This is a genomic window from Noviluteimonas gilva, from assembly GCF_009740395.1.
In the GTDB taxonomy this organism is placed as follows: domain Bacteria; phylum Pseudomonadota; class Gammaproteobacteria; order Xanthomonadales; family Xanthomonadaceae; genus Noviluteimonas; species Noviluteimonas gilva.
In genome coordinates, this window is sequence record NZ_WOXT01000001.1 from 114,297 (window position 1) to 229,639 (window position 115,343).

Genomic DNA, 115,343 nt, shown 5'->3' on the forward strand with positions numbered 1-115,343 from the left:
TTGCCAGGCCGCCGGGCAGGACGCGAACGATCTGCCCTACAGCAACATCGTCGCGTTGAACGAGCACGGCGCGGTGCTGCATTACACCGATCGCGATCGCTTGCCGCCCAAGCCGGTGCGCAGCTTCCTGATCGACGCGGGCGCGGCGAACGATGGTTACGCGTGCGACATCACGCGCACGTATTCGCAGGACACGGGCGATGAATTCCAGGCGATGATCGATGCGGTCGATCGCGCGCAACTGGCGATGTGCGACCAGGTGCGCAACGGGTTCGACTATCGCCAGCTGCACCTGGATGCGCATCTGTCGTTGTCGCGCATCCTGAAGGAGTTCGGCCTGATCACGGTCACGCCGGAAGTTGCGGTGGAGACGGGCGTGTCGTCGGCGTTCTTCCCGCACGGGATCGGGCACGGGATCGGGTTGCAGGTGCACGACGTGGCCGGATTCGCGGAGAGCGATCGCGGTGGCACGCTGCCGAAGCCGCAGGGGCATCCGTATCTGCGCCTGACGCGCACGCTCGCGCCGGGGATGGTGGTGACGATCGAGCCGGGCATCTATTTCATCGACATGCTGCTGGAGCAGTTGAAGGATCGCGGGCTGGGGCCGAGTGTCGACTGGGGCCGCGTCGATGCGTTCCGCCCCTTCGGCGGCATCCGCATCGAAGACGACGTGGTGTGCACGGACGATGCGCCGATCAATTTGACCCGGGAAGCGTTCGCTTCCTGAGTGTCGACTCCACCAGCGGGCGCACCTCCCCTCCAGGGGAGGTCAAAAAGAAGCCCGCCATCGGCGGGTTTCTTTTTGGGTGGGGTAAAGCCAGCCGAGGTGCAGTACGCAGAACCATCATCGTTGCTGTTTGTGCGCCTCCACCAGTTGGGCGCAGCGGTGCGCCGCATTGAAGGCCACATTGCTCCGCAAGAGCTCACGCTCCGCAATGTGGCCTTCAACGCGACGTCCACTGCGCACTACACGTATTGATGCGCGACTTCCGCTTTTGAATGGGGGCGTCGGCCTTTGATGGGGCCGCGCCTACTGCCAGCACTCCAGATGGACGGAACCTCGCCCACCTCGGCGCGCGCACCGTCGTGACTACGTCACCTCCGGCAGGCGAGGTTCCTCGCGGCGGCCTGATGGGCGAAGCGGCGCTACAATGCCCGCCCCATGCGCCTGCTCCTGCAAGAACGACCCACCGGTCGCGAGGCTCCGCGCTTCGTCCAGCTCCAGCTCGAGGCCGACCTGCTCGGTGGGTGGACGCTCGTGCGCGAGTCGGGGCAGATCGGCGGGCGCAGCACGCTCCGGCGCGAGCAATACCTCGACCAGGGCAGCGCGCTGGCCGCGTTCGAACACGCCCGCGACCTGCAATTGAAGAAAGGCTTCCAGCTGATGTTCGTGCAGGGCGCCGAAGCACCGCGCCCCTGACCACCTTATTTCCGGAAGAACCCGCGTGACCCCCACCCTGAAGAACGATCGCTTCCTGCGCGCATTGCGTCGCGAACCCGTCGACGCCACGCCCGTGTGGCTCATGCGCCAGGCCGGCCGCTATCTGCCGGAATACCGCGCCACGCGCGCCAAGGCCGGCAGTTTCCTGGCGATGGCGAAGAACCCCGACCTCGCGTGCGAAGTCACGTTGCAGCCGCTCGCGCGCTTCGACCTCGACGCCGCGATCCTGTTCTCCGACATCCTCACCGTGCCCGATGCGATGGGCCTGGGGTTGTACTTCGTCGAAGGCGAAGGCCCGAAGTTCGAACGTCCCGTGCGCAGCGCCGCCGACATCGCAAAGCTCGCCGTGCCCGACATGGGCAGCGAACTGCGCTACGTGATGGATGCGGTGTCGGTGATCCGTCGCGAGCTCGATGGCCGCGTGCCGTTGATCGGCTTTTCCGGCAGTCCGTGGACGCTCGCCTGTTACATGGTCGAAGGCGGCGGCAGCGACAACTTCTCGAAGGTCAAGCGCCTCGCGCTCGACGATCCGAAGGCGATGCACGCGCTGCTGTCGGTCAACACCGATGCGGTGATCGCGTATCTGCGCGCGCAGCGCGAAGCCGGTGCACAGGCGTTGCAGGTTTTCGATACGTGGGGCGGCGTGTTGTCGCCGTCGATGTATCGCGAATTCTCGCTGCCCTATCTCACGCGCATCGCGCGCGAACTCGAGCGCGGCGATGCGCCCTTGATCCTGTTCGGCAAGGGCAACGCGCCGTATCTCGAGGAACTCGCGGCGAGCGGCGCGGAAGGCGTCGGCGTCGACTGGTTGATCGAACTCGACGAAGCGGCGCGTCGCACGCAGGGCAAGGTCGCGCTACAGGGCAACCTGGATCCGGCGATGTTGTACGGCTCGCCCGACAGCGTGCGTGCGCGCGTGCGTGAAGCGCTCGACAGCTATGCGGCCGGCAATGGCGGTTCGCGCGAGGGGCATGTGTTCAACCTCGGGCATGGCCTGTCGCCGGACATGAACCCCGAACACGTTGGAGCGCTGGTCGACGAAGTGCATCGGCATAGCGCGCGCTGACGCGCGCGCACCCTCCCCAACCCCTCCCTGCACGCAGGGAGGGGCTCAGCGAACGAGGTCGCCGGAATCCACCGGGCCGGTGTACTGCGCAGACCAGGCATCGCCGGTTTTGACCTGCACATTCGCGAAATATGCCGGCAAGCCTTCCTCCCACTTCGGGCCCGACTGCAGTTGGTAATGCAGGTGCACGAGGAAGGCATCGCCCGACATGCCCATCGCGCCGATGACCTCGCCCTGCTTCACGCGCTGGCCTTCGCGCACGCGCACGCTGCCCTGCTTCAGGTGCGCGAACAGGCTGTACTCGCCGTTGCCGTGGTCGATGACCACGTAGTTGCCGAGGAACAGCGTCAGGTCCTTCATGATCGCGTCCTGTTCGAACGGCGGCGGCCCACCCTTGCGGTTGTCGCGCGCACCGTCGCGCATCGCGCGCACGATGCCGTCGCCGGTCGCGTGCACCGGCGCGCCGAATCCGTACCAGTCTTCCGGTGTCGCGCCGTCGGTGCGATACAGCTTTCCTTGCGCATCGGCGATCGTGAAGTCGTGCGCGTATCGCATGAAGTTCGCATTGATGCCGAAGTGCGTGGTCATGCCGCCGGTGATGTCCAGTCGGCGATGGTGTGCGAGCAGGTCGTGGCCGTCGTGCACGAAGATCTCGCCATCGAGCGGCAGGCGCAGCGCGGTCTTCGGTGCGAAGGCTTCCGGTGCGACGCGAAGTTCGACCTTCGACTCCGGACCATCTTCGCCCTGCCGGAACGTGGCGACGTAACGCAGATCGCCGAGCCACGCATCGCCCGCGAACGACGCGAACGGATTGAACACGACCAGCCTGCCCTTCGCCGGCAAGGTGCGGTTGGGCAAGGTCGCGAGCGACATCGTCGTCGAATCGCCGTTGCGATCGAGCCGACGTTGCGAAAAGAAGCGGCCTTCGCGATCGAACAGCGTCACTTCCAGGCCCGTGAGTTCCAGGGGCTGGTCGCCGTCGTTGGCGAACACCAGGTCGAAGTTCAGGTGCTGCGCGTCGCGCGTGCGTTCGATCAGCGGGTGCGCCGGCAACGTGGTCGCGGTGGGTGCGGCGGCCAGGGGCGCGGCGGCCAGGAGCAGGGTCAACAACCACAGGCGCATGGGTGGGCTTCCATCGAGAGGTCTTCCCCAATCGATACGCCCGCGCGGCCCTCGGTTGCAGGGGATGCATCGTTCCAGCGGCGACCGGCAGACGATTCACGCGGGCCGGTCTAGGATGGCCCGTCCCGCGCGGTCGAACCTTTCGCGCCGCGCGGGCCATCCACCCCTCGTCCCCGCCGAGCCATTGAAGCCCATGTCCCATCGATTCGCGCGACACGCGGCTGTCCTCGCCCTGCTGCTCGCATCCGTGGGCGCGCACGCGGCGGAGACGGTGTACGCGCTCGATCCGGTGCACACGCGCGTGATGTTCGCGGTGAGCCACGCGGGCTTTTCCAATCCGATGGGCACGGTGTCGGGCACGACGGGAACGCTGGTGTTCGACCCCGATGATTGGGCGAGCGCGCGCGTGGAAGCGAAGATCCCGATGACGCGCCTGGACCTCGGCGACAAGAAGTGGAACGACGCGGTGCTGGATCGCACGTTCCTGGATGTGAAGAAGCATCCGGACGCGACGTTCGTGTCCACGCGCGTCGAGCCGGTCGATGCCACGCACGCGAAAGTCTTCGGCAATCTCACGCTGCACGGCGTCACGCGCGAAGTGCAACTCGATGTCGTCTTCCACCAGGCCAAGCGCCATCCGATGCCGCCCTTCCGCCGCACCGCGGGTTTCTCCGCGACCGGCACGCTGAGCCGCAAGGCCTTCGCGATCACGTCGTGGCCGAGCGTCGTCGGCGATGCGGTGGAAATCCGCATCGAAGCCGAAGGCACGCGCACGCGCGATGACGCCTCCGGCGTGGCCGCACCGACGACGCAGGCCGCGCCGCCGGCAGCGTCGACGCAAGCGATGCCGCCCGAGCCGTCGACGCAAGTCATGCCCGCGGGAACCTCGACGGTCGCGCCCGCATCCAACGCGACCACCACACCGTAACTCCCACACTGCCCACGATGAGCGCCCCGATGCCGATCGATTCGCCCGCCCCGCGCCTGCGCAACGTGGACCGTTGGGGCGCCGTGAGCCAACTGTTCCACTGGCTCATCGTGGTCGGCATCCTGGCGATGGCGATCATCGGCCTGACGATGGTCGAGATGCCGAGCAGCCCCGACAAGGTGCGCATGTTCGCGCTGCACAAGTCGATCGGTTTGACGATCCTCGCGCTGGTGACGCTGCGCCTGCTGTGGCGCCTGTACGCCGGCACGCCGCCTGCGATTCCCACCGTTCCGCGTTGGCAGCACCGCATCGCCAATGTTTCGCACATCGGCTTGTACGTGTTGTTGTTCGCGATGCCGATCAGCGGATGGGTGATGAATTCCGCGTCGGGGTTTCCGTTGTGGTGGTTCGGTTTGTTCCGCGTGCCGGCGCTCGTCGGGCGCGACCGCGACCTGCACGAACTCACCGAAACCGTGCACGAAACGCTGTTCTGGCTGTTGATCCTTCTGGTGCTGGTCCACGCCGGCGCCGCCTTCTACCACCACCTGTTCCAGCGGGACGCCACGCTTGCGCGCATGTTGCCGCGCGGTTGGCTGCCTGCACCGTCCGCCGATGAGGATGTCCGCCATGGTTGATCGTCCGTTCGTGCGCCGCGCCGCGCTCGCCATTGCGTTGTGCGCGTCTTCCTTCGGCGCATGGGCCGCAGACTACGTGCAGACCAACGGATCGTCGCTGCAATTTTCGGGCACCTACCAGGGCGATCCGTTCTCGGGCAGCTTCCCCGGCTTCAGGACGAGCTTCCATTTCGATCCGGCGCAACTGGCTTCCAGCAAGCTCGATGTGTCGATCCCCATCGCGACCGCGACCGTCGGCAACGACGAGATGGATCCGGAGATGCGCGGCACCGCGTTCTTCGACGGCGCGCGTTTCCCGCAGGCGCGTTACACGGCGACGAAGTTCCGCGCGCTCGGCGGCAACCGCTATGCGGCCGACGGCACGCTGTCGCTGCGCGGCGTGACCAAACCGGTGACGCTCACGTTCACCTGGACACCGGGCGCCCATCCCGTGCTGCAGGGCAGCGCGACGGTGAAGCGCCTGGAGTTCGGCGTGGGGGGCGGCGAATGGGCCGATGTCTCCCTGCTGCCCAACGAGATCAAGGTCGCCACGAAGGTCGTCTTCGCGGCGAAGTGATCAGCCCACGAAGGCGCGGACGCGGTCGGCGGTGAACGGCCAGTCGAGCTCGGCGTCGTTGAGCTCGTCGCGCAGGACAGGCACGCGCTCGCCGTAACGGGCTTCGAGCTCGGCATCGTCGTCGATCCACACCGGTTCGAAGTCGGGCGTGCGCGCGGCGGCGAGCACCGCGAGGGCCTCGTCGCACAGGGGGCAGTCGTCGCGCTGGAACAGACGCAGGCGCATGGTGGTGGCGTTCGGGTATCGCGGCTGGGAGGGGAATAGAATAGGGGCTTCCCGCAAGCAGTCCCGTGAATCCATGGCCGTCAGCACCTTCGACCTGTTCAAGATCGGCGTCGGACCGAGTTCCTCGCACACGGTCGGTCCGATGCGCGCGGCGTGCCGGTTCGCGGAGAAGTGGCTCGATGCGTCGGGTAAGTTGTCGCAGGTCGCGCGCGTGCGCTCGGAAGTGTTCGGCTCGCTGGCGCTCACCGGCCGCGGCCACGGCACCGACAAGGCCGTGCTCATGGGCCTGGAAGGCCACATGCCGAACCTGATCGACCCGGACATCATCCCGGCGTCGCTGGAACGCATCCGCGGCACCAAGCGCATCAACCTGCTCGGCAAGCATGAAGTGGCGTTCGACGAGAAGCAGGACCTCGTCATGAACAAGCGCCAGAAGCTGCCCTTCCACACCAACGGCATGCGCTTCACCGCGTTCGACGCCGAGGGCAACGTGCTCGCCACGCGCGATTACTACTCGGTCGGCGGCGGCTTCGTGGTCAACCAGGACGAAGCGGCGGAAGACCGCATCGTCGCCGACACCACCGAACTCGCGCATCCCTTCCACAGCGGCGCAGACCTGCTCGCGCAGGCCGAGGCGACGGGCAAGACGTTCGCGCAACTGATGTTCGACAACGAGCATGCGTGGCGCAGCGACGACGAAATCAAGGACAACCTGCGCGAGATCTGGCGCGCGATGCAGTCCTGCGTGCAGCGCGGCATCCGTCAAAGCGGCACGCTGCCGGGCGGCCTGCACGTGCAGCGCCGTGCGCCGGCGTTGTTCGCCGAGTTGTCCGTGCGCCCCGAGGCGGCGATGCGCGATCCGCTCACCGTGCTCGACTGGGTGAACCTCTACGCGCTCGCGGTGAACGAAGAGAACGCCGCCGGCGGTCGCGTGGTCACCGCGCCGACCAATGGCGCGGCCGGCATCATTCCCTCGGTGCTGCACTACTACGATCGCTTCTGCCCCAATGCGAACGAACAGGGCGTGTTCGACTTCCTGCTCACCGCCGCGGCCGTCGGCATCCTCTACAAGGAGAACGCGTCGATCAGCGGCGCGGAAGTCGGTTGCCAGGGCGAAGTCGGCGTGGCGTGTTCGATGGCGGCCGCGGGCCTGACCGCCGCGCTCGGCGGCTCGCCGGGCCAGATCGAGAACGCTGCCGAAATCGGCATGGAGCACAACCTCGGCCTGACCTGCGACCCGATCGGCGGCCTGGTGCAGATCCCCTGCATCGAACGCAACGCGATGGGCGCGGTGAAGGCGATCAATGCCTCGCGCATGGCGCTGCGTGGCGACGGCAAGCACAAGGTCTCGCTCGACAAGGTCATCAAGACCATGCGCGACACCGGCCGGGACATGCAGGACAAGTACAAGGAAACCTCGCGCGGCGGTCTCGCGGTCAACGTCATCGAGTGTTGAAAGCAGGGAACCAGGGAACCGGGAACCGGAGTGCGTTCGGTTCCCGGCTCCCGGTTCCCCGGTTCCCTGCTTTTCCCCCTACACTCGCCCCATGGCCGACGCCAAGGGGACGCTGCGCCGCTTCCTGCTGCTGACCGGGCTTTATTACGCCGGGGCGGTACTCGCGTCGTTGTACCTGCGCACCCCCGACGACATCACGCTGTTCTGGCCGAGCTCGGGCATCGCGCTCGCCGTGGTCGTCAGTTGGGGCAAGCGCTGGGCGGTGGTCGTGCCCTTCGCTGTGATCGCATTGCACCTGACGGTGCTGCCCGTTCCCCTCGCCTTCGTTCCCTATTCGATCCTGAGCAACACGCTCGCGGCCGTGGCCGCGGGTTGGTATTGCGAACGCGCCAAGCGCGCCGACGGCCTGCACCTGCGCACCGCCGACGGCCTGATGCTGTTGCGCAGCGGCCTGATCCTCGCGGCGACCAGCGCGACCATCGGCACCGCGGGCCTGTTGCATGCGGGCATGACGACGCCCGTCGATGCCGGGCGCGTCTGGTTGCTGTGGGCGCTCGGCGACATCCTCGGCATCACCACGTTCGCGCCGGCGTTCGCGCTGCTGCTCGGGCCGGGCGGATTGCGCGAAGGGCTGTGGCGCGATCGCGTCGGCCGCCGCGAACAGGTGGTCTGGGCGATCGCCCTGCTGCTTTCGCTCGCGGGCATCGTCACCGCGGGACGCAGCGGGAATCTCTACGCGCTCGGCCTGGTGAGCATGCCGCTCGCGCTGCTGTTGTGGGCCGCGGTGCGTTTCTCGCCGATGACCACGATGGTCGGCACGATCTTGGTCGTCACCTTCATCAGCCTGCTCACGGGGCTCGGCCTGGGCGGCTTCACGCGTCCGCTCACGCTGCTCGATGCCTCGGTACTGATGTTGTTGCTCGTGCTGATCTCGGTGATCCCGGTGATGCTCGCGGTCGCGACCTACGAGCAACGCCACACCGCGACCGCGCTCTATCTGCGCGCCACGCGCGACCCGCTCACCGGCCTGCTCAATCGCAGCACCTTCGAAGAACGTGCGCGCGAGCGACTCACGGGCGAGACGCCCGACCCCGACCTGAGCCTGCTGTACCTGGACCTCGACCACTTCAAGCTCGTCAACGATTCGGCGAGCCACGTCGCGGGCGACGACATGATCCGCACGGTCGGCCGCATGGTCGGCGCGGAGTTCGGCGAGGAAGCGCTCGTCGCGCGCACGGGCGGCGACGAATTCGCCGTGCTCGTGCCGGTGAGCGAATCGCAGGCGATCACCTGCGGCCGGCGCCTGCTGGCATCGATCGACGGGCTGCGCATCAGCTGGGGCGACCAGATGCTCACCGCCGCGGCGAGCATCGGCATCGCGCACAGCCACGCACCGCACGGCGATTTCGACAGCCTGCTGTCGCACGCGGATGCAGCGTGTTTCGCGGCGAAGGAATACGGCGGCAATCGCCTGGTCGCCGCCTCGCGCGAAGGCGATGAACTGAAGCTACGCACCGCATCGATGCGCTCGGCGCTGCAGGTGCGTGAAGCGCTCGACCAGCGCCGCTTCAGCCTGTTCTGCCAACCGATCATCCCGCTGGATCCGGCGTCGTCCACCAAGCGCAGCATCGAGATCCTGCTGCGCTGGACCGATGCGCAGGGCCAGGTGCGCGCGCCGGCGGAACTCATCGCCGCCGCCGAGCGTTATCGCCTCGGGCCGCGCCTGGATCGCTACGTGGTCGAAGCGGTGCTGCAGTGGCTGGAAACGCATCCCGAGCACGCATCGAGCATCCACCATTGCGGCATCAACCTCGGCGGCGGCACGCTCGTCGACGAGGAATTCCACGATTACTTCGCCGCGCGCCTGCGCCACAGCAGCGTGCCGCCCGAACGCCTGTGCCTGGAAATCACCGAAACCAGCGTCGTGCGCGACCGCACGCGCGCGCAGCGCTTCATCCAGCGCATGCGCGATCTCGGCTGCCGTCTCGCGCTCGACGACTTCGGCACGGGCTTCTGCTCGTTCGGTTACCTGCAGCACCTGGACGTCGATTACCTGAAGATCGACGGCAGCTTCGTGCGCGACCTCGGCAAGTCGGAACTCGCCGATGCGGTGGTGCGTTCGATCACCGAAATCGCGCACGTGCTCGACAAGCGCACGGTCGCCGAGCAGGCCGAAACCATCGCGCAGCTCGACAGCCTGCGCGCGATGGGCGTGGATTTCGCGCAGGGTTACGCGATCGCGCGGCCGATGCCGATCGCGACGTTCTTCGAAGACCTGGTGCCCGCGAAAGTCGGTTGATCGCGCAGCGCGAACACATCGTCGAGCATCGCGGCCGCCGTGACTTCGGCGCCCGCACCCGGGCCCTGGATGACGAGCGGTTGATGCGCGTAGCGCGCCGAATGGATGGCGACGCGATTGTCCGTGCCGCTGCCTGCTGCCAGCGGATCGTTGGGCGCCAAGGTCTCTAGTCCCACGCGTGCGATGCCGTCGCGCCAGCGCGCGACGAAATGCAGGCGGCCTTCGCGCACGGCGTCCAGGCGTGCATGCATCGGGGCGTCGAGGGCGTCGAGTGCGGCGTCGATGTCGTCGGCCTGCGCAAGCGCTTGCGGGACGAGCGATTCCACTTGCACCGCGTCGGCTTCGAGCGGCACGCCGGCCGCGCGCGCGAGGATCAGCAACTTGCGGCGTACGTCTTCGCCGGACAGATCGATGCGCGGATCGGGTTCGGTGTAACCGGCCGCGCGCGCTTCGCGCACGAGCGTCGAGAACGGCACGCTGCCGTCGAAACGCGCGAGCAACCAGGCGAGTGACCCCGACAACACACCTGCGACGCCATGGATCGCATCGCCGCCGACCTGCAGCGCCCGCAGGCTGCGCAGAAGCGGCAGACCCGCGCCGACGGTCGCGGCATCGCCATAGCGCGCACCGCTCGCGTGACAGGCGTTTTCGATCGCTTCCGCGCGTGCGAGTGAAGCGCCGCGCCCTAGCTTGTTCGCCGTGACCACATGCCACCCGCGCGCGAGCCAATCGGCATGGCGCGCGGCGACGGCGTCGCTGGCGGTGGCGTCGAGCACGACGTGCGGGGCGGATTCGCGCAGCGACGGACCGACGGTCACGCGCGTGTTCGAGATGTGGACCAAACACAGGCCCGGGTCGTCGAGCGCTTCGAGTCGTGCGATCACCGCTTGCCCGACATTGCCCGTGCCGAGGAGCGCCAGTCGGATCACGTCGCGACCTCGCGGCGCTGTTCACGCACGACCGCATGCGCGCGTTCGAGCGCATCGGCGATGTCCGCGAGCAGGTCGTCCGCGTGTTCGATGCCGACCGACAGGCGCAGCAAGCCTTCGCCGATACCGGCCGCGGCGCGCGCTTCGGCCGACATCGCCGCGTGCGTCATCGTCGCCGGATGCGCGACCAGGCTCTCCACGCCACCGAGCGATTCGGCGAGCGTGAAGCAACGCAGGCCGTCGAGGAACGCGCGCACGGCGTCGACGCCGCCCTCGAGTTCCAGCGACAACATCGCACCGAACCCCGATTGCTGGCGTTTGGCCAGCGCATGTCCCGGATGGCGCGACAGGCCCGGATAGTGGACCGCACGCACGACCGGATGATCGTCGAGCAACGCCGCGATCGCGTGCGCGTTTTCCTGGTGCACACGGATGCGCGCACCGAGCGTGCGCAAGCCGCGCAGCGTGAGGAAGCTGTCGAACGGCGCGCCGGTGACGCCGAGTGCGTTCGCCCACCAGGTCAACAGTTGATGATCTTCCGCGTTGCGTGCGATGACCGCGCCGCCGACGACGTCGCTGTGCCCGTTGATGTACTTCGTCGTCGAATGCACGACGAGATCCGCGCCGAACGCGATCGGCTGCTGCAATGCGGGCGACAGGAAGGTGTTGTCGACGACGGTGCGCGCACCGGCCGCATGCGCGGCTTCGATGGTGAAGCGCAGGTCGGTGATGCGCAGCAGCGGATTGCTGGGCGTCTCGATCCACACGAGCGCCGGCTTGCGATCCAGCGCCGCGGTCAATGCGCGCGGATCCGCGAGGTCGGCGAGCACGAGTTCGAAGTGTCCCTTGCGCGCGAGCGCATCGAACAGGCGCCAGCTCCCACCGTACGCATCGTGCGTCGCGACCAACACGTCGCCCGGCTTCAGGTACGCGTTGAGCACGAGCGTGATCGCCGCCATGCCCGTGGCCGTCACGACCGCGCCGGCGCCGCCTTCGAGTTCGGCGAGCGCATCGGCCAGCAGGTCGCGCGTGGGATTGCCGCTGCGCGTGTAGTCGTAGCGACGCTTGTCGTCGAAGCCGGCGAAGCTGAAGTTCGACGAGAGCACCAGCGGCGGCACGACGGCGCCGTAGGCCTCGTCGCGATCGATGCCCGCACGCACCGCGACGGTACAGGGATGCACGACGCTCATGCGCACGCCTCCTCGCAACAGTCGAGCGCACGCGCAAGCACCTGCGCGATCGCTTCGGGTTCCTTGAGGAATCCATCGTGCCCGTACGGCGAATGCAGCACTTGCAGGCGCACCGGCGCGGCGATGCCGGCGGCGAGCGCGCGGATGTCGTCGGGTGGAACGAGTCGGTCCTCGGCGAAGGCGACGAGCGTCGTCGGAACCCGCACGTGGGAGGGGAGGAGGTCGTGCAGGTCGATGGATTCCGACAGGCGCACGAACGCCGTCGCCGAGGTTTTCTGCGCCCAGGCCGCGCCGCGTTCGGCGAGCCAGGCTTCGGAGGCGCAGCGCGCGCTGCCGCTCTCCAGGATGGGGGTCGCATCGAAGCGCACGCCGAATTCCTCCGGCGTGCGATAGCTCAACAGCGCAAGCTGGCGTGCGAGCGAGAGGCCCTGCGCTTCGTCGCACTGCAGTTGCCCGAGCGCGACGACATTGCGCTGCAGCGCGCGCCACGCACTGGCGAAGGGATGCGGGCGATGCGCGCCGGCGATGGCGATCAGGTGCTGCACGCGCGCCGGATGCGCGGTGGCGAACGCCAAGCCCACCATCGCGCCGTAGGAGCAGCCGATGATCGCATCGAGCGTGTCGATGCCGAGCACGTCGAGCACCGCGGCGAGCGCGGCGGCTTGATCCACCGTGTCGATCGGTGCGTCGAGCGCGCCGTCGCTGCCGACCCAGTCGAAGGACACCACGCGATGCGCCGCGAGCCAACGCGCATCGGCCTGCGCTTCGAACCAACCGCGCTCGGGATACGCGTGCGAAGCGGCGACGTGGCGATTGGCGGAGATGCCACCGAGTACCGCGACGACCGGCAGGTGCGCGGCGCCACGCGTTTCCCAGCGCAGGCGCACCTCGTGCGTGCCGCCGTGCTTGAGGGAGAGGATCAGCGTGGTTTCGCCGCGCTGCGCATCGGGGGCGCGTTCGGACACGACGCGAAGGACAGGCGGGGTTTGGCGGATTCGAATCGCGGCGGCGGGCATTGCAACGCTCCTGGCGGTGGGAGGCCATCGAGCGTTGCGGGGGTGGCGATGCGAATCGAAGACCGCGCACGTGGCGCGGGCGTCGATCCATCTGCCGGTGGGCGCAAAGGCCCCCGCAGGATTTGGCACCAACGCCATCGCTTGCGCGATGTCGCGGTTGCCCCGGCGTCTGCGGGCCTGTCCCTCAGCCGGTCTCGATGGATGGCCGCAGGATGCACGGCCATTTCGCGATTGTCAATCGCTTCATGCCGATGAAGCGATGCCTCCAAATAAACGTGATGGCCGTGTTGCCAACACCCATTCACGCTCAGCCATACTTCGCACCATGCCTTCCCCCATCCGATGCCTGCCCGTCGTCCTGGGCACCCTTCTCATCGCCGCTTGCGGCTCCGCCCCGGCCCCGAAAGCCACCGTTCCCGCCGATGCGGCCAGCGCCGGCGCGCCTGCGCCCATGGAAATCCGCGAACGGTTCGTCTCGCAGGAAACGCCGGCCGAGGAACTCGATTCCCTCGCCACCTGGCAATCCGAGGACGGCCTGACCTGGCTGATCGCGACCGGCAAGTCGTCGCATCGCCTGTCGGTGTACGACGCCGGCGACGGCACGCTGCTGCGCACCTTCGGGAGCGAAGGCAAGGGCGAAGGCCAGTTCGACCGCCCGAACGGCATCGCCGTGTATGGCGATTACGTCTTCGTCGTCGAGCGCGACAATCACCGCGTGCAGGTGTTGAAGCTCCCCGACTTCACGTTCGTCGGTTTCTTCGGCGAGAACGAATTGCGCAGCCCCTACGGCCTGTGGGTCAACGAGACCGAACCGGGCGAACTCGAGGTCTACGTCACCGACAGTTTCATGTACGGCAAGAATTTCGACGAAGTGCCGCCGCTGAAGGAACTCGACCAGCGCGTGCGCCGCTATCGCGTGCAGTTCGACCAGGATGGCCGCCTGCGCGCCACCTACGGCGGTGCGTTCGGCGACACGAAGGAAGCCAGCGCCCTGCGCATGGTCGAATCGATCGCCGGCGATCGCGCGAACGACCGCCTGCTCGTCGCGGACGAAGATCGCCGCCACGAATCCACGCTGCGCGAATACAGCTTCTCCGGCCAGTACACCGGTCGCAGCCTTCCGCAGGACAGCTTCGCCGCCGAGGCCGAAGGCGTGGTGTTGTGGACGTGCACGGGCGGCGGCGGTTACTGGATCGCGGTCGACCAGCTCGCGCCGTTGACGCTGTTTCATCTGTTCGATCGCGTGACGCTCGAACCGCGCGGCACCTTCCGCGGCGATGTCACCGCGCACACCGACGGCGTGACGCTGCATGCCGCGGCGATGCCGGAATTCCCGGGCGGCGCGTTGTTCGCCGTGCAAGACGACAAGGCGGTGACGGCGTTCGACCTGCGCGATGTCGCGCGCGAACTGCACCTGTCGCAGGATTGCGTCGACTGACGATGGGCGCCGGACTGCGCTGGCCGGTGGTGGTGGCGTGCGCGATGCTCGCGTGCGTCGCGCTGTCCGCGCAGGCGGGCAAGGTGTATCGCTGGGTCGACAAGAACGGCATCGTCCATTACGGCGATCACCCGCCCGTCGAGGCGGCGAAGAACGGCGCACAGGTGAAGGTCATCCCCGTGCGCGCCGAACCCGGCGCGATGGCGCGCCTGCGCCTGGAACGCGAAGAAGGCGCATCGCTCGCCTTCGCCGACAACGCGATCGCCGGGCCGGTGGAAGTGCTGCTGAAATTCACGCGCGCGGTGAACACGCGCGGCGAACCCGAACTCCCCGCGCGCGCCACCGTGCCGGCCAATGCCACGGTGCTCTTGTCGCGGCTGATGCCCGCGCAGGCAGGCACCGCGGAGTTCGGCCTGAGCATGGACGTGGTGCCGGGCGATCCGCGCGCCAGGCCGCAGGATGTCGACTACCTGCTGCCGATCCCGAAGGAACACCTGCGCATCGAACAGGGCTTCAACGGGCGCTTCAGCCATGAAGACGTCCAGAACCGGTTCGCGATCGACTTCCGCGCGCCCCAGGGCACGCCGGTGTACGCCGCGCGCGGCGGCACGGTGATGCAGGTCGAATCGGATTTCGACAAGGCCGGCCTGGACCTGGAGAAATACGGCGGCCGCGCGAACTACGTCCGCATCCTCCATGACGACGGCACGATGGCCCTGTACGCGCACCTGCGCACCGAGGGCGTGCTCGTGCGCGCCGGGCAACGCGTGCGCGCCGGCCAGCGGATCGGCCTGTCGGGCAACACGGGCTTCACCAGCGGGCCGCACCTGCACTTCGCGGTGCAGGTGAACCGCGGGATGCGGCTGGAGTCGATCCCCTTCCGCATGACGGGCGTGACCGACCGGCCCTGACCGGCCGCTGGTAGTGCGCGCTGGTAGAATCGCGGGCTCTCTTCGCCCCCCGTGCGCCCACGCGCACCGTCGCCATGTCCGATGTCTCCCTCGAAGCCGCGCGCCGGCGAACCTTTGCGATCGTCTCGCACCCCGACGCCGGCAAGACCACGCTGACCGAAAAGCTGCTGCTGTTCGGCGGCGCGATCCAGATGGCCGGCTCGGTCAAGGGCCGCAAGGCCGCGCGCCACGCGACGTCCGACTGGATGGCGCTGGAAAAGGAGCGCGGCATCTCGGTGACCTCGTCGGTGATGCAGTTCCCGTATGAAGGCCGCATCGTCAACCTGCTCGACACGCCCGGCCACGCCGACTTCGGCGAGGACACCTATCGCGTGCTCACCGCGGTGGACTCCGCGCTGATGGTCATCGACGTCGCCAAGGGCGTCGAGGAACGCACGATCAAGCTGATGGAGGTGTGCCGCCTGCGCGACACGCCGATCATGACCTTCATCAACAAGCTCGATCGCGAAGGCAAGCCGCCGATCGACCTGCTCGACGAAGTCGAATCCGTGCTCGGCATCCAGTGCGCACCGGTGACCTGGCCGATCGGCATGGGCCAGCGCCTGAAGGGCGTCGTGCACCTGGTGACGGGCGAAGTGCATCTGTACGAACAGGGCCGCAACTTCACGCGCCAGGATTCGACGATCTTCCCCTCGCTCGACGATCCGGGCCTGGAAGCGCGCATCGGTGCGCCGATGCTGGCCGAACTGCGCGACGAACTCGAACTCGTGCAGGGCGCCTCGCATCCCTTCGACCCGGCTGCGTACCTGGCCGGCAAGCAGACGCCGGTGTTCTTCGGTTCGGCCGTCAACAACTTCGGCGTGCAACTGCTGCTCGACTTCTTCGTCGAACACGCACCGCCGCCGAAGCCGCGCGCGACGACGACGCGCGAAGTCGGCCCGTACGAGCCGCACCTGTCGGGCTTCGTGTTCAAGATCCAGGCGAACATGGACCCGCAGCATCGCGATCGCGTGGCGTTCATGCGGATCTGCTCGGGCAAGTTCACCGCGGGCATGAAGGCGATGCAGGGCCGCACCGGCAAGGAAGTGAAGCTCGCAAACGCGCTCACCTTCATGGCGAGCGACCGCGAGATCGTCGAGACCGCCTATCCCGGGGACGTCATCGGCATCCACAACCACGGCACGATTTCGATCGGCGACAGCTTCAGCGAAGGCGAAATGCTGTCGTTCACGGGCATTCCGAACTTCGCGCCGGAGTTGTTCCGCCGCGCGCGGCTGCGCGATCCGCTCAAACTCAAGCAATTGCAGAAGGGCCTGGCGCAGTTGTCGGAAGAAGGCGCGACGCAGTTCTTCCGCCCGTTGATGTCGAATGATCTGATCCTCGGCGCGGTGGGCACGCTGCAGTTCGACGTGGTGGCCTATCGCCTGAAGGACGAATACGGCGTGGACGCCACGTTCGAACAGGTGCAGGTCGCGACCGCACGCTGGATCCGCTGCGACGATGCGAAGAAGCTCGAAGAGTTCCGCGAGAAGAACGCGATGCACCTTTCGCTCGACGCCGCCGGGCAACTGGTCTACCTCGCCCCCACGCGCGTGAACTTGCAGCTGGCGCAGGAACGCGCGCCCGCCGTGACGTTCATGGCGACCCGCGAGCACGCGCACGCGATCGCGGTCGAGTAACCCCCTCCCCTGCTTGCAGGGGAGGGCTGGGGAGGGGTTGCTTTCGGCGCGAGAGCAAAAACTCCACGCGTCCGGTTACATTCTCCAGCGATGGACGCCGCCCTCCGCGAAGAACAAGTCAGCGCACTCACCCACGGCGTGGGTGCGCTCCTGGCCCTGGCCGGCGGCGCGATCATGGTCGCGCTCGCCGCGCTGCATGGCGACGGCTGGCAACTCGCCGCCGCGATCGTCTTCTCGATCAGCCTGCTGCTGCTCTACATCGCCTCCACGCTGTACCACGCGATCCAGCAGCCGCGCGCCAAGTCCGCGCTCAAGGTGTTCGACCACTGCGCGATCTACCTGCTGATCGCCGGCACCTACACGCCCTTCACGCTCGTCGGCCTGCGCGGCGACCTCGGCCGCACCCTCTTCATCGCCATCTGGTCGCTGGCCGCCGCGGGCATCGCGTTCAAGCTCTTCTTTACCGGTCGCTTCAAACTGCTGTCGACCGCGATCTACGTCGCGATGGGCTGGCTCGTGCTGCTCGCGATCAAGCCCGTGTGGCAGGCGCTGGATGCGTGGACCTTCGGCTGGCTGCTCGCCGGCGGCATTGCGTACACGCTGGGCACCGTGTTCTACCACCGGCCCTCGATGCGGTATTCGCACGCGGTGTGGCACCTGTTCGTCGTCGCGGGCAGCGTGTGCCACTACATCGCGGTGCTGGCGCAGGTGCACGTCTCGGCGTGACGACGCGCCTTCACTGAATCGCGCGCAACACGTTCACCGCTATTCCACGGGTGCGCCGGGATGGTGGTGCGATGCAACCGCCAGATCTGCGCACGATCAAGCGACACCCGTGGTGGACCGCGCTGGGCGTGTTCGCACTGGCGATCGTGTTGCTGCTGATCTTCTGGGACTGGAACTGGTTCAAGCCGCTCGTCGAGCGCCAGGTCGAAGCGCGCACGGGGCGCAAGTTCGAAATCACCGGCAACCTCGATGTCGATCGTTTCGGCTGGACGCCGCTCGTGCAGATCGGCGGGTTCCGCTTCGGCAACGCCGCGTGGTCGAAAGAACCGACGATGGCGGAAGCCGAGTGCCTGCAGCTGGCGATCGAACTCAAGCCGCTGCTCTTCCATCGCGAAGTGCGCATTCCCGAGATCCGCCTGCGTAAACCGCAACTGCGCCTGGAATACGGCCCGAACCACGTCGGCAACTGGGCCTTCGGCGAGCCTTCGACCGGCACGACGCATTACGGCGCGCTGTGGATCGACGACGGCCGCGTGCGTTTCATCGATGCGCCGAACAAGACCGACATCGCCATCGCGCTCAAGAGCGACCTGCGCGATCCGAATTCGAAAGCCCCGCCCGTGATCGCCGAAGGTGGCGGACAATGGCAGGCGCGCAAGTTCCGCATGCACGGACGCGCGGATGCACCGCTCGCACTGCGCGACACCATGCGTCCTTATCGCATCGATGTGCATGCCACCGCGGGCAACACGAAGGCGCACGCGCGCGGCACGCTGCTCGATCCGATTCGCTTGCGTGGCTTCGACCTGAAGTTCGCGCTGTCGGGCCCGAACCTTGCCGAGCTCTATCCCCTGGTCGGCCTCGCAATTCCGGATTCCCCGCCGTATTCCTTCGACGGCCGGCTCACGCGCGAAGTCACGCCGACCAGCCGCACGAAGACCCGCGACACCGGCAACATCTGGCACTACGACGATTTCACCGGACGTCTCGGCGACAGCGACCTGGGCGGCGACGCGAGTTTCGAAACGGGTCGCACGCGCCCGATCCTCAAGGCGAATCTCGTGTCCAAGCGCCTGGACTTCGACGACCTCGCCGGTTTCATCGGCAAGCCGCCCGCGGCCGGCAACGGCGAAACGGCGACGCCGGAACAACGCAAGCTAGCCGCCGCCGAAGCATCGAAGGCCCGCGTGTTGCCCGATCATCCGTACGAACTCGACAAGCTGCGCGCGATGGATGCCGACGTGCGTTGGAAAGCGCAACGCATCAATGCACCGAAGTTGCCGATCGACGACATGGACGCGCACCTGTTCCTCGATGCCGGCCTGTTGCGACTGGACCCGTTGAACTTCGGCGTCGCCGGCGGCGACATTCGTTCGACCATCCGCATGGATGCGCGCGAATCACCGATCCGCACGCGCGCCGACATGCAGGTGCGCAACCTGCACCTCGCCGAACTGTTGCCGACGGTGGAATTGACGAAGGATGCGGTCGGCCGCATTGGCGGCGACATCCACATCACCGGCACGGGCAATTCGATCGCGCGCATGCTCGGCACTTCGAACGGCGAAGCGCAACTGGGCATGGGCAAGGGGCAGATCAGCAACCTGCTGATGGAGTTCGCCGGCATCGACATCGCCGAGGCGCTGAAATTCCTGGTCGAAGGCGACAAGAAGATCCCGATCCGTTGCGCGTTCGGCGACTTCACCGTCAAGGATGGCGTCATGCAGACGCGAAGCCTGGCGTTCGACACGACGGATACGATCATCGTCGGCGATGGCTCGATCAGCATGAAGGACGAGACCTTCGATCTGCGCCTGCGTCCGCGGCCGAAGGATCGCAGCCTGTTCTCGTTCCGCGCGCCTTTGCTGGTCGATGGCACGTTCCGCGATCCGACGTTCCGGCCGGACATGAAACGCGTGGGCTTGCGCGCGGCGATCGCGCTGACGCTGGGCAGCGTCGCACCGCCGGCAGCGTTGCTGGCGACGCTCGAACTCGGCGGCGGCAAGGACGCGCCGCAATGCGGCGGGAAATATGCCCAGTAACGGCAGCGCGCAGTAAGGCGCGTCAGCTCGCGATGTACCGCTGCAACTGATCGATCTCGACTTGCTGGTCTTCGATGACGGCCTTCACCAGGTCGCCGATCGAAATCACGCCGAGCACCGACTCGCCATCGACGACGGGCAAGTGGCGGATGCGCTTGTCGGTCACCATCTGCATGCAATGGTCGGCGGTGTCGGAGAGGCCGACGCGCACCACTTCGCGCGTCATGATGTCCGACACCGGCGTGGTCGCCGACGAACGTCCCTGCAGGACGACCTTCCGTGCGTAATCGCGTTCGGAAACGATGCCGACGAGGCGGCCGCCCTGGATCACCAGCAGCGCGCCGATGCGTTTTTCGGCCATCAGCTTGATCGCATCGAGGACCGGCTGGTCGGGCCCGATCGCGAAGACCTCAGGCGCTTTCGATTCGAGCAGGTGGCGTACCGTGCGCATCGTCGTGTCCCTGAGCTGGCACCTGCCCCGAGGATACTCCCCTCGCCGGCCGCCAGGCATCCACGAGGTACAGGGGGCGCTGCTTGGCCTCCTCGTACAGACGGCCGAGGTATTCGCCGATCGTCCCCAGCGCGATCAGCTGCACGCCGCCGAGGAACAGGATCACGACCATCATCGTCGGCCAGCCGGCGACGGGGTCGCCCCAGGCCAGCGCCTTCACGATGACCCAGACCGCGTAGAGGAAGGCGAACAGCGCGGTGAGCAGGCCGATGTAGGTGGCCGCGCGCAGGGGCGCGGTCGAGAAGCCGGTGATGCCCTCGATCGCGAAATTCCAGAGCCGCCAGAAGTTGAACTTGGTCTGGCCCGCGCTGCGCGCCGCGCGCACGTACGGGATCGCGACCTGCCGGAAGCCGACCCAGCCGAACAAGCCCTTCATGAAGCGATTGCGTTCGCGCAGTTGCCGCAGTGCAGCGACCGCGCGCGGCGAGAGCAGGCGGAAGTCGCCGGTGTCGGCGGGCACCGGCGTGCGCGAGAGGCGGCCGATCACGCGATAGAACGCATGCGCCGTCGCGCGCTTGGCCCAGGTCTCGCCTTCGCGCGCCTGGCGTTGGCCGTGCACGTCGTCGAAGCCTTCGCGCCACTTCGCGACGAACTGCGGGATCAGTTCCGGCGGATCCTGTCCGTCGGCGTCGAGGATCAACACGGCGTCGTCGCCGACATGGTCCAGGCCCGCGGTGAGCGCGGCTTCCTTGCCGAAGTTGCGCGACAGGCGCAGCAGCGCGACGCGCGCATCCGTGGCGGCGATCGATTGCAGCACCGTCCACGTCGCATCGCGGCTGCCGTCGTCGACGTACAGCACGCGGCCCGAAAGCCCGTCCTGCGCCAGGCCGTCGAGCACGGCCTGCAGGCGCGGATGCAGCAGCGGAAGCGCTTCGGCCTCGTTGTAGGCCGCGACGAGCACGGTCAGGCCGGGGGCCTGCGTGCGGCGGGCGAACTCGTCGGTGCGATGCGCTTCCATGCGGCGATGTTAGTCCAAGGTCAGAGCGGGCAAGCGGTCAATCGAGCGTGCGCAGCCAGGCCGCGCCGCCCAGGTGACCGGCCTGGCGCTGGATCGCCGCGCTGCGCTTGAGCACGTAGGGCCCGGGCTTGCCGGCGTCGTAGCGACGCGGATTGGGCAGCACCGCCGCCAGGCGCGCGGCCTGGTTGGCCGTAAGCCGGCTCGCATCGCGATTGAAGAAGCGCACCGACGCGGCTTGTGCGCCATAGGTGCCGTCGCCGAATTCGGCGATGTTCGCGTACATCTCGAGGATGCGGTGCTTGGGCCACAAGGCTTCGATCAGCACCGTGTACCAGGCTTCCAATCCCTTGCGCACCCAACTGCGGCCGCTCCACAGGAACAAGTTCTTGGCGGTCTGCTGCGAGATCGTGCTCGCACCGCGCAGGCGCTTGACCGGCGTGCCCCGTTTCTCCGCGCGTTCGATCATGCGCTGGTTGTGCGCACGCGCCTTCTCGATCGCGTCGAGGTCGAATCCGTGGTGCGTCGCGAAGTTCTGGTCTTCGGCGGCGACCAGCGACACCGGCAACGCCGGCGCGATCGCATCCAGGTCGCGCCAGTCGTAACGCGTGCGGTAGGACCAGTCGCCTTCGCCGATGGCCTTGAAGTGGCGCGCGATCATGAACGCGCTCAGCGGCGGATCGACGAAACGCAGCACGAGCACCTGCGCGGTGGTCAGCAGCGCGAACACCAGCGGCGAGAGCAACAGCCACCTCAGCCATCGACGGCGGGGACGCGCTTGCGTCCGGCGCGGGCCGGCCCCATCTGTGCTTGTTCCCGAAACCACGTCCTTCCCCCGTCGTACGCGCGGCGCGCATTATCGCCGCTCGCGCACCTCACGACGGCGCGACATATTGCCGATGAAAATTTCCGACCAGATGCCCGACGCCCCCGCCCCGCACGACGCCGCAGGCAACGACGACCGCCTGACGCGCTTCCTCCTCCCCGAAGCCGGTGTTCGCGGCGTGCGCGTGCACCTCGACGCCACGTGGCGCCAGATCCGCGACCGCGTGGCCACCTCCGAACAAGGCCCGTACCCGGCCAGCATCGCGCGCCTGCTCGGCGAGGCGACGGCCGCGGCGGCGCTGTTCACCGGCCACGCGAAGGTCGATGGCCGCCTGTCCGTGCAACTGCGCGGCAATGGCGCGCTGCGCACGCTGTTCGCCGAATGCACGGCGGCGGGCACGCTGCGCGGGATCGCGCAGTTCGACGACGAGCAGCCCGCGCCGCAGGGGTTGAGCGACCTCGGGCCCGATCCGATCCTCGCCATCACCATCGAAAACCCGACCCCGCACGGCCGCGACCCCCAGCGCTACCAGGGCCTCGTCCCGCTGGAAGGCGGCACAATGCGGACGGCCTTCGAGCACTATTTCCTCCAGTCCGAGCAGCTGCCCACCAAGCTGTTGCTCGCCGCCGACGACACCAGCGCCGCCGGCCTGATGCTCCAGAAGCTCCCCGGCGACTCGGGCGATGCCGACGGGTGGACCCGGGCCTGCGCCCTGTTCGACACCCTCACGGCCAGGGAGCTGCTCGAGCTCCCCCGCACCACCCTGCTCCACCGCCTCTTCCACGAAGAGGCCCCGGAGCTGCTGGCCGACAAGCCCCTGCGCTTCGGCTGCTCCTGCTCGCGGGAGCGGGTGGAAGCGATGCTGCAGTCCCTGGGCCAGGAGGAGGCGGAAGCGTCCGTGGCCGACGGAACCGCGCGGGTGCGTTGCGAGTTTTGTGGGCAAGGCTACGCCTTCACGGCGGCCGAGATCGCGGGGCTGTTCGCCCTGGGCTCGGCGCCCATGCCCGCCCCCGAACGAATGCAGTAACGGGACGCCGATCCCGCTCCGGGTGCACTTTTTTGCCTCCGGATGATTGTTAAATAAACATAAACGGACTAGGATTCAGACAACCGCCGCTACAGGAACTTCGACCGGCCCACCGGGTCACAAGCCGCCATGCGACGCTCGCTCCGCCAGCGCCTGTGCATTGCCCTCATCGCCTTCGTGGCGGCGGCGGGCGCGCACGCGCAATCGCGCAGCAAGGACGGCACGGTGGAATTGCCCGTCTGGAACCAGGCGACGGGCAAGGTCGAAGCGGTGCTGTTGCTCGAGCCGACGCAGAACTCCATCGGCATCCGCAAGCAATTCAGCGAAGGCGCGCTCGATACCGCGTTCGGCCTCGATGCCGGCGATTCGCTCGGCCTGCTCTGCGATCGCAAGACCGGCGTGGCCGCGGCGATTTCCAACCTCGCCAACCACTGCCTGCTCGCCTCGCTCGACGAGCCGACGGACAGCCGCCACATCAACGCGACCACCGCCTTCAGCACCACCGGCGGCCGCGTGGGTTTGAGCGTCGGCACCGGCCAGGAAACCTTGCCGGCGTGGCTCAGCCCGAATGCGCGCGCACGCGTCGAACAACACGACGTCGCCGTGTTCGGCCAGAAGAACATCGGCCGCGAAGGTTTCATCACCATCGGCGGCACGATCGCGAAAGCCCGCCTGGTGTCGGTGTCCGACGTGCCGGAACTCGCAGATCGCTGGAACACCCGCAGCTTCAGCGTGGGCGGCGGCTACGGCAATTTCAGCGGCAACATCATCGGTCGCGTCATCGACGTGCCGGGCCAGCCGGACAACTTCCAGGGCTTCGGCCTCGGCATCACCTGGCGCACCCCGTGGCGCGGCCAGCTCACGGTCGGTGCGGAAAACGTGGTGACGCGCGGCAAGAATCCCTTCGCGCTTCCGGCGGACACCGAAGACCAGGGCACCGTGCCCTACGTGCAATACCAGCAGGATCTTTGATCCGCGGTTGATGCACCCGCGTCGCCGTCAGGTCTCGCGCAACCCTTCGATCAACGTTTGCAGGTGGGCCTGATAAGGCACCCACTTCGGCACGTCGCGTGCGATGACCTTGTCGCGCACCTGCACCGCGCTCGCCGTCGCCACGCCGCGCTTGCGCTCCTGCATCGCGAGCATCGCCGGATCGAACCCGAGCTCGCAGAAGTTCGCGACACCCCGCATGACGGTTTCCGGATCGCGCGTCAGCGTCGCGTAATCGACGTCGTGGATGCGGCCCGGCCACGCCGCATGCCAGTGCGCCATCAGGCGCTTGTACTCGTGGTAGAACGCGGCCAGCTCGTGCTGGTCGTAGGAATAGGGATTGGCGTCGGAGAACAGCTCACGCAGGTTGGAGAAGCACGTCTCCATCGGGTCGCGCACCATGTGCAGGACCTTCGCGTTGGGCAGCGCGCGCAGGATGAAACCGAGGTTGAGGAAGTTCGACGGCAGCTTGTCGGTGAACCAGCGCTCCTTGCCCAGGCGCCATTCCATGTCGCGCAGATAGCCCGCACCGATGGCGGCGAAATCCGCGCCCGGCGCACGTTCGACGATCGTCGCGTCGATGACGCCGCGGCAATGGTGGTTGGTCGCCCAACGCATCTGCCCGGTGAAGTCGTACAACTCCCCCACCCCGCGGACGTCGGGATGGCCGTCGAGCAGTTGTTCCAGCAGCGTCGTGCCGGAGCGATGCATGCCGACGATGAAGATCGGGGTGCGCGCACCGTCGATCGCCGGCGCCACGGGGCCGGCCGGCATCGCGATGAGCGCATCGACCAGCGCGCGCGTGTCTTCGGCGCGATAGTCCAGCGTGCTGCGCTTGGCGCGGCACATCAGGTCCAGCGCCGACCACGCGCCCTCCGTGTCGCCCAGATCGTCGAGCGCCTTGTGCAGGCCTTCGGCCAGTTGCGCGATCTCCAGCGGGCGTCGCCCGGGGCGCTGCATCTGCGTGCGGATTTCGGTAACGACGTTCGCCTGCGGCGTCTGCTTCTGCAGGCGCGAGAGCAACCACCATCCCTGCGCGATTTCGGGCGCGCGCTTGACCGCGGCGCGCGCGTCGACCTGCGCTTCATCGAAGCGGCCGAGGTACATCAGCACCTGCGCGCGCGCGAGCAGCGTCGGCGGGAAATCGGGATCGCCACGACGCGCTTCGTCGAGCAAGGCGAGCGCGCGTTCCTGTTCGTTGAGGTAGCTGTATTGCGCCGCGATCGCGAGCAGCAGCGGAATCGGAATGCGATCCACCGGGCCCTGCGCCTTCAGCAGCGCATGCAATGCGGGTGCGGCGTTGAACGTGCGCAGGCGCGCGACGAGTTCGGCCACCACCGCGGGTTCGCGCGGCGCCAAGGCTGCAGCGCGCAGGGCGAAGTCGCGCGCGGCGCGATAGTCGCCCGCGAGCGAATGGACGTACGAGAGTTGCACCAACACGCGCGCATCGTTCGGGCGCCGCGCGTGCAGCGCCTGGAAACTGGCGATCGCCTGCGGCCATTCCTTCCGGCTCGCATGCCATTCGGCCTGCTGCCAGAGCGGATCGCCCTGCACGTCGCCGGCGCGCGCGCTCATCCGCGATCCGTGCGCTCGAGGCGGTCGATCAACGGGGCGAGCGCATCGGCGTGGCGACGCCACGCACCGATGCCGCGCGCATGGATCGCTTCACGCACCTGCGAGCTGCTCGCCGTCGACGACGACGTGGTGTTGCGCGTGATGTCCACCGCGCTCGCCTCGAAAGAGAGCCCGCAGAATTCCATCGCGGCCTTCGCCGTCGACGACGGATCCGACACCATCGCCTCGTACGACACGGTCATGAAGCGACCGGGCAGCGTGCGCTCCCAATGCGCGACGAGATCGCCGAAGCGCAGCGCATGTCCGGCGAGTTCGGCCAGGTCGTAGCTGTAGGCGTAGGCGTCGCCGGAGAACATTTCCTTGAAGTTCGAGAAGCACGCATCGACCGGCTCGCGCACCATGCACAGGATCTTCGCCTGCGGCAGCGCGCGCGCGATCCAACCGGCATGGAAGACGTTGAGCGGCGTCTTGTCGACCAGGTGCGTCTTCGCACCGTAACGGCGCTGCGTGCGTGCGAGGTATTCGCGCCCCACGACGGTCATGTCGACCTCGCGCAGGCGCGCCACCATGTCGGCCGTCGGCGGCGACGAAACGAACAGATCGCCCGCCTCCGACAACGCATGCACGAACGCATTGAGTTCGCCCGCGCTGGCGACGTGCGGATGATTGCCGAGGATGCGTTCGAGCACGGTGGTGCCCGTGCGCGGCATGCCGACGACGAAGATCGGCACGTGCGCCGCGAACGCTTCGCCGGTCGGCGGCGGCGCGACGGCCGGCAGCGCGCGCAATGCATCGATGCCGGCCGCTTCGGCCTGCGCGTCGTAACGCAGTTGCGCACGCATCAGGCGCGCGCCGGCCTCCAGTTCGCTGAAGGCCGCGGCATCTTCACCCGCATCCTCCAGTTCCTTGAACAGCGCGTAATGCAGGTGCGCCTTCGCAAGCGGCTCGTGCGCATTGGCGTCCAGCGCGGCACGCACGCGTGCAATGCGACGACCCGGCGGATCGGCCTTCTCGTGGTAGGCCAGCGTCCAGTGCGCGAGCGCGTCGTTCGGCGCGAGCGCGATCGCACGCTCCAGTGCGTCGGTCGCCTCTTTCAGTCGCCCGGAATTGCGCAGCGCATTGGCGCGCGAGTATTCGATCATCGGATGCGGACGCGCACGCTGTTGCGCCGTGTCGAGCAAGCGCAGCGCATGTTCGGGTTCGTCGATCAGCCACAGGTGCTGCGACAGCACGACCGCCTGCGACAGCAATGCCGGCTGCGACCAGTCGGCGCCGAGGATGAGTTCGCGCACGCGATCGCGTTCGTCGAAGGCGAGCAGGCGGAGCGTCGCGAAGGGCAGCACTTCCCAGCGGCGCATGTCGCGCACGATGTCCGCGGCCGCGAGCGCGGCGTTGCGTGCGTCGCGATAACGGCCTTCGCGCTGCGCGATGTCGGACAGGCGCAGGTGCACGACCGGCTGCCGCGGCGCGATGGCCAGGATCGCTTCGTACTGCGTGCGCGCCTGGGCGAAGTCGCCCTGGGCTTCGAAGGCTTGCGCCTGCCGCCAGAGGCGGTCGAGTTCCTGCTGCATTTGGGCGGAAACCTGCGGAAAAGACCGACAGGATAACGGCCGCGGCGGCCGCGCGCGACGCACAAAAAAAAGCGGCCGCCCGAAGGCGGCCGCTCTCATGTTGCTTGCATCAACCGCGGGTGCTTAGAAGTCGTACTGCACCATGAAGCGGACCGAACGCGGCGCCTGGAACGACGTGGGGAGCAGGTACGTCGAGAGGTTGTCGCCCGTCGCGGCGTCTTCGGCGATTTCGCTGACCGAAGTGACCTTGCGCGAGTTGAACAGGTTGAACACGTCCATCTTGAACTGCAGGCCTTCGACGAACGACGGGGCCCAGGCAACGTTCATGTCGACGTTGGTGGTCCACGGCAGACGACCGGCGGTGCCGCGCGGCGTCGGCGTGTTCAGGCAGCGCATGAACGACGAACCGTACGGATGCGGGTCGAACGAATCCGGGTTCGGCGGCGTGCCCGGGACGCGGCCCGGATCGCGGTCGAGCGTGCCGAGGCAGTTCAGCGGACGGCCCGACTGCACCAGCAGGTTCGCACCGACCGACCACTCATCCGTGATCGAGTAGTTGCCGAACAGCTTCAGGCTGTGGCGGCGATCGTTCGGCAGGTAGCCGTACGTGTCCGTCGTCAGCTCGATGTAGTCGAAGTCCTGCGTGACGCTGGTGTTGTTCTGGCCGATGTCGGACTTCACGCCACCTTCGGTGTTGCCCTTCGACTTGGCGTACGTGTACGAACCCTGGAGGAAGAACTTGTCCCAGTTGCCGTCGAAGAAGAACTCGATGGCCGAGTACGTACGCTTCGCGTCGGGGCTCAGCGTGGAGCCGGTCACCGTCGTCGAACGCAGCGTGCCGTCGTTGTAGAAGTCGGTCAGGAAGATCGCGTCCTTGCCCGGGTTGAACATGCGGCAGTACGGGAAGCCGTCGCCCGGAAGCACGGCGTACGTGGCGCCGCCATCTTCCGTCCAACCGCCCGTGTCGTCCTGCTCGAAGCCAGCGGCGCGGAACAGTGCGGTGTAGTCGCAGTTGTCGTCGATCGCGGCCTTCAGGTCACGGTAGATACCGCGAACGCCCAGCGAGAAGTGATCCGTCAGCGCCTTCTGGAAGCCGAGGATGTATTCGTCCTGGTACATCGGGTCGAGGTTCTGCGACGCGATGGTGTTCGCGTTCTTCGCCGTGCCGAACTCGCCGTTGACGTAACGGAAGTTGTTGCGGCTGTTGCCGTCGCCCGAGCCGAACGGATTGCCGTCGGCACCGATCGGCGCGCCGGTGATCGGATCCACCGTGCCGCCAACGGACGTGAAGTTGTAGTCCTCACGCGTGAAGATCGAAGCCGAGGCACCACGCACGGCGACCGACGGGGTCAGCGGCAGCGCGTAGCGGCCGGCGTTACCGAAGACCTTGAACGTGGAGTCACCGAAGACGTCCCACGAGAAGCCGAGGCGCGGGCCGAACTGGTTGTCGATCTTGACGAACGTGTTGCCGAAACCGTCGAGGTTTTCGAACGTATCCCAGCGCAGGCCGACGTAAGCGATGAAGTTGTCGGTGATGTTCCAGGCGTCCTGGATGTAGAACGCGCGCTGCTTGACTTCGCTCGACGAACCCTGGTTGACGATCTGCTCGCGAACGCGGTCGAACTCGTCGCCGTTGTTCGCGATGCCGTCGGGGTTGACCGTCGAATAACGCCACTGGCGGCCGCCTTCGATCGACTGGCCGGCAACCGAGGTGTAGTTGTCCACGTCGTAACCGAAGCGGAGCAGGTGGTCGCCCAGCTGCCACTCGGCGTCGATGCGGAACTGGTCGCGCTCGTCGCCCGAGTCCGTACGGTCGATCGAACCGTTGGTCAGGTTGCAGGTGCTGCCGTAGACGCCCGTGAGGGCCTGGCGATAACCCGGACGCGCGTCGACGATCTGCGGGCAGCCCGAAGCCGGCACGTTGAGGTTGCCGCCGTACGAGACTTCCTGGCCAGCCGCCGTACGCAGGCGCTGCGAACGCGAGAACTCACCGTGGCCGGCGAGCGCCGACAGGGTGAAGTTGTCGGTGATGTAGCCCGTGTACTTCAGGATGTAGTTGTCGCCACCCTGTTCCTGGTGGTTGAGACCGAGGAACTGGCCACGCTGCAGCGAACCGAAGGCGTTGGCGTAAACGTCGGTGTCGGTTTCCTGCTCGTCCGAGAACGCGGTGAACTCGAGCAGGTGGTTGTCGGTGATGTTCCAGTCCATCTTCAACAGCCAGGACGGGACTTCGATCGTGGCGTTGGTGTTGGTCGGAGCGACGACCGAACCGAAGGTGTCGTTTTCCTGCTCGCGGTAGGAGATCAAGCCGTAAGCGAACAGCTTGTCCTTGATCAGCGCGCCGCTGGCCCAGGCGTTGGCGACCCACTCGTTCTGCGTGTCGGACGAGTTGTCCGAACGGAGCGTGCCGTCACGGAGGTAGGCGTTCGCGCCGTCTTCGCGCAGGTTTTCCGGCGACCAGAAGATGTTGCCGCCAGCGTGGAATTCATTCGTACCGCGCTTGGTGATCTGGTTGATCACGCCGCCCAGCGAACGACCGAATTCGGCGCCGTAACCACCGGTCTTGATCTGCTGTTCCTGGATCGCTTCGAACGGAACGTTCGAGAAGTTCAGGCTGCGGAACGAGTTGGTGATGTTGAAGCCGTTGATGTAGTACTGGTTTTCGGCGACGGACGAACCGCCGAACGAAGCCAGGTTGCCGAACGCCGCGTCGCCGCGCACGGTACCCGGGGCGAGCAGCGCCACCGAGGTCGTGTCGCGCGGAACCGGGATCTTCGCGATCTGTTCGGCGGTCAGGATGGTGGTCGACTCGACCGACGTGACGTCGATCGGGTTGATCGCACCGGCGCCGACGACTTCGACCGTGTCGAGTTCGCCAGCCGTACCGGCCTGCACGAAGTCGACGTTCGCAGCCGTGCCGACGCTGACGTTGGCGTTGCGCGCGGCACCGCCGTTACGCGAAACCTGGTACTGGCCGATCGGGAGCGCCGAGAAACGGTAGGAACCGTCGGCACCCACGGTGATCGTGCGCGAGAAACCCGTCGCCGGGTTGGTGACGGTGATGGTGTCGCCTGCGGAAGCGTGACCAGCGATCGCGCCGGCCGTATTCGTTTGCGCGTTGACGCCGCCCACGAAGCACAGACCGAGTGCAACGGTCAGCGCGCTTCGCTTCAAGCCTTTCGTGAGGTACTGAGAAGCCATGGATGAAACCCCCAAGGGACGTGTTTGATCTAAAGGTGAGACGTCAGCCGCAAATGGCGACCGACCGACTGTACAGTCGAAACAAATCCTTAACAAGACCTTCTCCTGGATCACAGGTTGCATTTTCGTATTCAGTCGCCACTACGGCCTAAGTGCTTGAATGCACTGACTGATGGTGCGGTGCAACACACCGGCTGTGCGGCGGCGCACGGAACCAATTGGTTGGTTTTTTGTTACGCAGTTAACAAAACGGCCGCCTTTCGGCGGCCGATCTGTCCCGCAATTGCGGAGCCGTTCGTCAGAAGTCGTACTGCACCATGAAGCGGACCGTGCGCGGCGCCTGGAAGCTCGCCGGGACCAGGTACACCTCCGAGGGCAGGCCCGTTTCCGGCACTTCGGCGGTCTCGACCACCGACGTGACCTTCTGCGAGTCGAACACGTTGAACACATCGACCTTGAACTGCAGTCCTTCCGCCCACGACGGCGCGTACGCGACGTTGAGGTCGAGGTTCTGCGTCCACGGCAACCGACCCGCGGTGCCGCGCGGCACCGGCGAATTGTTGCAGCGCATGAACGACGAGCCGTACGGATGCGGGTCGTACGTCGCATCGTTCGGCGGCGCGCCCGGTGCACGCGTGGGATCGCGATCGAGCACACCGAGGCAGTTGACCGGACGACCCGACTGGATGATCAGGTTCGCACCGACCGACCACTGGTCCGTGATCTCGTAGTTGCCGAACAACTTCAGGCTGTGGCGGCGATCGTTCGGCAGGTAGCCGTACGTGTCGACGGTCAGCTCGATGTAGTCGAAGTCCTGCGTCACGCTGGTGTCGTTCTGCCCGATGTCCGACTTCACGCCGCCTTCGGTGTTACCGATCGACTTGGCGTAGGTGTACGAACCTTGCAGGAAGAACTTGTCCCAGTTGCCGTCGACGAAGAATTCCATCGCCGAGTAGTTGCGCTTCGCCGGCGGGCTCAGGCGCGCACCGGCGATCACGTACGTACGCAGCACGCCGTCGCCTTCCACGTCGGTCACGAACACCGCGTCCTTGCCGGGGTTGAACATGCGGCAATACGGGAAGCCGGGATTCGGCAGCAAGGGCGTCAATCCTTCGGCGTCGCTTTGTTCGAGGATCGCGGTGTAATCGCAGTTGTCGTCGATCGCCTGCTTCAGCTCGCGGTAGATGCCGCGGATGCCGAGCGACAGATGATCCGTCAGCATCTTCTGGAAGCCGAGGATGTACTCGTCCTGGTACATCGGGTCGAGGTCCTGCGACGCGATGGTCAGCGGGTTCTTCGGCTGGCCGTCTTCGGAGTTGAGGAAGATGAAGGTGCCCGGGCGCGCGATCGGGTTGTTCGGCGCACCGGTGACCGGATCCACCGTCTGGTCGAACTCGAAGCTTTCGCGGCTGAACAACGAAGCCGACGCACCGCGCACGGCCACCGACGGCGTCAGCGGCAGCGCGTAGCGGCCTGCGTTACCGAACACCTTGAAGGTCGAGTCGCCGAACACGTCCCACGAAAAGCCCAGGCGCGGGCCGAACTGGTTGCTGATCTTGACGTACGTATCGCCGTTGCCGTTCTGGTTTTCGAACGTATCCCAGCGACCGCCGAGATAGGCGATGAAGTTGTCGGTGATGTTCCAGCTGTCCTGGATGTAGTACGCGTGCTGCTTGACCTTGACCGTCGCACCCTGTTGGAAGAACTGCTGGCGCGCGCGATCGAATTCGTCGCCGCTGTTGGCGACGCCGTCGGGATCGACGGTCGTGTAGCGCCAGGTGAAGCCGCCTTCCGTCGCGACGCCGGCCTTGGACTCATAGTCGTCCTGGTCGTAGCCGAAGCGCAGCAGGTGGTCGCCCAGTTGCCATTCGGCATCGAGGCGGAACTGGTCGCGCGTGTCGCCCGAGTCGGTGCGGTCGATCGTGCCGTTGGTGATGTTGCAGGTGCTGCCGTACACGCCGGTTAGCGCCTGGCGATAGCCGGGGCGTGCATCGACGATCTGCGGGCAACCCGTCGCGGTCGAGTTGATGTCGCCGTTGTAGGACACCGGCAGGCCCGAGGCGGTGACGAGGCGTTGCTCGCGGCTGAATTCGCCGTGGCCGGCCAGCGCCGACAGGGTGAACGTGTCGGTGAGGTAACCGGTGTACTTCAGGACGTAGTTTTCGCCGCCCTGGTCCTGGAAGTTGGTGCCGACCAGGTTGAGGCGTTCGGTGACGCCCGGACGGTTGGCGTAGACGCCCTGCTCGTTCTCCTGCTTGTCGGAGAACGCGGTGAACTCGAGGATGTGGCTGTCGGTGATGTTCCAGTCCAACTTCAACAACCACGTCGGGAGCTCGATGTCGTCATTGACGTTGGTCGTCGCGACGTTGTTGCCCCACGTGTTGTTTTCCGTCTTGCCATACGAGATCAACCCGTACGCGAACAGCCTGTCCTTGATCAGCGCACCGCTGGCCCAGATGTTGGTGCGCCAGTCGTTGACGGTGTCCTGCGAGTTGTCCGAACGCACGATGCCGTTGGTCTGGTAGGCGTTACGCACGTCTTCGCGCAAATCCTCGGGGCTCCAGAAGACGTTGCCGCCGAAGTGGAATTCGTTCGTACCGCGCTTGGTGATCTGGTTGATCACGCCGCCCAGCGAACGGCCGAATTCGGCACCGTAACCACCGGTCTTGATCTGTTGTTCCTGGATCGCCTCGAACGGCACCTGCGCAAAGTTGAGGTTGCGGAACGAATTGGTGATGTTGAAGCCGTTGATGAAGTACGCGTTCTCCGCCACCGACGCGCCGCCGAACGAGGCGAGGTTGCCGAAGACCGCATCGCCGCGGACGGTGCCGGGTGCGAGCAGCGCAACGCTGGTCGTGTCGCGCGGCACGGGGATCTTCGCGATCTGCTCGGCGGTGAGGATGGTGGTGGACTCGACGGACGTGACGTCGATCGGGTTGATCGCGCCCGTACCGACGACTTCGACGCCTTCCAGTTCCTGCGGGCCGCCTGCGGCCGCGGGCGCGGCGTAGTCGACGCTCGCCGACGTACCGACGTTCACCGTGACCTGTTTGGGCGAACTCCCGTTACGCGTGACCGTGTATTGGCCGATCGGGATCTGCGAGAAACGGAACGAGCCGTCTCCGCCGACGGTGATCGTGCGCGTGAAGCCTGTTGCGGGGTTGGACACGGTGATCGTGTCGCCAGCCTGTGCGCGACCTGCCACCGCACCCGCGGTGTTGGTCTGCGCATGGACGCCGCCGATGAAGCACAGCCCGAGTGCGGCTGCGAGCGTGGTGCGCTTGAGGCGCCCGATGTTCCGGGTGGAAGCCATGGTCATTCCCTCCTGCCGAAGAATCGAAGAAGAAGAAATGTGAAGGCCATCACTATTGGCCAATGGGCCGGACCATAGACCTCGAACAAATCCTTAACCAGTCCCTTCCCATGGCGTAACGAAAACGCGCGACGCATTCATCGATGTGGAGGCCCACAAACGCTTGAATTGGCGCGGTTTTTTATTGCTCAGTTCGAAGGCTGATCCGTGTTACAGCCGACGAACGGTCAGTGCGCGACCGACGGTCTACAGCTGCTGAAAACGTTTTTCGCGCGACGCAACAAAAAGGCCGCCGGCTTTCGCCGGCGGCCCTGTGTCGCAAACCCAACGGGTCGTCTATCAGAAGTCGTAACGTGCGGTGAAACGCAGGTAACGCGGATCCTGGTAGTTGACGTCGTTGAGGAAGTCCGGGTCGCGGAAGGACTGCGCGCGCGAGGCCTGCGAGGACTCGTTGAACTCCGTTGCCGTCGAAGAGTTCAGCACGTTGAACACCTTCATCTGCAACGTCAGGCCTTCGAGCCAGCTCGGGTTGTACGAAACGCCCAGGTCGAACGTCTTGACCCACGGCGTACGGCCGAGGTCGCCACGGTTGGTCAGGGTGTAACGCACGCCCGTGTCCGGATCCTGGTAGAAGCCGTTCGGGTCGATGCAGTAGAAGCTCGAACCGCTGTACAGCGCGATGGTGCCGGCGTCGGGTTCACCGATGCCGAGCGCGCCGACCGGGATGAAGCCGTTGCAGCTGACCGGACGACCCGACTGGATCAACATGTTGGCGCTGACCTGCCATTCGTCGTTGATGTCGTACGCGCCGAACAACTTGACCGTGTGGCGGCGGTCGTTCGGCAGGTAGCCGTACGAACCTTCCTGGAACGCGGCGAAGTCGAAGTCCTGCGTGGCGCCGGCGTCATCCTGCTCGAGCGTCGAGTTCACGTAACCTTCGACGTTGCCCTTCGACTTGGCGTAGGTGTACGAACCCTGCAGGTACCAGTTGTCGGACTTGGCGCGTTCCCAGAAGAACTCGACCGCCTGGTACGTACGCTGGTATTCCGGCAGGCCCAGGTACGAGGCCGCGACGGTGTATTCCTGCAACGTGCCCGAGTTGGTCGGGTCGAGGGCGATGGTGACGTCCTTGCCCGGGTTGATGATGTAGCAACCCGGCATGTCGATGCCGATGCCGTCGGTGGCGAAGTCGGCCACGAAGCCGTTGTCCGCCGCCCACTGGTTGAACCCGTTGTGCGAGCACGAGTCGTCCATGCCGGCCTTCACGTCGCGGTGGATGCCGCGCATGCCGATCGACCAGTTGGTGTTGAGCTGCATCTGCATGCCCAGGATGTATTCGTCCTGGTACATCGGGTCGAGGTTGGTCGCCGCCACCGTGCGCGGATCGGGCGGGGTGAACGAGCCGTTGACGCCGGTCGGGATGATGACTTCGCCGATCTGCGGGGTGCCGTCGGCATTCACGCCGTCGAGCAGGTACCAGGTTTCGTCGCTGTACTCGTAGCCCGAGCCACGGATGTTCGTGTTGGACGCGACCGGGATGAAGTAACGGCCGGCGTTACCGAACACCTTGAACGTCGAGTCGCCGTTGACGTCCCACGAGAAGCCGACGCGCGGCGCCCACAGGGTGTCGGACTCGATGAACGTGGTGCCTTCGGCGTTCTTGTTCTCGAACGTTTCGCCACGGATACCGCCGTACAGCAGCACGTTGCCGATCTGCCAGCTGTCTTCCAGGTACGCGGCCTGGTTGATCACTTCGTACGAACCGCTCTGCGTGAACGAGGTACGACGACGGACCACGTCGCCGAAGTCTTCGCCGAAGATGTCGATCGAACGGAAGTAACGGAAGTATTCGCCACCGGAGTACGACGTACCCGCGGCGGTCGAGGTGTACTTCTCGGAGTCGATACCGAAGCGCAGCTTGTGGTTGCCCAGCTGCCATTCGGCGTCGACGCGCCAGGCGCGGCGGAAGTCTTCGTTCGGCTCGCCACCGAAGGCCAGGTCACGCACGGTGAACTGTGCTTCGTTCCAGCAGCCGATGGGGTTCAGCGTCAGGTCCGCGTCGCGGCTGTCGTAGATCGCCGGGCAGTCGGCACCGGGCAGTTCGGACTGGAAGTTGTTGATGTTGCGCAGGTAACCGTACTGGGCCGCAACGGTGAAGGTGTCGGTCAGGTAGCCGGTGTACTTGCCGATCCACACTTCGCCGCCGTTCTCCAGCGTGGAGTTGGTCGAGAACAGGCCGTGCTCGCCCGTGTAACGCTGGCCATCCGGGTTCTGGTAGAACGTCGTGTTGCGGGTTTCTTCGTTCCAGATGCCCGTCAGTTCGAAGACGTGGTTGTCCGTGAGGTTCCAGTCGATCTTGATCAGGCCGCTCGGATCGTCGTACTCGCGGTGTTCGCTGGTCGTCGCGTTGTAGAAGTCGTACGTGCGGTCCTGGCCCTGCACGAGGCCGAAGAAGAACAGCTTGTCCTTGATGAGCGGGCCGCCACCGTAGACGTTGTACTGCAGGATGTCGGACGAATCGTCACTGCGGTACTGGAACGGCGTGCCCGGCGTGGAAGCCGGATCGCGCGTGATGACGTCCTTGCCCGATTCCTGGCCCCATTCCGGCGCCCAGTACACCGCAGCACCGGCCTTCCACTCGTTCGTACCGCGCTTGGTCACGATGCTGATCACGCCACCGAGCGAACGGCCGTATTCCGCGCCGTAGCCGCCGGTCTTGACCTGCTGCTCGCCGATCGCGTCGAACGGAAGATCCGCGAACGAAACGAAGTTGCGGATGTTGGTGACGTCGAAACCGTTGATGTAGTAGCCGTTTTCAGCGACCGATGCGCCGCCGAACGACGCGAGGTTGCCGAGGCCGGTGTCGCCCTTGACGGTACCCGGGGCGAGCAGCGCCACGTTGGTCACGTCGCGCGCGACCGGCAGCTGGTCGATCTGCTCGGCGGTGAACACCGTGGTGGATTCGACCGACGAGACGTCGATCGGGTTGAAGCTCGCGGCGCCGACGACTTCGACCGCACCGAATTCCTGCGTACCGAACGTCACGCTGCTACCCGTACCGACCTTGACCTGCACGTCGCGGGTCTGGCCGCCGGAGGTCACCTTGTAGCGACCCGGCGAAAGCTGCGCGAACGTGAAACGACCGTCGCCACCGACGGTGAGTTCGCGCGTGATGCCCGTATCGATGTTCTGGATCGTGACGGTCGAGCCGGAAGCGGCCTCGCCGTTGATCGAACCGACGGAGCTCTGCGCCTGGACGGCGCCGGCGAAGCACAGGCCAAGCGCGACCGTCAGGGCGCTGCGCTTGAAGCCCTTTGCAAATTGCCTTGAAGCCATGATTTCCCCCCACGGGAAGTTGGGTAATAGAGAAAAGTCACTGTCACTTTTGAGACATGACTGCTCGACTATAGGGGAAATAACGAATTGGTCACAACATCCAAACGGAAAGAATACGATTTGGCACTTGACCGGCCGTTCGGGCCCTTCCTGAAAACCGCTGGAAACTATTGAAGCGCCAATAAAAAACGGGCCCTGGAAGGGCCCGTTCTTGTGTTGCATCCGCCGCCGTATCGTCGTCAGGAAGCGCGCAATTCTTCCGCGATCCGCCCCTGCTCGCGCTTCAGTGCATCGGGAACGCGTTCGCCGAACTCGGCGAGGAAGTCTTCCAGGCTGTCGATTTCCGCCTGCCAGCCGGGGCGATCGAAGTCGAACAACACGCGCCGCGCTTCGTCCGACAGCGCCACGCCGTCCAGGCGGAGGTCGTCGGCTTTCGGCAGCGCACCGATCGGCGTGTCCGTCGCCGACGCGCGCCCTTCGACGCGGTCGATCATCCACTCCAGCACGCGCAGGTTTTCGCCGAAGCCCGGCCACAGGAACTTGCCGTCGGTGCCCTTGCGGAACCAATTGACGTGGAAGATCTTCGGCAGGTTCGCGCCGGGCTTGTCGAACGACAACCAGTGCGCGAAGTAGTCGGCGAAGTTGTAGCCGCAGAAGGGCTTCATCGCCATCGGGTCGCGGCGCATCACGCCGACCGCGCCGGTCGCCGCCGCCGTGGTTTCCGAACCCATCGCCGCGCCGACGAGCACGCCGTGCGTCCAGTCGCGCGCTTCGAACACCAGCGGCACCAGCGACGCGCGACGACCGCCGAAAACGATCGCCGAAATCGGCACGCCCTGCGCGTCTTCGGCCTTCGGCGACCAACTCGGGCACTGGCGCGCGGACACGGTGAAGCGCGCATTCGGATGCGCGGCCGGACCACTGAAATCGTATGCATTGCCGCGCCAATCAAAGGCGGGCTTGCGGTCGTCGAGACCCTCCCACCACGGCTGGCCGTCTTCGGTCAGGCCGACGTTGGTGAAGATGGTCTTGCGCTGGATGGTCGCGAGCGCATTCGGATTCGATTTCTCCGACGTGCCCGGCGCCACGCCGAAGAAACCGGCTTCCGGGTTGATCGCGTACAGGCGGCCGTCGGGGCCCGGGCGCATCCAGCAAATGTCGTCGCCGACGGTCCACACCTTCCAGCCCGCGTTGCGGTAACCCTCGGGCGGAATCAGCATCGCCAGGTTGGTCTTGCCGCACGCCGACGGGAACGCCGCGGCGATGTAATGCGTTTCGCCCTTCGGGTTTTCGACGCCGAGGATGAGCATGTGTTCGGCGAGCCACCCTTCGTTGCGCGCCTGGTGCGAAGCGATGCGCAGCGCATGGCATTTCTTGCCGAGCAGCGCGTTGCCGCCGTAACCGGAGCCGTAGGACTGGATCGTCAGTTCTTCCGGGAAATGCATGATGAAGCGGCGATTCGGATCGAGTTCGCCGATCGAATGCAGGCCCTTGACGAAGCGGCCTTCGCGTTCGATGCGCGCCAATGCCGCGGCGCCCATGCGCGTCATGATGCGCATGTTCGCGACGACGTACGGCGAGTCGGTGATCTCCACGCCGCAACGCGCGAGCGGGGAATCGATCGGGCCCATGCAGTAAGGGATGACGTACATCGTGCGGCCGCGCATGCAGCCGGCGAACAACGCATCCATCTTCGCGTGCGCATCCGACGGCGACATCCAGTGGTTGTTCGGGCCGGCGTCTTCGCGATCGCTCGTGCAGACGAAGGTCAGGTGTTCGACGCGCGCGACGTCGTCCGGATGCGAGCGGTGCAGCCAGCTCTCCGGATGTGTTTCGGAATTGAGCGGCAACAGCGTGCCGTCCGCTTCCATGCCGCGGACCAGCTCCGCGAATTCGCTGTCGCTGCCATCGCACCAATGGATGCGGTCGGGCTGCGTCAAGCGCGCCACGTCCATGACCCATTGGTTCAACGCGTCCAACTGGCTGCCCATCGTGGAATTCTCGACTTCAAGGGAAAAGGGTTGCGCGGCCATGCGTGCTTTTTTCTCGGGCCTGTGGGATCAAGCTTGCGGAATGAGTGTCGACATCATGTGCTCGACGTAGGCTTCGAACTCGTCGTGCTGCATGTTCATCTGGTGCAACTGCAGGTTGAGCTGCAGGAAACCGACGTAGGCCGAATACAGCAGGCGCGCGCGATGCTGCGCGTCCGTGCGGCTCAGGCCGGCCTGCCGGAACGAGGCGGTGAGGTAATCCAGGCGTCGCTCGGAGACGCGCACGATCACCGGCTGCACGGCCGGATGGTCGAGCGCCTTGAGCAACTCCGAATAGATGATGTGCGACTTGGCTTCGTGCGCGACGAGGTGGAACAGCTTGCGCAGGCGTTCGCGCGGATCGGGGATGGGTTCGAGCGAACCGAACACCGTTTCCTGTTCGACCTTTTCCCAACGTTCGAGCGCGGCGACCAGCAGTGCCTCGCGCGAGGGGAAGTGCCAATAGAAGCTGCCCTTGGTGACGCCGAGGCGCCGGGCGAGCGGTTCGACCGCGACCGAGGCCACGCCCTGTTCGGCGATCTGGTCCAGGGCCGCCTGCGCCCAGTCTTCGGCGCTCAGGCGCGGGGTGCGTTCGTTGCGAATGGCGGCTTCGGTCATGGCGCGCAGTCTACCGTACGGTTGCCTACCTTAGAGTATGCGAGGAGTGAGGACACCGTGTTGCCCTCCAACGCGTTGACAGTCCTTCGAAGGCCTGCCCATACTTTGGCGTATGGTGCCTGCCGGCGCCGTCGTGATCAACCCTTAAAGTGTGGGCGCACCCGCGTTCACCGGAGACCGAGATGAGCGTCGTCGTTCCTTTCTTGTTGCTGCTCCTCGCCGGGGGCTTCGCTTCCTACCATCGGATGCGCCTGGCCTATTGGGCCGCGATGACCGCAACGCTGCTCGTGCTTGCCTGGATCGCCGGCGCGAACGCCACCGCCACGATCATCGCCGCGATCCTCGTCGCCGCGATCGCGATCCCGTTGCTCGTGCCGGCGTTCCGCAAGGCGCGCATCACCACGCCCCTGCTCCACTTCTATACGAAGATCCTGCCGCCGCTGTCGGACACCGAACGCACCGCGCTCGAAGCGGGCACCGTCGGCTTCGAAGGCCAGCTCTTCTCCGGCAAGCCCGACTGGGACCAGCTGCTCTCGCTGCCCAAGCCGCAACTCACCGCGGAAGAACAGGCCTTCCTCGACGGACCGTGCGAAGAACTCTGCCGCATGACCGACGACTGGGACATCACCCACGTGCGCGCCGACCTCCCGCCGGAGTTGTGGGAGTACTGCAAGAAGCACAAGTTCTTCGGCCTCAACATCCCGAAGGAATACGGCGGGCTGGGCTTCTCGGCGCTGATGAACCACAAGGTCATCCAGAAGCTCGCGTCGATCTCGACCGTGGTCTCGTCCACCGTCGGCGTGCCGAACTCGCTCGGCCCGGCCGAATTGCTGATGCACTACGGCACCGACGAACAGAAGCGCGAATACCTTCCGCGCCTGGCCGACGGCCGTGAAGTGCCGTGCTTCGCACTGACGGGTCCGTTCGCGGGTTCGGATGCGACGTCGATTCCCGATTACGGCATCGTGTCGATGGGTGACTGGAACGGCGCGAACGTGCTCGGCGTTCGCCTCACGCTCGACAAGCGTTACATCACGCTCGCGCCGGTGGCCACGCTGATCGGCGTCGCGTTCCGCATGTACGACCCCGAAGGCCTGCTCGGCGACAAGCGCGACATCGGCATCTCGCTCGCGCTCGTGCCGCGCGACACGCCGGGGCTCGAAATCGGCCGCCGCCACTTCCCGCTCAACTCGCCGTTCCAGAACGGCCCGATCCACGGCAAGGATGTGTTCGTGCCGCTGTCACAGCTCATCGGCGGTGAGGACTACGCCGGCCAGGGCTGGCGCATGTTGATGGAGTGCCTGTCGATCGGCCGTTCGATCACCCTGCCCTCCACCGCGAGCGGTGGTTCGAAGAGCGTCGCGGTCGTCACCGGTGCGTATGCGCGCATCCGCAAGCAGTTCGGTTTGTCGGTCGGTCGTTTCGAAGGCGTCGAGGAAGCGCTCGCGCGCATCGGCGGCAAGGCCTATGCGATCAGTGCGTTGTCGGAAGCCACCGCGGCTGCCGTGGCGCGTGGCGAAAATCCCGCCGTGCCTTCGACGATCGCGAAGTACCACTGCACGCAGATGGGCCGCGAAGTCATCCTCGATGCGATGGACGTGCATGGCGGCAAGGGCATCATCCTCGGGCCGCGCAATTATCTCGGCCGCGGTTGGCAGGCCACGCCGATCAGCATCACGGTGGAAGGCGCGAACATCATGACGCGCTCGCTGATGATCTTCGGACAGGGCGCGATCCTGTGCCATCCGTGGGTGATGAAGGAAATGAAGTCCGCGCAGCTGGCCGATCCGGTCGAGCGCATCGACAAGTTCGACGACGCGCTGTTCGGCCACATCGGTTTCGCGATTTCCAACGCGGTGCGCAGCCTGTGGTTCGGCCTGACCGGCGCGAAGATCGGCAAGGCGCCCGGCGATGAGTACACGCGTCGCTTCTATCGCAAGCTCGATCGCTATTCGGCCACGCTCGCGTTGATGGCCGACACCTCGATGCTGCTGCTCGGCGGCAAGCTGAAGTTCAAGGAATCGCTGTCGGGCCGCCTGGGCGACGTGCTCAGCCAGCTCTACATCGCCAGCAGCATGCTCAAGCGTTACGAGGATCAAGGGCGTCCGTCGGGCGATCGCCCGTTGCTCGCGTGGGCCTTCCACGATGCGATCAACAAGATCGAGAACTCCCTGTCGGGCGCATTGCGCAACTTCCCGATCCGCCCGATCGGCTGGTTGCTGTGGGCGCTGATCTTCCCGTGGGGCCGCCGCGCGCAGGCGCCCAGCGATCGCCTAGGCCATCAGGCCGCATCGTTGCTGATGACGCCGTGCGATGCGCGCGCGCGTTTGGCCGACGGTGTGTTCCTCACGCCGACCGAGCACAATCCCGCCGGCCGCATCGACAGCTACCTGCCGAAGATCGTCCTGGCCGAACCGGTCGAACGCAAGTTCCTCAAGGCGCTGAAGAACAGCGACATCGAAGCGGTCGACTTCGCGTCGCAGCTGGACGAAGGCGTGCGCGAAGGCTGGATCACCGCCGACGAACGCAAGCAACTCGAAGAACTGCGCACGATGACGCTCGATGCGATCACCGTCGACGACTTCGAAGCCTGGGAACTGCGCTCTGCAGGCTACGAGCAGGCGCACGGCGTGGACAGCTCGCGCTTCGCGGCCTGAGTGTCGGTCCTCGCGCTCTACCGCCGGTTCACGCGTTGGCCCGGCGGCCATTGGTTGTTCGCGCGCGCCGTGTGCTGGCGCGCGCCTTACTTCGCGAGCATTTCTCCGCGCATCACCGTGCTGGAGCCGGGCCGGTGCGAAGCGTCGATCGCGCATCGGCGCAAGGTCACCAACCACATCGGCACGGTGCATGCGATCGCGTTGTGCAACCTCGCCGAATTCGCCGGCGGGTTGATGACCGACGTTTCGATTCCCGCATCGATGCGCTGGATCCCGAAGGGCATGACGGTCGAATATCTCGGCAAGGCGACCGGCACGATGCGTGCGGTCGCCACGCCGGATGTCGCGCCTGTCGAAGACGCGCAGGGTTACGAACTGCCCGTCACCGTCGTCGTGACCGATCCTTCCGGCACGCCGGTCTTCCGCGCGAAGATCGCGATGTGGGTCAGCGCCAGGACACCAGCATCGCGGCGATGATCGCCGGGAACGCCTGGATGAAGAAGATCCGCTTGTTCACCGTCGCCGCGCCGTACGCGCCGGCGATGACGACGAACGCGAGGAACAACAACACGATCTCGCGCGACTGCACGCACAGCCCGTAGGCCAGGCCCGCCGCGAGGAATCCGTTGTACAGGCCCTGGTTCGCTGCCAGCGCACGCGAACGCTCCGCGAATTCCTGCGTCAACCGAAACGTGCGCATGCCGATCGGCTTGGTCCACAGGAACATCTCGAGCACCAGGAACCACGCGTGCAGCAACGCGACCACGGCGACGACGAGTTGGGCGGAGAGCGACATGTCAGCGCTTCTTCTTTTTCTTCGAAGTGGACTTCTTCTTCGCCGGCGCCTTGGGCTTGGGCGGTGCGATCGACTTGTGCCAGGCCTGCAACACTTCCGCCTCGCGCGCCATCGACAAACCGGCCTTCGGATTCGCGCGCCGGTCGCCCGGCAATGCACGCCAGTACGCGAGCGTGTCGGCGGTCGTGACATCCAGCGGCCGATACGTCAGCCCCGCCGCCTGCGCCTTCGCGCTGCTGACGCGGCCGAAACCGGCGTATTCGCCCACCGGCGGAATCCACACGGGCATGTCCTGCCACGCGGAGACGTCGTGCTTTTCGAGGAAATCCGCGGGCACCCACGTCACGGTGGAGGTCTTGCCCGCCGCGCGCTGGCTCGCATCGAGCAACTGCCCCATCGTCAATTTGCCGGCGGGCGCATCGGCGTTGAACGTGCCGAAGCTTTTCTGATCGAGCAGGTGCAGCAGGAAGGCCGCCAGGTCGCGCACGTCGATGAACTGCGTGGGATCCATCGACGTGCCGGGCGCGAGGATCTCGCCGCCGCGATCGGCGCGCGCGGGCCAGTAGGTGAAGCGATCGGTGTTGTCGCCGGGGCCGACGATCAAGCCCGGTCGCACGACGGTGACCTTGCCCGGCATCTGCTTCAGCGCGGCAGCTTCGCACAACGCCTTGAGGCCGCCGTAGGTTTCGCCGGTGACGTCGGTGACGTTCGGATTCGCGAGCTGTGCGAGTGGCGCGTTCTCGTCCTGGTTCGGCGTGTCCATCTTCGCGTAGACCGAGATCGTCGAGACCAACAGGTACTGGCCGACGCGATCGCCGAGCAGCTTGGTCGAGCGCGCGACGTCGGCGGGGATGTACGCGGAAGTGTCGAGCACCGCATCCCACGTGCGCTTGTTCTCCAGCGCCTTCATGTCGGTCTTGCGGTCGCCCTGCAATTGCTCGATGTCGTCGTACTGATCGCCGGCGAAGCGCTCGGGGTTGGTCTTGCCGCGATTGAACAGCGTGAGCTTGTGGCCCTTGGCGCGCGCCGCTTCGACGAAGTGCGGTCCGAGGAACCCGGTACCACCGAGCACGAGGATCGACATGGGGTCTCCCGGCTTGCGTTCGACGGGCTTGGCCGGCTTGCGCCGCGCCGCGCCAACGGGCAGGGCGGCGAGGCTGGCGGCGGCGAGCGAGGCTTTGATGAAATCGCGTCGCGTGGTCATCGACGGGTGTCTCCTGGCAAGGTCGCTCCGGGGAGTGTGCGCTGCAACTTCACGACCCGCCAAGCGCTGAAAATGAACACCAGCGTGGCGCCGATTCCCGCCGTGAAGACGACCTGCGAACCGAACCCTGCCAGCCCCTTGTGCAACCACGCCGTGCTGACGTCGCTGGTGCGGTAGACGAAGGTATCGATGAAGGCCTTGGCCTTGTACCGCCATTCGCGCTGCACGCGCGTGTAGATCGTTTCGCGGCCGGGCTTGCCCAGGGCGAACTCGCTGCCGCGCGTGGTGACCTGCACGATCGCCACGAGCATCGGGAAGGGCGAAGCGGCGAGCGCGCAGAAGCCCAGCAGCACGGCGAAGCCGGGGATCAGCAATGCCGGACCCACACCGAAGCGACGCAGCAAGGTCCGCGTGAACAACAATTGCACCGTGATCGCGAACAGGTTGATCGCAAGATCGATGTTCGCGTAGTAGCGCGTCGCGCGCGCCGCATCGGCGCCGAACGCGTTGCGCACGATCGCCGCCTGTTCGTTGTACAGCAACGTGCCGACCATGACGCCGAAGAACATCAGCGTCGCCATCGCGCGCAGCAGCGGCTCCTGCCACACCAGGCGCAGGCCGGCCCACATCGACCCGCCCATCGCGCGTTCGCCGGTCGCTTCGCCGCGCATCTGTTCGCGCCGCAACGCCCACGGCCGCAACTTGTAGATGCACAACAGGCACACGCACAACGAACCGATCGACACGAGCATCAGGTTGGCCACCTCGATGCGTTCGACGAGCACGCGCGTGATCGCAGGCCCCAACAACGCACCGACCGTACCGCCCGCGCCGATGTAACCGTAGAAGCGCTTGGCGGTCGCGTCGTCGAACACGTCGGCCATGAAACTCCAGAACACCGCCACCGCGAACAGATTGAAGACCGCGGTCCAGACGAAGAACACCATGCCGCGCCCCGGCCAGTCGCGCAGGAACGCGACGTAGAAACCGACCAGGCACGCGATGAAGATCACGTACACCGCCGGCAGGAACACGCGCCGCGGCCAGCGCGCGACGAGCGCGCCGTACAAGGGTTGCAGCGCGAGCATCACGAGGAACGTGCCGGTGAACAGCACCTGCAGCGTGAAGTCGCCGATGTCCTGCCCGTGCGATTGCGCCCAGGCCACCCACGCCTGCGGGAAGACGGCCACCGCGTCGCTGGATGCGCCCATGGCATCGCGCACCGGGCGCAGAACGTAGTAGCCCGTCAGCAGGCTGAAAAAGTAGAGGATCGACCACCACAACGGCGGGGACTCGTCCAGTGCGCCGCGGAAGCGATTCATGCGATCCAAGTTAGCCCAAAGCCCGCGGGGCTGGCTACCATGCCGGAGTACATGCTCCAGCGCCGCGGCCTATCGTCGGCGAACCACCTGACGGGACATCGCGTGCACGCTTTCGACTACATCATCATCGGTGCCGGCTCGGCCGGCTGCGTGCTCGCCAATCGCCTGTCCGCCGATCCGAAGGTGCGCGTACTCCTGCTCGAAGCCGGCCCGCGCGACTGGCATCCCTTCATCCACATGCCCGCGGGCCTGGCCAAGCTGGTCGGCAAGAAAGGCGTGAACTGGGATTACGACACCGCGCCCGAGCCGCACCTGGACAATCGCACGCTGTGGTGGCCGCGCGGCAAGGTGCTCGGTGGTTCAAGTTCGATCAACGCGATGTGCTACGTCCGCGGCCATGCACGCGACTACGACGACTGGGCCGCGCAGGGCGCGACCGGTTGGGACTGGCACTCGGTGCTGCCCTTCTTCAAGCGCAACGAAGGCAACCGTCGCGGACGCGACGACCTGCATGGCGAACTCGGCCCGCTCGCGGTCTCCGACCTGCGTTACACCAATCCCCTGTCGCAGGTGTTCATCGACGCCGCGGCGCAGGCCGGCTACCCGCGCAACAACGATTTCAACGGGCACGTGCAGGAAGGCGTCGGCTTCTACCAGGTGACGCAGAAAGATGGCGCGCGTTGCTCCGCGGCGGTCGCGTACCTGCATCCGGTGCGCAATCGCAAGAACCTCGTCGTCCGCACGGGCGCGATGGTCTCGCGCATCACCTTCGAACAAGGCCGCGCGAACGGCGTCACGTGCGCCGTCAACGGCGCGGCCTTCCACTACGAATGCACGCGCGAAGTGCTGCTCTCCGGCGGCGCGATCAACTCCCCGCAGTTGCTGATGCTCTCCGGCATCGGCCCCGCCGCGCAGTTGCAACAACACGGCATCAAGGTCGTGCACGACGCGCCGAACGTCGGCGAGAACCTGCAGGACCACCTCGACATCTGCACGCTGCAGCACTCCACGCAGCCCATCACCTACGACCGCGCGAGCGACGCGAAGATCGCATTCGAGTATTTCCTGCGCGGCCACAGCGGCCCGGGCAGCAGCAACATCGCCGAAGCCGGCGGCTTCCTGCGTTCCCCGCTCGCCCCCGACGACCGCCCCGACATCCAATTGCACTTCGTCCCGGCGATGCTCGACGACCACGGCCGCCACCGCCTGCGCGGCGACGGTTACACACTCCACGCCTGCTTCCTGCGCCCCCGCAGCCGCGGCCGTCTTTCGATCGTCAGCCCGCGCGCACACGACAAACCGCGCATCGAAGCCAACTACCTCAGCGACCCCGAAGGCTTCGACCTGCGCATGATGATCGAGTGCGCAAAAGCCGCACGCACGATCTTCAAACAACCCGCCTTCGACGCCTACCGCGGCGCGCCCATCTTCCCCACGCGCGACGATCTCGACGACAAGGGCCTGGAAGCCTTCGTGCGAGCAAAGGCAGAAACCGTCTACCACCCCGTCGGCACCTGCCGAATGGGCAGCGACGCAGCCTCGGTCGTCGACCCGCAATTGCGCGTGCGCGGCGTGGAAGGCTTGCGCGTCGTCGACGCGTCCGTCATGCCGACCTTGATCGGCGGAAACACCAACGCACCCACGATGATGATCGCCGAGCGCATTGCCGAATTGATGGTGGGCTAAACACAGAGCGCGAGAAGCGCCCTGCCCTACCCTCCGATCGCCGCGAGGAACGTCGCCTGCCAGAGGCGACGAAGTCACGACGGTGCGCGCGCCGAGGTGGGCGACGTTCCGTCCATCTGGTGTGCTGGCAGTCGGCGCGCACCCATCAGCGCGTATCGCAAACCTTCATCAGGTGCTGTCGCGAGAACATCAGACCTGATGCGCAGCGGACGTCGCGTTGAAGGCCACATTGCGGAGCTTGAGCTCTTGCGGAGCAATGTGGCCTTCAATGCGGCGCGCCGATGCGCCAACCTGGTGTCGGCGACCCCAAACAACGACGAATGGTTCTTCGTACTGCACCTCGTCGTTCACCCCACCCAAAAAGAAACCCGCCATGCGGCGGGCTTCTTTTTGACCTCCCCTGCAGGGGAGGTGGAGCTCAAACCCGCTCCAACATCGGCGGCAAAGGACAATGCAAGCACGCACAAATCGTACGCAACAGCTCCGCTTCCCCGACCGTCACCTTGTTGTCGTGACCGATCGTCGCGACCAACCCCTCGACGAGCGCCTGCTTCGCCAACGGATCGAGCGCATCGAGCAAGGGCCACACCGGATCGAGCGCAAGCGCACCTTCCTTGCGCGGCAAATACGGCAACGCATCGTTCGGCAGCACACGCTGGATCCCCTGCAGATACGCAGCGCGCGCATCGCCCTCACCTTCGTGCCCACTTTGCGCGACCACGCACAACATCGTCGCGACCTCGCTGCGCACCCCACTGAGCTTCGTGCGCCCGAACCGCACATGGCGCGACGGATCGAGCGACTCGCGCACCTGCACCTGCAACAGACGGCCCAGACAGTATTCGAACAACGACACCCGACCATCGGCGTGCACCACCGCATGACTGGTATCGAGGAACACGTCGAGCTCCGGACGCGGGCGCATGCGCAACGCCGGGAACGCGATCGACGCAAGCGGCAAGCGCAACGCAGCGTGCAGCGACTTCAAATGCTGATCGCGTAACTGCTCGGCTTCCCCTGCCATCGCCAGGCCCAGGCGCGCAGCGATCTCCTCGCGCTGCAGCGCGCGCACCCGCTTGTCGTCGTCGAGCAACAACCCGAGCAACAAGGGCATCACCGCATCGCGCTGGCCGGCGAGCGTGCGCACCGCGGCGGGAATGGTGTCGACGATCGCGTCGGCGCGCTTGTAATCGTCCGGCGAAGGTTGCGCGACTTGCGCGACGACCATCGGCGGCGTGACTGCGAGTTGCGCCTGCTCCGACGGCAACACCCCGCTGCGCGCGGGCACCAGGCCCAGCTGCGCGTCTTCCTCCAGCCCGCTCGGCGGCACCTCGATCCACTTCTTCGACAGCGCGCGCATCTGCGCTTCGGTGAATTGCGGCTCCAATTCCTGGATGCGTTCGATCAACGGCGGATGCGTGGCGAACAAACCGCGGAACCCCACGCCGTCGCCGAACAACATGTGGCTGACTTCCTCGGCATTGTTGCGCTCGTTGAGGCGCGAGCCTTCATCGAGCCCGCCGATCTTCTTCAACGCGCCCGCAAGGCCGGTGGTCTGGCGCGTGAACTGCACGGCCGATGCATCGGCGAGGCGTTCGCGCTGGCGGCTGACGCCCGCCTTGATCATGCGACCGAAGAACAGACCGATGTAGCCGACGACCATCGCGACGAGCGCGGCGATGAGGATCGCGCCGGCGCCCTTGTTGCGGCCGCCGAAGCGCCCGTGCTCGAGGATCTTCCGGCCGATCAGCCCGATCATCAGGATGCCGAACAGCACGCCCATCAGCCGGATGTTCAGGCGCATGTCGCCGTTGAGGACATGGCTGAACTCGTGCGCGATGACGCCCTGCAACTCGTCGCGATTCAAACGATCCAGCGCGCCGCGCGTCACCGCGATCACCGCATCCGACGGCGAGTAACCGGCGGCGAAGGCGTTGATCGCCGCTTCGTGTTCGAGCACGTAGATCTTCGGCACGGGCACGCCGGAAGCGATCGCGATTTCCTCGACCACGTTGCGCAGGCGGCGCAGGTTGAAGTCGGTGGTGTCCGATGCGATCGGCACGCCGCCCATCTGCAACGCGACCGTCTCGCCGCCGCCGCGCAGCGATGCAATGCGATACAGCGAGCCCAGTCCGATCACGCCGAGCGTGAGCACGCTGCACACGAACAACAGCGGCGCGGCGCTGCCTTCCTCGCGCGTGCCGATGCCGAGCGCGAGCCACGCGGCGAAGTCGACCGCGAACACGATCCCGATCACCGCGAGTGCGAAGAGCAGCACCAGGCGCGACGTGCTCCGGCGCGCCGCCGCCTGGCGTTCGAAGAAGTTCATGCGACGGCTCGCGTCAGGTCAGAACTGCACCTTCGGCGCGGCGCGCACCTGCGCCTGGTCCGCCGCGGGGATCTCGAGCAGCGCCGCCGGCTGGAAATTGAACATGCCGGCGAAGATCGAGGATGGGAACACTTCGCGCTTGTTGTTGTAGCCCATGACCGAATCGTTGAAGGCCTGGCGCGCGAAGGCGACCTTGTTCTCGGTCGAGGTCAGTTCCTCGGTGAGCTGCATCATGTTCTGGTTGGCCTTGAGGTCCGGATAGGCCTCGGCCACCGCCATCAGGCGGCCCAGCGCACCATTGAGCACGCCCTGCGAATTCGCGAGTTCGGCCATCGCCGACGGATCGCCGGGGCTGGCCTTCGCGGCCTGCAGGCCGTTCATCGCCGCGCCGCGGGCGGCGACCACCGCCTCCAGGGTCTCGCGCTCATGGGACAGATAGCCCTTCACGGTTTCCACCAGATTGGGGATGAGGTCGAAGCGCCGCTGGAGCTGCACGTCGATCTGCGCAAAGGCGTTCTTGAATGCGTTCCGGGCGGTGACCAACCCGTTGTAAATCCCGACTCCCCACATCACCAGCACGACCAGAAATGCGAGCAGGATCAGCAAAATCCACATCACTCTTCCCCTTGTTCATGCAAAGCGCGGAACTGGCGCTATGATCGGCCAGCAATTCGCAGCATACGCAGGGGGCAAGCCCGATGAAAGGCGCTGTCAATCGGGTTTCGGAGTCGCAAGGGGCCATGCCGGGGCTTCATCAACGCAAAGGCCACAAGGCCTGGCGCGCGGCCCTGATCGGCCTGCTGCTCCCCATCGCGGTCGGCTCGGCGCAGACGCCCGGCGCCGCACCCGCGGCCCCCGTCGTCGCGAAGCCCACTCCCTCCGCGCCCGTGCAGGTCGCCGCCGTCGGCGTGCAGCGCACGTCGGTCCTCAATCCCAATCCGCTGCCCGTCGCGCAAGGCTTCGACGTGCGCGTGTTCGAGGACATGGCGCAGCAACTGGTCGCCGACCAGCGCATCCCCGGCATGGCGATGGCGATCGTGCAGGGCGGGCGCATCGTGTCGATGCGCGGCTACGGCATCACCGACACGCGCGCGGCCGAGCCGATCGATTCGCACACCGTCTTCCGCCTGGCCTCGCTGTCGAAGTCCTTCGCCGGCACGATGACCGGGCTGCTCGTCAACGACGGCGTGATCCGTTGGGACAGCCGCGTCAACGAATACCTCCCCGACTTCCACCTGCAGAACGAATACGCGACGCAGCGCCTCACCGTCGCCGACGTCCTCAGCCATCGCGTCGGCCTGGTGCACAACACCTACGACCGCGACCTGGAAGGCAACCTCGATTACCGCTCGCTCACGCAGAAGCTCGCGTACGCGCCGACGGCGTGCCTGCCCGGCGATTGCTACGGCTACCAGAACGTCGCCTTCAGCCTGATCGGCGACGTGGTGTTCGCGGCGACGGGCACGTTCTACCAACAGGAAGTCGAACGCCGCATCCTCAAGCCGCTCGGCATGAACGATGCGAGCCTCGGTCTCGAAGGCATCGAAGCGAGTCCGCGCTGGGCCAAGCCGCACGTGCGCGGTCGCGGCGGTTGGGTGTCGCTGCAACCGAAGCCGACCTACTACCGCGTCGCGCCGGCCGCCGGCGTCAACGCCAGCATCTCCGACATGGCGCAGTGGATGCTCGCGCACGGCGGACATCGTCCGGACGTGTTGTCGGCGCCGCTGCTCGCCACGCTGCATGCGCCGCTCGTGGCGACGCCCGGTGAGATGCGCGGGTCGTGGCGCCGCCAGCGCCTGTCGTCGGCGAGCTACGCGATCGGCTGGCGCGTGTACGACTACGCGGGCCACCAGGTCGTCTTCCACGCCGGTGCGGTGCAGGGCTATCGCGGCATGATGGCGATGCTGCCCGAGCGCGACCTCGGCGTCGTGATCCTCTGGAACAGCGAGAGCTCGCTGCCCTCGGGCCTGCTGCCGACGATCCTCGACAGCGCGATCGGTTTGCCGGCGCAGCGCTGGCTCGATGTCGCGCCGTTCGACGAAGGCCTGTATGCGAAGCAGGGGCCGACGGAGGAAGCGGGTGTCGATGCGTCGGCTTCGACGGCTGCGCCGCGCTAAATAAAAAGGGAACCGGGAACCGCGAACCGCAAGAGCGTTTGCTTCTGCGGTTCCCGGTTCCCGGTTCCCTTTTTCGTTTCTCCAATAAAAAACCCCACCCCGCCTGGGCACGCGGGATGGGGCTCGATTACGGCTATCGGGTTTATTACATCATCGGCATGACGGGCGCCGGCATGTTCACCGGGGCCGCCTTGCGCGAGGACTTGCGAGCTTTCTTGGCAGCAGGCTTCTTGGCGGCCTTTTTCGCTGCGCGCTTCTTGGTCGCCTTCTTGGCGGTCTTCTTGGTGGCCTTCTTCGCGGCCTTCTTCACGACGCGCTTGGCACCGGCCTTGCGGACGGCCTTCTTCGCGACCTTCTTGGCAACGCGCTTCTTGGCGGCCTTGCGGACGGCCTTCTTCGCGGCCTTCTTCACGACGCGCTTGGCAACTGCCTTGCGGACGGCCTTCTTGGCGACCTTCTTGGCGACGCGCTTCTTGGCGACCTTGCGGACGGCCTTCTTCGCGGCGGCCTTGCGGACGCCCTTCTTGGCAACGCGCTTCTTGGCGGCCTTGCGGACGGTCTTCTTCGCAGCTTTCTTCATGGCCATGGGATGGCTCCTCGTCAGTGGACTTGCTTGGCTTTAGAACTGCCCAGTTCGAAGCGACGTCGCGGGAGTCGGACCCGCGACCAACCGCCGACGCGCACCGCGCGCCGGGACGGATTCGGCATGCCGCGACACCAGGTGCGCGGCAATAAAAAACCCGCGACGCAGGGCGTCGCGGGTTCCTTGAAAAGATGTCGACTGCGATTTCGCGAAGGAAACGAAACCCGCGTCCACCGGTTTGAATGTCCGGGCGGAGGTTCGTGTTGTCTTGCGCGTTGTCGTTTTGTCGTGACTCACTCGTTACCGCAGGGTGGCTGCTTGCGGCGAAACCTAATCACGGTTTTTTCCTGTGTCAACAACCCCCTACGATTTTTTTACTGGCTCTCAGGGGCATGGGCGGGTAGCGGGGTCGGGTCGGCGGGTCGCGCGCGGTGTCGCGTTGCGCGCATCGATCGCGCTCGCATGCACATCACTGTTGCAAAAAACACCTTGTTTTGCGCAGTCGAAGAAAAACGCGCGACGCGATCGCGATGCGTGCGCGCTTGTCCGCGCAACGCCGCGCAACGGTTGTCCGAGGGGGCGACGACACCGTTGGAAAGACCGAAAAAAAGTTTTCGCGATGGCGCATCGCAACACCCGATTTGCGCCCAACTGCGCAAACTTCGACCGCTCGTCGGAAACGAATCCGGCCGCGCGAGGCGGCCGGATCGTGGTGCCGCAACACGTGCGGCGAGATGACGCGAGTCGCGTCAGTGATCTTCTTCCTCGAGCAGTTCGGCGTAATCGTCCGGGCCCAGGAGTTCGTTGAGTTGTTCGGGTTCTTCGGCTTCGATGACCAGAATCCAGCCGTCGCCGTACGCGTCTTCGTTGATCGTTTCGGGCTTGTCGGTGAGCGCTGCGTTGACCTCGACGACCTTGCCGGTCACCGGCGTATAGACGTCGGAGGCAGCCTTGACCGATTCGACGACGGCCACCGCGGTGCCCGCTTCCACGCGGTCGCCGACGTTCGGAAGTTCGACGTACACCAGGTCGCCGAGCAGGCCCTGCGCATGGTCGGAGATGCCGATCGTGACCTTGCCGTCGCCTTCGACGCGTGCCCATTCGTGGGACTTCATGAACTTCAGGTCGCCGGGGATCTCGTTCATCGTGCTGCTCCGTGCTGCGTCGTCGTGGGGATGGTGGACCGTAGTGTAGCGAAGGGGGGCGGCGCCGGATCAAGCCATGCGCCGCACCATTCGTCGCTTTTTCAGATGCCCGGTTGCGCCTTGCCTTCGCGCACGAAGGGGAACTTCACGACGCGCACCGGGACTTCGCGGCCGCGGATGTCCACGCGCACCGCTGCGTCGGCATCGAGCGGACCGGCCGGCACGCGCGCGAAGGCGATCGCCTTGCCGAGCGTGGGCGAGAACGTGCCGGAAAGGATTTCGCCTTCGCCGTTCGGCGTGAGCACCTTCTGCCCATGGCGCAGCACGCCCTTCTCATCCATGACCAGGCCGATCATCTGGCGCGGCACGCCGGCGGCCTTCTGCGCTTCGAGTGCGGCGCGGCCGGTGAAGTCGCGCCCTTCGTCGAGCGCGACGGTCCACGCCATGCCCGCTTCGAGCGGCGTGACCGTGTCGTCCATGTCCTGGCCGTAAAGATTCATGCCCGCTTCCAGGCGCAGCGTGTCGCGCGCACCCAACCCCGCGGGCTTCACGCCGGCGGCAAGCAATGCATTCCAGAACGCGATGCCCTGCGCTTCGGGCACGAGGATTTCGTAACCGTCTTCGCCGGTGTAACCCGTGCGGGCGACGAACAGCGGCACGCCGTCCTTCGACGTTGCTTCAGCGGCGGCGAAGCGCGTGAGCTTGCCGACCTTCTCCGCGGACGCGGCATCGAGCAGCGAGGCGACGCGCTCGCGCGCAGTCGGACCCTGCACGGCGAAGATGCCGAACTCGGGACGCTCGGCGACGTCGACGCCGAACGCCGTCGCGGCCGCGTTGATCCACTGCAGGTCCTTCTCGCGCGTCGCGGCATTGACGACGAGGCGATAGAAGCCGTCGCCCATGTAGTAGACGATCAGGTCGTCGACCACGCCGCCCTGCGGGTTGAGCATCGCGGTGTACAGCGCCTTGCCCGGTGCCTTGAGCTTATCGACCGAGTTGGCGACGAGCTTGCGCAGGAAGTCGCGCGCGCGCTCGCCGCGCAGGTCGACCACCGTCATGTGCGAGACGTCGAACATGCCCGCGTCGGTGCGCACCAGGTGGTGTTCGTCGACCTGCGAGCCGTAATGCAACGGCATGTCCCACCCGCCGAAGTCGACCATCTTGGCGCCGAGCGAGCGGTGGGTGTCGTTGAGGATCGTCTTCTGCGTCATGCGGGCTGCCGTGGGGTCGGTCGGGAGCCCGCGATTATCGCATCGCCCGCAGGCTCAGCCGGCAGCGCCGACCCGCAACGTCATGCCATCGGCCGACAGCACGCGGACGGGCGTGCCGGCCGGGAGATCGGGGCCGACCACATCCCAGTACGCGTCGGCGATCTGCACGCGCCCGTGCCCGTTGACGATCGCGCGCTCGAGCGGGACCACGCGGCCGATCAGGGCCGCGGTGCGTCGGTTGAGGATCGGGTCGCCGCCGGACAGCGCGCGCTTGCCACGCGAGAAGCGGCGCCACGCGAGGATCGACACGATGCCGAGCGCGGCGAACAGGCAGGCCTGCGTGAGGATCGACACGCCCGGCACCAGCAGCACGACGAGGAACACCGCCGCCGCCGCGGCGCCGAGCCACAGGAGGAAGGCGCCCGGTGCGAGCACCTCCGCCGCGCACAACAGCAGCGCGATCGCCGCCCAGAAGAACACGTCGGTGCGCATCGATCAGCCTCCGGTACGCGGCGCGGGCGCGGGCGGTGCGACGATGCGCGCGGCGCCCTGGCGATCGAGCGCTTCCTTCGCCAGCTCCGCGATGCCGCCGAGCGAACCGAGGATGCCCGAGGATTCCATCGGCATCAGCACGAACTTCTGGTTCGGCGCCTCGGCCAGCGACTTGAACGCCTCGATGTATTTCTGCGCGACGAAGTAGTTGATCGCGTTGACGTTGCCGCTGGCGATCGCGTCCGACACCATCTGCGTCGCCTTGGCTTCGGCTTCGGCCAGGCGCTCGCGCGCTTCGGCCTGGCGGAAGGCGGCTTCGCGTTCGCCTTCGGCGTCGAGGATCGTGGCCTGCTTGTCGCCTTCGGCGCGCAGGATCGCCGCGGCGCGATGGCCTTCGGCTTCCAGGATGTTCGCGCGCTTCTCGCGCTCGGCCTTCATCTGGCGCGCCATCGAATCGATCAGGTCGCGCGGCGGCTGGATGTCCTTGAGTTCGATGCGGTTGACCTTCAGGCCCCACGGATGCGTCGCCGCGTCCACCGCGACCAGCACCTTCGCGTTGATCTCGTCGCGCTTGGACAGCGACTCGTCCAGGTCCATCGAACCGATCGACGTACGGATGTTGGTCATCACCAGGTTGAGGATGGCGATCTCCAGCTGCGCGACTTCGTAGGCGGCCTTCGCCGCGTCGAGCACCTGGAAGAAGACGATGCCGTCGACCTTCACCACGGCGTTGTCCTTGGTGATCACGTCCTGGCTCGGCACGTCCATCACCTGTTCCATCATGTTGATCTTGCGGCCGATGCCCTGGTAGACCGGCACGAGGAAGTGCAGGCCCGGCGACAGCGTGTGGGTGTAGCGGCCGAACGCCTCGACCGTCCATTCGTAACCCTGCGGCACCATCCGCACGGCCTTCATGACGATCACCAGCGCGAAGAAGATGACGACCGCGCTCAACAGCCAGTTCAACGACATCGCCGCACTCCCCGTTTCGAGACTGAACGGAGTATAGGGTCGGGGGACGACGGCGGCGGCTGCGACGCTTTCGCCTCCCCGGGCATCCACGGTCTTCGAATGACCCCAGCCAATCCGACCACCCCGCGTTCGAGTTTCGCCATCGACGTGCCCGATGCCCTGCTCGCCCGCGCGCGCGCAGGCGATGGCGCCGCGTTCGAGCAGCTCTACCGTTGGTTCGAGCGGCCGGTGTTCACCCTGGCGCTGCGGATCGGCGGCGACCGGGAGGAGGCGCGCGACGTGCTGCAGGACACGATGCTCAAGGTGCTCGGCCGGATCGGCGAGTTCCGCGGTGGCGGCAGTCCCTTCTGGGGTTGGCTGCGGCAGATCGCGGTGAACGAAGCGCTGATGCGCCTGCGCCGCGACAAGCGCCTGGCGCAGGAGATCGGCGTCGACGACACCAGCGTGTTCGCCGAAGACGACGCGCCGCTCCCGCCCGCGGCGGCCGATGCAGCGTTGGTGCAGCGCGCGCTGGCCGGATTGCCGGCCGCCACGCGCAGCGTGTTGTGGCTGTACCACGCCGAGGGCTACACGCACGACGAGATCGCCGTCCTGATGCAACGCACCGCCAGCTTTTCCAAATCGCAACTCGCGCGCGGGACCCGGAAGCTCCGCGCCGCACTGTCCATCAAGGAGGACGTCCATGCGTGACGCCACCCGACATTCCGCCGGCCGAACGCCGGAAACCTGGCGCGAGGCGTTCAACGCCTTGCCGCTCGAACGCCCCGACACCGATGCGTGGTCCGACATCGCCGCGCGCCTGCCCGTGCGCAAGCGCATGCAGTGGCCGACGCGCCTGGCGATCGCGGCGGCGCTCGCGCTCGCGGTGATCGTGCCGCTGCGCCTGTTGCCGACATCGAACGAACCCGCGGCGCCAACGACGCAGGTCGCCGCGACATCAACGACAACGACGCAACCGGCGACACCCGACGCACTCGAAACGCTCTACGCCGAATCCGCGCAACTCGAAGGCTTGCTTGCCCTCGCCCGCGACGACTCGGTCGCCAGCGGCGCGGCGGTGGAAGTCGGCGCCGACCTGGATTCAGAACTCGCGCGCATCGACGCGGCGCTTCGCCAACCGCACCTGGACCGCGACGGCCAGCTCGCACTGTGGCGTGCGCGTGTCGACACGCTGCGCTCGGCCGTGAGCTTCGAATCCACGCGGCGCTGGATGGCCGTGCACGGCGAGCGCTACGACGGCGCGCTCGTGCGCGTCGACTGAGAACGCCTGCGACCCTCCTTCGCCCCCACGCATCCCTGTCACCGGACCCACACCCATCGAGGACGCCATGAAACTTTCCCGTGCCACGCCGCTGCTCGGCGCCTGCATCGCGCTCGTGCTCGCCGCGGGCGCCGCAGCTGAAACACCGAAGGCCAAGGTGCGCACCGCCGACGCCGCAACGCAGGCGCAACTCGATGCCGCGCAGGCGGACCTGCAACGCGCGGCCAAGCGCGTCGCCGAACTGCAGGCCAAGCTCGGCGTCGAAGGCACGCCCGGCGTGCATGTGTTCGAACGCACGCTGGTGAACAGGCCGGTGATCGGCGTCGTGCTGGCGCCCGATGCGCAGGCCGGCGTGCGCGTGGCCGGCGTCACGCCCGATAGCGGCGCGGCGAAGGCCGGGCTCAAGGCGGGCGATCGCATCACCGCGGTCGGCGGCACGCCGGTGCTCGGCAACACCGGCGAGATGCGCCTGGAGAATTCGCGCAAGCTCTTCACCGGACTGGATGACGGCAAGCCGGTCCGCATCGACTACGTGCGCGCGGGCAAGGCCGCGAGCGCGAACGTCACCGCTTCGCTGGACCAGGATGTGTTCTGGGTCGGTGCGCCGGGCGAAGGCGGCCCGCAGATCCGTCGCATCGAAGTGCCGGGCGTCGGCAAGGACGTGCGCCAGGAAGTCATCCGCATCGGACCGCGCGGCGACTGCAAGGGCAAGAACTGCAAGGTGCCGATGCTCGCCGAGGCCTTCCGCTGGAACGGCTTGAACCTCGCGTCGGTCGACGGGAAGCTCGGGCGTTACTTCGGCACCGACAAGGGCGTGCTCGTGCTCAGCGCGGGCGCGGACCTGGAAGGCCTGCAACCGGGCGACGTCATCCTGAAGATCGACTCGCGCAACGTGAACTCCCCGCGCGAAGCGATGGAAGCGCTGCGTGCGAAGGAAGACAACGCGATGGCGCTGGTGGAATACATGCGCGATCGCCGCGTCGCGAGCACGCGCGTGAAGGTGCCGGAGATCTCCTTCAAGTTCGTGACGCCGCCGCCTCCGCCGGCACCGCCGGCCGTGCCGCGCGCACCGAAGGCGCCCCCGCCGCCCCCGCCGCCGCCGCCGCCGGCTGCGTTCATCGACGACGACGGTGCGGTGACCTTGCTGCGTTCGCAGCAGCTCGCCTTCATCTCCGAAGACGGCACGGTCGAACTCGAATTCGATACGCCGCCGCCGGACGAGGCGACGATCGTCCGCGACGTGCAGATCAAGACGAACTGAGGCCCTAAGAGGTCGCGGCCTCGATCCGCGACCACGTCGCATCGTCGAAGCGCTCGGCCAGTTCGAGCGCTTCGATGTTCTGCACGAGTTGTTCCTTCTTCGTGGCGCCGAGCATCACCGTCGAGACGTGCGGGTTGCGCAGGCACCAGGCCACCGCGAGCGGCGCGGGCGGCACGCCGAGTTCTTCGGCGATCGCGGTGAACTTGCGCGCGCGTTCGACGCGCCGCGCTTCCGGATCATCCAGCAAGGCATCGCGCAGCCACGCGAAGTTCTCGTGGCCGAGCCGCGAATCCTGCGGCACGCCCGCGTTGTACTTGCCGGTCAGCAGGCCGGATGCGAGCGGCGACCAGATCGTCAGGCCCAGGCCGTATTCCGAATACAGCGGCGCGTATTCGAGTTCGACGCGTTCGCGATGGAACAGGTTGTACTGCGGTTGCTCCATCGTCGGCGCGACGAGGTTGTGCGCGCGCGCGACCTTGTGCGCTTCGCGGATCGCCTGCGCCGGCCATTCCGACGTGCCCCAATACAGGACCTTGCCCTGGCGCACGAGCGTGTCCATCGCCCAGACCGTTTCGGCGATCGGCACGTCGGGATCGGGGCGGTGGCAGAAATACAGATCGAGGTAATCCACGCGCAGGCGCTTGAGCGCGGCGTCGCACGCATCGTGGACGTGCTTGCGCGACAGGCCGCGTTGCGTCGGCCGCGGATGGTCCACCGCGCCGAAGTACACCTTGCTCGAGACGCACCAACTGTCGCGCGGCAGGCGCAGGTCGGCGAGCACGTCGCCCATCACGCGCTCGGCTTCGCCGTTGGCATAGGTCTCGGCGTTGTCGAAGAAGTTGATCCCGTGGTCGTACGCGGCAGCGATGAGTTCGCGAGCTTCCCCGCGGCCCACCTGGTTGCCGAAGGTCACCCAGGCACCGAAAGACAACGCGGAGATCGGAAGGCCGGAAGCACCGAGGCGGCGGTAACGCATGCGGGATGTCCTTTCGCGCGAGCGGGTCGCCGAGCATACCTCCGGCGCCCATGGGCCGCCGCTCGCGTTATCCTCCGGGCCGGGGAACCTCAGGGGTGCGGAATGCGTTCGACGACCGCCGGTCGGCATTACACCGAAATCCTCGAAACGCTGGTGACGCGCCCGGACGAGGTGATGCTCGAAGTCGGCTCGGGCGGCGAACTGCTGGTCGCGCGCCTGCGCGTGGCGGTCGCCGCGATGTTGTTGCTGTTGCCGCTGGCGAACGCGGCCACCGGCGGGCAATTCAGCGAAACGCTCATCGGCCTGGCCGGCGCGGTGTTCGTGAACGTCTTCGCGCAGGTGTGGCTCGCGCTGGCGCGGCATGGTCGTCGCTTCCGCTGGCTGCCCTTCGCTTCCGGCGCGTACGACGTGACGGCCACGACCCTCGTGCTGTTGATCCTGGCCTGGAACCACCTGCCGTCCGGCGTCAACAGCATGATCGTGTGGTGCGGTTACCTGCTCGCCATCGCGCTCACGGCGCTGCGCAACGACGGGCGCGTGACCTTGTTCGTCGGCGGCCTTGCGATCGCGCAATACGCGGTGCTGACGATGGCGGTGTTCGCGATCGCCACGCCCGACCAATTGATCTCCAGCGATTACGGCACGGTCACGGTCGGCGGCCAGTTGCAGCGCCTGGTGTTGCTCGCGGCGTTCACGCTGATCACGGCGGTGGTCGTCTATCGCATGCAGCGTCTTGTCGAGATGTCGGGCACCGATGGCCTGACCGAGTTGCCCAATCGCACGTGGCTGGTGCATCGCTTCCCGCGCCTGCTCGATGCCGCGCGCCGCGATGGCGTGAGCCTGTGCGTGGCGCTGATCGACCTGGACCACTTCAAGCGCATCAACGACGAGATCGGGCACCACGCGGGCGATCGCGCGCTGATGCACGTCGTGGACATGGTGCGCGACTCGCTCGAAGACGGCGAATGGCTCGCGCGCCTGGGCGGCGAGGAATTCGTGCTGGTGTTGCGCAAGCCGCTGGGCACGGCGTGGGAACGCGTCGATGGATTGCGTCGCACCTTGTTCTCTCGCCGCTTCGTGCCCGACCCGGGCGCCGACCCGCTGCTGCTCACCTTCAGCGCCGGCGTTGCGAGCTTTCCCCATGAAGCCAGCGACCTCTCCGGCCTGCTTCGCCGCGCGGACCTGCGCCTGAATTCGGCGAAGGCCGCCGGCCGCAACCGCGTGCTGGCACGCGATGCCTGATACCTGAACACGGCGTTTCGCGGCATCGGTTGCCGCTGGGGGCACCCTCGACTAAGGTGCGCCGTCGGCCGCTGAGGCCTGGGGGATTTCTCGATGGATGCATTGGCCCGGATCGGCTTCGGCCTGTTCGGCCTGGCGGTGCTGATCGGCATCGCGTGGCTGTTCTCGAACAACAAGAAGGCGGTCGACTGGCGCCTGGTGATCACGGGCGTGACGTTGCAGATCGGCTTCGCGGCGCTGGTGCTGCTCGTGCCGGGTGCGCGCACCGTGTTCCAGTCGGCCGGCGACGGGTTCGTCGCCATCCTCGCCTTCGTCGGCGAAGGTTCGAAGTTCATCTTCGGCTCGCTGATGGACACCTCGAAGTTCGGCTTCATCTTCGCCTTCCAGGTGTTGCCGACGATCATCTTCTTCGCCTCGCTGATGGGCGTGCTGTACCACCTGGGCGTGATGCAGGCGGTCGTGCGCGCGATGGCGTGGGGCATCACCAAGGTGATGCGCGTGTCGGGCGCGGAAACCACGTCGGTCTGCGCGAGCGTCTTCATCGGCCAGACCGAAGCGCCGTTGACCGTGCGCCCGTACATCCCGCGCATGACCGAGTCCGAACTGATCACGATGATGATCGGCGGCATGGCGCACATCGCCGGCGGCGTGCTCGCCGCGTACGTGGGCATGCTCGGCGGCGGCGATCCGGTGCAGGGCGCGTTCTACGCCAAGCATTTGTTGGCCGCATCGATCATGGCCGCACCGGCGACGCTCGTCGTCGCGAAGATCCTGATTCCCGAAACCGGCACGCCGCTCACGCGCGGCACGGTGAAGATGGAAGTCGAGAAGACCGCGAGCAACGTCATCGACGCCGCGGCCGCCGGCGCGGGCGATGGCCTGCGCCTTGCGCTGAACATCGGCGCGATGCTGCTCGCCTTCATCGCATTGATCGCGCTGCTCAACTGGCCGCTGACGTGGGTTGGACAGGCCACCGGCCTGGAAGCCGCGCTCGGCCATCCGACCGACATCGCCTCCATCCTCGGTTACATCATGTCGCCGATCGCGTGGGTGATCGGCGTGCCGTGGCAGGACGCGACGACCGTGGGCTCGCTGATCGGCCAGAAGATCGTCATCAATGAGTTCGTTGCATACCTGCAGCTTGCCGACATCGTGAACGGCAAGGTCGCGGGCGTGGCGCTCACCGACCAGGGCAAGCTGATCGCGACGTACGCGCTGTGCGGCTTCGCGAACTTCTCCTCGATCGCGATCCAGATCGGCGGCATCGGCGGGCTGGCACCGGAACGTCGCGGCGACTTGGCGCGCTTCGGTTTGCGCGCGGTGCTCGGTGGTTCGATCGCGACCTTCATGACCGCGACCATCGCGGGCGTGTTGACCTACCTGGGTTCCTGAAACCCACATGCCTGACGTCGCCGTCGTCGGTTCGTTCAACGTCGACCACGTCTGGCGTTGCGACACGCTGCCGCATCCGGGCGAAACGCGCGCGGGCCGGTACACCACCGGCCCCGGCGGCAAGGGGTTCAACCAGGCGGTCGCGTCCGCGCGTGCGGGCGCAGCGACCAGCTTCGTGTGCGCGCTCGGCGACGATGCCGGCAGTCAACTCGCGCGGTCATTGGCGGAAGCCGACGACATCGCGCTCGTCGACCAGCGCAGCGAGCATCCGACGGGCACGGCCGGCATCTACGTCGATGCGCAGGGCCGCAACTCCATCGTGATCGGCGCCGGCGCGAACGGTGACTTGCGCGCCAGCTTCGTCGAATCGCAATGGGCGGTGATCGCGCAGGCGCGCGTGGTGCTCGCGCAATGCGAATCTCCCGTCGATGCGGTGCTGGTCGCGCTGCGGATCGGCCGCGAGGTCGGTGCGACGACGCTGCTCAATCCGGCACCGGCGAACGCGGAGGTGAGCGCCGACCTGCTCGCGCTCACCGACCTCCTCACGCCGAACGAAACCGAATTCGCATCGTTGCTCGCGCGACTCGTCGGAACGACGCTGCATCCCGACGAGGTCGCATCCACCGACGATGCCGCGTTGCACGCGCAGTGTCGGCGTTTGCTGCCGCAAGGCACGGTGGTCGTGACGCTGGGCGCCGCCGGTGCGTTCGTCTCGCATCCAGATGACGCGATGCGCGGCGATGCGATCGCGGCCTACCGCGTGCCCGCCTTCCCCGCCAAGCCGATCGATACGACGGGTGCGGGCGATGCGTTCAGCGGCGCGCTCGCAGCATCGATTTCGCAGCGCGCGGTGGCCTTCGCCGAACACGTGCGCTTCGCCGCACGCTATGCCGCGCATTCGACCGAACGCACGGGCGCCGCCGCGGCGATGCCGCGGCTGTGGGCGCTCAACCCGCCATAAAGGCTTCGATTTCGTCCGCGTCGCGCACCAGCGCGTCGGTCAGGATGCGGTGGCCGTCGTTGGTGATCACGATGTCGTCTTCGGTGCGGATACCGATGCCGCGCCACTTCGCCGGCACGGTCTTGTCGTCGGGCGCGACATACAGGCCGGGCTCGATCGTGAACACCATGCCGGGTTCGAGCAGGCGCGATTCGCCGTCGATCCGGTATTCGCCGACGTCGTGGACATCGAGGCCGAGCCAATGCCCGGTCTTGTGCCGATAGAAGCGGCGATACGCGCCGTCGGCGATCGCTTTTTCCAATCGGCCCTTCAACAATCCCAGGCGCAGTAGTCCTTCGGTGAGCGTTTCGACTGCGGCGACATGCCCCGCGTCGTACGCAACGCCGGGCCGCGCTTTCGCCAACGCCGCACGTTGCGCGGCGCCGACCAGATCGTGCAGCGCGCGCTGCTCTTTCGAGAAGCGTCCGTCGATGGGGAAGGTGCGCGTAATGTCGGCCGCGTAGTTGCGGTACTCGGCGCCCGCATCGATCAGGACCAGATCGCCCGCGCGCGCGGTCGCGTTGTTCGCGCGGTAATGCAGGACGCAGGCGTTGGCGCCGGCACCGACGATGCTGCCGTAAGCCGACTCGGCATCGTTGGCGCGGAACACGCGTTCGAGTTCGGCCTGCAGTTCGAATTCGCGCACGCCCGCGCGCGCGATGCGCATCGCGGCCTCGTGCGCGGCGACGCTGATGTCGGCGGCGCGCTGCACCAACTTGATTTCGTCGCTCGACTTGAACAGCCGCATCTCGTCGAGCAGATGGCCGAGTGCGAGGAACTCGTGCGGCGACTGCGCACCGGTGCGCGCCTGCGCACGCACGCGGTTGAGCCAGCCGATCAACTTCAGGTCGAATTCCGCGTCGCGCCCGAAGTGGTAGTACACGCGCGTGCGGCCTTCGAGCAGGCCGGGCAGGATTTCGTCGAGGTCGGCGATGGGGTACGCATCGTCCATGCCGTAGGTGTCGACCGCGCCTTCCTGGCCGGCGCGCGGGCCGTCCCAGGCTTCGCGGTCGGGATCGCGTTCGCGACAGAACAGGATCGTCTCGCCGTGCGCGCGGCCGGGGACGAGGACGAGCACGGCTTCGGGTTCGGCGAATCCGGTGAGATACCAGAAGTCCGAATCCTGCCGGTACGGGTAATGCGTGTCGCGGCTGCGCACGCGTTCGGGCGCGGCGGGCAGGACGAGGATCGCGTCGTCGCCGGCCATGCGCATCAGTTGCTTGCGTCGCCGTGCGTAGGCGGTGCCCGGAAGGTTGAGCGGGCGTTGCAGTTTCGCGGCGGCCATCGTCAATTGAACTGCTTGCGATGACGCGGGGCCAGCACGCAGTCGCCGTGCAGCAGCAAGGACGCCACGCGCACGAACTCTTCGATCTCGGCGAGCGCGTCCTCGTCGTCTTCATCGCCGTCGTCCTGCGCGGTCGCGGCGGCGAGACGGGCGAGATCGGCCAGCGCTTCGCTGCCCTCTTCCGACAACGGCGGGTTTTCGCCGGCGGCCAGGCCGAAGCCGCCGAGGAAGCCGCGGCACCAATCGAACAGGGCGCCGCTGCGTTCGCCAAGGGTGGTGTCGGCGTCGGGAAGCAGCAGTTCGAAGGAGAAACCGCGATCCTCGAGTTGGCCGGCGCTCGCGGCGCGCAACGCATCCAGCGCGTTGCCGGACGGGATTTGCGGCAGTGCGTCATCGGCCATCACGCGGGCCAGCCAGTCGGGCGTGTCCTCGCCCCCACCGGCGAACCAACCGATCAGGGACCCGTGCAACTCCGCGGGCGTGACACCCAGGCGTTGGGCGGCGATGGCATCGTGGACGGCAGACCAGCTCGGCAAGGCGACATCGGACACTGCGGGGCTCCTTCGCGCAGGCCGCCAGTGTAACGCTTGGTTTGCGCCGCGGCGGCCGTTGGCCGCACACTGCGTTGAAGCCACTGGGATGCGGAGGCCCGTGCGCCTGTCGATCCGTCGTTCGTCCGCTCGCGCTGGGGAGCGCGTCGCGGTTGCGTTGTTCGCCCTCGCGCTTGCACTGGTGGTGCCGGCGAGCATGTCGTGGGCGGCCACGCGCGATTTCCACTTCCGCAATCTCGGCAGCGACCACGGCCTGGCGCAGAACACGGTCACCGCCTTCGCACAGGATGCCGAAGGCTTCGTCTGGGTCGGCACGCAAGGCGGGCTGCATCGTTACGACGGCCTGCGTTACCACCTCTTCCGCCACGACCCGCGCGATCCGGCCTCCCTGCCCGACAGCTACGTCACCGCGCTCGCGGTCGACGGGCGCGATGCCTTGTGGGTCGGCACGTATTCGGAGTTCGTCGCGCGGCTCGACCTGCGCGACGGGCAGATCAAGCGCTTCGCGATCGATGGCGGCGCCGCGTTGCCGGGCTCGCCGCGCAAGCAAGTGCTCGCGCTGCTGCCGGTCGACGGCCAGTTGTGGGTCGGCACGCAGGGCGGTCTGGTGCGGTTCGATCCGAAGACCGGGCGCAGCACCGATGTGCTGACGCTGGATCCGCGCAGCGTCGCGCCTTCGCCGCAACAGGCGCTGCTGCTGGATCGCGATGGTGCGGTGTGGTTCGCCAGCGCGGCGGGCCTGTATCGATTCGGTGCGGGCGGCGGCGCCGAGCGCATCGCCGACGGTGCGGTGCGTTCCCTGCATTTCGATCGCGACGGGCGCCTGTGGGTCGGTCGTCCCGATGGTCTGTATCGCCTGCGCGACGACGGCCGCGGCTTGCTGCGCGTTTGGCCGCGCGACGGCGAGGCAGGCAATGCCGACGTGCGCGCGATCGTGCAGGCGCCGGATCGGCGCCTGTGGATCGCCGCGTTCGGCGATGGCGTGCGCCGGCTCGATGTCTCCGGCGATCACGTCGAAGCGCTGCGCGAAAACTGGATGCCCGGTGCGCTACCCGAAAGCACGATCGGCAAGTTGATGATCGATCGCGGCGGTGCGCTGTGGGTCGGCGGGCAGTTCCGCGGGCCGTCGGTCACCGATCCGCTCGGCACGCGCTTCCGTTATCTCGCGGGCGGTGAACCGCGCAACTTCGCTTCCGGCGTGGCGGGCAACAGCGTGCGCGCGCTCGTCGAGGACGATGCGCGGCAGTGGTGGTTCGGCACCGACAACGGCGAGTTGTATCGCGCCGATGCGAACGGCAACGCGCTGGCGCCGGTCGAAGGCTTCAACGAGGCGTTCCCGGAACCGGGCCTGCTGCTGCGCACGATGGGCTTCGCCCGCGGCGACGCGGGCAAGGTGTGGATGGCGACGACGCGCGGCCTGGGTTTGGTCGATACGCAGGCCGGCACGATTTCCCCGGTACCGCTGACGGGTTACGCCGGCGTGCAGTTGCGCAGCATCGCGCGCGACGACGACGGCAGCCTGTGGCTGGGGTCGCAACTGCGCGGGTTGTTGCACTTCGATCCGGGCTCCGGGCGCGTGCGCGCGTACATGGCCAGCGGGAATTCGCCCGAGCCTTCGACCGTGCATACGGTGATGCTCGACCGGAACCACCGCGTGTGGGCCGGCACCAGCGACGGCCTGGAATTGGTGGAACCCGCCGCCGGACGCCTGCGCGTGTTCCGCCACGCACCGGATGCGCCGCAGTCGCTCGCCGGCAACCTCGTGCGCGCGGTGCTGGAAGCCTCCGACGGCACGATCTGGGTCGGCACGCATTCGGGCCTGAGCCGCGTGCGCGAGAACGGCAACGAGATCCGCTTCGAACATCCGCTCGACAAGGCGCTCGGCGCGCGCCCGGTGCCGGTGGTGTTCTCGATCGCCGAATCGCCGCAGGGGTTGTTGTGGCTCGGCACCGACGCGGGCCTGATGCGCTTCGATCCCGCGCACGGCACCGTGCGCGCCTTCGGCATGTCCGATGGCTTGCAGGATCTCGAATTCAACGGCGGCGCTGCCTTGAAGCTGCGCGATGGTCGCCTGCTGTTCGGCGGCGTGCGCGGGCTAAACCTGTTCGATCCGCGCATGGTGCACGACACCGCGTACATGCCGCCGGTGCGTTTGCTGACGGCGCGCTTCGGTGCGGCCGGCGCGACAGAGAAGGACCTGGCGTGGCAGGAATCGCGAATCGACGTGCCGGCCGACGCGGGCATGCTGCGACTGCGCGTGGGCGCGCTCGACTTCGCCGACGGCGGCAACATTCGCTATCGCTACAAGCTCGAAGGCTTCGACAGCGACTGGATCGACAACGGCGCGGTTCCCGAAATCACGTACACGCGCGTGCCGCCGGGCAAGTACACGTTCCTGGCGCAGGCGACCAACCGCGACGGCGTGTGGAATCCGCAGATGCTCCGCCTGCCGGTGGACGTCGCGCCGCCGCTGTGGCGCCATCCGCTCGCACTGGTCGCCTACGCCGTCGCGGCGCTGCTGCTGATCGGTGCGATCGCGTGGCTCGTCGTGCTGCGTCGTCGTCGCGAGAAGGTGTACTTCGCGCAGATCCGCGATCGCGAGGAGCGCCTGCAACTCGCGCTGTGGGCGTCGGGCGAGATGTTTTGGGATTACGACCTGGCGCGTGGCGAGATGCGCAGCATGCGCACGACCGAAGGCACCGAAGTGCCCGCCGGCATCGCCGTGCAGACCGGTGTCGACCAGCGCCACGAAATCCACGTCGACGATCTGCCGCGCGTGCTCGAACGCCTGAAGGAACACATCCGCGGGCAGACGCCGCTGTTCCTCTCCGAACATCGCATCCGCGCGCAGAACGGCGCGTGGACCTGGGTGCGCGCGCGCGGTCGCGTGGTCGAACGCGGCGCCGACGGTCGCGCCGTGCGCGTGGCGGGCACTGCGCGCGACATCACCGCCGGGCGCGCCGCCGAGCGCGAGCGCCGCATCGCGAGCGAAGTGCTGCGCAGCATGTCCGAGGCGGTGGCGGTGCTCGATCGCGACTTCCAGTTCGTTTCGGTCAACCCCGCCTTCAGCCGCATCAGCGGTTACAGCGATTCGGACGTCATCGGGCGCTCGGCGAGCCTGCTCGACAGCGCGCAGCACGATCCGGAGTTCTATCGCCAGACGCGCGCGGAAGTCGAACGCAACGGCCGCTGGAGCGGCGAGATGTGGCAGCAGCGCAAGGACGGCGAAGAATTCCTGTGCTGGATCGAAAGCAGCGCGGTGCTCGACGCCGGCGGCCAGCGCAGCCATTACGTCGCGGTGTTCACCGACATCACCGACAAGAAGCGCGCCGAACAGGAGCTGCGCTACCTGGCGAACTACGACACGCTGACGAGCCTGCCGAATCGCGCATTGCTGTCCGAGCGCCTGTCGCGCGCGATCGTGCGTGCGCGTCGCCAGGAGAGCCGCATCGCGGTCCTGTTCCTCGATCTCGACCGGTTCAAGGACATCAACGATTCGCTCGGCCACGCCGCCGGCGACCGCATCCTGCGCGCGACCGCCGCGCGCCTGCAGCAGACCGTCGGGCCGCAGCACACCGTCGCGCGCCTGGGCGGCGATGAGTTCACCGTCGTGCTGGAAAACATCGACACGCCGGAAGAAGCCGAGAAGATCGCGCGCGAGATCATCACCTCGTTCGAAGCGCCGCTGGACATCGACGAAACGCAAGACGTCGCGATCACGCCGTCGATCGGCATCAGCCTCTACCCCGACAACGCGGCGGTGCCGACCGACCTGCTCAAGCACGCCGACACCGCGATGTACCAGGCGAAAGCCGCGGGCCGTCGCATCTATATGCGCTACACCGAGTCGATGGAGATCGCGATCCGCCGCCGCGCGACGATCTCCGCCGCGCTGCGCAAGGTGCTCGATCGCAACGAGTTGCGCCTGGTGTTCCAGCCCAAGCTGTCGCTGCCGCAGGCGCGCATCACCGGCGTGGAAGCGCTGCTGCGCTGGACGAGCCCGGAATACGGCGAGATCCCGCCGGCGCAGTTCATCCCGCTGGCCGAGGAGAGCGGCCTGATCCTCGAGATCGGCGAGTGGGCGCTGCGCGAGGCCTGCCAAACGCTCAAGCGTTGGCGCGCGCACGGGCTCGATCGCCTGACGATGGCGGTCAATGTCTCGGCGCTGCAACTGTTGCGCGGCGACCTGCCGGCGGTGGTCTCGCGCGTGCTGGAAGATACCGGCGTGCCCGCCGAGTACCTGGAGCTGGAGCTCACCGAAAGCGTGGTGATGTCCAACGCCGCGCAGACCGCGGCGACGCTGCAGGCGATCCGCGAACTGGGCGTGCAGCTGGCGGTCGACGATTTCGGCACCGGCTACTCGTCGCTGGCCTACCTCAAGCGCCTGCCCATCACGACGCTGAAGATCGACAAGGAGTTCATCGGCGACCTCACCCGCGACGCCGACGACGAGGCGATCACCAGCACGGTCATCTCGATGGCGCACTCGCTGGGCCTGAACGTGGTGGCCGAGGGCGTGGAGGAGGAAGCGCAGGTCCTGTTCCTCCGCGCGCACCGCTGCGACGAGATCCAGGGCTACTGGCTCTCGCCGCCGCTGGACGCGCACCGCTGCCTCGGGCTGATCCGCACCTGGGCGCCCGATCTGAACGCCGCGGTGATCCCATGAGCGTGGACCCGTGAGCGGCCCTGCGTCACGCGCCTTGACCACCCCCCGTACGCTGCCTAACCTCCGCTAATGGATACGGCCGACTCCCTCGCCCAGCTGCAAGCCCTGGCCGCGCGCATCGACCAGCTCGCTGCCCTCGCGCAGCGGCTGACCGAAGAGAACCGCAGCTTGCGCGCGCAGCAGGAACAACTGGCCGGCGAACGCGCGCAGTTGCTCGCGAAGAACGAGCAGGCGCGTTCGCGCGTGGAAGCGATGATCACGCGATTGAAGTCGCTGGAGCAGCACACGTGAGCAAGTCCAGCGAGCCGGTCACGATCCGCGTCCTGGATCGCGAATACACCGTGGGCGTGGAGCCGGACGAGCGCGACAGCCTCGTCGCCGCCGCGAAGTTGCTCGACAACAAGATGCGCGAGATCCGCGGCAGCAACAAGTTGGCCGCGGTGGACCGCATCGCGGTGCTCGCCGCGCTCAACCTTGCGCACGAATTGCAGCAGATGCGCGGCGACAGCGATCGCCGCGACCGCGAACTGGCGAAGACCGTCGGCGCGATGCAGCGTCGCCTCGACGATCTGTTCGACACGCCGCCTGCCTGATCCACACGCGCACGCCGCATGTCGAGACGGCGTGCACGTATTTCGAATTGCTTGTCGCGTCCACAGCTGAATCCACGCCATGTTTCGACCGACGAACGGACTTTCGCGTTTCGACCGCGGCGCTATACTTCGCCTCGCGTCCTCTGCTGTGTCGACGGCGCGCGCAAACATTCACCTTGTCCCTTTAAGACGACACCGGGGATGTAGCGGAGACCGGGTGTGCAAGTCCGCCACGAGCGGGAAGCCCGATGGTCGCCAAACGTTCCCACTTGAACCTCGGGTTCAAGGTCGTTTCGCGCGCATCTTCACGGCGGAGGATGTTCTTTTTCCATGACGTTCTCGCGCGACACCCTCCGCAGGGAACTCCGCGCGCGGCGTCGCGCGATTCCCGCGCCCGCGCGGATCGCCGCGGCCGATGCGCTCGCCCATCGCCTGCTTTCCCTCCCCTTCGCACCGGTGTCCGGCCATGTCGCCGGCTACTGGGCGATGGATGGCGAAATCGCGTTGTCGTCCTGGCAACTGCGCCTGCCACGCGGCTGCACGTACTGCCTGCCGGTGTTGCACGAAGACGGGCTGCTGCGCTTCGCGCCGTGGCGCGGCGGTGCGGCGCTGGTGTCGAACAAGCACGGCATTCCCGAACCCGACGTCCCCAATTCCGCGCTGCTGCCGGCCTCGGCCATGGCGTTCGTGGTCGCGCCGCTCGTCGCGTTCGACGCGCGCGGCCATCGCCTCGGCATGGGGGGCGGCTGGTACGATCGCACTTTCGCATTCCGCCGCGACCACAAGGCGCCGCCGCACCTGGTGGGCGCCGCGTTCGCCGCGCAGCAAGTCGACACCGTGTCGCCGCAACCCTGGGACATGCCGCTCGATGCGCTGTGCAGCGAAGCGGACACGCATCTCTTCGATCCGGTGCCTGCCCCATGAGTCCCCCGCGCCGCTATTGGTTGATGAAAACCGAGCCCGACACGTTCTCGATCGACGATCTGGAACGCGTGGGCGTCGAACCCTGGAACGGCGTGCGCAACTACCAGGCGCGCAACCACATGCGCGCGATGCAGCCGGGCGACGGCGTGTTCCTCTACCACTCCAGTTGCGCGGTGCCGGGCATCGCGGGATTGGCGAAGGTCGCGACCGCGGCGTATCCGGATCCGACGCAGTTCGACAAGAAATCCGATTACTACGATCCCAAGAGCACGCGCGAGGAACCGCGCTGGTCGCTCGTCGACGTGGCGTTCGAGCGCAAGCTCGCGCACGTGATCACGCTGGAAGACATCAAGGCGCATGCCGACGCACTGGGCGAGGATTTCGCGCTCGTGCGTCGCGGCAATCGCTTGTCCGTGCTGCCGGTGACCGCCGCGCAGTGGAAACAACTCCTGAAACTGGAACAAAAATGAGCGAAGCCAAGCGACTCGCCGGCGAGAAGGCGATCGAATACGTGCGCGACGGGATGATCGTCGGCGTGGGCACGGGATCGACCGTCGCGTTCTTCATCGATGCGCTCGCGCGCATCAAGGACCGCATCGCGGGCACGGTGTCGAGCTCGGAACAGAGCACGCAGCGCTTGCGCGCGCACGGGATCGAGGTGCTCGACCTCAATGCGACAGGCCCGTTGTCCTTGTACGTGGACGGCGCCGACGAATGCGACACGCACAAGTGCCTGATCAAGGGCGGCGGCGCGGCGCTCACGCGCGAGAAGATCATCGCCGAGGCGAGCGAGAAGTTCGTCTGCATCATCGATCCGGCCAAGCGCGTCGACGTGCTGGGCAAGTTCCCGTTGCCGGTCGAAGTGATCCCGATGGCGCGCAGCCTGGTCGCGCGCGAGATCCTCAAGCGCACCGGCGGCCAGCCGGTGTGGCGCGATGGCGTCACCACCGACAACGGCAACATCGTGCTCGATGTGCATGGGCTGTCGATCGTCGATCCGGTGGGGATGGAGCGCGAGTTGAACCAGATCCCGGGCGTGGTGGCGGTGGGCTTGTTCGCGCGGCGCCCGGCGGACGTGGTGATCGTGGGTGGGGAGCCGCCGATCCTGCTGTGAGGTTTTGGCAAGTTGTTGATTCTTTAGGCGGAACGGCCGCTGCACGGCCGCTTCCACTTCCCGTCGCCGGTGTTAGTATTGCTACTAACCATGCGACGTTTCTCTCTCTTCCCAAGTCTTTCGCCTTCGTTTGATCGGAGGCCTCGCGCATGAGCGCGGTCGTCGCCCTCGATGGCCTGCTCGCCGCGCGACGCGTCTGGCGCGGGCAACCCGCAGCGCAGGCGCCGGCCGATGCGATCGCCACCGGATGGGTCGCGCTCGATGCGGTGCTGCCCGGCGGCGGTTGGCCGTCGGCGGCCCTCAGCGAAATCCTCCTGCCTGCCGATGGCGTCGGCGAACTGCGCCTGGTGTGGCCCGCGCTCGCACGCCTGGGCCAGGGCAACGGCAGCATCATCGCGATCGTCGCCCCGCCCTATCGCGCGCACGCACCGGCGTGGCAAGCAGCGGGGTTGCGTCACGACACGCTGCAGGTCATCGACGCCAATCCGCGCGATGCGTTGTGGGCCGCCGAACAATGCCTGCGTTCGGGCGCATGCGCGGCCGTGTTGTGTTGGCCGCAGAAAGCCGACGATCGCGCATTGCGACGCTTGCAGGTGGCCGCCGAAACCGGACGGACACCGGGCTTCGCGTTCCGCGACGCACATGCGGCGTTGAATCCTTCGCCCGCGCCGCTGCGCATCGCGATCGAAACCGCGCCGCATCGCCTGCGCGTGCTGAAGTGCCGCGGCGCGCTGGTGCCGCCTTCGCCGCTCCCCTTCCCCGCGACGTCGACGGTGGGATGAGGCGCGGTCATGCAATGGGCGTGCGTACTCCTGCCGCAACTGGCGATGGACGGTGTCCTTCGCCGACTTCAGACGCCCGACGCGACGGCGATCGCGCTCGTCGAAGGGCCGATGCAGAAACGCACCTTGCATTCGGTGACGCCGGCGGCGCGCATGCTCGGTTTGCGCCCCGGTTTGTCGCTTGCAGCGGCGCAGGCCTTGAGCACGCATTTCAAGGCGGTCGATCACGATCCTGACGCCGTCGAACGCGAGCGCACGTTGCTCGCGGCGTGGGCGTATCGCTTCAGTTCGCAGGTGAGCACGGACCTGCCGCATGCGTTGTTGCTCGAAGTCGGGCACAGCCTGCGCCTGTTCGGGCCGTGGCCGCGATTGGAAGCGCGCATGCGCGAAGAGTTGCGCGCACTCGGCTTCCGTCATCGCATCGTCGCCGCGCCCAATCCGCATGCGGCGCGGGTGCTGGCGAATGTGCACGACGGGCTTGCGATCGACGAACACACCTTGCGCAACGCGCTCGGCCAGTTGCCGATCGAACGCAGCGGATTGCCGCAGCCGGTGGCCTTCGCGCTCTCGCGCATGGGCCTGCGCGCGTTGCGGCAGGTGTTCGCGTTGCCGCGCGATGCGCTCGCGCGCCGTTTTCCGAAAGCGGTGCTCGAACATCTCGACGCGCTGCGCGGCGATCGCATCGCACCGCTGCAGTGCTACATGCCGCCGGATCGTTTCGAAGGCCGCATCGAATTCGAAACCGATGTCGAATCCAGCCAGGCGTTGTTGTTCCCGTTGCGGCGACTCACGCAGGATCTGGCGGCCTTCCTCGCAGGACGCGACGGCGGCGTGCAGCGCTACACGCTGGTGCTCGAACACGAACGATGCGAAGACAGCACGGTGCCGGTCGGCCTGCTCACGCCGCAACGCGAGGCGAACATGTTGTTCGAACTCGGGCGCGGACGTCTGGACCAGGCGCGTTTGCCGGCGCCGGTGCGCGGCTTCCGCCTGGTGGCGGACGAGTTGCCGCCGTTCGTGCCCGCGGCGCCCGACTTGTTCGAAACACGCGCGCAACAGGATGTCCCGTGGCCGCAATTGCGCGAACGTCTGCGCGCACGCCTGGGCGATGACGCCGTGCACGGCATCGGGCATTCGCCGGAGCATCGGCCCGAACGCCACACCTTGTCGGGCAAGCCGGCGCCCGAAGCACGCCTGCGTCCGGGTTGGCTGCTGCCGCACGTGTTGCCCTTGCGCGATCACGCGCTGTGCGTGCTCGCCGGTCCCGAGCGTATCGAAAGCGGATGGTGGGACGGCGGCGATGTGCGTCGCGATTACTACGTCGTGGAGACCTCGCTCGGGCAGCGCGCCTGGGCCTTCTGCGCCGCGGGCGAACCGGTGGATCCGGGCCCCGCGCCTTCGCACCTGATGCTGCACGGGTGGTTCGCATGAGCCGACTGCCGGCCTATGCGGAGTTACACTGCCTGTCGAACTTCAGTTTCCAGCGCGGTGCGTCGAGCGCGCGGGAGTTGTTCGATCGCGCGAAGCAACAAGGCTACGCCGCGCTCGCGATCACCGACGAATGCACGCTCGCCGGCATCGTGCGCGCGCTCGAAGCCTCCGAAGCGACGGGCGTGCCGTTGATCGTCGGCAGTGAGATGCAGATCGAAGGCGGGCCGAAGTGCGTGTTGTTGGTGGAGACACAGGCGGGCTATCGGCGCTTGTGCGAGTTGATCACCGCGGCGCGGCGGCGGGCCGACAAGGGCACGTATCGTTTGCTGCGCGAAGATTTCGAAGGCGCAGCGCTCGATGGTCTGCTGGCGTTGTGGGTGCCGCGGCTGGATGCGCGCGATGTGGACGAGGCCGCGTGGTTGCAGGCGCAGTTTTCCGATCGCACGTGGCTCGCCGTGCATCTGCATCGCGGGCCTGACGATACCGCGCGGCTCGATGCGTTCCGTGCGTTGTCGCGAGCGACGTCGTTGCCGATGGTCGCGTGCGGCGATGCGCACATGCACGTGCGCGGCCGGCGCGCATTGCAGGACACGATGACGGCGATCCGCCTGCACACCACGCTCGCGCAAGCGGGCCGTGCGTTGTTTCCCAATGGCGAGCGCCATCTGCGGACGCGACAGGCGCTGGCGGCGATCCATCCGCCGGAACTGCTCGCTCAGGCAGTGCTAATCGCGCAACGTTGTACTTTCAATCTGCGGCAACTAGCGTACACGTATCCGCATGAGCTCGTGCCGGCCGGAAAGACCGCACGCGAATGGCTGCGCGCACTCGTGGAGGACGGCATCCAAGCGCGCTGGGCGAAGGCGAACTCGACGGAACACGAACGCGCCAAGGCGCGCGAGTTGATCGAGAAAGAACTCACGATCATCGGAACGCTGCATTACGAGTCGTACTTCCTCACCGTGCACGACATCGTGCGCTTCGCGCGCAGCCGCGACATCCTGTGCCAGGGGCGCGGATCGGCGGCCAATTCTGCCGTGTGCTATGCGCTCGGCATCACCGAGCTGCAGCCGGGGCAGATGGAGATGTTGTTCGAGCGCTTCGTGTCGGAGGAGCGCAACGAGCCGCCGGACATCGACGTCGATTTCGAACACGAGCGTCGCGATGAAGTGCTGCAGTACGTCTTCGAACGTTACGGCCGCGGGCGCGCGGCGCTGGCGGCGGTGGTGATCCGGTATCGCGGACGCAGCGCGGTGCGCGACGTGGCGCGTGCGCTCGGCTTGCCGCCGGACCAGGTCGACGAGATCGCGAAGACGATGGATCGCTGGAACAGCGACGTGCCGATGCCCGATCACTTGCGCGACCATGGGTTCGATCCCGAATCGCCGCTTTTACGGCGCGTGTTGGCGATCGCGGGCGACTTGCTGGGGTTCCCACGGCATTTGTCGCAGCATCCGGGCGGGTTCGTGATTTCAGAGCATCCCTTGTCGACGCTCGTGCCGGTCGAGAACGCGGCGATGGACGATCGCACGGTCATCCAGTGGGACAAGGACGACCTGGATGTGATGAAGCTACTCAAGGTCGATTGCCTCGCGCTCGGGATGCTCACGTGTGTGCACAAGACCTTCGATCTGCTGCGTGCGAGTGGGCGGCGCGACATCGGGCTCGACGACATTCCGCAAGGCGATGAAGCGACGTACGCGATGATCCGCAAGGCCGACACGGTCGGCACGTTCCAGATCGAGTCGCGCGCGCAGATGGCGATGTTGCCGCGCCTGAAACCGCGCGTCTTCTACGACCTGGTGGTGCAGGTGGCGATCGTGCGGCCCGGGCCCATCCAGGGCGACATGGTGCATCCCTACCTGCGCCGGCGGAATGGCGAGGATCCGGTGACGTATCCGTCGGAGGCGTTGCGCGAAGTGTTCAAGCGCACGCTCGGCGTGCCGTTGTTCCAGGAACAGGTGATGCAACTGGCGATCGTCGCGGCCGATTACACGCCGGGCGAAGCCGATCAGTTGCGTCGTTCGATGGCCGCGTGGAAACGCTACGGCGGCATGGAACACCATCGGCAGAAGATCATCACCGGCATGCTGCGCAACGGCTACACGAGCGCGTTCGCCGATCAGATCTTCGAGCAGATCAAAGGGTTCGGCAGTTACGGGTTTCCGGAGTCGCACGCGGCGAGCTTCGCGTTGATCGCGTATTCGAGTTCGTGGCTGAAGTGCCACGAGCCGGCGGCCTTCGCCGCGGCGCTGATCAATTCGCAGCCGATGGGGTTCTACGCGCCGAGCCAGATCGTGCAGGACGTGCGGCGGCACGGCGTGATCGTGCGGCCGGTCGACGTGCGTTACAGCGATTGGGATTGCACGCTCGAGCCGCTCGGCGATGCGCGTTCGCAACCGGCGATGCGGTTGGGGATGCGGATGGTGGATGGATTCCGCCAGATGGATGCGGAGCGGATCATGGCGGCGCGCGGGGTGTCGGAATTCGCGGACGTCACCGACTTGTGCGTGCGCGGCGAACTCGATGCGCGTGGGCGTGGGTTGCTCGCCGATGCCGGCGCTCTGCGCGCACTCGCGGGGCATCGTCACAAGGCGCGTTGGGCGGCGGCGGGGGTGGAGGCGCAGCGTCCCTTGTTCGATGCGATCGGCGCGACGACCGAGGCGACGGTGGCATTGCCGCTTCCGACTGCCGACGAAGAAATGCGTACCGACTACGCGACGACGGGTCTGACGCTCGGCAAACATCCCCTGCAACTGCTGCGTTCGAAATTGCGGGCGCGGCGTTTTCGACGTTCGTCGGAATTGCGTGCGATGCCGCACGGGCGGAGCGTTTCATTCGCCGGGTTGGTGACCTTGCGCCAGCGGCCGGAGACGGCGAGTGGCGTGACCTTCCTGACGCTCGAGGACGAGGACGGGCTGGTGAATGTCGTGGTGTGGCGGCATGTGGCCGATGAGCAGCGAAGGCCTTTGCTGGAGTCGCGATTGCTTGCGGTCGAAGGACGGCTGGAATCGAAGGACGGCGTGCAGCATTTGATCGCAAAGCGATTGACGAACCTGGCGACGTTGTTGGGGCGGCTGGATGCGACGTCGCGGGATTTCAGGTAACCCGGCGAAACCTTGACTAAGGTTCGACCACGTTTCGATCGCCCAAAGAAAAACCCCGCCATTGCTGGCGGGGTTTGGTGTAAGGCCCTGGCGATGACCTACTCTTGCATGCGGATGCACACTACCATCGGCGCGGCTGCGTTTCACTTCCGAGTTCGGAATGGGATCGGGTGGTGCCACAGCGCTATTGTCACCAGGGAGAGGGTGGAGGGTCGCGGTTCGATCGCCATGGCAAGCCATGGGGATTGATCGCGCTCACGCTCTCAAGGGGTGGGACGTAGCGAGTTTTGGTGGAGCTTATAGAGACAAATGCCATCGACGTGTTGTCGAGGATAAGGCGGCTTGAGGTGATATGGTCAAGCCTCACGGATCATTAGTACACGTTAGCTCAACGGATTGCTCCGCTTACACACCGTGCCTATCAACCACCTGGTCTTGATGGTTCCTTCAGGGGACTTGTGTCCCGGGAGATCTCATCTTGAGGCGCGCTTCCCGCTTAGATGCTTTCAGCGGTTATCGCTTCCGAACGTAGCTACCCGGCAATGCCACTGGCGTGACAACCGGAACACCAGGGGTTCGTCCACTCCGGTCCTCTCGTACTAGGAGCAGCCCCTCTCAAATCTCCAACGCCCACGACAGATAGGGACCGAACTGTCTCACGACGTTCTGAACCCAGCTCGCGTACCACTTTAAATGGCGAACAGCCATACCCTTGGGACCGACTACAGCCCCAGGATGTGATGAGCCGACATCGAGGTGCCAAACACCGCCGTCGATATGAACTCTTGGGCGGTATCAGCCTGTTATCCCCGGAGTACCTTTTATCCGTTGAGCGATGGCCCTTCCATACAGAACCACCGGATCACTAAGACCTACTTTCGTACCTGCTTGAGCCGTCGCTCTTGCAGTCAAGCACGCTTATGCCTTTGCACACAGTGCGCGATGTCCGACCGCGCTGAGCGTACCTTCGTGCTCCTCCGTTACTCTTTGGGAGGAGACCGCCCCAGTCAAACTACCCACCATACACGGTCCCCGACCCGGATTACGGGCCCAGGTTAGAACGTCAAGCACATCAGGGTGGTATTTCAAGGTTGCCTCCACCGAAGCTAGCGCCTCGGTTTCACAGGCTCCCACCTATCCTACACAGACGAACTCAACGTTCAGTGTAAAGCTGTAGTAAAGGTTCACGGGGTCTTTCCGTCTTGCCGCGGGAACGCTGCATCTTCACAGCGATTTCAATTTCACTGAGTCTCGGGTGGAGACAGCGCCGCTGTCGTTACGCCATTCGTGCAGGTCGGAACTTACCCGACAAGGAATTTCGCTACCTTAGGACCGTTATAGTTACGGCCGCCGTTTACTGGGGCTTCGATCAAGAGCTTCGCCTTGCGGCTGACCCCATCAATTAACCTTCCAGCACCGGGCAGGCGTCACACCCTATACGTCCACTTTCGTGTTTGCAGAGTGCTGTGTTTTTGATAAACAGTCGCAGCGGCCTGGTTTCTGCGACCGCTCCCAGCTATAGCCCGCATGGGCCACCAGAAGCGGTGCACCTTCTCCCGAAGTTACGGTGCCATGTTGCCTAGTTCCTTCACCCGAGTTCTCTCAAGCGCCTTAGAATTCTCATCCTGCCCACCTGTGTCGGTTTACGGTACGGTCTGCGTCAGCTGAAGCTTAGGGGCTTTTCCTGGAAGCGTGGGATCAGTGACTTCGGCCTAATGGCCTGGTCTCGCTGCTCGGCGTATGACCCTCCGGATTTGCCAAGAGGATCCGCCTACCTGCTTTCCCCGGGACAACCAACGCCCGGTACACCTACCCTTCTCCGTCCCCCCATCGCACTGACGCGAGGTGCTGGAATATTAACCAGCTTTCCATCGACTACGCATTTCTGCCTCGCCTTAGGGGCCGACTCACCCTGCGCCGATGAACGTTGCGCAAGGAAACCTTGGGCTTTCGGCGTGGGGGCTTTTCACCCCCATTATCGTTACTCATGTCAGCATTCGCACTTCCGATACCTCCAGCAGACTTCTCAATCCACCTTCATCGGCTTACGGAACGCTCCTCTACCGCGCACATTGCTGTGCACCCCAAGCTTCGGTTTATCGCTTAGCCCCGTTAAATCTTCCGCGCAGACCGACTCGACCAGTGAGCTATTACGCTTTCTTTAAAGGGTGGCTGCTTCTAAGCCAACCTCCTGGCTGTCTGTGCCTTTCCACATCGTTCACCACTGAGCGATAAATTTGGGACCTTAGCTGTGGGTCTGGGTTGTTTCCCTTTTCACGACGGACGTTAGCACCCGCCGTGTGTCTCCCGGATAGTACGTGCTGGTATTCGGAGTTTGCCATGGTTTGGTAAGTCGCAATGACCCCCTAGCCATAACAGTGCTCTACCCCCAGCAGTATTCGTCCGAGGCGCTACCTAAATAGCTTTCGAGGAGAACCAGCTATCTCCGGGTTCGATTAGCTTTTCACTCCTAATCACACCTCATCCCCTACCTTTGCAACGGGAGTGGGTTCGGGCCTCCAGTTGATGTTACTCAACCTTCACCCTGGGCATGACTAGATCACCCGGTTTCGGGTCTACTGCCTGCGACTATGCGCCCTTATCAGACTCGGTTTCCCTTCGCCTCCCCTATACGGTTAAGCTCGCCACAAACAGTAAGTCGCTGACCCATTATACAAAAGGTACGCCGTCACCCTTGCGGGCTCCGACTGCTTGTACGCACACGGTTTCAGGATCTATTTCACTCCCTTCACCAGGGTTCTTTTCGCCTTTCCCTCACGGTACTGGTTCACTATCGGTCGGTCAGGAGTATTTAGCCTTGGAGGATGGTCCCCCCATGTTCAGACAGGGTTTCACGTGCCCCGCCCTACTCAATTTCATCCGTACGGCCCTTTCGCATACAGGGCTGTCACCATCTACGGCCACGCTTCCCAGCGTGTTCTGCTAAAACCGTACGGACTTTTGGGCTGCTCCGCGTTCGCTCGTCGCTACTGACGGAATCTCGGTTGATTTCTTTTCCTCCGGGTACTTAGATATTTCAGTTCCCCGGGTTCGCCTTGCATGGCTATGTATTCACCATGCAATACCCTTGCGGGTGGGTTTCCCCATTCGGACATTGTCGGATCAATGCTTGTTGCCAGCTCCCCGACACTTTTCGCAGGCTGCCACGTCCTTCATCGCCTCTGACCGCCAAGGCATCCACCGTGTGCGCTTATTCGCTTGACCATATCACCCCAAGTCGCCTCAGGGTCATACGTCGTTTGCGAACGTAAAACGACTTATCACTTCAAATAAAGGTGCTCTCGCACCTCGCCTTAGCCTCTACGACACGTCATGGACATTCGTCTCAAAACGCTCGCTACATCCCGATTGTCAAAGAACACGCACAAGGCTTCAGCGCCAGGGGCGTCTCTAATCTTTTTGTGTGCGCAATTGTCATTCAGAGTTGGTGGGTCTGGGAGGACTCGAACCACCGGCCTCACCCTTATCAGGGGTGCGCTCTAACCACCTGAGCTACAGACCCAAATGTCAGGCAGGGCGAGTGGTGGAGCCAGTCGGGATCGAACCGACGACCCCCTGCTTGCAAAGCAGGTGCTCTCCCAGCTGAGCTATGGCCCCGTGTGCCGGGACGCTCTGAATGCAGGTCACTTGTGCGGACGCCTGGACGGGCAATCATGCCGTCCGTTTAGTCTCTAAAGGAGGTGATCCAGCCGCACCTTCCGATACGGCTACCTTGTTACGACTTCACCCCAGTCATCGGCCACACCGTGGCAAGCGCCCTCCCGAAGGTTAAGCTACCTGCTTCTGGTGCAACAAACTCCCATGGTGTGACGGGCGGTGTGTACAAGGCCCGGGAACGTATTCACCGCAGCAATGCTGATCTGCGATTACTAGCGATTCCGACTTCATGGAGTCGAGTTGCAGACTCCAATCCGGACTGAGATGGGGTTTCTGGGATTGGCTCACCCTCGCGGGATTGCAGCCCTCTGTCCCCACCATTGTAGTACGTGTGTAGCCCTGGTCGTAAGGGCCATGATGACTTGACGTCATCCCCACCTTCCTCCGGTTTGTCACCGGCGGTCTCCTTAGAGTTCCCACCATTACGTGCTGGCAACTAAGGACAAGGGTTGCGCTCGTTGCGGGACTTAACCCAACATCTCACGACACGAGCTGACGACAGCCATGCAGCACCTGTCTCACGGTTCCCGAAGGCACCAATCCATCTCTGGAAAGTTCCGTGGATGTCAAGACCAGGTAAGGTTCTTCGCGTTGCATCGAATTAAACCACATACTCCACCGCTTGTGCGGGCCCCCGTCAATTCCTTTGAGTTTCAGTCTTGCGACCGTACTCCCCAGGCGGCGAACTTAACGCGTTAGCTTCGATACTGAGTGCCTAGTTGCACCCAACATCCAGTTCGCATCGTTTAGGGCGTGGACTACCAGGGTATCTAATCCTGTTTGCTCCCCACGCTTTCGTGCCTCAGTGTCAGTGCTGGTCCAGGTAGTCGCCTTCGCCACGGATGTTCCTCCCGATCTCTACGCATTTCACTGCTACACCGGGAATTCCACTACCCTCTACCGCACTCTAGGTCGCCAGTTTCCAATGCCATTCCCAGGTTGAGCCCAGGGCTTTCACATCAGACTTAACGAACCACCTACGCACGCTTTACGCCCAGTAATTCCGAGTAACGCTTGCACCCTTCGTATTACCGCGGCTGCTGGCACGAAGTTAGCCGGTGCTTATTCTTCCGGTACCGTCATAATCCACGGGTATTAACCGCGAACTTTTCTTTCCGGACAAAAGAGCTTTACAACCCGAAGGCCTTCTTCACTCACGCGGCATGGCTGGATCAGGCTTGCGCCCATTGTCCAATATTCCCCACTGCTGCCTCCCGTAGGAGTCTGGACCGTGTCTCAGTTCCAGTGTGGCTGATCATCCTCTCAGACCAGCTACGGATCGTCGCCTTGGTGGGCCTTTACCCCGCCAACTAGCTAATCCGACATGGGCTCATCCAGTCGCGCGACGCCTTGCGGTCCGCCGCTTTCACCTTCCGGTCGTATGCGGTATTAGCGTAAGTTTCCCTACGTTATCCCCCACGACAGGGCAGATTCCCATGTATTCCTCACCCGTCCGCCACTCGCCACCCACAGTATTGCTACTGCTGTGCTGCCGTTCGACTTGCATGTGTTAGGCCTGCCGCCAGCGTTCACTCTGAGCCAGGATCAAACTCTTCACTTAAGTTTTGCGGTTCGGACAAAAGTCCTTGCCAAATTGCTTGAGTGCAGTCGTCGTCCCAGGCTCGAAATCACTCGCTGGCTCGCAATTGCTTGCTTACCATTTGAATTGACTTGTTGCTCTGTTACGAACGTCTGCAAGATGGACAGTTATCCACCCGCCAGACGCCCGCACAAGTCACCTGCGCACACTGTCAAAGATCAATGGGATCGGCCTCAGCGCCTTCTCCCTGCCCCCGCCGCACCAAAGTGCCCGAGGGAGCCGCACATCATACAGTCCTTCTGGAGTCCGTCAACACCCTGTGAGGGGTTTTTTTCGGTCCCGTCGGGGCCGGTGTTCTGGCACCCGTCGAAGGGGCGCGCATTGTGCATAACGCCGCAGAGCTTGGGAAGGGGGTCTGCGGCAATTCATTACAAATCGTTTGCGCGATGCAGCCCTCTTGACGCGGGCGCCGGCTGTCCCGGATGTTCAGCGCCCCTGAAGGAGACCCGATGATGCGCTCCCACCTGCGCCGTACCGCCCTGCTGTCCACTTCGCTGCTGCTGCTTGCCGGTTGCGCGAGCGCATCCGGGCCCTGGGTCGAACTCAACGGTAAGCGCTACAACATCGAGATCGCCGACGACGACGCCGAGCGCGCACGCGGCCTGATGTTCCGCGACGCGATGGACGAAGACCACGGCATGCTCTTCATCCACGAAGTGCAGGCGCCGCAGGCCTACTGGATGAAGAACACGCGCATCCCGCTCGACATCCTGTATTTCGACGACGCGCGCAAGCTGGTGTCGATGCAGCGCGACGTTCCGCCGTGCTCGCTGGGCGACCAATGCCCGCCCTATCCGAGCGCCTCGCCCGCGCGTTACGTGCTCGAGCTCAACGCGGGCGAAGCCGGGAAACTCAAGCTCGAAACCGGCGCGGAGCTGAAATTCGGGCCTGGCGTCGCAAAACCCTGACCTGCGCGGACTTGCAACGAGCGCAACGCAGTTGCAGGCTTGCGACATGCACGACCGTTTCCCGCTGCCCGACTGGAACGAACTGGCCGGTTCCGACGATCGCACGCTCCCCCTGCTGGGCACCGCGCTGCTGATCGCCCGCGACGAATATCCGCACCTCGACGCGGACCATTACGACGCGCAAGTCCGGGGCCACGTGGAGCACCTGCGCGCGCAGGTGGAATCGGTCGAACCCTGGCCGCAGAAGATGGCGGCGATCAACCGCCATCTGTTCGAGGAAGTCGGTTACGCCGGCGACAGCGAGCATTACTACGACCCGCGCAACAGCTATCTCAACGAAGTCTTCGAACGGCGCCTGGGCAATCCGATTTCCCTCGCGCTGGTGCAGATCGAAGTCGCGCGCCGCCTCGGCGTTCCGCTCGATGGCGTGTCGTTTCCCGGCCATTTCCTCGTGCGCCTGCCGGTCGACGACGGCGTGCTGGTGATGGATCCGTTCAACCGCGGCCGCCCGCTCGACGAAGACGAATTGCGCCAGCGCGCACGCCCGCACCTCAACGGCGAAGTGCCCGACGACCGCGCGTTGTTCCAGATCCTCAACCCCGCCACGCATCGCTCGATCCTGATGCGCGTGCTGCGCAACCTGCACGGCGTGTACGCCGAACGCGATGATTGGGAACGCGCCGCGCGCAGCGCCGATCGCATCCTGCGCCTGGTGGCCGACAACGCGGACGCATTGCGCGATCGCGGCCTCGCGTACATGAAGATGGGCTATCGCCAGGGCGCGCGCACGGACCTGGCGCGTTACCTGCAACTGAATCCCGAAGCGCCCGATGCCGGCCCGCTGCGCGAGCGGCTCGTCGAACTCAGCAGCGGTTCGCTGCGGATGAACTGAAGCGCGCGGCGCTTCTCAAACCACCCCGCCTCAAACCACCCCGCCTCAAACCACCATCATCTCGAAGTCGTCCTTCGTGACGCCGCAATCCGGGCACGTCCACGTCTCCGGCACGTCTTCCCAACGCGTGCCCGGCGCGATGCCTTCTTCCGGCAGCCCCTTCGCTTCGTCGTAGATGAAGCCGCAAACGACGCACATCCAGGTGCGGTAGGCGGTGGCGACGGCGTCGGTCATCGGAGTCCGTAGAATGCTGTTCTGTCGAAGCCGGCATTGTCCCACCGACGGGCCGCCTTCGGAAGCGCACGCCAGGGAAACCGCATGCAAGCCGGTCTGTATCTGATCACGCCCGACGAGGCGGACACCGAACGCCTCGTGGCGCGCGTGAAGCCGCTGCTGGAATTCGCCGAACTCCTGCAATACCGCAACAAGGCGGCCGATCCGGCGTTGCGCGCCGCGCAGGCCGCCGCGCTCGCGCCGTTGTGCCGCGCGGCCGGCGTCCCGTTCATCGTGAACGACGACGCGCGCCTGGCCGCAAGCGTGAAGGCGAACGGCGTGCACCTGGGCGAGCACGACGGCACCGTCGCCGCGGCGCGCGCGATCCTCGGCAGCGCCGCCATCGTCGGCGTCTCCTGCTACGACGACCTGCAACGCGCCCGCGCCGCGGCCGACGACGACGCCGACTACATCGCCTTCGGCGCGTTCTTCCCGTCGACGACGAAACCCAATGCGCGCCGCGCAACGCCCGCGCTGCTCGCCGCCGCGGGTTCGCTCGGCCTGCCGATGGTGGCGATCGGCGGCATCACCGCCGACAATGCGCCTCCCCTGTTGGCCGCGGGCGCGGATTTGCTGGCGGTGGTCGGCGGCGTGTTCGATGCGCCCGATCCCGTCGCCGCCGCGCGCGAATTCCGGTCGCTCTTCACCGCTTCGAGGCCCTGATGGACACCCGCCGCTCGCAAGATCTCTTCGCCCGCGCACAGCGCCTGATGCCCGGCGGCGTGAATTCGCCCGTGCGCGCGTTCAAGTCGGTCGGCGGCGAACCCTTCTTCGTGAAACGCGCGAATGGCGCGTATCTCGAAGACGTCGACGGCAATCGTTACATCGACTACGTCGGTTCCTGGGGCCCGATGATCGTCGGCCACAACCATCCCGACGTGCTCGCTGCCGTCATCGAAACCGCACAGAACGGCCTGAGCTTCGGCACGCCCAATCCGCTCGAAGTGACGATGGCCGAAACCATCGCGCGCCTGGTGCCGAGCTGCGAAATGGTGCGCATGGTGAACTCCGGCACCGAAGCGACGCTCTCGGCGATCCGCCTCGCACGCGGCGCCACCGGCCGCGCGCGCATCGTGAAGTTCGAAGGCTGCTATCACGGCCACGGCGACAGTTTCCTCGTGAAAGCCGGCAGCGGCGCGCTCACCTTCGGCGTGCCGACGTCGCCCGGCGTGCCGAAAGCGCTCGCGGATCTCACGCTCACGCTGCCGTACAACGATTTCGATGCAGCGACCGCGTTGTTCGACGAAGCCGGCGACGACATCGCCGGCCTGATCATCGAACCGGTCGTCGGCAACGCGAACTGCCTCCCGCCCCGAGACGGTTACCTGCAACACCTGCGCGCGTTGTGCACGCAACACGGCGCGCTGCTGATCTTCGACGAAGTGATGACCGGCTTCCGCGTCGCGCTCGGCGGCGCGCAGCAGCGTTACGGCGTGACGCCCGACCTGAGCACCTTCGGCAAGATCATCGGCGGCGGCATGCCGGTCGGCGCTTACGGCGGTCGCGCGGAATTGATGCAACAGATCGCACCCGCGGGCCCGATCTACCAGGCCGGCACGCTGAGCGGCAATCCGGTCGCGATGGCCGCGGGCCTGAAGATGCTGGACCTGATCCAGGCGCCGGGCTTCCACGATGCGCTGGAAGCGAAGACGCACGCACTCTGCGACGGCCTCGAAGCCGCCGCGCGCGACGCGGGCGTGCCGTTCACGACGCAACGCGTCGGCGCGATGTTCGGCCTGTTCTTCAGCACCGAAAAGGTGGACACCTACGCGCAGGCCATCGCCTGCGACACGGCCGCGTTCAACCGCTTCTTCCACGCGATGCTCGAACGCGGCGTGTACCTGGCGCCGTCGGCGTTCGAAGCCGGCTTCATGTCGAGCGCGCACGACGACGCCGCGATCGCCGCCACGCTCGACGCCGCGCGCGCCGCGTTCAAGACCTTGTGATCGCGACACCGCCGTCGCTGGTGCTCTTCGACCTCGACGGCGTGCTCGTGTCCTACTCGCACAAGATCCGCGTCGAAACCCTCGGCGCCGCGATCGGCCGCGCGCCCGACGCGGTGTTCTCCGCGTTGTTCGACACCGGCATCGAACCGCAATACGACGCGGGCCTGATCGACGACGACGGCTATCTCGCCGCGTTGTCCGATGCGCTGGGCTGCACGATCTCGCCCAGGCAATGGCTCGACGCACGCAGCGCATCGATGCAATGCGAACCCGCGACATGCGAACGCATCGCCGCACTTGCCGGGCGCACCGACGTCGCGGTGCTCACGAACAACGGCCCGCTCGTCCTCGATTCCCTGCCCACGCAACTCACCGACCTCATCCCGCGCGAACGCATCTTCTGCAGCCACGTCCTCGGCGTTTCGAAGCCTGCGGCGGTCGCGTTCCTGCGCGTCGTCGAAACCCTCGGCCACGCGCCGAACCGCACGCTGTTCCTCGACGACAACTTCGCCAACGTGCAGGGCGCGCGCAGCGCCGGGCTGCAATCGGAACAAGTGCACGCGCCCGGCGAAATCGCGGGCATCCTGCGCGACTACGGGCTGGACTGAGTCAATCGAAGCAGTGCGGGACGAAGCGGCTGGTGTTGGTCGTGATCTGACCGTCGTCCTCACGCACGCCGATGCCGGCCGGCGCATCGCCGATCACCCACGACCCCACCAGCGCATGCCCCGCCACGCTTTCATGCAGCGGTGCGAAGGCCTGGTACACCACGTCCGGACTCGCGAACGCACCGGACGACCCGACGACACGCACGCCCTCGCCCTCGCGGCCGAAGCGCGGCTTGGCCACCATGCGCCCGTCGATGTCGTTCGGATCGTGCGACGCCGCGAGCAGGTTCGGATGTCGCGGAAACAAGCGCCACAGCAGCGGCAGCAGCGACTTGTTCGACAGCGCCTGCTTCCACGCTGGTTCGATCCATTGCATCGGAACGCGCGGCAAATGCTCGGCGAAGGGCTCCTCGAGCATCCACTCCCACGGATACAACTTGAACAGGCGTTCGATCGGCGCATCGTCGAGATCGACGAAACGCGCCTGGTCGAAGCCGATGTCCGGCATGTCGAGCAGCGTGCCGGACACGCCCGCCTGCCGCGCGGTTTCCGCGAGATATTCGAGCGTGACGCGATCCTCGACCACGTCCATGCATCCGGCGAAATGCACGCGACTGCCGGCGGGCACGATCTGCTGCCAGTGCTCGACCAGGCGTTCGTGCAACAGGTTGAACTGGTCGCGGCCCGCGCGTGTGTCTTCGAGCCAGTACCACTGCACGACCGAGGCTTCGAACAGTGCGGTCGGCGTGTCGGCGTTGTATTCGAGGAGCCTGGGCACGCCGTCGGGACCGAAGGCCAGGTCCATGCGGCCGTAGAGCGCGGGTTCGTTCGCGCGCCACGATCGCTCGACGAGCGCGGCAGCGCGCGCATCCAGTCCGAGCGGTTCGTACTCGCCCGTGCGCACGACATGCGCGACCGCTTCCAGGCACATGCGATGCAACTCGCCGGTGGCATCGTCGATCGCATCGATCTGGTCGCTGGTGAAGCGATAACACGCATCGTCGACCCAATACGGGCCGTCGAGCGTGTGGAATTCAAAGCCGAGCGCTTCGACGCGCCGCCGCCAGTCCGGCCGCGGCGGAATCGACTCGCGACGCATCAGGAGCCGGCGGCGCGCACGCGCCCGGTGCCACCGAATCCGCCGCGATATCCCGCCTCGACACTCGTGGGGCCACGATAGTCGGCGGCGCCACCGCTGCTTCCGTAGTAGCCGGTTGAATAGCGCGTACGGCACTGCCCATGGCCGGGATCGTCGGCCGCGGGTTTCGTGCCGACCGATGCGTACCAGGGCCCGACGAAACGCCGCGTATTTCCGTTCCACTTGCACTGGGCGCTGCTGTAGTCGCACTCGCAACTCGCGACGTCGCGATACTCGTTGCGCGCCATCCTGTCGGCGGTCGCATCGCGCAGGGTCGGGAACCCGATCAGCCCGATCGCGCCCACCCACATCAACGGCTCCACCATCGAACGGCGGCGCGGCGGCGGACTGGAATCGATCCACTGCGGGCGCGCCCGCTTCGAACGCGACTTCTTGCCCACGTCAGTAGACCATCGCCGCCGCGTTGAGCAGGCCGACGCCGACCTGCAGCGTCGCCGACAACACGGCCGCGGCCTGTTCGCCCGCTTCGATGCGCTTCGGGAAACCCGGCAGCAGCATTCGCACCAGCAGGAACGCCGTCAGCTGCGCGGCCAGCGCGATCCCGCCCCAAAGCGCGAGATCGGCATACGACACGCTGTGCGCGATGGCGCTGGCGAGCGGGAGACAGAAACCGGCGAGCGCACCGGACAACGCGGTGCTCGCGGCGAGATTGCCCGCGCGGATCAATTGCAGTTCGCGGTGCGGCGTGAACTGGAGATAGAGCGCCAGGAACAGCGCGACGAACCCGAGCCCCACGCCGAAATAGCCGGCGAACGCCGGCAAGCCTTGCAGATACGACATCTTGAATGCATCCCCCTTGCGAACCCGAAAGTTACCACGCACCGGGATTCGACATCGACATCCACGACTCACTTCCGAGGGAGATCTCCGCGACTACGCGCGGACCTGGCAACGCACCACGCTGCCGACCTTGAACGACGACGCGATGGCGTCGAGGCTGGGCGCGCTGAACATGACGACGTCGGTGTTTCCGCCGGCCTTCGCGCGGCTTGCGTAGAGGATCTTGTCTTCGCCATCGGAGTGTTCGCGCGCGATGTAGCGGTATTCGTCGGTGATCGGGATGGCTTCGTATCGAATGCTGTCGAACGCCGGATGGTTGCCGACGAAGAATTTGACCTGGACGCCGGAGAGTTCCATGCGGCCGAAGTCGTAGTCCGGCCCCATCTCGATCGTTCGGATGAGCGCGTGCTCCAACCCGGCGAGGCAGGCGCCATGCCGGTCGGAGATCATGCGCAGCGCTGGGTTCGACGGGTGCTCCGCGGCGCGCTTGATCGGCTTGATCGCCGGTTCCGCCGACGGCTCCGCGCTGCACGCAACGCAGAGCCCGGCCAGCCACGCGATCAGGCCGATCGCCCGGATCGATCCGCGCCTCACCACGAGCCCGTATTCGCCATCGACGCCCACGGCTCCTTCGGCGGCAGATGCCCGTCCTGCAGCAACTCGATCGAAATCTTGTCGGGCGATCGCACGAACGCCATGTGTCCGTCGCGCGGTGGGCGATGGATCGTGTAGCCCATCGACTGCAGCCGCTCGCAGGTCGCGTAGATGTCGGCCACGCGGAACGCGAGGTGGCCGAAGTTGCGCGCGCCGCCGTAATCCTCTTCCGAGCCCCAGTTGTAGGTGAGCTCGATCTCGGCATTCGGTGTTTCGTCGGCGGCGAGGAAAACGAGCGTGTACTTGCCCGCTTCGTTTTCCATGCGGCGCTTTTCCTGCAGGCCGAGGCCGTCGACGAAGAAGCGCAGCGTCGCGTCGAGGTCGTGGACGCGGATCATCGTGTGGAGGTATTTCACAGGAACAAATCCGGCAGTGGGGTTTGCGAAGGATCGACGGCATAGCGCGAGAAATCGGTGATGCCGGCCTCAACCAGCACGTCTTCGTCGAGCAAAAAGCGGCCGTGGAAACCGCGCGCCTCGCGCACGAGGATGGCGTGCGCGGCGTCGGCGACGATTTCGGGTTTGCGGCAGCGCGCCGGGTCGATGCCCGGGATCATGTTGAGCGCATCGGTGCCGATGATCGTGCGCGGCCACAACGCATTCACGGCCACGCCCTGCGGGCCGAACTCCGCGGCCAGGCCGATCGTCACGAAGCTCATCCCCATCTTGGCGAGCGTGTAACCGGTGTGCGGTGCCCACCATTTCGCATCGAGGCTCGGCGGTGGCGCGAGGGTGAGGATGTGCGGGTTGGCGGCCTTCAACAGATGCGGCAGGCACGCCTGCGCGCACAGGAAGCTGCCGCGCGCATTGACCTGTTGCATCAGGTCGAAGCGCTTCATCGGCGTGTCGAGCGTGCCGCGCAACCAGATCGCGCTGGCGTTGTTCACGAGGATGTCGATGCCGCCGAAGGCCTCGACCGTCGCGGCGACGGCCGCGTGCACCTGGTCTTCTTCACGGATGTCGCAACGCAATGCCAGGCCCTTGCCGCCCAACGCATCGACCTCGGCCACGGCGGTGTGGATGGTGCCCGGCAGTTTCGGATTGGGGACCGTGGACTTCGCGGCGATCGCGACGTTCGCCCCATCGGCCGCCGCGCGACGCGCGATGGCAAGCCCGATTCCGCGCGAAGCGCCGGTGATGAAGAGCGTCTTTCCTGCGAGCGTGGGCATCGTGAATCACCGCTGCGTTCTGGAACCGTCATTCTGCTCCCTATAATCGGGCCATGCCCACCCACTGGCTCGATGCCACCATCGCCTGGATCACCGCGAACCCACGCGCGGCAGGGCTGTTGATTTTCGCGATCGCGTTCTGCGACGCGCTGGCCTTCGTCGGCATCGTGGTGCCGGCCGCGCCCTTGCTGTTCGCAGTGGGGACCTTGGTCGGGCTGGGGCACATCGACGGGATCTACGCCGTCGCGTGCGCATCGGCCGGCGCCTTCGCGGGCGATGCGCTGAGCTTCTGGATCGGCCATCGCTACGGGCCGAAGATGCGCGGGCTGTGGTTGTTCCGGCGCTATCCGCAATTGCTCGATCGCGGCGAAAAGGTGTTCCGCCGCCATGGCAGCAAGAGCATCCTGATCGCGCGCTTCGTCGGTGCGGTGCGTCCGTTCGTACCGGCGATCGCCGGCATGTTGCGCATGCCGCTGCGTCGCTACGTGCCGATGAGCGTGCTCGCGGCGGTGTTGTGGGCGATCGCGTATCTCGCGCCGGGCTGGATCTTCGGCAAGTCCTACGAGGCGGTGGCCGCGGTCGCCGACCGGCTCGCGCTCGTGGTGCTCGCGCTGGTCACGGCGCTCCTGCTGGTGTGGGCCGTCGTGCTGTACACGTGGCGCTGGTTCTCGCGCCACGCCGATCGCCTGCTCGCGCGCGCATTGAAGTGGACGAGCGCGCATCCGCACCTCGGCCGTTACGCGGGCGCGCTGATCAATCCCAATCGCCCCGAATCGGCCTCGCTGCTGATCCTCGCCGTGTGGTTGTTCGCGATCGCCTGGGCGTGGGGTGCGTTGCTCACGGTGTTGTGGGCGAAGGGCGGGCCGCTGATGCTCGACCACAGCGTGCGCGATGGCATGGTCGCGCTGCGCAACCCGCTCGCCGATCGCATGATGGCTGCGTTCGACACGCTCGGTGATGCAGTCGTCCTCGGCCCGGCGGCGCTGGCCGCGTTGTTGTGGCTGCTGTTCCGCAAGCGATGGATCGCGGCGGCGCACTGGGTGGCTGCGCTCGCGTTCGGCTTCGCGCTGACCGGCGGGCTTGCGTGGTTGTTGCCGCCCGATGCGCACGGCGATTCGTTCGGCGTGCCCTCGCTCGAAGTCACGATGGCGACGATCACCTTCGGGTTCTTCGCCGTGCTCATCGCGCGCGAATTGCCGGGCCGCGATCGCCAATGGCCGTACATGATCGGCGGCGCGATCACCACGCTGCTCGGCTTCGCGGAGTTGTACCTCGGTGCGCATTGGTTGAGCGATGTCATCGGCGGGATGTTGTTCGGCATCGTCTGGGTGCTGGTGCTGGGCATCGCGTATCGGCGGCATGTCGCGCGTTCGTTCTGGATGCGGCCGCTCGCGCTCGCCTTCTACGGCGTGTTCGCGATCGCGGCGTTGTGGCATGCCCCGCGCAGCATCGAGGCCACGCTCGCCGAACACGCGCCTGCACCGCCGCCGCGCACGCTTGCGCTCGAATCGTGGTGGACCTCGGACTGGACGCGCCTGCCCGCGCAGCGAACGGAAACCGATCCTCTGCGTCGCTGGGCACTGGACCTGCAATACGCCGGTTCGGCGAATGCATTGCAGCGTCACCTCGAACAACGCGGCTGGCGCGTGCAACGGCAGGCGGGATGGATCGCGACGCTCGGCCTGCTCGACGACGACCGGACGCCCGCGCAACAACCCGTGCTGCCCTCGACGCTCGACGAGCGCCCGGAAGCCTTGCTCATGCGGCGCGCGATCGACCCGAACGATGCATTCGTGCTGCGCCTGTGGCTCGCGCCGGAACAGTTGAAGGGCGCGACGCCGCTGTGGATCGGCGCGACGCAGCAGGTGCACTTCTCCAAGCCGCTCAAGGTCTTCGGGCTGTGGCGTCCCGTCGCCGATGGCGGGATGTCGCACGCGCAATTGGTGAAGGACCTTGCCGGCTTGCCGCAACAGTCCGACGTGCATCCCGACAGCGATCTGCCGGTGTTGCGCGTGCGCGAACGCTGATCAGTCGATCAGCTGATCCAGCGCAGCATCCAGTCGAGGCGCGCGTGCGGGTCGTCCATCTGCAGCAGCGCCTGCCGCTGCGATTCCTGCAGCGGGAGCAGTTCGGCCAGGCGCCAGCCCACCCACGAGGCTTCATCCATGCGCGCAGGTGGCGGGTTGGCGTATTCGCCGCCGACCTGTTCGAGGATGCGTTCGAGGATCAGCCCCATCGTCGCGTGCTCGGGGCGCAGCTCGTCGTCGGGATCGAACTCGCACCAATCGACATCGGCGAGCAACAGACCGTTGTCGCGCACGTGCGTGGTGTCGACGCGGAAGCGGCGCCCGCCGCGGATACGCAGGTTCAACAGGCCATCGTCGCCGGTCGTGAAATCCTCGATGCGCGCCTGCGTGCCGAATTTCGCGGGCGTCGCCGGTGCGCCGACTTCATCGCCGATCAGGATCAGGCACACGCCGAAGCCGCGCGATTCGCGCGTGCATTCGCGCACGAGGTCGAGATAGCGGCGTTCGAACACGCGCAGCGAAAGCGAAGCGCCCGGCAACAGCACGCTGTGGAGCGGGAACAGGCCGAGCGTCGGCGACGTGCGCACGCAGCGTCGCTCAGCTGCCGGCGAGCGCGGCGAGGAAGCGCCGCGGTGCGCCGTCGAATCCCCCGTTCGACATGAACACGACGTGGTCGCCCGCGCGCACGTGCGTGCGCAACGCCGCGATCAGCGTGTCGACGTCGGGCGCAGTGACGCCCTCGCCTTTCAGGCCGGCGACCACTTTGCCGGCGTCCCATTGCAGTTCCGGGCGATGCAGGAAGACGACGACGTTCGCGCCGTCGAGCGACGGTGCAAGCGCATCGGCATGCGCGCCCAGGCGCATCGAATTGCTGCGCGGTTCCATCGCCACCACGATGCGCGCGTCCCCGACGCGTGCGCGCAGGCCGGCGAGCGTGGTCGCGATCGCGGTCGGATGGTGTGCGAAATCGTCGTACACGGTGATCTCTCGCGCATCGCCGATCACTTCGAGCCGACGCTTCACGCTGCGGAAGCGCGCGAGCGAGGCGAGCACCGTCGACACATCGATGCCGACCGCGTCCACCGCCGCGAGCGCGGCCAGCGCGTTCATCACGTTGTGGCGGCCGAGCAAGGGCCACTTCACGTCGCCGATTTCGCGACCACGATGCACGACCGTGAAATGGCTGCCGTCGTCGGCGCGCAGCTTCGCGCTCCAGTCGAACGCATCGCCGTCGAGGCCGAAGGTTTCCACCGGCGTCCAGCAGCCCATTTCCAGCACTTCGGTGAGGTGCTTGTCTTCGCCGTTGACGATCAAACGTCCGCGACGCGGCACCGTGCGCACGAGATGGTGGAACTGGCGCTGGATGGCCGCGACATCGGGAAAGATGTCCGCGTGGTCGAACTCCAGGTTGTTGAGGATCGCGACCGTCGGCTTGTAGTGCACGAACTTCGAGCGCTTGTCGAAGAACGCCGTGTCGTATTCGTCCGCCTCGACCACGAACTCGCGGCCCGTGCCCACGCGCGCGGACACGCCGAAATCCTCCGCGACGCCGCCGATCAGGAAGCCCGGCGAACGGCCCGCGTTTTCGAGCAGCCAGGTGAGGATGGTGGTGGTCGTCGTCTTGCCGTGCGTGCCGGCGACGGCGAGGGTTTCGCGCCCGGGCAACACGCGTTCGCTCAACCACTGCGCACCGGAGATGTAGCGGCGGCCTTCGTCGAGCACCTGCTCGACCGCGGGATTGCCGCGCGAGAGGGCGTTGCCGACGATGATTTCGTCGCAGTCGTCCGAGATGTGTTCGGGCGCGTAGCCCTGGCGCAGCGTGATGCCGAGTTGTTCGAGCTGCGTGGACATCGGCGGATACACCGCCTGGTCGCTGCCTTCGACTTCGTGCCCGAGCTCGCGCGCGAGCGCGGCGACGCCGCCCATGAACGTACCGGCGATGCCGAGGATGTGGACTTTCAAGGAAACGACTCCCGTGTGGGGCTCAGCCCACTTCCTTGACCGGCGCGATCGCCTCGAGGATGCGGGTGAACACCTCGTCCAGCGTGCCGACGCCGTCGACGACGGTGAGCTGGCCATGCTGGCGGTAGTAATCGATCACCGGCGCGGTGGAGGCGGTATAGACCTCCAGGCGCTTGCGCACTGCGTCCGGGCTGTCGTCGGCGCGGCCTTCGGCCTTCGCGCGGCCGGCGATGCGCTCGACCAGCAATTCGGTCGGGCATTCCAGCTGCACCGCGTAATCGAAAGGCGCCTTCAGGCGGCCGAGCAACATGTCCAGCGCGTCGGCCTGCGCGAGGTTGCGCGGATAGCCGTCGAGGATGAAACCGTTACGGGTGTCGGGGCGCGAGAAACGATCCTCGAGCATGCCGAGCAGGATCGCGTCGGAGACCAGCTCGCCGCGCGCCATCACTTCCTTCGCTTCCAGGCCGAGCTTGCTGCCGGCCGCCACTTCGGCGCGCAACAGGTCGCCGGTGGAAATGTGCGGCACCTGCAGGTGCTCCTTCAGGCGGGTTGCCTGCGTGCCCTTGCCCGAACCGGGGGCGCCCAACAAGACCAATCGCATCCAGGACTCCAGAGATAGCCATTCCGTGGTGGCCGCGACGCGTTGACGGGGGGCAGCGCTACACTCGCCCGCCCACTCCCACGCACGCCGCCGTATCGTCGGGCACTTTACCCCAACCCGGCCCCGGCCCACGACCTCCCATGGCCAACGGAACCCTGCTGTACGCCCAATCGGGCGGCGTCACCGCCGTCATCAACGCCACTGCGTCGGCCGTCATCACGGCCGCCCGCGCCCGCAAGGTGAAGGTGCTGGCCGCGCGCAACGGCATCCTCGGCGCATTGCGCGAGGAGCTGATCGACACCTCGAAAGAGCCGGTGTCGGCCATTCGCGCCCTCGCCCACACACCGGGCGGCGCATTCGGCTCCTGCCGCGTGAAGCTCAAATCGCTGGAAGCCGACCGCGCACGCTATGAGCGCTTGCTGGAGGTGCTCAAGGCGCACGACGTGCGCTGGTTCCTCTACAACGGCGGCAACGATTCGGCCGACACGGCCCTCAAGGTCTCGCGCCTCGCCGAAGAATTCGGCTACCCGCTGACCTGCATCGGCGTGCCCAAGACCATCGACAACGACCTGGCGGTCACCGACTGCTGCCCGGGCTTCGGTTCGGCGGCCAAGTACACCGCGGTTTCGGTGCGCGAATGCGCGCTCGACGTCGCCGCGATGGCCGACACCTCGACCAAGGTCTTCGTGTACGAAGCGATGGGCCGCCACGCGGGCTGGCTCGCCGCCGCCGCTGGCCTGGCCGGCCAGCGCGCCGACGATGCGCCGCACATCATCCTGTTCCCCGAGCGCCCGTTCGAAGAAGCGACGTTCTTCGCCGAAGTGAAGAAGACCGTCGAGCGCGTCGGCTATTGCGTCGTCGTCGCGAGCGAAGGCATCCGCACGGCCGACGGCACGTTCGTCGCCGACGCGGGCGGCGGCAAGGATGCCTTCGGCCACACGCAACTCGGTGGCGTCGCATCGCATCTCGCCGCGCGCGTGAAGGACACGCTCGGCTACAAGGTGCATTGGACGCTGCCCGATTACCTGCAACGCTCCGCGCGCCATGTCGCATCGAAGACCGACCTCGAACAGGCGCAGGCCGTCGGCAAGGCCGCCGTCGAATACGCGCTCAAGGGCATGAACGCGATGATGCCGGTGATCCAGCGCATGTCCGAAAATCCGTATCGCTGGAAGATCGTGCCGGCGAAGCTGGAAGACATCGCGAACCACGAAAAGACGATGCCCGCCAACTTCCTGCGCAAGGATGGTTACGGCATCACCGCCGCGGCGCGTCGCTATCTCGAACCGTTGATCAAGGGCGAAGCACCGCCGCCGTACGGGCGCGACGGTCTGCCGAAGTACGTCGTGCTCAAGAACACCGCGGTGAAGAAGAAGCTGCCGAAGTTCGAAGGTTGAGTGTCGGCCGCGGGTCGGGAAACTGACTCGCGGCACAACACGATCGCGGGATTGCGGCACGCCAGGCGCAGCCCTCGACGGCGTTCACACGGTACGATGAATGCGCAGGGTTAGGCTCGCGGCTTCCCCCGTTGAAGAGGAGTCGCCCCATGTCCCATCGCCTCATGAAGTGCATCGCCGTGCTTGTGTTCGCGTTCGTCGCGCTGCCGGCCGCGGCGCAGAAGGTCAAGATCGAAAACCAGGGACAGGCCGCGGTCGACGTGGCGGCGCACGAGTTGACCGTCGCGGCCATCGAAAAGGACATCGGCAAGGCGCCCGCCGGCAAGGCGCAGATCGTGTTCTTCCGTTCCGCGACTTCGCCGGGCGATCCGGTCGGCGTGCGTGATGCCGCCGGTGGCGTGTCGCTGATCGACCTCGAACCGGGCATGTACTTCGTGTCCACCACCACGCCGGGCACGCGCGCTTACGCCACCGCCGACACCGGTCCGTTCTCGATGGACCTGGATGCGGGCCGCACGTACTACGTGCAGGTCATCCGCAAGAAGGGTGGCGCCGCGCAGTTGCTTCGCTCGACCGCGGAGAAGTTCGCGCGCGTGGCGAACACGACGAAGACGACCGACTGAATGTCCCAACCCCCGTGCAAGGGGGGTGATTCGCGCACAGCGCGAATCGGGGGGTTGAAGGTCGCAGCGATCTCACGCAACCCCTCCCCAGCCCTCCCCTGCATTCGCAGGGGAGGGAGCAAGGCTTACTTCCCGCAGGCTTTGCCTTCGACCGCCATCGCGACAGCGAACATCGGCACCGACGGCGTCTTCGCTTTCGCCGCGTCCGTGGCGTCCTTGAGGTAGATGCGCGAACGACCCTGCGCATCCAGATCCGGCGGCGCCGCATCGGCCGGCTTGCGCCACACGCGCACGACGGCTTCCTGCGACGGGCACGACGCGCTCGGCACACGGATCACGTCGTTGAAGATCCAGCCGTCCTTCGTCGAGGGCTTCACCTTCGCCGCATCCACCAGGCGCGCACGCGGCTGGCACTTGGCGCTCGTGCGACCGAGCGTGAACTTGTACGGGTCCGCGGCAACGCCGGTGAACTGGCCTTCGATGCGCGCGCAGGCTTCGGGAATCGTCCGCAACGTGTGCGCCTTTCCATCGGCCTGCGGCGTCGAGGCCTGGCGCGTGATTTCGGGCTTCGGGTCCTGCGCCGCGAACGCCAGGCAGGGCGCGAGCGCGAGCAGCAGTAGCGAGGGAGGGGCGAGGCGCATCGTGACTCCGGGGGCTCTGATCCAAGGCCGGCAGGCTGGCACGCGCGGTCTGAACACCGGCTCACGGCACGCCGCCGCGAAGCTGTGCGATAGTCGGGCCGTTGCCGCCTGTTCCAACGGTTTTTGCCGCGGCGCAACAACAATCTTTGCGTTCATCCGTCATCCCATTGTCGCCCCGGGGAGGGTTCATGCTGGAGCAGTACGGTTTGATCCTGGCGCTGTCTTGCGCCGTCGTCGCCATCCTGTACGGACTGTGGTCCGCTTCATGGATCAACTCTCGCCCCGCCGGCAATGAGCGCATGCAGGAGATCGCCGGCGCGATCCAGGAAGGCGCACGCGCTTACCTCAATCGGCAATACATGACGATCGCGATGGCGGGCGTCGTGTTGTTCGTCCTCATCGGCTTCTTCCTCGACTGGCATACCGCGATCGGCTTCCTGATCGGCGCGGTGTTGTCGGGCGCTGCGGGTTACATCGGCATGAACGTGTCGGTGCGCGCCAACGTCCGCACCGCCGAAGCCGCGCGCAGCGGCATCGGCCCGGCGATGGACGTCGCGTTCCGCGGCGGCGCGATCACCGGCATGCTCGTCGTGGGCCTGGGCCTGCTCGGCGTCGCCGGTTACTACAAGCTGCTGCTGATGATGGGCATCGCGCAGGAAAGCGCGCTGCATGCGCTCATCGGCCTGGCCTTCGGTTCGTCGCTGATCTCGATCTTCGCGCGCCTGGGCGGCGGCATCTTCACCAAGGGCGCCGACGTCGGCGCGGACCTGGTGGGCAAGGTCGAAGCGGGCATCCCGGAAGACGATCCGCGCAACCCGGCGGTCATCGCGGACAACGTGGGCGACAACGTCGGCGACTGCGCCGGCATGGCGGCCGACCTGTTCGAAACCTACGCGGTCACCATCATCGCGACGATGCTGCTCGGCGGCCTGATGGCGACCGAAGCCGGCCCGAACGCGGTGCTGTATCCGCTGGTGCTCGGTGGCGTGTCGATCATCGCCTCGATCATCGGCGCGTTCTTCGTGAAGGTGAAAGCCGGCGGTTCGATCATGGGCGCGCTGTATCGCGGCGTGATCGTCTCTGCGGTGCTCGCGGCCATCGCCTTCTACCCGATCACGCAGAACCTGATGGGCGGCTTCGCGCAGGGTTCGATGAACCTGTACTACTGCGCGCTCATCGGCCTGGTGCTCACCGGCGCGATCGTGTGGATCACCGAGTACTACACCGGCACGCAGTTCAAGCCGGTGCGCCACGTCGCGCAAGCTTCGACCACCGGCCACGGCACCAACATCATCGCGGGCCTGGGCGTGTCGATGAAGTCGACCGCGCTGCCGGTCATCGCGGTGTGCCTGGCGATCTGGCTCGCGTTCCACTTCGGTGGCCTGTACGGCATCGCGATCGCCGCGACCTCGATGTTGTCGATGGCGGGCATGATCGTGGCGCTCGACGCGTACGGCCCGATCACCGACAACGCCGGCGGCATCGCCGAGATGGCGGAACTTCCGCCGGAAGTGCGCGCGGTGACCGATCCGCTCGACGCGGTGGGCAACACGACCAAGGCGGTGACGAAGGGTTATGCGATCGGTTCGGCCGCGCTCGCCGCGCTCGTGCTGTTCGCCGACTACACGCACAACCTCAACATCGTCGGTGCGGCGAAGGCTGCGGCGCAGGGCGTTCCGTTCGAGGCGATGCGTTTCGACCTGTCCGACCACGAAGTGATCATCGGCCTGCTGATCGGTGGCCTGATCCCGTACCTGTTCGGCGCGATGGCGATGGAAGCCGTCGGCCGCGCGGCCGGTGCGGTGGTGGAGGAAGTGCGCCGCCAGTTCCGCGACATCCCCGGCATCATGCAGGGCACGGGCAAGCCGCAGTACGACAAGGCGGTCGACATGCTCACCAAGTCGGCGATCAAGGAAATGATCGTGCCGTCGCTGCTGCCGGTCGCGGTGCCCGTCGTCGTCGGCCTGCTGCTCGGCCCGAAGGCGCTGGGTGGCGTGTTGATCGGCACGATCGTCACCGGCCTGTTCGTCGCGATTTCGATGACGACCGGCGGCGGCGCGTGGGACAACGCGAAGAAGTACATCGAGGACGGCCACTTCGGTGGCAAGGGCTCCGAGGCGCACAAGGCCGCGGTGACCGGCGACACCGTCGGCGATCCCTACAAGGACACCGCCGGCCCGGCCGTCAATCCGCTGATCAAGATCATCAACATCGTCGCGCTGCTGATGGTGCCGTTGCTGTAACGGCACGTTTGGATTCGCGATACACGACGGCGGCCCTCGGGCCGCCGTTTTGTTTGTGCGCGATCAGTTCTTCGCGGCCATCAAATCGATCTTGTCGATCGTCGGCGGACGCGCGAGCAGGCGGTCGGCGTTGTCCATCAACGCCTTTGCGATCTGGCCCTGCAGGTGCGCTTCGCGCCCGTGTTCGTCTTCGAACGTATCGAAGATGCCGAACGACGTCGGCCCCGAGCGGAACGCGTACCACGTGCGCGTTTCGTGTTCGCCCTGCGCGATCGGCAACGCCCCGGCGAGCAGCGTCGCCACCTCGCGTTCCATGCCGGGCTTGGCCTCGAGCTTGGCAAGCAAACCGTACTTCAGCATGGCGGGACTCCAACGTGGGGAGCCCCGACGCTAGCAGGACAAGCGTTGCTTCCGTGTCGAACGACGTGCGCTCAGAGCACCGCACTCAGCAGCACGAGGAAGCCGACGACGGCCAGGCTCGCATGCATGAGGACCACCGCTTTCGGCGCGATCGCCTTCTTCATGTGCAGCGAGGCGAGGTAGAAGCCACCGAGCGCGGCGACGACGAGCAAGCCAAGCGCGCCCATCACGCGCCCGCTCGCCGAGCCCTGCACGACCGCCAGGATCAGCAGCAGCAAGCCGGAGGCGCCGAGCAGCGCATGCAGCAGCGAAAGCGACCAGGGCGCGAAACGCCCGCGCAACACGCTGGACGCGAGAACGAGACCGCCGAGCGCGCCGATGGCGAAGACGATGAGGGCGTAGGTCGTGAGCATGGTCGGATCCTTGTTGTGGATTCAGTCGCGGAGGCGCGGGGCGATGCGTTCGAGCACGCCATGGGTCATGCGGTCACAGCGGGCGCCGAGGAACGGAAAGGCATCCGTCATTGTCGTGGCGAGCGTATCGTGCAACGCGGCGCGCAACATCCGGCGGGCGCGATGCAGGCGCGTCTTCACCGTCTCGGGTTTGAGCCCCAGGCTGTTGGCGGTGTCCTCGACGCTGCATTCCTCGATTTCGCGCATCACGAACACCAGTCGGAAGGGTTCGGGCAATTCGTCGACGGCCCGTTCGAGCATGCACCGGATTTCGCTGCGCGCGGCGCCGGCCGCCGGGTCCTCGCTGCCGAAGCGCGGCTGGATGGGAAAAGCGATCACGCGGCCTCCTTCGTGCTGCAGCAACTCGACGGTGTCGAACTCGACGGTGGGCTTGCGCGCACGCAAGCGGCCATTGGCTTCGTTGAGGACGATGCGGGTGAGCCAGGTCGCCAGCGACGCCTCGCCGCGAAAGTCGGCCAGATGCTCGAAAGCCGACACGTAGGCGGCCTGCACCACGTCTTCGGCCTCGAAGTCGTCGTGGACCACGCCGCGTGCGACGCGGAACAGGCGCCGGTTGCAGCGCTGCATCACCTGGCGAAAGGCCTCCCGTCGGCCGGCGCGGGCCAGCGCCACCAGGGTGGCGTCGTCGAGCGTCGCGAAATCGACCAGGGGGCCGTGATCCTGCGGAACCATGCGGTTTCTCCCGTCCTTCTCCATCCGATGCGCAGGGAAGCGGCAGGTTCCCGCCTATAATCCGCGCCCTCCCCTTCCCCCAGCGGCCTTCCCGGCCGCGCCAGCACGTCGGAGCATCACGCAAATGGGTCTGGACCTCGTCCCCACCGGCAAGAACCCGCCGGAAGAAATCAACGTCATCATCGAGATCCCGAAGGACGCCGAACCGGTGAAGTACGAGGTCGACAAGGCCTCCGGCGCCATCTTCGTCGATCGCGTGCTGTCCACGCCGATGCGTTATCCCTGCAACTACGGCTACGTCCCGCACACGCTGTGCGGCGATGGCGATCCGGCCGACGTGCTCGTGTTGATGCCCCTGCAGCTGATCCCCGGTTCAGTGATCCGCGTGCGCCCGGTCGGAGTGCTGCGCATGCGCGATGAAGCCGGCAGCGACGAGAAGATCCTCGCCGTGCCCGTGACCAAGGTGTATCCGGGTTACGCGCACATCGAAGGCCTCAACGACGTCCCGCAACATTGGCGCGACCGCATCTCGTACTTCTTCGAGCACTACAAGGACCTGGAACAGGGCAAGTGGGTGAAGCTCGATGGCTGGGGCGACACGGCCGAAGCCAAGCAGATCATTCTCGAGTCGATCGTGCGCTACAACGAAAGCGAAGAGAAGCCGAATTTCTGATCGATGCGACAAAGAAAAGGGCGCCCTCGTGGCGCCCTTTTTCATTTCTGTTGCTGTTGGATGATCGTCAAACCGATCAACCGCGACACCACCGTCGCGATGTAACCCACGCCCGCGATCTGCTCCAGCATCGTCAGCACGCGCGCCGGCGCGCTCACGGGCAACACATCGCCCAAACCCGTCGCAGACAGATTGCTGATACTGAAGAACAGCAACTCCAGCCATGTGCGTTCGCGCTCGGGTTCGAAGCCGGTGAAGCTGCCCGGATACCACGACTGGCAGACGAAGAACGCGTAGGCGAACCCCCACGCGATGAGCGTGAACGTGGCGCCTGCCGCGAACAACTCGTCCGCCGACACGCGCGTGTCGCGCATCATGTAGAGGATCAGCCCACCGGCCGCGTAGAAATACAGCAGTGCTTCGAGCGACGCGGCCAGGGGCAGCAAGCGCATGTCGTCGAACCAGCAGACCCAGACGGTCAGCAGCAACGACGGCACCGCCAACATCCACGCGAGGATGTTGATCGCCGGACCGCGGCTCACCGTCCACACCGCCAGCGGCACGACGACGACCGCGACACCCCCGAAGAGCATGCGCCCCTCGGAGGTCTGGTCCATCAGCGGATACAGCAACAGGCTCAACAACTGCGCCGCCAGCAGGAAGGCCGACGGGTGGCGGCGCGCGAGCACGCGCCAGAGCGAAAAGCGGAGGACCTCGTGCATGCGGCGATCTTAGCCGCTCGCGTGAACGCCGCGTATTGCCCGAAGGGTCATTCCGGGCGGTAGACCTCGGCGCCTTGTGCGAGGAATTCTCCCGCCTTCTCCGCCATGCCCGTTTCGATGGCCTGCGTTTCGTCCACGCCGTGCTCGGCGGCGTAGTCGCGCACGTCCTGCGTGATCTTCATCGAGCAGAAATGCGGGCCGCACATCGAGCAGAAGTGCGCGAGCTTGTGCGCGTCCTTCGGCAGCGTTTCGTCGTGGAAGGCCTTCGCCTTTTCCGGATCCAGGCCGAGGTGGAACTGATCTTCCCAACGAAACTCGAAGCGCGCCTTCGACAGGGCGTTGTCGCGGATCTGCGCACCGGGATGGCCCTTCGCAAGGTCCGCTGCATGCGCGGCGATCTTGTAGGCCATGATCCCGTCGCGCACGTCTTCGCGATCGGGCAGGCCCAGATGTTCCTTCGGCGTGACGTAGCAAAGCATCGCCGTGCCGAACCAACCGATCATCGCCGCGCCGATCGCGCTGGTGATGTGGTCGTAGCCCGGCGCGATGTCGGTGGTCAGCGGGCCGAGGGTGTAGAACGGCGCTTCTCCGCATTCGGCGAGCTGCTTGTCCATGTTCTCCTTGATCAACTGCATCGGCACGTGGCCGGGGCCTTCGATCATGGTCTGCACGTCGTGCTTCCACGCGATCTTGGTCAGCTCGCCGAGCGTTTCGAGTTCGCCGAACTGCGCGGCATCGTTCGCATCGGCGATGCAACCCGGGCGCAAGCCATCGCCCAGCGAGAAGGCGACGTCGTACGCCTTCATGATGTCGCAGATGTCTTCGAAGTGCGTGTAGAGGAAGTTTTCCTTGTGGTGCGCCAGGCACCACTTGGCGAGGATCGAACCACCGCGCGACACGATGCCCGTCACGCGCCTGGCCGTCAGCGGCACGTAGCGGAGCAGCACACCGGCGTGGATCGTGAAGTAATCCACGCCCTGCTCGGCCTGCTCGATCAAGGTGTCGCGGAAGATTTCCCACGTGAGTTCTTCGGCGCGGCCGTCCACTTTTTCCAGCGCCTGGTAGATCGGCACGGTTCCGATCGGCACCGGCGAATTGCGCACGATCCATTCGCGCGTTTCATGGATGTGCTTGCCGGTCGACAGGTCCATCACCGTGTCGCCGCCCCAGCGGATCGCCCATACCAGCTTCTCGACTTCTTCGGCGATGCCCGAGGACACCGCGCTGTTGCCGATGTTCGCGTTGATCTTGGTGAGGAAGTTACGGCCGATGATCATCGGCTCGCTTTCGGGGTGGTTGATGTTGTTCGGCAGGATCGCGCGGCCGCGCGCGATTTCGTCGCGCACGAATTCCGGCGTGATGCGCGCCTGGATCGACGCGCCGAAATCCTGGCCGGCGTGTTGCGAAAGCAGGCCGGCATCGCGCATCGCGTCCATGCGCTGGTTCTCGCGAATGGCGACGAACTCCATTTCCGGCGTCACGATGCCGCGGCGCGCGTAATGCATCTGCGTGACGTTGGCCCCATCGCGCGCACGGCGCGGCAGGATGCGGCCGGGAAAACGCACGGCGGACAAACGCGGGTCGTGTTCGCGCGCGCGGCCGAACTCGGAAGACAGCCCCGCGAGGGCTTCGGTGTCGTTGCGTTCTTCGATCCAGCGAGCACGCAACGCGGGCAGGCCCGCGGCGAGATCGATGTTGGCCGCCGGATCCGTGTACGGGCCCGAGGTGTCGTAGACGGTGATGGGCGGGTTGTCTTCGCCGCCGAACAACGTCGGCGTGCGCTGCTGCGCGATCTCGCGCATCGGCACGCGCACGTCGTCGCGTGAGCCTCCCACGAAAATCTTGCGCGAACCGGGAATCGGGCGAATGACCTCTTCGGACAGAGCTTGCGCGTCGCGGATGAGGTCGGAAGGCACAGCGTTCATAAGCATCGTCCAGGGGGAGTTCGCGGGACGAAGCGGCGGCGACGGACCTTGGTCCGGCGAAGGCTCCCTACGGCGGTCTCAACCGCGTCAGGTTCTAAGGGTCTGTCTCAACCGGCGTGCCGGTACCCCCGCTTCGGGGCGTATTGCAACACGCCGGGCCCCGCGGGGCCACCTTCGCGTCGATAATGGCCGCTTCGAAGCCTTCACGCGCCCATCCATGCGAGCCACCGCCACCGCTTCTGCTCCCGCCGGGGTCGGCAACATCGGCGTCGGGTTCGACCTACTGGGCCACGCGATCACCGGCCTGTCGGACCGCGCGACCGTCCGACGCATCGACGCACGCGAAGTCCGCGTGGTCGCGGTGCGGGGCGCGGGCGATGTCTCCGCGATTCCCTACGACACCGAGCGCAACACCGCCGGGCGTGGCGTGCGCGCGTTGCACGAAGGCCTGGCGTTGCCGTTCGGTTTCGAGATCGAACTCGACAAGGGCATTCCGATCGGCGCGGGCCTCGGTGGTTCCGCGGCCTCGTGCGTCGCTGCGCTCATCGCCGCGAATGCATTGCTTGATGCGCCGCTGACGCGCGAAGGCCTGTATCGCTTCGCGATGGAGGGCGAGTACGCGTCCAGCCGCAGCCACCAGGGCGACAACGTCGGGCCGATGTTGATCGGCGGCGTCGCACTGGCGACGGCCACGCGCTTGATGCCCCTGCATGCGCCGACATGGCTGCATGCGGTCGTCGTGCATCCGGACCAGGTGTTAGAAACGAAGCGTTCGCGCGAAGTGCTCGTCGAACCGTTCCCGCTGTCGACCGTCGTCGCGCATGGCGCGCGCCTCGCGCAATTCCTGTTGGGGCTGGAACGCGGCGATGTCGATTTGATTCGCGACGGCTTGCAGGATGTGCTCGTCGAACCACGCCGCGCGCCACTGGTGCCTGGTTTTACGCAAGTGAAAGCCGCGGCGATGGCGCACGGTGCGCTCGGTTCCAGCCTTTCAGGCGCAGGGCCGAGCGTCTTCGCGTGGTTCGCGTCCGAAGCCGACGCGCGTCTCGCGGCGCCGGCGATGCAACAAGCATTCGCCGACGCCGGATTCGCTTCCCGCGCTTACGTCTCGCCGGTCGCGGGGCCGAGGGCCGAAGTCGTCGACTGAGGCTGCGCTTCCTCGCGCTTCACCTTGAACCACGCCGCGTACAACGCCGGCAGGAACAACAGCGTCAGCACGGTCGCCACGATCAGGCCGCCCATGATCGCCACCGCCATCGGCCCGAAGAAGGCCGAGCGCGTGAGCGGGATCATCGCGAGCACCGCGGCGAGCGCCGTCAGCACGATCGGGCGGAAACGCCGCACCGTCGCCTCGATGATCGCGTGCCAGCGGTCGTTGCCGTGCTTGATGTCCTGTTCGATCTGATCGACCAGGATCACCGAGTTGCGCATGATCATGCCGGCCAGCGCGATCGTGCCGAGCATCGCGACGAAGCCGAAGGGCACGCGGAACACCAGCAGGAACAGCGTGACACCGATCAGGCCGAGCGGCGCGGTGAGCATCACCATCGCCGTGCGCGAGAAGCTGCGCAATTGCAGCATCAACAAAGTCACGACGACGAACAGGAACAGCGGCAGCCCAGCGTTGATCGAGTTCTGCCCGCGCGCGGAATCCTCGACGGTGCCGCCGGTTTCCAGCAGATAGCCTTCGGGCAGATCGGCGCGGATGTCCTCGAGCGTCGGCAGGACCTGAGCGACGACGGTCGGCGGCGTGAGCTCGTTGCGGATGTCCGCGCGCACCGTGACGGTCGGCAAGCGATTGCGATGCCAGATGATGCCGTCTTCGAAGACGTACTTCAGCGTGGCGATCTGCGAGAGCGGCACGACGGTGCCGTTCTGCGTCGGCACCGCGAGACTGCCGAGGAATTCCAGGCGCGTGCGTTCGTCGTCGGCGCCGCGCAACAACATCTCGATCAGTTCGTTGCCTTCGCGATACGTGCTGACGTGCAGGCCCGACAGCGAGCCCGACAGGAAACGCGACAGCCCCGCCGTGCTCACGCCGAGCGCGCGCGCACGTTCCTGGTCGATCTCCAGGCGCACGACCTTGCTGGGTTCGTCCCAATCGAGGTTGACGTTGGCGACGTTCGGATTGGCGCGGACTTTCGCTTCGACTTGCTTGGCGTATGCACGCACGCGATCGATGTGTTCGCCCGACACACGGAACTGCAGCGGATACCCGACCGGCGGCCCATTCTCCAGGCGGGTCACGCGCAACTGCAGCGCCGGGAATTGCGGCGCCACTTCATCGATCAACCATCGACGCACGTCTTCGCGCGCTTCGGAATCATGCGTGCGCACGACGAACTGCGAGAAGTTCGCCGCAGGCAACTGCTGGTCGAGCGGCAAATAGAAGCGCGGCGATCCGGTACCGACATACGCGACGTAGTTGTCGACGCCTTCGCGCTTGCGCAGCAGCGCTTCCAGGCGCTTGGCCTGCGATTCGGTCGCCTTCAGCGACGAGCCTTCGGCGAGTTCCATGTCGACCATCAGCTCGGGCCGCGTGGAATCCGGGAAGAACTGCTGCGGCACGAAGCGGAACAACAGGATCGACGCGACGAACGCCGCCACCGTCATCGCGATCACCGCCTTGCGATGCACGAGGCACCAGTCGAGCAGTGCGCGGAAGCGTTTATAGAACGGCGTGGCGTGCGGATCGTGCGCTTCGCCATGCTTCTTGTGCAGGTCGGGCAGCAGGCGATCGCCGAGATACGGAATGAACAGCACCGCCGCGACCCACGACACGACGAGCGCGATGGTCACGACCTGGAACAGCGAACGCGTGTATTCACCCGTGCTCGATGCGGCCGTCGCGATGGGCAGGAAGCCCGCTGCGGTGACGAGCGTGCCGGTGAGCATCGGGAACGCGGTGGTTTCCCACGCATAACTCGCCGCCTTCAGGCGCGAGAAGCCCTGCTCCATCTTGATGGCCATCATCTCCACCGCGATGATCGCGTCGTCGACGAGAAGGCCAAGCGCGAGCACCAATGCGCCGAGTGAAATCTTGTGCAGGCCGATGCCGAAGTAATGCATCACGGCGAAGGTCATCGCGAGCACGAGCGGGATCGACACGGCGACGACCAGGCCCGTGCGGAAGCCCAGCGAGAAGAAACTCACGACCAGGACGATCGCGACGGCCTCGGCGAGCACCTTGACGAACTCGCCCACCGATTCCTTCACCGCATGCGGCTGGTCGGAAACCTTGCGCAGCTCCATGCCCGCCGGCAACGAACCCTGCAGGCGCGCGAACTCTTGCTCCAGGGTCTTGCCCAGGCGAATGATGTCGCCGCCGTCCTTCATCGCCACCGCGATGCCGATCGCGTCATCGCCCATGAAACGCATGCGCGGCGCGGCCGGGTCGGCGAAACCACGTTCGATCGTCGCGATGTCGCCGACGCGGAACGTGCGGTCGCCCACGTGCACCGGGAAGTCGCGGATCTCATCGACCGAACGCAGCGCGCCGGTCACGCGGATCTGGATGCGATCGCTGTTCGTTTCGAAAAAGCCCGCGGGCACGACCGCGTTCTGTTCCGACAGCGCTTGCTGCACCGCGTTGAGCGGGATGCCGAGCGTGGCGAGCTTGGTGTTCGACAACTCGATCCAGATCTTTTCGTCCTGCAGACCGACGAGTTCGACCTTGCCGACGTCGGAGATGCGCTGCAGTTCCAGCTCCACGCGCTCGGCGTAATCCTTCATCACCGCATAGTCGAAGCCCTTGCCGGTGAGCGCGTAGATGTTACCGAAGGTGTCGCCGAACTCGTCGTTGAAGAACGGACCGACAGTGCCTTCGGGCAGTGTCTTTTCGATGTCGCCCACCTTCTTGCGGACCTGGTACCACAGCTCCGGCACGTCCTTCGACGGCAGCGAATCGCGCGCCATCATGATCACCTGCGACTCGCCGGGCCGCGAGTACGAGCGGATGAACTCGTACTTGCCCGTCGTCATCAGCGCTTTCTCGATGCGATCGGTGACCTGCTGCGACACTTCGTCCGCGGTCGCGCCCGGCCACACCGTACGCACGACCATCGCCTTGAAGGTGAAGGGCGGATCTTCGGACTGGCCGAGGCTGCGGTAGCTGACGAAGCCGAGCACCGCGAGCACGAGCATCGCGTAGACGATGAGCGAGCGGTTGCGCAGCGCCCATTCCGACAAATTGAAGGACGGCATCTCAGCGCGCCTTCGGCAGCGGGCGGTTCTCGCGATCGACCGGCGCGACGACCTGGCCTTCGCGCAACAGATGCCCGCCGGCCGCGACGACGCGATCGCCCGCGCGCACGCCGGAGAGCACGGGCACCGACTCCGCACCGAACGGTCCGACACGCACCGGCACGCGCTTCAACGCATTCGTTTTGGCGTCGACGATCCACACCGACATCTCGCCCTTCTCGCCGCGTTGCAGCGCGGAGAGCGGCAGGCGCAGCGCGGTCGTGGTCGCAGTCGGATTGCCTGCGGCGATGAACACGCGCGCGCTCTGTCCGAGGTCGACAGCCTGCGCTGCCTCCGCGTCGAGCGCGATGCGCGTGGCGTAGGTGCGTGCCTGGCGGTCGGCTTCGGCGCTGATCTTGCGAATGCGGCCGGGCAAACGTTCGCCAGGCTGGCTCCACAATTCGACCAGCACCGGTTGACCGACGGTGAATTCGCGGATGCGCGATTCGGGCAGCGAGATCGCGACTTCGCGACCGTCATCGCCGGCGAGCGTATAGATCTCCTGGCCCGCGGCGACGGTCTGTCCGGCTTCGGCTTCGCGCGTGGCGATCACGCCGTCGCGCGGCGCGCGAAGTTGCGTGTACGCCGATTGATTGCGCGCGACATCGCGTTGCGCGCGGGCCGCACGCGCGTTGCCGGCGGCGGCGGCGTAGGCGGCGTTCTGCGCATCGAGCGTCGAGCGGCTGACGAGTTGTTCCTTCTCCAGCTTCGCGTAACGCTTCTGGTCGGAGGCCGCGCGCGCGAGTTCGCCTTCGGCCGCGGCGACTTGCGCCTGCGCGGCGTCGGCCTGCGCGCGCAGGTCTTTTGGATCGAGTTCGGCGAGCACGTCGCCGCGACGCACGCGATCGCCGGCATCCACCAGGCGGCGCACGATCTGCCCACCCACGCGGAACGCCAGCGGACTTTCCTCGCGCGCACGCACTTCACCGGCGAAGGCGACCGGCGTGGCATCGGGGCCCTGGCCCGGCGTCACGACGAGGACGGGGCGCGGTTTTTCGACCTGGTCGCCGTCCTTGCCGCAGGCCGCAAGTGCGACCACCGTGCATGCGGCCAATGCGAGCGATCGAAAAAATAGGCGATCGGTGGGGGGAGGCGGGGGCATCCTGCGCTGCATAGCCATGGGGGTCTCGATGGGGGCCGCTTATTGAACTGGCGAGTAGACTATAAATAGCGAACCCAACAGTCCAGTATTGTTATAGTGCGAGCATGTCGCAGCGATCCAAATCCAAAGCCGCAGAAGCGCCCGGCCCCCTTCCGCCCGAGAAGCGGCAGGCCGGTCCGGGCCGCCCGAAGGACCTCGGCAAGCGCGCCGCGATCCTCGAGGCCGCCAAGCGGCTGTTCGTCGCGCAGGGGTTCGCCGGCGTGAGCATGGACCAGATCGCCGCCGATGCCGGCGTGTCGAAACTCACCGTCTACAGTCACTTCGGCGACAAGGAAGCGTTGTTCGCGGCCGCCGTGCAGGCGCATTTCGAACAGCAGATGCCCGAATCCCTCTTCGCCGCGGCCGATGCCGCGCCGCTGCGCGACGGCCTGATGCAGATCGCGCGCGCGTTCTTCGCATTGATCATGGATCCCGACGCGCTGGCCGGACATCGGATCATGTGCACGCCGCAGGTGGTGGAAACCGGAATGCCGCAGCAAGCCTGGGCCGTCGGCCCGCAGCGCGCGATCGACATGGTGGCCGATGTCCTGCGCCACCACGTGGAAAGCGGGGAACTGCAGATCGCCGATGTCCCCCGTGCCGCCTCCCAGTTCCTGTGCCTGGTGAAGGGCGACCTGCACCAGCGGGTGATCTTCGGCCTCGTCCCGACGACCCTGCCCAACGAGGCGCAAGCCCAACTGGAAGGCGCGGTGGACATGTTCCTGCGAGCCTATGCGACCCGGGCATGAGCCCGCATGACCATGGGCCCGCTGACTTCCGGCACTGAGTTGGAGTGTGCTACCACAGCGATGCTGTGCCTGCCGGGCGTAAAATGCCCGGCTTTCTTTGCGAGACGAACGAGATGACGATGGACTACGCCAAGGCCCGCGAATTGATGGTCGAACAACAGGTTCGCCCGTGGGACGTGCTCGATGCGCGCGTGCTGGATGCGCTCGTGTCGATTCCGCGCGATGGCTTCGTCAACGCGGAGCATCGCGGTCTGTCCTATGCCGACGTCCAGCTGCCGCTGGGCCACGGCGAATTCATGATGAAGCCCGTGGTCGAAGGCCGCGTGCTGCAGTCCATCGCCGTGCAGGAAGGCGAGGACGTGCTCGAAATCGGCACCGGCAGCGGGTTCCTCACCGCGTGCCTGGGCCGCCTGGCGCGCGAGGTGCACAGCATCGAGCTGCACGCCGACCTGGCCGACGCCGCGCGCGCCCGCCTGGATGCGATGGGCCTGGGCGTGAACGTGCGCATCGACGCCGCCGACGCCTTCGCCTTCGACACCGATCGCCGCTTCGACGCCATCGTCGTGACCGGCGCCGTCGACACGATCCCCGCCCGTTTCCTGCAGTGGCTGCGCCCGGAGGGCCGCCTGTTCGCGGTCCGCGGTGCCTCGCCGGCGATGGAAGCGGTCGTGGCGCGCAACGGCGTCAACGGTCCGCGTATCGAATCGTTGTTCGAAACCGACCTGCCCTATCTCGTCGGTGCGGCTCCCGCACCGCGTTTCGATTTTTGACCTCCCCCCATTTGTCATTTGATCCGGAAGGAACCCGCATGAGCCGTCGTCCCCTCGTCATGGCCCTCGCCTTCGCCTTGCTGCCGTGCGCCGTGCACGCCGAAGACCTGTTGCAGACCTACGAGCTGGCACGCGCCGGCGATCCGCAGTACTCCGCCGCCGAGTCCAACCGCCTCGTCGTGAAGGAAGGCCGCGTGCAGGCGCGCGCGCTGCTGCTGCCGCAGCTCAACGGCTCGGCCGGCTACTCGCGCACGAACGAAGACTCCAGCGGCCAGCAGGTCTTCGCCGGCACGCCGCTGGGCAACAACGATTCCACCAGCGACTCCACCAACCGCCGTTACGGCATCACGCTCGACCAGATGGTCTTCGACGGCGCCCGCATCTCGCGGCTGCGCAGCGCCAATGCGCTGAGCGAAGCCAGCGACTACAGCCTGGAATCGGCGGGCGACCAGCTGATCACGCGGACGTCGGCCGCTTACTTCAACGTGCTCGTGCAGTTGGAAAACCTGGCGGCCGCCGAATCCGCGGAAACCGCGCTGAAGAAGCAGTTCGACTTTGCGAGCAAGCGCCTGGAAGTCGGCCTGGCGCCGATCACCGACGTGCACGAAGCACGCGCCCAGTACGACACCGCGCGCGCCAACACCATCACCGCGCACAACCAGGTCGAGGATGCGTACCAAGCGCTGGCCGAACTCACCGGCCGCCCGGTGGCCAACCTCAAGGGCCTGCCGGAAGACTTCCAGCCGCAGCTGCCCGAACACGCCGACGAAGACGCCTGGGTGAAGATGGCCTTCGACAACAACCCGGCCCTGCGCGCGAAGGAACTGCAGGTGAAGTCGGCCGAGCAGGACGTCTCCACCGCACGCGCGGGCCACTTGCCGACGCTGTACTTCGGCGGCGACTACGGCGACTCGCGCACCGACGGCGACACCACGAACAACCTCAGTGGTGCGGAGACCGCGTTCGACAACGAAAGCCGCTCCCGCTCGTTCGGCCTCACGCTCAACGTGCCGATCTTCGCCGGCGGCGCCACGCAGTCGGGCGTGCGCGAAGCGCTCGCAACGCGCGACATCCGCCAGGACGAGCTCGAGTCGGACCGTCGCGCGCTGGAGCGCGCCACGCGCAACGCTTATCAAGTCGTGGTGGCGGGCGTGAGCGAAGTCGAAGCGCGCCGCCTCGCAGTCGTCTCGGCGAAGGCGGCGTACGAAGCTTCGCAGGTCGGCCTGGAAGTCGGCACGCGCACCGTGCTCGACGTGCTGGTCAACCAGCGCAACCTCACGCAGTCGCAGCAGGCCTTCGCGCTGTCGCGCTACAACTTCCTGCAGAGCGTGCTGAACCTCGAATCGGCCGCGGGCACGCTGGACGTCGAGGACGTGCAGCGCCTCAACCGCTTCCTGACGGTGAACGTCTCGGCCGCAGTACAGCAGCCGACGCCGTAAGCGCTTCGATCCGCGCAATCACACGAGGCCCGCCGCAAGGCGGGCTTCGTCGTTTCAGCGCGCGCCGCGCGGCAACACGGGCGCGATCATCTCGAAGCTGCGCGCGAGTGCGCCGCGCCCTTCCTGCACGAGCCGCAGGCCTGCCTCGACCATCTGTTGGCGCGCGGTTTCATCGCCGAGCAATGCATCGACATCGGCGAACACACCCTCGACATCCTGTGCGATGCGCACGGCCTGCGCCTGCTCCAGGCGCCGCGCGATGTCCGCGAAGTTGTGCAGGTGCGGGCCGGTGACGATCGCGGTGCCGACCGCCGCGGGTTCGAGCAGGTTGTGCCCCCCGATGGCCTGCAGGCTGCCGCCCACGAACGCCACCTGCGCACACGCATAGAACGCCATCAATTCGCCGAGCGTGTCGACGACGAACACATCGTCGCCCGGGCCGGGCCAACGCGTGAGACGGCGCGTGGCGACGCGCCAGCCGGCGGCGTGCGCATGGTCGACCGCGGCGCGGAACCGTTCGGGATGCCGCGGCGCCCACAGCAGCAAAAGGCCCGGATGTTTTTCGCGCAAGCGACGATGCAGCGCGATGACATCGGCTTCCTCGCCTTCGTGCGTACTCGCCGCGATCCAGACCGGGCGATCGCCCGCCTGCGCGCGGAATTGCACGAGGAAATCGTCGAGCCCTTCGGGCACCGGCGTATCGAACTTGAGATTGCCCAGGTCGAGCACCTGATCCGGCTTCGCACCCAGTGCGATGAAGCGTTGCCCGTCGGCTTCCGATTGCGCGCCCACGCGCCGCACGGTGCGCAGCGCGCGGCCGACGATCGGTGCGAGCACGCGATACCCGCGCAGCGAGCGCTCCGACAAACGCCCATTGAGCAGGTAGGTCGGCACGCCGTGGTCGCGCGCCCCGAACAACAGGTTGGGCCACAACTCGGTTTCGAGGATGAGCCCCGCGCGCGGGCGGAAGTGTTCGAAGAAGCGCCGCACCGCGCCCGGAACGTCATAAGGCAGGTAAACGTGCTGCACCGAATCGCCCCACAGCGCCCGCACGCGCGCCGAACCGGTCGGCGTGATCGTCGTGACCAGCAACGGCAGGTGCGGATGCAGTTTGCGCAAGGCATTCACGACGGGTGCGGCGGCGTTCACTTCACCCACCGAAACCGCGTGCACCCAGAGCGTGTCGCGCGGCGCGTCATCGTCGTGCAACCCGCGATACGCGGCGTAGCGCTCGTTCCAGCGCCGGAAGTAGGCCCGCTGCCGGAAGCCGCGCCAGATCAGGTGATAGGCGGTGACCGGCAACAAC

Annotated in this window: 96 protein-coding genes, 2 tRNA genes, 3 rRNA genes, 1 other RNA gene and 2 riboswitches (2 of these 104 cut by a window edge); of the genes, 49 read left to right on the top strand and 53 right to left on the bottom strand. The window is 66.3% G+C overall.

The window, feature by feature from the left end; translation table 11 throughout:
- From pepQ to hemE, 3 genes are all read left to right on the top strand, one after another.
- Positions 1-727: the 3' portion of a Xaa-Pro dipeptidase gene (gene pepQ / locus GN331_RS00495; protein WP_425489252.1), read on the top strand. It extends 593 nt beyond the left edge of the window; 727 of the gene's 1,320 nt are visible here — the last part of the coding sequence; its start codon lies off the left edge, out of view; it ends in the stop codon at positions 725-727.
- Positions 728-1,162: 435 nt separating this feature from the next.
- Entirely contained in the window at positions 1,163-1,420 is a 258-nt protein-coding gene (locus GN331_RS00500; protein ID WP_156639452.1) for a WGR domain-containing protein, read from the top strand.
- 25 nt (positions 1,421-1,445) lie between these two features.
- Positions 1,446-2,507 carry a uroporphyrinogen decarboxylase gene (gene hemE / locus GN331_RS00505; RefSeq protein WP_331713308.1) on the top strand — a complete coding sequence of 354 codons (1,062 nt, stop codon included), beginning with the start codon at positions 1,446-1,448 and terminating at the stop codon, positions 2,505-2,507.
- Positions 2,508-2,552: 45 nt separating this feature from the next.
- Here the strand turns inward: hemE and GN331_RS00510 are convergent, their stop codons facing one another.
- Entirely contained in the window at positions 2,553-3,629 is a 1,077-nt protein-coding gene (locus GN331_RS00510) for a M23 family metallopeptidase (RefSeq protein WP_156639453.1), read from the bottom strand.
- Between the two features lie 193 nt (positions 3,630-3,822).
- Here GN331_RS00510 and GN331_RS00515 point away from each other — a divergent pair, with 193 nt between their 5' ends.
- The 3 genes from GN331_RS00515 to GN331_RS00525 are packed head-to-tail and all read left to right on the top strand — an operon-like array spanning position 3,823 to position 5,748.
- The gene (locus tag GN331_RS00515) at positions 3,823-4,557 is read left to right on the top strand and encodes a YceI family protein (RefSeq protein ID WP_156639454.1); all 735 of its coding nucleotides are present in this window, start codon (positions 3,823-3,825) and stop codon (positions 4,555-4,557) included.
- A gap of 17 nt (positions 4,558-4,574) precedes the next feature.
- The gene (locus tag GN331_RS00520) at positions 4,575-5,192 is read left to right on the top strand and encodes a cytochrome b (RefSeq protein ID WP_231734305.1); all 618 of its coding nucleotides are present in this window, start codon (positions 4,575-4,577) and stop codon (positions 5,190-5,192) included.
- Positions 5,176-5,748, top strand: a complete 573-nt coding sequence (locus GN331_RS00525; RefSeq protein ID WP_425489253.1) for a YceI family protein — start codon at positions 5,176-5,178, stop codon at positions 5,746-5,748. Before GN331_RS00520 ends, GN331_RS00525 begins: the two co-directional genes overlap by 17 nt.
- Here the strand turns inward: GN331_RS00525 and GN331_RS00530 are convergent, their stop codons facing one another.
- On the bottom strand, positions 5,749-5,973 hold the full coding sequence (locus GN331_RS00530) for a glutaredoxin family protein (RefSeq protein WP_156639456.1): 225 nt from the start codon (positions 5,971-5,973) through the stop codon (positions 5,749-5,751).
- Positions 5,974-6,046: 73 nt separating this feature from the next.
- Here GN331_RS00530 and GN331_RS00535 point away from each other — a divergent pair, with 73 nt between their 5' ends.
- Both GN331_RS00535 and GN331_RS00540 read left to right on the top strand, forming a co-directional pair.
- Positions 6,047-7,429, top strand: coding sequence for an L-serine ammonia-lyase (locus GN331_RS00535; RefSeq protein ID WP_156639457.1), 1,383 nt, complete (start codon positions 6,047-6,049; stop codon positions 7,427-7,429).
- 91 nt (positions 7,430-7,520) lie between these two features.
- The gene (locus GN331_RS00540) at positions 7,521-9,728 is read left to right on the top strand and encodes a putative bifunctional diguanylate cyclase/phosphodiesterase (protein WP_156639458.1); all 2,208 of its coding nucleotides are present in this window, start codon (positions 7,521-7,523) and stop codon (positions 9,726-9,728) included.
- Here the strand turns inward: GN331_RS00540 and GN331_RS00545 are convergent.
- Genes GN331_RS00545 through metX form a run of 3 tightly spaced genes read right to left on the bottom strand, consistent with a single transcriptional unit; the run spans position 9,659 to position 12,812 of the window.
- The gene (locus GN331_RS00545; protein ID WP_331713309.1) at positions 9,659-10,657 is read right to left on the bottom strand and encodes a homoserine dehydrogenase family protein; all 999 of its coding nucleotides are present in this window, start codon (positions 10,655-10,657) and stop codon (positions 9,659-9,661) included. The two genes, GN331_RS00540 and GN331_RS00545, sit on opposite strands and share 70 nt — an antisense overlap.
- Positions 10,654-11,847 carry a cystathionine gamma-synthase gene (gene metB, locus GN331_RS00550; protein WP_156639459.1) on the bottom strand — a complete coding sequence of 398 codons (1,194 nt, stop codon included), beginning with the start codon at positions 11,845-11,847 and terminating at the stop codon, positions 10,654-10,656. The genes GN331_RS00545 and metB overlap by 4 nt, the downstream gene beginning before the upstream one ends.
- Complete coding sequence (metX, locus tag GN331_RS00555; protein ID WP_331713310.1) at positions 11,844-12,812, bottom strand: homoserine O-succinyltransferase MetX; 969 nt, start codon at positions 12,810-12,812, stop codon at positions 11,844-11,846. The genes metB and metX overlap by 4 nt, the downstream gene beginning before the upstream one ends.
- 135 nt (positions 12,813-12,947) lie before the next feature.
- Positions 12,948-13,067: riboswitch (SAM riboswitch) on the bottom strand.
- 121 nt (positions 13,068-13,188) lie between these two features.
- On the opposite strand from metX, the gene GN331_RS00560 reads away from it, so the two are divergent.
- The 5 genes from GN331_RS00560 to GN331_RS00580 all read left to right on the top strand — a co-directional run bounded on the left by GN331_RS00560 (position 13,189) and on the right by GN331_RS00580 (position 19,659).
- Positions 13,189-14,301 carry an NHL repeat-containing protein gene (locus GN331_RS00560; protein ID WP_156639461.1) on the top strand — a complete coding sequence of 371 codons (1,113 nt, stop codon included), beginning with the start codon at positions 13,189-13,191 and terminating at the stop codon, positions 14,299-14,301.
- A gap of 2 nt (positions 14,302-14,303) precedes the next feature.
- Complete coding sequence (locus GN331_RS00565) at positions 14,304-15,212, top strand: peptidoglycan DD-metalloendopeptidase family protein (RefSeq protein ID WP_231734306.1); 909 nt, start codon at positions 14,304-14,306, stop codon at positions 15,210-15,212.
- 74 nt (positions 15,213-15,286) lie between these two features.
- Positions 15,287-16,891: a peptide chain release factor 3 gene (locus tag GN331_RS00570; protein ID WP_156639462.1), complete on the top strand. Its 1,605-nt coding sequence runs from the start codon at positions 15,287-15,289 to the stop codon at positions 16,889-16,891.
- A gap of 90 nt (positions 16,892-16,981) precedes the next feature.
- Complete coding sequence (gene trhA, locus GN331_RS00575) at positions 16,982-17,617, top strand: PAQR family membrane homeostasis protein TrhA (RefSeq protein WP_156639463.1); 636 nt, start codon at positions 16,982-16,984, stop codon at positions 17,615-17,617.
- Between the two features lie 71 nt (positions 17,618-17,688).
- Complete coding sequence (locus tag GN331_RS00580) at positions 17,689-19,659, top strand: AsmA family protein (protein ID WP_156639464.1); 1,971 nt, start codon at positions 17,689-17,691, stop codon at positions 19,657-19,659.
- Between the two features lie 22 nt (positions 19,660-19,681).
- Here GN331_RS00580 and GN331_RS00585 read toward each other — a convergent pair whose 3' ends face one another.
- Genes GN331_RS00585 through mtgA form a run of 3 tightly spaced genes read right to left on the bottom strand, consistent with a single transcriptional unit; the run spans position 19,682 to position 21,951 of the window.
- Positions 19,682-20,110, bottom strand: coding sequence for a CBS domain-containing protein (locus tag GN331_RS00585; protein ID WP_156639465.1), 429 nt, complete (start codon positions 20,108-20,110; stop codon positions 19,682-19,684).
- Positions 20,070-21,128: a glycosyltransferase family 2 protein gene (locus GN331_RS00590; protein ID WP_156639466.1), complete on the bottom strand. Its 1,059-nt coding sequence runs from the start codon at positions 21,126-21,128 to the stop codon at positions 20,070-20,072. Before GN331_RS00590 ends, GN331_RS00585 begins: the two co-directional genes overlap by 41 nt.
- A 37-nt stretch (positions 21,129-21,165) precedes the next feature.
- A complete protein-coding gene (mtgA, locus tag GN331_RS00595; protein WP_331713311.1) occupies positions 21,166-21,951 on the bottom strand; it encodes a monofunctional biosynthetic peptidoglycan transglycosylase in 786 nt (261 codons plus the stop codon).
- A 73-nt stretch (positions 21,952-22,024) separates the two neighbouring features.
- On the opposite strand from mtgA, the gene hslO reads away from it, so the two are divergent.
- Both hslO and GN331_RS00605 read left to right on the top strand, forming a co-directional pair.
- Entirely contained in the window at positions 22,025-22,978 is a 954-nt protein-coding gene (gene hslO / locus GN331_RS00600; RefSeq protein WP_231734307.1) for an Hsp33 family molecular chaperone HslO, read from the top strand.
- Positions 22,979-23,107: 129 nt separating this feature from the next.
- On the top strand, positions 23,108-23,950 hold the full coding sequence (locus GN331_RS00605) for an XOO1806 family protein (RefSeq protein WP_156639467.1): 843 nt from the start codon (positions 23,108-23,110) through the stop codon (positions 23,948-23,950).
- 27 nt (positions 23,951-23,977) lie between these two features.
- Here the strand turns inward: GN331_RS00605 and GN331_RS00610 are convergent, their stop codons facing one another.
- The 7 genes from GN331_RS00610 to GN331_RS00640 form a co-directional block, all read right to left on the bottom strand.
- The gene (locus GN331_RS00610; RefSeq protein WP_156639468.1) at positions 23,978-25,543 is read right to left on the bottom strand and encodes a tetratricopeptide repeat-containing sulfotransferase family protein; all 1,566 of its coding nucleotides are present in this window, start codon (positions 25,541-25,543) and stop codon (positions 23,978-23,980) included.
- Positions 25,540-27,114, bottom strand: coding sequence for a tetratricopeptide repeat-containing sulfotransferase family protein (locus GN331_RS00615; RefSeq protein ID WP_197426946.1), 1,575 nt, complete (start codon positions 27,112-27,114; stop codon positions 25,540-25,542). Before GN331_RS00615 ends, GN331_RS00610 begins: the two co-directional genes overlap by 4 nt.
- 123 nt (positions 27,115-27,237) lie before the next feature.
- Positions 27,238-30,315 (bottom strand): TonB-dependent receptor, encoded by a 3,078-nt coding sequence (locus tag GN331_RS00620; protein ID WP_197426947.1) that lies wholly within the window; start codon positions 30,313-30,315, stop codon positions 27,238-27,240.
- 298 nt (positions 30,316-30,613) lie between these two features.
- On the bottom strand, positions 30,614-33,628 hold the full coding sequence (locus GN331_RS00625; RefSeq protein WP_156639471.1) for a TonB-dependent receptor: 3,015 nt from the start codon (positions 33,626-33,628) through the stop codon (positions 30,614-30,616).
- 339 nt (positions 33,629-33,967) lie between these two features.
- Positions 33,968-36,964, bottom strand: a complete 2,997-nt coding sequence (locus GN331_RS00630) for a TonB-dependent receptor (protein WP_156639472.1) — start codon at positions 36,962-36,964, stop codon at positions 33,968-33,970.
- Positions 36,965-37,203: 239 nt separating this feature from the next.
- The gene (locus tag GN331_RS00635) at positions 37,204-38,955 is read right to left on the bottom strand and encodes a phosphoenolpyruvate carboxykinase (GTP) (RefSeq protein WP_156641162.1); all 1,752 of its coding nucleotides are present in this window, start codon (positions 38,953-38,955) and stop codon (positions 37,204-37,206) included.
- Positions 38,956-39,024: 69 nt separating this feature from the next.
- Positions 39,025-39,612 carry a TetR/AcrR family transcriptional regulator gene (locus GN331_RS00640; RefSeq protein ID WP_156639473.1) on the bottom strand — a complete coding sequence of 196 codons (588 nt, stop codon included), beginning with the start codon at positions 39,610-39,612 and terminating at the stop codon, positions 39,025-39,027.
- 182 nt (positions 39,613-39,794) lie between these two features.
- Between GN331_RS00640 and GN331_RS00645 the strand changes: the two genes are divergently transcribed.
- Together GN331_RS00645 and GN331_RS00650 are read left to right on the top strand one after the other, a co-directional pair.
- The gene (locus tag GN331_RS00645; RefSeq protein ID WP_156639474.1) at positions 39,795-42,269 is read left to right on the top strand and encodes an acyl-CoA dehydrogenase; all 2,475 of its coding nucleotides are present in this window, start codon (positions 39,795-39,797) and stop codon (positions 42,267-42,269) included.
- Positions 42,270-42,746, top strand: a complete 477-nt coding sequence (locus GN331_RS00650) for a hotdog fold domain-containing protein (RefSeq protein ID WP_331713312.1) — start codon at positions 42,270-42,272, stop codon at positions 42,744-42,746. It begins immediately after the preceding gene.
- Here the strand turns inward: GN331_RS00650 and GN331_RS00655 are convergent.
- From GN331_RS00655 to GN331_RS00665, 3 genes are read right to left on the bottom strand one after another with little or no spacing between them, the layout of a single operon-like run.
- Positions 42,715-43,065: a DUF1304 domain-containing protein gene (locus tag GN331_RS00655; RefSeq protein ID WP_156639475.1), complete on the bottom strand. Its 351-nt coding sequence runs from the start codon at positions 43,063-43,065 to the stop codon at positions 42,715-42,717. The genes GN331_RS00650 and GN331_RS00655 overlap by 32 nt on opposite strands.
- 1 nt (position 43,066) lies before the next feature.
- A complete protein-coding gene (locus GN331_RS00660) occupies positions 43,067-44,269 on the bottom strand; it encodes an NAD-dependent epimerase/dehydratase family protein (RefSeq protein ID WP_156639476.1) in 1,203 nt (400 codons plus the stop codon).
- Complete coding sequence (locus GN331_RS00665) at positions 44,266-45,591, bottom strand: NTP/NDP exchange transporter (protein WP_156639477.1); 1,326 nt, start codon at positions 45,589-45,591, stop codon at positions 44,266-44,268. The genes GN331_RS00660 and GN331_RS00665 overlap by 4 nt, the downstream gene beginning before the upstream one ends.
- A 51-nt stretch (positions 45,592-45,642) precedes the next feature.
- Between GN331_RS00665 and GN331_RS00670 the strand changes: the two genes are divergently transcribed.
- A complete protein-coding gene (locus tag GN331_RS00670) occupies positions 45,643-47,277 on the top strand; it encodes a GMC family oxidoreductase (protein ID WP_156639478.1) in 1,635 nt (544 codons plus the stop codon).
- Between the two features lie 189 nt (positions 47,278-47,466).
- Here GN331_RS00670 and GN331_RS00675 read toward each other — a convergent pair whose 3' ends face one another.
- Genes GN331_RS00675 through GN331_RS00685 form a run of 3 tightly spaced genes read right to left on the bottom strand, consistent with a single transcriptional unit; the run spans position 47,467 to position 50,221 of the window.
- On the bottom strand, positions 47,467-47,652 hold the full coding sequence (locus tag GN331_RS00675; RefSeq protein WP_156639479.1) for a hypothetical protein: 186 nt from the start codon (positions 47,650-47,652) through the stop codon (positions 47,467-47,469).
- A gap of 43 nt (positions 47,653-47,695) precedes the next feature.
- The gene (locus GN331_RS00680; RefSeq protein WP_156639480.1) at positions 47,696-49,606 is read right to left on the bottom strand and encodes a M48 family metallopeptidase; all 1,911 of its coding nucleotides are present in this window, start codon (positions 49,604-49,606) and stop codon (positions 47,696-47,698) included.
- 18 nt (positions 49,607-49,624) lie between these two features.
- Positions 49,625-50,221, bottom strand: a complete 597-nt coding sequence (locus tag GN331_RS00685) for a LemA family protein (RefSeq protein ID WP_156639481.1) — start codon at positions 50,219-50,221, stop codon at positions 49,625-49,627.
- A gap of 125 nt (positions 50,222-50,346) precedes the next feature.
- Between GN331_RS00685 and GN331_RS00690 the strand changes: the two genes are divergently transcribed.
- Positions 50,347-51,723: a serine hydrolase domain-containing protein gene (locus GN331_RS00690; RefSeq protein ID WP_156639482.1), complete on the top strand. Its 1,377-nt coding sequence runs from the start codon at positions 50,347-50,349 to the stop codon at positions 51,721-51,723.
- A gap of 145 nt (positions 51,724-51,868) precedes the next feature.
- Here the strand turns inward: GN331_RS00690 and GN331_RS00695 are convergent, their stop codons facing one another.
- The 5 genes from GN331_RS00695 to GN331_RS00715 form a co-directional block, all read right to left on the bottom strand.
- Positions 51,869-52,309 carry a hypothetical protein gene (locus GN331_RS00695; protein ID WP_156639483.1) on the bottom strand — a complete coding sequence of 147 codons (441 nt, stop codon included), beginning with the start codon at positions 52,307-52,309 and terminating at the stop codon, positions 51,869-51,871.
- Between the two features lie 746 nt (positions 52,310-53,055).
- Positions 53,056-53,451, bottom strand: coding sequence for a glycine cleavage system protein GcvH (gene gcvH / locus GN331_RS00700; RefSeq protein ID WP_156639484.1), 396 nt, complete (start codon positions 53,449-53,451; stop codon positions 53,056-53,058).
- Positions 53,452-53,552: 101 nt separating this feature from the next.
- A complete protein-coding gene (gene gcvT, locus GN331_RS00705) occupies positions 53,553-54,662 on the bottom strand; it encodes a glycine cleavage system aminomethyltransferase GcvT (RefSeq protein ID WP_156639485.1) in 1,110 nt (369 codons plus the stop codon).
- 54 nt (positions 54,663-54,716) lie between these two features.
- The gene (locus GN331_RS00710; protein ID WP_156639486.1) at positions 54,717-55,154 is read right to left on the bottom strand and encodes an NfeD family protein; all 438 of its coding nucleotides are present in this window, start codon (positions 55,152-55,154) and stop codon (positions 54,717-54,719) included.
- A 3-nt stretch (positions 55,155-55,157) separates the two neighbouring features.
- Positions 55,158-56,126 carry an SPFH domain-containing protein gene (locus GN331_RS00715; RefSeq protein ID WP_156639487.1) on the bottom strand — a complete coding sequence of 323 codons (969 nt, stop codon included), beginning with the start codon at positions 56,124-56,126 and terminating at the stop codon, positions 55,158-55,160.
- A 99-nt stretch (positions 56,127-56,225) separates the two neighbouring features.
- Here GN331_RS00715 and GN331_RS00720 point away from each other — a divergent pair, with 99 nt between their 5' ends.
- From GN331_RS00720 to GN331_RS00730, 3 genes are all read left to right on the top strand, one after another.
- Entirely contained in the window at positions 56,226-56,816 is a 591-nt protein-coding gene (locus tag GN331_RS00720) for an RNA polymerase sigma factor (RefSeq protein ID WP_156639488.1), read from the top strand.
- The gene (locus GN331_RS00725; protein ID WP_156639489.1) at positions 56,809-57,387 is read left to right on the top strand and encodes a hypothetical protein; all 579 of its coding nucleotides are present in this window, start codon (positions 56,809-56,811) and stop codon (positions 57,385-57,387) included. Before GN331_RS00720 ends, GN331_RS00725 begins: the two co-directional genes overlap by 8 nt.
- Positions 57,388-57,454: 67 nt before the next feature.
- On the top strand, positions 57,455-58,648 hold the full coding sequence (locus GN331_RS00730) for a PDZ domain-containing protein (RefSeq protein ID WP_156639490.1): 1,194 nt from the start codon (positions 57,455-57,457) through the stop codon (positions 58,646-58,648).
- 4 nt (positions 58,649-58,652) lie between these two features.
- Here GN331_RS00730 and GN331_RS00735 read toward each other — a convergent pair whose 3' ends face one another.
- Positions 58,653-59,624: a potassium channel beta subunit family protein gene (locus tag GN331_RS00735; RefSeq protein WP_156639491.1), complete on the bottom strand. Its 972-nt coding sequence runs from the start codon at positions 59,622-59,624 to the stop codon at positions 58,653-58,655.
- 102 nt (positions 59,625-59,726) lie between these two features.
- Here GN331_RS00735 and GN331_RS00740 point away from each other — a divergent pair, with 102 nt between their 5' ends.
- The 3 genes from GN331_RS00740 to GN331_RS00750 all read left to right on the top strand — a co-directional run bounded on the left by GN331_RS00740 (position 59,727) and on the right by GN331_RS00750 (position 63,219).
- Positions 59,727-60,866, top strand: coding sequence for a GGDEF domain-containing protein (locus GN331_RS00740; protein WP_156639492.1), 1,140 nt, complete (start codon positions 59,727-59,729; stop codon positions 60,864-60,866).
- 93 nt (positions 60,867-60,959) lie between these two features.
- Positions 60,960-62,258, top strand: a complete 1,299-nt coding sequence (locus GN331_RS00745; RefSeq protein ID WP_156639493.1) for a NupC/NupG family nucleoside CNT transporter — start codon at positions 60,960-60,962, stop codon at positions 62,256-62,258.
- Between the two features lie 7 nt (positions 62,259-62,265).
- Complete coding sequence (locus GN331_RS00750; RefSeq protein ID WP_156639494.1) at positions 62,266-63,219, top strand: ribokinase; 954 nt, start codon at positions 62,266-62,268, stop codon at positions 63,217-63,219.
- Here GN331_RS00750 and GN331_RS00755 read toward each other — a convergent pair.
- Together GN331_RS00755 and GN331_RS00760 are read right to left on the bottom strand one after the other, a co-directional pair.
- Positions 63,206-64,543, bottom strand: a complete 1,338-nt coding sequence (locus GN331_RS00755; RefSeq protein WP_156639495.1) for an aminopeptidase P N-terminal domain-containing protein — start codon at positions 64,541-64,543, stop codon at positions 63,206-63,208. The genes GN331_RS00750 and GN331_RS00755 overlap by 14 nt on opposite strands.
- Positions 64,544-64,545: 2 nt before the next feature.
- Positions 64,546-65,094 carry a UPF0149 family protein gene (locus GN331_RS00760; RefSeq protein WP_425489254.1) on the bottom strand — a complete coding sequence of 183 codons (549 nt, stop codon included), beginning with the start codon at positions 65,092-65,094 and terminating at the stop codon, positions 64,546-64,548.
- A 100-nt stretch (positions 65,095-65,194) separates the two neighbouring features.
- Here GN331_RS00760 and GN331_RS00765 point away from each other — a divergent pair, with 100 nt between their 5' ends.
- From GN331_RS00765 to GN331_RS00810, 10 genes are all read left to right on the top strand, one after another.
- On the top strand, positions 65,195-69,760 hold the full coding sequence (locus GN331_RS00765; protein WP_331713313.1) for an EAL domain-containing protein: 4,566 nt from the start codon (positions 65,195-65,197) through the stop codon (positions 69,758-69,760).
- A 69-nt stretch (positions 69,761-69,829) separates the two neighbouring features.
- A complete protein-coding gene (locus GN331_RS00770; RefSeq protein ID WP_156639498.1) occupies positions 69,830-70,051 on the top strand; it encodes a TIGR02449 family protein in 222 nt (73 codons plus the stop codon).
- Positions 70,048-70,353: a cell division protein ZapA gene (locus tag GN331_RS00775; RefSeq protein WP_331713314.1), complete on the top strand. Its 306-nt coding sequence runs from the start codon at positions 70,048-70,050 to the stop codon at positions 70,351-70,353. Before GN331_RS00770 ends, GN331_RS00775 begins: the two co-directional genes overlap by 4 nt.
- 137 nt (positions 70,354-70,490) lie before the next feature.
- A non-coding RNA gene (gene ssrS, locus GN331_RS00780) (6S RNA) lies at positions 70,491-70,674 on the top strand.
- 9 nt (positions 70,675-70,683) lie between these two features.
- The gene (locus tag GN331_RS00785; RefSeq protein WP_156639499.1) at positions 70,684-71,277 is read left to right on the top strand and encodes a 5-formyltetrahydrofolate cyclo-ligase; all 594 of its coding nucleotides are present in this window, start codon (positions 70,684-70,686) and stop codon (positions 71,275-71,277) included.
- On the top strand, positions 71,274-71,747 hold the full coding sequence (locus GN331_RS00790; protein WP_156639500.1) for an EVE domain-containing protein: 474 nt from the start codon (positions 71,274-71,276) through the stop codon (positions 71,745-71,747). Before GN331_RS00785 ends, GN331_RS00790 begins: the two co-directional genes overlap by 4 nt.
- Positions 71,744-72,391, top strand: a complete 648-nt coding sequence (gene rpiA / locus GN331_RS00795) for a ribose-5-phosphate isomerase RpiA (RefSeq protein WP_156639501.1) — start codon at positions 71,744-71,746, stop codon at positions 72,389-72,391. The genes GN331_RS00790 and rpiA overlap by 4 nt, the downstream gene beginning before the upstream one ends.
- A gap of 149 nt (positions 72,392-72,540) precedes the next feature.
- Positions 72,541-73,173 carry a translesion DNA synthesis-associated protein ImuA gene (imuA, locus tag GN331_RS00800; RefSeq protein WP_156639502.1) on the top strand — a complete coding sequence of 211 codons (633 nt, stop codon included), beginning with the start codon at positions 72,541-72,543 and terminating at the stop codon, positions 73,171-73,173.
- Between the two features lie 9 nt (positions 73,174-73,182).
- The gene (locus tag GN331_RS00805; RefSeq protein WP_156639503.1) at positions 73,183-74,604 is read left to right on the top strand and encodes a Y-family DNA polymerase; all 1,422 of its coding nucleotides are present in this window, start codon (positions 73,183-73,185) and stop codon (positions 74,602-74,604) included.
- Positions 74,601-77,711: an error-prone DNA polymerase gene (locus GN331_RS00810; RefSeq protein WP_156639504.1), complete on the top strand. Its 3,111-nt coding sequence runs from the start codon at positions 74,601-74,603 to the stop codon at positions 77,709-77,711. The genes GN331_RS00805 and GN331_RS00810 overlap by 4 nt, the downstream gene beginning before the upstream one ends.
- An 85-nt stretch (positions 77,712-77,796) precedes the next feature.
- Here GN331_RS00810 and rrf read toward each other — a convergent pair.
- The 5 genes from rrf to GN331_RS00835 all read right to left on the bottom strand — a co-directional run bounded on the left by rrf (position 77,797) and on the right by GN331_RS00835 (position 82,950).
- Positions 77,797-77,909, bottom strand: a 5S ribosomal RNA gene (gene rrf / locus GN331_RS00815).
- Between the two features lie 154 nt (positions 77,910-78,063).
- A 23S ribosomal RNA gene (locus GN331_RS00820) occupies positions 78,064-80,936 on the bottom strand.
- A 221-nt stretch (positions 80,937-81,157) separates the two neighbouring features.
- A tRNA-Ile gene (locus GN331_RS00825) sits at positions 81,158-81,234 on the bottom strand.
- A gap of 19 nt (positions 81,235-81,253) precedes the next feature.
- Positions 81,254-81,329 (bottom strand) — tRNA-Ala (locus GN331_RS00830).
- Positions 81,330-81,405: 76 nt separating this feature from the next.
- Positions 81,406-82,950, bottom strand: a 16S ribosomal RNA gene (locus GN331_RS00835).
- Together the 16S, 23S and 5S rRNA genes with 2 tRNA genes alongside form the textbook arrangement of a ribosomal RNA operon.
- A gap of 488 nt (positions 82,951-83,438) precedes the next feature.
- Here GN331_RS00835 and GN331_RS00840 point away from each other — a divergent pair.
- Together GN331_RS00840 and GN331_RS00845 are read left to right on the top strand one after the other, a co-directional pair.
- A complete protein-coding gene (locus GN331_RS00840; protein WP_425489255.1) occupies positions 83,439-83,897 on the top strand; it encodes a DUF192 domain-containing protein in 459 nt (152 codons plus the stop codon).
- 46 nt (positions 83,898-83,943) lie between these two features.
- Positions 83,944-84,789 carry a SirB1 family protein gene (locus GN331_RS00845; protein WP_156639505.1) on the top strand — a complete coding sequence of 282 codons (846 nt, stop codon included), beginning with the start codon at positions 83,944-83,946 and terminating at the stop codon, positions 84,787-84,789.
- A gap of 45 nt (positions 84,790-84,834) precedes the next feature.
- Here GN331_RS00845 and GN331_RS00850 read toward each other — a convergent pair whose 3' ends face one another.
- On the bottom strand, positions 84,835-85,023 hold the full coding sequence (locus GN331_RS00850) for a rubredoxin (protein WP_156639506.1): 189 nt from the start codon (positions 85,021-85,023) through the stop codon (positions 84,835-84,837).
- Between the two features lie 84 nt (positions 85,024-85,107).
- On the opposite strand from GN331_RS00850, the gene thiE reads away from it, so the two are divergent.
- The 3 genes from thiE to GN331_RS16925 are packed head-to-tail and all read left to right on the top strand — an operon-like array spanning position 85,108 to position 87,616.
- The gene (gene thiE / locus GN331_RS00855) at positions 85,108-85,725 is read left to right on the top strand and encodes a thiamine phosphate synthase (RefSeq protein WP_156639507.1); all 618 of its coding nucleotides are present in this window, start codon (positions 85,108-85,110) and stop codon (positions 85,723-85,725) included.
- Complete coding sequence (hemL, locus tag GN331_RS00860; RefSeq protein ID WP_156639508.1) at positions 85,725-87,008, top strand: glutamate-1-semialdehyde 2,1-aminomutase; 1,284 nt, start codon at positions 85,725-85,727, stop codon at positions 87,006-87,008. Before thiE ends, hemL begins: the two co-directional genes overlap by 1 nt.
- Entirely contained in the window at positions 87,005-87,616 is a 612-nt protein-coding gene (locus GN331_RS16925) for an HAD-IA family hydrolase (RefSeq protein ID WP_156639509.1), read from the top strand. The genes hemL and GN331_RS16925 overlap by 4 nt, the downstream gene beginning before the upstream one ends.
- A gap of 1 nt (position 87,617) precedes the next feature.
- Here GN331_RS16925 and GN331_RS00870 read toward each other — a convergent pair whose 3' ends face one another.
- The 6 genes from GN331_RS00870 to GN331_RS00895 form a co-directional block, all read right to left on the bottom strand.
- Positions 87,618-88,715 (bottom strand): glutathionylspermidine synthase family protein, encoded by a 1,098-nt coding sequence (locus tag GN331_RS00870; protein ID WP_156639510.1) that lies wholly within the window; start codon positions 88,713-88,715, stop codon positions 87,618-87,620.
- Complete coding sequence (locus tag GN331_RS00875; RefSeq protein ID WP_156639511.1) at positions 88,715-89,155, bottom strand: hypothetical protein; 441 nt, start codon at positions 89,153-89,155, stop codon at positions 88,715-88,717. Before GN331_RS00875 ends, GN331_RS00870 begins: the two co-directional genes overlap by 1 nt.
- Position 89,156: 1 nt before the next feature.
- Positions 89,157-89,555, bottom strand: a complete 399-nt coding sequence (locus GN331_RS00880) for a DUF350 domain-containing protein (RefSeq protein ID WP_156639512.1) — start codon at positions 89,553-89,555, stop codon at positions 89,157-89,159.
- Positions 89,556-89,648: 93 nt separating this feature from the next.
- Positions 89,649-90,179, bottom strand: coding sequence for a hypothetical protein (locus GN331_RS00885; protein WP_156639513.1), 531 nt, complete (start codon positions 90,177-90,179; stop codon positions 89,649-89,651).
- Positions 90,146-90,565, bottom strand: coding sequence for a VOC family protein (locus GN331_RS00890; RefSeq protein WP_331713315.1), 420 nt, complete (start codon positions 90,563-90,565; stop codon positions 90,146-90,148). Before GN331_RS00890 ends, GN331_RS00885 begins: the two co-directional genes overlap by 34 nt.
- On the bottom strand, positions 90,562-91,377 hold the full coding sequence (locus tag GN331_RS00895; RefSeq protein WP_156639514.1) for an SDR family oxidoreductase: 816 nt from the start codon (positions 91,375-91,377) through the stop codon (positions 90,562-90,564). Before GN331_RS00895 ends, GN331_RS00890 begins: the two co-directional genes overlap by 4 nt.
- Before the next feature lie 53 nt (positions 91,378-91,430).
- Here GN331_RS00895 and GN331_RS00900 point away from each other — a divergent pair, with 53 nt between their 5' ends.
- Complete coding sequence (locus GN331_RS00900; RefSeq protein ID WP_156639515.1) at positions 91,431-93,404, top strand: bifunctional DedA family/phosphatase PAP2 family protein; 1,974 nt, start codon at positions 91,431-91,433, stop codon at positions 93,402-93,404.
- Between the two features lie 8 nt (positions 93,405-93,412).
- Here the strand turns inward: GN331_RS00900 and GN331_RS00905 are convergent, their stop codons facing one another.
- Genes GN331_RS00905 through GN331_RS00915 form a run of 3 tightly spaced genes read right to left on the bottom strand, consistent with a single transcriptional unit; the run spans position 93,413 to position 95,967 of the window.
- Positions 93,413-93,991, bottom strand: coding sequence for an LON peptidase substrate-binding domain-containing protein (locus tag GN331_RS00905; RefSeq protein WP_331713316.1), 579 nt, complete (start codon positions 93,989-93,991; stop codon positions 93,413-93,415).
- Positions 93,992-94,001: 10 nt separating this feature from the next.
- Positions 94,002-95,366 carry a UDP-N-acetylmuramate:L-alanyl-gamma-D-glutamyl-meso-diaminopimelate ligase gene (mpl, locus tag GN331_RS00910; protein ID WP_269448184.1) on the bottom strand — a complete coding sequence of 455 codons (1,365 nt, stop codon included), beginning with the start codon at positions 95,364-95,366 and terminating at the stop codon, positions 94,002-94,004.
- 22 nt (positions 95,367-95,388) lie between these two features.
- Complete coding sequence (locus tag GN331_RS00915) at positions 95,389-95,967, bottom strand: adenylate kinase (RefSeq protein ID WP_156639517.1); 579 nt, start codon at positions 95,965-95,967, stop codon at positions 95,389-95,391.
- Between the two features lie 140 nt (positions 95,968-96,107).
- On the opposite strand from GN331_RS00915, the gene GN331_RS00920 reads away from it, so the two are divergent.
- Both GN331_RS00920 and GN331_RS00925 read left to right on the top strand, forming a co-directional pair.
- Complete coding sequence (locus GN331_RS00920) at positions 96,108-97,364, top strand: 6-phosphofructokinase (protein ID WP_156639518.1); 1,257 nt, start codon at positions 96,108-96,110, stop codon at positions 97,362-97,364.
- A 149-nt stretch (positions 97,365-97,513) separates the two neighbouring features.
- Positions 97,514-97,987 carry a hypothetical protein gene (locus tag GN331_RS00925; RefSeq protein WP_156639519.1) on the top strand — a complete coding sequence of 158 codons (474 nt, stop codon included), beginning with the start codon at positions 97,514-97,516 and terminating at the stop codon, positions 97,985-97,987.
- A gap of 125 nt (positions 97,988-98,112) precedes the next feature.
- Here GN331_RS00925 and GN331_RS00930 read toward each other — a convergent pair whose 3' ends face one another.
- Positions 98,113-98,628 carry a hypothetical protein gene (locus tag GN331_RS00930; RefSeq protein ID WP_156639520.1) on the bottom strand — a complete coding sequence of 172 codons (516 nt, stop codon included), beginning with the start codon at positions 98,626-98,628 and terminating at the stop codon, positions 98,113-98,115.
- 188 nt (positions 98,629-98,816) lie between these two features.
- Here GN331_RS00930 and GN331_RS00935 point away from each other — a divergent pair, with 188 nt between their 5' ends.
- Positions 98,817-100,871 carry a sodium-translocating pyrophosphatase gene (locus GN331_RS00935; protein ID WP_156639521.1) on the top strand — a complete coding sequence of 685 codons (2,055 nt, stop codon included), beginning with the start codon at positions 98,817-98,819 and terminating at the stop codon, positions 100,869-100,871.
- A gap of 63 nt (positions 100,872-100,934) precedes the next feature.
- Here the strand turns inward: GN331_RS00935 and GN331_RS00940 are convergent, their stop codons facing one another.
- From GN331_RS00940 to GN331_RS00950, 3 genes are all read right to left on the bottom strand, one after another.
- On the bottom strand, positions 100,935-101,231 hold the full coding sequence (locus GN331_RS00940) for a putative quinol monooxygenase (protein WP_156639522.1): 297 nt from the start codon (positions 101,229-101,231) through the stop codon (positions 100,935-100,937).
- Positions 101,232-101,302: 71 nt separating this feature from the next.
- On the bottom strand, positions 101,303-101,644 hold the full coding sequence (locus GN331_RS00945; RefSeq protein ID WP_156639523.1) for a hypothetical protein: 342 nt from the start codon (positions 101,642-101,644) through the stop codon (positions 101,303-101,305).
- A 21-nt stretch (positions 101,645-101,665) separates the two neighbouring features.
- Positions 101,666-102,376 (bottom strand): RNA polymerase sigma factor, encoded by a 711-nt coding sequence (locus GN331_RS00950; protein WP_156639524.1) that lies wholly within the window; start codon positions 102,374-102,376, stop codon positions 101,666-101,668.
- A gap of 124 nt (positions 102,377-102,500) precedes the next feature.
- Between GN331_RS00950 and ppa the strand changes: the two genes are divergently transcribed.
- On the top strand, positions 102,501-103,049 hold the full coding sequence (gene ppa / locus GN331_RS00955; protein WP_156639525.1) for an inorganic diphosphatase: 549 nt from the start codon (positions 102,501-102,503) through the stop codon (positions 103,047-103,049).
- A 41-nt stretch (positions 103,050-103,090) separates the two neighbouring features.
- Here ppa and GN331_RS00960 read toward each other — a convergent pair whose 3' ends face one another.
- Entirely contained in the window at positions 103,091-103,771 is a 681-nt protein-coding gene (locus GN331_RS00960; RefSeq protein ID WP_156639526.1) for an ion channel, read from the bottom strand.
- Positions 103,772-103,818: 47 nt separating this feature from the next.
- Positions 103,819-105,696 carry a phosphomethylpyrimidine synthase ThiC gene (gene thiC, locus GN331_RS00965; RefSeq protein WP_156639527.1) on the bottom strand — a complete coding sequence of 626 codons (1,878 nt, stop codon included), beginning with the start codon at positions 105,694-105,696 and terminating at the stop codon, positions 103,819-103,821.
- 47 nt (positions 105,697-105,743) lie between these two features.
- A riboswitch (TPP riboswitch) is annotated at positions 105,744-105,836 on the bottom strand.
- Between the two features lie 77 nt (positions 105,837-105,913).
- Between thiC and GN331_RS00970 the strand changes: the two genes are divergently transcribed.
- On the top strand, positions 105,914-106,843 hold the full coding sequence (locus GN331_RS00970; protein ID WP_156639528.1) for a homoserine kinase: 930 nt from the start codon (positions 105,914-105,916) through the stop codon (positions 106,841-106,843).
- Here the strand turns inward: GN331_RS00970 and GN331_RS00975 are convergent.
- The gene (locus GN331_RS00975) at positions 106,798-109,899 is read right to left on the bottom strand and encodes an efflux RND transporter permease subunit (RefSeq protein ID WP_156639529.1); all 3,102 of its coding nucleotides are present in this window, start codon (positions 109,897-109,899) and stop codon (positions 106,798-106,800) included. The genes GN331_RS00970 and GN331_RS00975 overlap by 46 nt on opposite strands.
- A gap of 1 nt (position 109,900) precedes the next feature.
- Complete coding sequence (locus GN331_RS00980) at positions 109,901-111,040, bottom strand: efflux RND transporter periplasmic adaptor subunit (RefSeq protein WP_156639530.1); 1,140 nt, start codon at positions 111,038-111,040, stop codon at positions 109,901-109,903.
- 104 nt (positions 111,041-111,144) lie between these two features.
- On the opposite strand from GN331_RS00980, the gene GN331_RS00985 reads away from it, so the two are divergent.
- From GN331_RS00985 to GN331_RS00995, 3 genes are all read left to right on the top strand, one after another.
- Positions 111,145-111,828, top strand: coding sequence for a TetR/AcrR family transcriptional regulator (locus GN331_RS00985; protein WP_156639531.1), 684 nt, complete (start codon positions 111,145-111,147; stop codon positions 111,826-111,828).
- A gap of 113 nt (positions 111,829-111,941) precedes the next feature.
- Complete coding sequence (locus GN331_RS00990) at positions 111,942-112,598, top strand: protein-L-isoaspartate O-methyltransferase family protein (RefSeq protein ID WP_156639532.1); 657 nt, start codon at positions 111,942-111,944, stop codon at positions 112,596-112,598.
- 38 nt (positions 112,599-112,636) lie between these two features.
- The gene (locus GN331_RS00995) at positions 112,637-114,037 is read left to right on the top strand and encodes a TolC family outer membrane protein (RefSeq protein WP_156639533.1); all 1,401 of its coding nucleotides are present in this window, start codon (positions 112,637-112,639) and stop codon (positions 114,035-114,037) included.
- 54 nt (positions 114,038-114,091) lie between these two features.
- Here GN331_RS00995 and waaA read toward each other — a convergent pair whose 3' ends face one another.
- Positions 114,092-115,343 carry the 3' portion of a lipid IV(A) 3-deoxy-D-manno-octulosonic acid transferase gene (waaA, locus tag GN331_RS01000; protein WP_156639534.1) on the bottom strand. It continues 59 nt past the right edge of the window, so the window shows 1,252 of its 1,311 coding nt (coding positions 60-1,311); its start codon lies beyond the right edge, outside the window — the gene reads right to left on this strand; it ends in the stop codon at positions 114,092-114,094.

Bases quoted from the DNA above. Each gene is read 5' to 3' on its own strand.
- GN331_RS00940 (WP_156639522.1), bottom strand. From the start codon at position 101,231: ATGCTGAAGTACGGTTTGCTTGCCAAGCTCGAGGCCAAGCCCGGCATG.
- GN331_RS00805 (WP_156639503.1), top strand. From the start codon at position 73,183: ATGCAATGGGCGTGCGTACTCCTGCCGCAACTGGCGATGGACGGTGTC.
- gcvT (WP_156639485.1), bottom strand. From the start codon at position 54,662: ATGACGCAGAAGACGATCCTCAACGACACCCACCGCTCGCTCGGCGCC.
- GN331_RS00895 (WP_156639514.1), bottom strand. From the start codon at position 91,377: ATGCCCACGCTCGCAGGAAAGACGCTCTTCATCACCGGCGCTTCGCGC.
- GN331_RS00535 (WP_156639457.1), top strand. From the start codon at position 6,047: ATGGCCGTCAGCACCTTCGACCTGTTCAAGATCGGCGTCGGACCGAGT.
- GN331_RS00710 (WP_156639486.1), bottom strand. From the start codon at position 55,154: ATGCGCACCGACGTGTTCTTCTGGGCGGCGATCGCGCTGCTGTTGTGC.
- GN331_RS00980 (WP_156639530.1), bottom strand. From the start codon at position 111,040: ATGCCCCCGCCTCCCCCCACCGATCGCCTATTTTTTCGATCGCTCGCA.
- GN331_RS00920 (WP_156639518.1), top strand. From the start codon at position 96,108: ATGGCCAACGGAACCCTGCTGTACGCCCAATCGGGCGGCGTCACCGCC.
- GN331_RS00515 (WP_156639454.1), top strand. From the start codon at position 3,823: ATGTCCCATCGATTCGCGCGACACGCGGCTGTCCTCGCCCTGCTGCTC.
- GN331_RS00950 (WP_156639524.1), bottom strand. From the start codon at position 102,376: ATGGTTCCGCAGGATCACGGCCCCCTGGTCGATTTCGCGACGCTCGAC.
- GN331_RS00770 (WP_156639498.1), top strand. From the start codon at position 69,830: ATGGATACGGCCGACTCCCTCGCCCAGCTGCAAGCCCTGGCCGCGCGC.
- GN331_RS00680 (WP_156639480.1), bottom strand. From the start codon at position 49,606: ATGAACTTCTTCGAACGCCAGGCGGCGGCGCGCCGGAGCACGTCGCGC.
- GN331_RS00755 (WP_156639495.1), bottom strand. From the start codon at position 64,543: ATGGCCGCCGCGAAACTGCAACGCCCGCTCAACCTTCCGGGCACCGCC.
- GN331_RS00630 (WP_156639472.1), bottom strand. From the start codon at position 36,964: ATGGCTTCAAGGCAATTTGCAAAGGGCTTCAAGCGCAGCGCCCTGACG.
- GN331_RS00915 (WP_156639517.1), bottom strand. From the start codon at position 95,967: ATGCGATTGGTCTTGTTGGGCGCCCCCGGTTCGGGCAAGGGCACGCAG.
- GN331_RS00540 (WP_156639458.1), top strand. From the start codon at position 7,521: ATGGCCGACGCCAAGGGGACGCTGCGCCGCTTCCTGCTGCTGACCGGG.
- GN331_RS00995 (WP_156639533.1), top strand. From the start codon at position 112,637: ATGAGCCGTCGTCCCCTCGTCATGGCCCTCGCCTTCGCCTTGCTGCCG.
- GN331_RS00840 (WP_425489255.1), top strand. From the start codon at position 83,439: ATGATGCGCTCCCACCTGCGCCGTACCGCCCTGCTGTCCACTTCGCTG.
- ppa (WP_156639525.1), top strand. From the start codon at position 102,501: ATGGGTCTGGACCTCGTCCCCACCGGCAAGAACCCGCCGGAAGAAATC.
- trhA (WP_156639463.1), top strand. From the start codon at position 16,982: ATGGACGCCGCCCTCCGCGAAGAACAAGTCAGCGCACTCACCCACGGC.
- GN331_RS00570 (WP_156639462.1), top strand. From the start codon at position 15,287: ATGTCCGATGTCTCCCTCGAAGCCGCGCGCCGGCGAACCTTTGCGATC.
- GN331_RS00750 (WP_156639494.1), top strand. From the start codon at position 62,266: ATGCCTGACGTCGCCGTCGTCGGTTCGTTCAACGTCGACCACGTCTGG.
- imuA (WP_156639502.1), top strand. From the start codon at position 72,541: ATGAGCGCGGTCGTCGCCCTCGATGGCCTGCTCGCCGCGCGACGCGTC.
- GN331_RS00525 (WP_425489253.1), top strand. From the start codon at position 5,176: ATGTCCGCCATGGTTGATCGTCCGTTCGTGCGCCGCGCCGCGCTCGCC.
- GN331_RS00615 (WP_197426946.1), bottom strand. From the start codon at position 27,114: ATGCAGCAGGAACTCGACCGCCTCTGGCGGCAGGCGCAAGCCTTCGAA.
- GN331_RS00845 (WP_156639505.1), top strand. From the start codon at position 83,944: ATGCACGACCGTTTCCCGCTGCCCGACTGGAACGAACTGGCCGGTTCC.
- GN331_RS00620 (WP_197426947.1), bottom strand. From the start codon at position 30,315: ATGGCTTCTCAGTACCTCACGAAAGGCTTGAAGCGAAGCGCGCTGACC.
- GN331_RS00960 (WP_156639526.1), bottom strand. From the start codon at position 103,771: ATGCACGAGGTCCTCCGCTTTTCGCTCTGGCGCGTGCTCGCGCGCCGC.
- GN331_RS00665 (WP_156639477.1), bottom strand. From the start codon at position 45,591: ATGAATCGCTTCCGCGGCGCACTGGACGAGTCCCCGCCGTTGTGGTGG.
- thiC (WP_156639527.1), bottom strand. From the start codon at position 105,696: ATGAACGCTGTGCCTTCCGACCTCATCCGCGACGCGCAAGCTCTGTCC.
- GN331_RS00870 (WP_156639510.1), bottom strand. From the start codon at position 88,715: ATGCGTCGCGAGTCGATTCCGCCGCGGCCGGACTGGCGGCGGCGCGTC.
- GN331_RS00690 (WP_156639482.1), top strand. From the start codon at position 50,347: ATGCCGGGGCTTCATCAACGCAAAGGCCACAAGGCCTGGCGCGCGGCC.
- GN331_RS00625 (WP_156639471.1), bottom strand. From the start codon at position 33,628: ATGGCTTCCACCCGGAACATCGGGCGCCTCAAGCGCACCACGCTCGCA.
- GN331_RS00605 (WP_156639467.1), top strand. From the start codon at position 23,108: ATGCGACGCTCGCTCCGCCAGCGCCTGTGCATTGCCCTCATCGCCTTC.
- GN331_RS00500 (WP_156639452.1), top strand. From the start codon at position 1,163: ATGCGCCTGCTCCTGCAAGAACGACCCACCGGTCGCGAGGCTCCGCGC.
- GN331_RS00990 (WP_156639532.1), top strand. From the start codon at position 111,942: ATGACGATGGACTACGCCAAGGCCCGCGAATTGATGGTCGAACAACAG.
- hemL (WP_156639508.1), top strand. From the start codon at position 85,725: ATGGACACCCGCCGCTCGCAAGATCTCTTCGCCCGCGCACAGCGCCTG.
- GN331_RS00660 (WP_156639476.1), bottom strand. From the start codon at position 44,269: ATGACCACGCGACGCGATTTCATCAAAGCCTCGCTCGCCGCCGCCAGC.
- GN331_RS00975 (WP_156639529.1), bottom strand. From the start codon at position 109,899: ATGCCGTCCTTCAATTTGTCGGAATGGGCGCTGCGCAACCGCTCGCTC.
- rpiA (WP_156639501.1), top strand. From the start codon at position 71,744: ATGAGCGAAGCCAAGCGACTCGCCGGCGAGAAGGCGATCGAATACGTG.
- GN331_RS00645 (WP_156639474.1), top strand. From the start codon at position 39,795: ATGAGCGTCGTCGTTCCTTTCTTGTTGCTGCTCCTCGCCGGGGGCTTC.
- GN331_RS00730 (WP_156639490.1), top strand. From the start codon at position 57,455: ATGAAACTTTCCCGTGCCACGCCGCTGCTCGGCGCCTGCATCGCGCTC.
- GN331_RS00675 (WP_156639479.1), bottom strand. From the start codon at position 47,652: ATGGCGGGTTTCTTTTTGGGTGGGGTGAACGACGAGGTGCAGTACGAA.
- GN331_RS00520 (WP_231734305.1), top strand. From the start codon at position 4,575: ATGAGCGCCCCGATGCCGATCGATTCGCCCGCCCCGCGCCTGCGCAAC.
- GN331_RS00585 (WP_156639465.1), bottom strand. From the start codon at position 20,110: ATGCGCACGGTACGCCACCTGCTCGAATCGAAAGCGCCTGAGGTCTTC.
- GN331_RS00695 (WP_156639483.1), bottom strand. From the start codon at position 52,309: ATGGCCATGAAGAAAGCTGCGAAGAAGACCGTCCGCAAGGCCGCCAAG.
- GN331_RS00985 (WP_156639531.1), top strand. From the start codon at position 111,145: ATGTCGCAGCGATCCAAATCCAAAGCCGCAGAAGCGCCCGGCCCCCTT.
- GN331_RS00580 (WP_156639464.1), top strand. From the start codon at position 17,689: ATGCAACCGCCAGATCTGCGCACGATCAAGCGACACCCGTGGTGGACC.
- GN331_RS00935 (WP_156639521.1), top strand. From the start codon at position 98,817: ATGCTGGAGCAGTACGGTTTGATCCTGGCGCTGTCTTGCGCCGTCGTC.
- GN331_RS00785 (WP_156639499.1), top strand. From the start codon at position 70,684: ATGACGTTCTCGCGCGACACCCTCCGCAGGGAACTCCGCGCGCGGCGT.
- GN331_RS00640 (WP_156639473.1), bottom strand. From the start codon at position 39,612: ATGACCGAAGCCGCCATTCGCAACGAACGCACCCCGCGCCTGAGCGCC.
- GN331_RS00655 (WP_156639475.1), bottom strand. From the start codon at position 43,065: ATGTCGCTCTCCGCCCAACTCGTCGTCGCCGTGGTCGCGTTGCTGCAC.
- GN331_RS00970 (WP_156639528.1), top strand. From the start codon at position 105,914: ATGCGAGCCACCGCCACCGCTTCTGCTCCCGCCGGGGTCGGCAACATC.
- thiE (WP_156639507.1), top strand. From the start codon at position 85,108: ATGCAAGCCGGTCTGTATCTGATCACGCCCGACGAGGCGGACACCGAA.
- GN331_RS00735 (WP_156639491.1), bottom strand. From the start codon at position 59,624: ATGCGTTACCGCCGCCTCGGTGCTTCCGGCCTTCCGATCTCCGCGTTG.
- GN331_RS00635 (WP_156641162.1), bottom strand. From the start codon at position 38,955: ATGGGCAGCCAGTTGGACGCGTTGAACCAATGGGTCATGGACGTGGCG.
- GN331_RS00850 (WP_156639506.1), bottom strand. From the start codon at position 85,023: ATGACCGACGCCGTCGCCACCGCCTACCGCACCTGGATGTGCGTCGTT.
- GN331_RS00685 (WP_156639481.1), bottom strand. From the start codon at position 50,221: ATGTGGATTTTGCTGATCCTGCTCGCATTTCTGGTCGTGCTGGTGATG.
- GN331_RS00900 (WP_156639515.1), top strand. From the start codon at position 91,431: ATGCCCACCCACTGGCTCGATGCCACCATCGCCTGGATCACCGCGAAC.
- GN331_RS00745 (WP_156639493.1), top strand. From the start codon at position 60,960: ATGGATGCATTGGCCCGGATCGGCTTCGGCCTGTTCGGCCTGGCGGTG.
- GN331_RS00740 (WP_156639492.1), top strand. From the start codon at position 59,727: ATGCGTTCGACGACCGCCGGTCGGCATTACACCGAAATCCTCGAAACG.
- GN331_RS00565 (WP_231734306.1), top strand. From the start codon at position 14,304: ATGGGCGCCGGACTGCGCTGGCCGGTGGTGGTGGCGTGCGCGATGCTC.
- GN331_RS00880 (WP_156639512.1), bottom strand. From the start codon at position 89,555: ATGTCGTATCTGCAAGGCTTGCCGGCGTTCGCCGGCTATTTCGGCGTG.
- GN331_RS00715 (WP_156639487.1), bottom strand. From the start codon at position 56,126: ATGTCGTTGAACTGGCTGTTGAGCGCGGTCGTCATCTTCTTCGCGCTG.
- GN331_RS00720 (WP_156639488.1), top strand. From the start codon at position 56,226: ATGACCCCAGCCAATCCGACCACCCCGCGTTCGAGTTTCGCCATCGAC.
- GN331_RS00670 (WP_156639478.1), top strand. From the start codon at position 45,643: ATGCTCCAGCGCCGCGGCCTATCGTCGGCGAACCACCTGACGGGACAT.
- hslO (WP_231734307.1), top strand. From the start codon at position 22,025: ATGAAAATTTCCGACCAGATGCCCGACGCCCCCGCCCCGCACGACGCC.
- GN331_RS00945 (WP_156639523.1), bottom strand. From the start codon at position 101,644: ATGCTCACGACCTACGCCCTCATCGTCTTCGCCATCGGCGCGCTCGGC.
- GN331_RS00530 (WP_156639456.1), bottom strand. From the start codon at position 5,973: ATGCGCCTGCGTCTGTTCCAGCGCGACGACTGCCCCCTGTGCGACGAG.
- gcvH (WP_156639484.1), bottom strand. From the start codon at position 53,451: ATGAACGAGATCCCCGGCGACCTGAAGTTCATGAAGTCCCACGAATGG.
- GN331_RS00930 (WP_156639520.1), bottom strand. From the start codon at position 98,628: ATGCGCCTCGCCCCTCCCTCGCTACTGCTGCTCGCGCTCGCGCCCTGC.
- metB (WP_156639459.1), bottom strand. From the start codon at position 11,847: ATGAGCGTCGTGCATCCCTGTACCGTCGCGGTGCGTGCGGGCATCGAT.
- GN331_RS00610 (WP_156639468.1), bottom strand. From the start codon at position 25,543: ATGAGCGCGCGCGCCGGCGACGTGCAGGGCGATCCGCTCTGGCAGCAG.
- GN331_RS00810 (WP_156639504.1), top strand. From the start codon at position 74,601: ATGAGCCGACTGCCGGCCTATGCGGAGTTACACTGCCTGTCGAACTTC.
- GN331_RS00790 (WP_156639500.1), top strand. From the start codon at position 71,274: ATGAGTCCCCCGCGCCGCTATTGGTTGATGAAAACCGAGCCCGACACG.
- GN331_RS00560 (WP_156639461.1), top strand. From the start codon at position 13,189: ATGCCTTCCCCCATCCGATGCCTGCCCGTCGTCCTGGGCACCCTTCTC.
- GN331_RS00925 (WP_156639519.1), top strand. From the start codon at position 97,514: ATGTCCCATCGCCTCATGAAGTGCATCGCCGTGCTTGTGTTCGCGTTC.
- GN331_RS00510 (WP_156639453.1), bottom strand. From the start codon at position 3,629: ATGCGCCTGTGGTTGTTGACCCTGCTCCTGGCCGCCGCGCCCCTGGCC.
- GN331_RS00725 (WP_156639489.1), top strand. From the start codon at position 56,809: ATGCGTGACGCCACCCGACATTCCGCCGGCCGAACGCCGGAAACCTGG.
- GN331_RS00590 (WP_156639466.1), bottom strand. From the start codon at position 21,128: ATGGAAGCGCATCGCACCGACGAGTTCGCCCGCCGCACGCAGGCCCCC.